This is a genomic window from Mesorhizobium sp. L-8-10, from assembly GCF_016756635.1.
Taxonomy (GTDB): Bacteria; Pseudomonadota; Alphaproteobacteria; order Rhizobiales; family Rhizobiaceae.
Genome location: NZ_AP023263.1, coordinates 7,607,590 through 7,722,932, shown reverse-complemented (window position 1 = coordinate 7,722,932; position 115,343 = coordinate 7,607,590). Strand labels below are relative to the sequence as shown.

General features: G+C 64.6%; 99 protein-coding genes, 1 tRNA gene and 1 riboswitch (2 of these 101 only partly in view). Of the genes, 59 read left to right on the top strand and 41 right to left on the bottom strand.

The window, feature by feature from the left end; all coding sequences use genetic code 11:
• From JN280_RS35910 to JN280_RS35895, 4 genes are all read left to right on the top strand, one after another.
• Positions 1-784, top strand: the 3' portion of a protein-coding gene (locus JN280_RS35910) for an extracellular solute-binding protein (protein WP_202308938.1). The gene continues 308 nt to the left of window position 1, outside the view; only the last 784 of its 1,092 coding nucleotides appear in the window; its start codon lies beyond the left edge, outside the window; the stop codon is at positions 782-784.
• Between the two features lie 124 nt (positions 785-908).
• Positions 909-1,664, top strand: a complete 756-nt coding sequence (locus JN280_RS35905; RefSeq protein ID WP_202308937.1) for an IclR family transcriptional regulator — start codon at positions 909-911, stop codon at positions 1,662-1,664.
• 50 nt (positions 1,665-1,714) lie between these two features.
• Positions 1,715-3,157: an NAD-dependent succinate-semialdehyde dehydrogenase gene (locus tag JN280_RS35900; protein WP_202308936.1), complete on the top strand. Its 1,443-nt coding sequence runs from the start codon at positions 1,715-1,717 to the stop codon at positions 3,155-3,157.
• A 49-nt stretch (positions 3,158-3,206) separates the two neighbouring features.
• On the top strand, positions 3,207-4,619 hold the full coding sequence (locus JN280_RS35895) for an FAD-binding oxidoreductase (protein ID WP_202308935.1): 1,413 nt from the start codon (positions 3,207-3,209) through the stop codon (positions 4,617-4,619).
• Between the two features lie 198 nt (positions 4,620-4,817).
• Here JN280_RS35895 and JN280_RS35890 read toward each other — a convergent pair whose 3' ends face one another.
• The 3 genes from JN280_RS35890 to JN280_RS35880 form a co-directional block, all read right to left on the bottom strand.
• A complete protein-coding gene (locus JN280_RS35890) occupies positions 4,818-5,639 on the bottom strand; it encodes a TIGR02186 family protein (RefSeq protein ID WP_202308934.1) in 822 nt (273 codons plus the stop codon).
• A gap of 3 nt (positions 5,640-5,642) precedes the next feature.
• Complete coding sequence (locus tag JN280_RS35885; protein ID WP_202308933.1) at positions 5,643-6,566, bottom strand: sulfite exporter TauE/SafE family protein; 924 nt, start codon at positions 6,564-6,566, stop codon at positions 5,643-5,645.
• Positions 6,567-6,837: 271 nt separating this feature from the next.
• A complete protein-coding gene (locus JN280_RS35880; protein WP_202308932.1) occupies positions 6,838-10,674 on the bottom strand; it encodes a peptidoglycan-binding protein in 3,837 nt (1,278 codons plus the stop codon).
• A 723-nt stretch (positions 10,675-11,397) separates the two neighbouring features.
• On the opposite strand from JN280_RS35880, the gene JN280_RS35875 reads away from it, so the two are divergent.
• Positions 11,398-11,856 (top strand): MerR family transcriptional regulator, encoded by a 459-nt coding sequence (locus tag JN280_RS35875; RefSeq protein WP_202308931.1) that lies wholly within the window; start codon positions 11,398-11,400, stop codon positions 11,854-11,856.
• A gap of 421 nt (positions 11,857-12,277) precedes the next feature.
• Here the strand turns inward: JN280_RS35875 and JN280_RS35870 are convergent, their stop codons facing one another.
• Complete coding sequence (locus tag JN280_RS35870) at positions 12,278-12,742, bottom strand: MarR family winged helix-turn-helix transcriptional regulator (RefSeq protein WP_202308930.1); 465 nt, start codon at positions 12,740-12,742, stop codon at positions 12,278-12,280.
• An 81-nt stretch (positions 12,743-12,823) separates the two neighbouring features.
• Between JN280_RS35870 and JN280_RS35865 the strand changes: the two genes are divergently transcribed.
• Together JN280_RS35865 and JN280_RS35860 are read left to right on the top strand one after the other, a co-directional pair.
• Positions 12,824-13,234 (top strand): DoxX family protein, encoded by a 411-nt coding sequence (locus JN280_RS35865; protein WP_202308929.1) that lies wholly within the window; start codon positions 12,824-12,826, stop codon positions 13,232-13,234.
• Positions 13,235-13,258: 24 nt separating this feature from the next.
• Positions 13,259-13,942, top strand: a complete 684-nt coding sequence (locus JN280_RS35860; RefSeq protein WP_202308928.1) for a glutathione S-transferase family protein — start codon at positions 13,259-13,261, stop codon at positions 13,940-13,942.
• Between the two features lie 260 nt (positions 13,943-14,202).
• Here the strand turns inward: JN280_RS35860 and JN280_RS35855 are convergent, their stop codons facing one another.
• The 5 genes from JN280_RS35855 to JN280_RS35835 form a co-directional block, all read right to left on the bottom strand.
• Positions 14,203-16,692 (bottom strand): beta-glucosidase H, encoded by a 2,490-nt coding sequence (locus JN280_RS35855; protein ID WP_446720802.1) that lies wholly within the window; start codon positions 16,690-16,692, stop codon positions 14,203-14,205.
• A gap of 249 nt (positions 16,693-16,941) precedes the next feature.
• Positions 16,942-18,702, bottom strand: a complete 1,761-nt coding sequence (locus tag JN280_RS35850; protein WP_244742588.1) for a sulfatase — start codon at positions 18,700-18,702, stop codon at positions 16,942-16,944.
• The gene (locus JN280_RS35845) at positions 18,703-19,518 is read right to left on the bottom strand and encodes an ABC transporter ATP-binding protein (RefSeq protein ID WP_202308927.1); all 816 of its coding nucleotides are present in this window, start codon (positions 19,516-19,518) and stop codon (positions 18,703-18,705) included. It lies immediately after the preceding gene.
• A complete protein-coding gene (locus tag JN280_RS35840; protein ID WP_202308926.1) occupies positions 19,515-21,287 on the bottom strand; it encodes a dipeptide/oligopeptide/nickel ABC transporter permease/ATP-binding protein in 1,773 nt (590 codons plus the stop codon). The genes JN280_RS35845 and JN280_RS35840 overlap by 4 nt, the downstream gene beginning before the upstream one ends.
• Positions 21,284-22,225: an ABC transporter permease gene (locus tag JN280_RS35835; RefSeq protein ID WP_202308925.1), complete on the bottom strand. Its 942-nt coding sequence runs from the start codon at positions 22,223-22,225 to the stop codon at positions 21,284-21,286. Before JN280_RS35835 ends, JN280_RS35840 begins: the two co-directional genes overlap by 4 nt.
• A gap of 144 nt (positions 22,226-22,369) precedes the next feature.
• Here JN280_RS35835 and JN280_RS35830 point away from each other — a divergent pair, with 144 nt between their 5' ends.
• Positions 22,370-23,293: a LysR family transcriptional regulator gene (locus JN280_RS35830; protein ID WP_202308924.1), complete on the top strand. Its 924-nt coding sequence runs from the start codon at positions 22,370-22,372 to the stop codon at positions 23,291-23,293.
• 56 nt (positions 23,294-23,349) lie between these two features.
• Here JN280_RS35830 and JN280_RS35825 read toward each other — a convergent pair whose 3' ends face one another.
• Positions 23,350-24,849, bottom strand: coding sequence for an ABC transporter substrate-binding protein (locus JN280_RS35825; protein ID WP_202308923.1), 1,500 nt, complete (start codon positions 24,847-24,849; stop codon positions 23,350-23,352).
• A 234-nt stretch (positions 24,850-25,083) separates the two neighbouring features.
• Between JN280_RS35825 and JN280_RS35820 the strand changes: the two genes are divergently transcribed.
• The 11 genes from JN280_RS35820 (at position 25,084) to JN280_RS35770 (ending at position 39,388) form a co-directional block, all read left to right on the top strand.
• Positions 25,084-26,904, top strand: a complete 1,821-nt coding sequence (locus JN280_RS35820) for a sulfatase-like hydrolase/transferase (protein WP_202308922.1) — start codon at positions 25,084-25,086, stop codon at positions 26,902-26,904.
• Between the two features lie 77 nt (positions 26,905-26,981).
• Complete coding sequence (locus JN280_RS35815) at positions 26,982-27,926, top strand: formylglycine-generating enzyme family protein (protein WP_202308921.1); 945 nt, start codon at positions 26,982-26,984, stop codon at positions 27,924-27,926.
• A 659-nt stretch (positions 27,927-28,585) separates the two neighbouring features.
• Positions 28,586-28,879: a helix-turn-helix domain-containing protein gene (locus JN280_RS35810; protein WP_202308920.1), complete on the top strand. Its 294-nt coding sequence runs from the start codon at positions 28,586-28,588 to the stop codon at positions 28,877-28,879.
• Between the two features lie 11 nt (positions 28,880-28,890).
• Positions 28,891-30,903 carry a hydrogenase 4 subunit B gene (gene hyfB / locus JN280_RS35805; protein WP_202308919.1) on the top strand — a complete coding sequence of 671 codons (2,013 nt, stop codon included), beginning with the start codon at positions 28,891-28,893 and terminating at the stop codon, positions 30,901-30,903.
• Entirely contained in the window at positions 30,894-31,850 is a 957-nt protein-coding gene (locus JN280_RS35800) for a respiratory chain complex I subunit 1 family protein (protein WP_202308918.1), read from the top strand. Before hyfB ends, JN280_RS35800 begins: the two co-directional genes overlap by 10 nt.
• Complete coding sequence (locus JN280_RS35795) at positions 31,851-32,516, top strand: hydrogenase-4 component E (RefSeq protein ID WP_202308917.1); 666 nt, start codon at positions 31,851-31,853, stop codon at positions 32,514-32,516.
• Entirely contained in the window at positions 32,516-33,964 is a 1,449-nt protein-coding gene (locus JN280_RS35790) for a hydrogenase 4 subunit F (protein WP_202315259.1), read from the top strand. Before JN280_RS35795 ends, JN280_RS35790 begins: the two co-directional genes overlap by 1 nt.
• 4 nt (positions 33,965-33,968) lie before the next feature.
• Positions 33,969-35,483 carry a hydrogenase large subunit gene (locus JN280_RS35785; RefSeq protein WP_202308916.1) on the top strand — a complete coding sequence of 505 codons (1,515 nt, stop codon included), beginning with the start codon at positions 33,969-33,971 and terminating at the stop codon, positions 35,481-35,483.
• Positions 35,480-35,998 carry an NADH-quinone oxidoreductase subunit B family protein gene (locus JN280_RS35780; protein WP_202308915.1) on the top strand — a complete coding sequence of 173 codons (519 nt, stop codon included), beginning with the start codon at positions 35,480-35,482 and terminating at the stop codon, positions 35,996-35,998. The genes JN280_RS35785 and JN280_RS35780 overlap by 4 nt, the downstream gene beginning before the upstream one ends.
• A gap of 474 nt (positions 35,999-36,472) precedes the next feature.
• Positions 36,473-37,630 carry a dsDNA nuclease domain-containing protein gene (locus JN280_RS35775; RefSeq protein ID WP_202308914.1) on the top strand — a complete coding sequence of 386 codons (1,158 nt, stop codon included), beginning with the start codon at positions 36,473-36,475 and terminating at the stop codon, positions 37,628-37,630.
• Between the two features lie 33 nt (positions 37,631-37,663).
• Entirely contained in the window at positions 37,664-39,388 is a 1,725-nt protein-coding gene (locus tag JN280_RS35770; RefSeq protein WP_202308913.1) for a hypothetical protein, read from the top strand.
• A 165-nt stretch (positions 39,389-39,553) separates the two neighbouring features.
• On the opposite strand, the gene JN280_RS35765 is transcribed toward JN280_RS35770, so the two are convergent.
• On the bottom strand, positions 39,554-40,186 hold the full coding sequence (locus JN280_RS35765) for a tyrosine-type recombinase/integrase (RefSeq protein WP_202308912.1): 633 nt from the start codon (positions 40,184-40,186) through the stop codon (positions 39,554-39,556).
• 409 nt (positions 40,187-40,595) lie between these two features.
• Here JN280_RS35765 and JN280_RS35760 point away from each other — a divergent pair, with 409 nt between their 5' ends.
• From JN280_RS35760 to JN280_RS35750, 3 genes are all read left to right on the top strand, one after another.
• A complete protein-coding gene (locus tag JN280_RS35760; protein WP_202308911.1) occupies positions 40,596-41,165 on the top strand; it encodes a hypothetical protein in 570 nt (189 codons plus the stop codon).
• A gap of 455 nt (positions 41,166-41,620) precedes the next feature.
• Positions 41,621-42,457 carry a bis-aminopropyl spermidine synthase family protein gene (locus tag JN280_RS35755; protein WP_202308910.1) on the top strand — a complete coding sequence of 279 codons (837 nt, stop codon included), beginning with the start codon at positions 41,621-41,623 and terminating at the stop codon, positions 42,455-42,457.
• Complete coding sequence (locus JN280_RS35750) at positions 42,454-43,038, top strand: hypothetical protein (protein ID WP_202308909.1); 585 nt, start codon at positions 42,454-42,456, stop codon at positions 43,036-43,038. Before JN280_RS35755 ends, JN280_RS35750 begins: the two co-directional genes overlap by 4 nt.
• Here JN280_RS35750 and JN280_RS35745 read toward each other — a convergent pair.
• The 3 genes from JN280_RS35745 to JN280_RS35735 are packed head-to-tail and all read right to left on the bottom strand — an operon-like array spanning position 43,018 to position 45,437.
• The gene (locus JN280_RS35745; RefSeq protein WP_202308908.1) at positions 43,018-43,680 is read right to left on the bottom strand and encodes a hypothetical protein; all 663 of its coding nucleotides are present in this window, start codon (positions 43,678-43,680) and stop codon (positions 43,018-43,020) included. The two genes, JN280_RS35750 and JN280_RS35745, sit on opposite strands and share 21 nt — an antisense overlap.
• Entirely contained in the window at positions 43,673-44,671 is a 999-nt protein-coding gene (locus JN280_RS35740; RefSeq protein WP_244742581.1) for a hypothetical protein, read from the bottom strand. The genes JN280_RS35745 and JN280_RS35740 overlap by 8 nt, the downstream gene beginning before the upstream one ends.
• A 16-nt stretch (positions 44,672-44,687) precedes the next feature.
• The gene (locus JN280_RS35735; protein WP_202308907.1) at positions 44,688-45,437 is read right to left on the bottom strand and encodes a hypothetical protein; all 750 of its coding nucleotides are present in this window, start codon (positions 45,435-45,437) and stop codon (positions 44,688-44,690) included.
• Positions 45,438-45,645: 208 nt separating this feature from the next.
• Between JN280_RS35735 and JN280_RS35730 the strand changes: the two genes are divergently transcribed.
• Positions 45,646-46,116 (top strand): hypothetical protein, encoded by a 471-nt coding sequence (locus JN280_RS35730; RefSeq protein ID WP_202308906.1) that lies wholly within the window; start codon positions 45,646-45,648, stop codon positions 46,114-46,116.
• A gap of 280 nt (positions 46,117-46,396) precedes the next feature.
• Here JN280_RS35730 and JN280_RS35725 read toward each other — a convergent pair whose 3' ends face one another.
• On the bottom strand, positions 46,397-47,500 hold the full coding sequence (locus JN280_RS35725) for a DUF4365 domain-containing protein (protein WP_202308905.1): 1,104 nt from the start codon (positions 47,498-47,500) through the stop codon (positions 46,397-46,399).
• Between the two features lie 509 nt (positions 47,501-48,009).
• Here JN280_RS35725 and JN280_RS35720 point away from each other — a divergent pair.
• The 7 genes from JN280_RS35720 to JN280_RS35690 all read left to right on the top strand — a co-directional run bounded on the left by JN280_RS35720 (position 48,010) and on the right by JN280_RS35690 (position 57,224).
• The gene (locus tag JN280_RS35720; protein WP_202308904.1) at positions 48,010-49,806 is read left to right on the top strand and encodes an acyl-CoA dehydrogenase; all 1,797 of its coding nucleotides are present in this window, start codon (positions 48,010-48,012) and stop codon (positions 49,804-49,806) included.
• A 74-nt stretch (positions 49,807-49,880) separates the two neighbouring features.
• Positions 49,881-51,053 carry an acyl-CoA dehydrogenase family protein gene (locus tag JN280_RS35715; protein ID WP_202308903.1) on the top strand — a complete coding sequence of 391 codons (1,173 nt, stop codon included), beginning with the start codon at positions 49,881-49,883 and terminating at the stop codon, positions 51,051-51,053.
• 36 nt (positions 51,054-51,089) lie between these two features.
• Positions 51,090-52,298, top strand: a complete 1,209-nt coding sequence (locus JN280_RS35710; protein ID WP_202308902.1) for an acetyl-CoA C-acetyltransferase — start codon at positions 51,090-51,092, stop codon at positions 52,296-52,298.
• A gap of 16 nt (positions 52,299-52,314) precedes the next feature.
• On the top strand, positions 52,315-54,534 hold the full coding sequence (locus tag JN280_RS35705) for a 3-hydroxyacyl-CoA dehydrogenase NAD-binding domain-containing protein (protein ID WP_202308901.1): 2,220 nt from the start codon (positions 52,315-52,317) through the stop codon (positions 54,532-54,534).
• 284 nt (positions 54,535-54,818) lie between these two features.
• Positions 54,819-55,364, top strand: coding sequence for a thioesterase family protein (locus tag JN280_RS35700; RefSeq protein ID WP_202308900.1), 546 nt, complete (start codon positions 54,819-54,821; stop codon positions 55,362-55,364).
• A gap of 503 nt (positions 55,365-55,867) precedes the next feature.
• Positions 55,868-56,512 (top strand): S24 family peptidase, encoded by a 645-nt coding sequence (locus JN280_RS35695; protein WP_202308899.1) that lies wholly within the window; start codon positions 55,868-55,870, stop codon positions 56,510-56,512.
• A gap of 7 nt (positions 56,513-56,519) precedes the next feature.
• Complete coding sequence (locus JN280_RS35690) at positions 56,520-57,224, top strand: thermonuclease family protein (protein WP_202308898.1); 705 nt, start codon at positions 56,520-56,522, stop codon at positions 57,222-57,224.
• Between the two features lie 307 nt (positions 57,225-57,531).
• Here the strand turns inward: JN280_RS35690 and JN280_RS35685 are convergent, their stop codons facing one another.
• Positions 57,532-59,184, bottom strand: coding sequence for a lysine--tRNA ligase (locus JN280_RS35685; RefSeq protein WP_202308897.1), 1,653 nt, complete (start codon positions 59,182-59,184; stop codon positions 57,532-57,534).
• 274 nt (positions 59,185-59,458) lie between these two features.
• On the opposite strand from JN280_RS35685, the gene JN280_RS35680 reads away from it, so the two are divergent.
• Both JN280_RS35680 and JN280_RS35675 read left to right on the top strand, forming a co-directional pair.
• On the top strand, positions 59,459-59,872 hold the full coding sequence (locus tag JN280_RS35680; RefSeq protein ID WP_202308896.1) for a tellurite resistance TerB family protein: 414 nt from the start codon (positions 59,459-59,461) through the stop codon (positions 59,870-59,872).
• Between the two features lie 13 nt (positions 59,873-59,885).
• Positions 59,886-60,719, top strand: coding sequence for a sterol desaturase family protein (locus tag JN280_RS35675; protein ID WP_202308895.1), 834 nt, complete (start codon positions 59,886-59,888; stop codon positions 60,717-60,719).
• 228 nt (positions 60,720-60,947) lie between these two features.
• Here the strand turns inward: JN280_RS35675 and JN280_RS35670 are convergent, their stop codons facing one another.
• From JN280_RS35670 to JN280_RS35645, 6 genes are all read right to left on the bottom strand, one after another.
• On the bottom strand, positions 60,948-61,757 hold the full coding sequence (locus tag JN280_RS35670) for a class I SAM-dependent methyltransferase (protein ID WP_202308894.1): 810 nt from the start codon (positions 61,755-61,757) through the stop codon (positions 60,948-60,950).
• A 438-nt stretch (positions 61,758-62,195) separates the two neighbouring features.
• The gene (locus tag JN280_RS35665) at positions 62,196-62,642 is read right to left on the bottom strand and encodes a type II 3-dehydroquinate dehydratase (RefSeq protein ID WP_202308893.1); all 447 of its coding nucleotides are present in this window, start codon (positions 62,640-62,642) and stop codon (positions 62,196-62,198) included.
• A 16-nt stretch (positions 62,643-62,658) separates the two neighbouring features.
• Positions 62,659-63,960: a TRAP transporter large permease gene (locus JN280_RS35660; protein ID WP_202308892.1), complete on the bottom strand. Its 1,302-nt coding sequence runs from the start codon at positions 63,958-63,960 to the stop codon at positions 62,659-62,661.
• A complete protein-coding gene (locus JN280_RS35655; RefSeq protein WP_202308891.1) occupies positions 63,957-64,469 on the bottom strand; it encodes a TRAP transporter small permease in 513 nt (170 codons plus the stop codon). Before JN280_RS35655 ends, JN280_RS35660 begins: the two co-directional genes overlap by 4 nt.
• Before the next feature lie 137 nt (positions 64,470-64,606).
• Complete coding sequence (dctP, locus tag JN280_RS35650; protein WP_202308890.1) at positions 64,607-65,593, bottom strand: TRAP transporter substrate-binding protein DctP; 987 nt, start codon at positions 65,591-65,593, stop codon at positions 64,607-64,609.
• Positions 65,594-65,739: 146 nt separating this feature from the next.
• A complete protein-coding gene (locus tag JN280_RS35645) occupies positions 65,740-66,645 on the bottom strand; it encodes a shikimate dehydrogenase (RefSeq protein WP_202308889.1) in 906 nt (301 codons plus the stop codon).
• A 135-nt stretch (positions 66,646-66,780) separates the two neighbouring features.
• Here JN280_RS35645 and JN280_RS35640 point away from each other — a divergent pair, with 135 nt between their 5' ends.
• Entirely contained in the window at positions 66,781-67,449 is a 669-nt protein-coding gene (locus JN280_RS35640) for a TetR/AcrR family transcriptional regulator (protein ID WP_202308888.1), read from the top strand.
• A 706-nt stretch (positions 67,450-68,155) separates the two neighbouring features.
• Here the strand turns inward: JN280_RS35640 and JN280_RS35635 are convergent.
• Both JN280_RS35635 and ppk2 read right to left on the bottom strand, forming a co-directional pair.
• Positions 68,156-69,010 (bottom strand): transporter substrate-binding domain-containing protein, encoded by an 855-nt coding sequence (locus tag JN280_RS35635; protein WP_202308887.1) that lies wholly within the window; start codon positions 69,008-69,010, stop codon positions 68,156-68,158.
• A 9-nt stretch (positions 69,011-69,019) separates the two neighbouring features.
• Positions 69,020-69,931, bottom strand: coding sequence for a polyphosphate kinase 2 (gene ppk2 / locus JN280_RS35630; protein ID WP_202308886.1), 912 nt, complete (start codon positions 69,929-69,931; stop codon positions 69,020-69,022).
• A gap of 138 nt (positions 69,932-70,069) precedes the next feature.
• Here ppk2 and JN280_RS35625 point away from each other — a divergent pair, with 138 nt between their 5' ends.
• The 5 genes from JN280_RS35625 (at position 70,070) to JN280_RS35605 (ending at position 75,049) form a co-directional block, all read left to right on the top strand.
• Complete coding sequence (locus JN280_RS35625; RefSeq protein ID WP_202308885.1) at positions 70,070-71,338, top strand: ATP-binding protein; 1,269 nt, start codon at positions 70,070-70,072, stop codon at positions 71,336-71,338.
• A gap of 128 nt (positions 71,339-71,466) precedes the next feature.
• Positions 71,467-72,192 (top strand): phosphate signaling complex protein PhoU, encoded by a 726-nt coding sequence (gene phoU, locus JN280_RS35620; protein ID WP_202308884.1) that lies wholly within the window; start codon positions 71,467-71,469, stop codon positions 72,190-72,192.
• A gap of 469 nt (positions 72,193-72,661) precedes the next feature.
• Positions 72,662-72,937, top strand: a complete 276-nt coding sequence (locus tag JN280_RS35615; protein WP_202308883.1) for a metal/formaldehyde-sensitive transcriptional repressor — start codon at positions 72,662-72,664, stop codon at positions 72,935-72,937.
• Positions 72,938-72,947: 10 nt separating this feature from the next.
• Positions 72,948-73,865 (top strand): CDF family Co(II)/Ni(II) efflux transporter DmeF, encoded by a 918-nt coding sequence (gene dmeF / locus JN280_RS35610; protein WP_202308882.1) that lies wholly within the window; start codon positions 72,948-72,950, stop codon positions 73,863-73,865.
• Between the two features lie 251 nt (positions 73,866-74,116).
• Entirely contained in the window at positions 74,117-75,049 is a 933-nt protein-coding gene (locus JN280_RS35605; protein ID WP_202308881.1) for a hypothetical protein, read from the top strand.
• Positions 75,050-75,176: 127 nt separating this feature from the next.
• Here JN280_RS35605 and JN280_RS35600 read toward each other — a convergent pair whose 3' ends face one another.
• The gene (locus JN280_RS35600; RefSeq protein WP_202308880.1) at positions 75,177-75,689 is read right to left on the bottom strand and encodes a GcrA family cell cycle regulator; all 513 of its coding nucleotides are present in this window, start codon (positions 75,687-75,689) and stop codon (positions 75,177-75,179) included.
• A gap of 864 nt (positions 75,690-76,553) precedes the next feature.
• Between JN280_RS35600 and JN280_RS35595 the strand changes: the two genes are divergently transcribed.
• The 3 genes from JN280_RS35595 (at position 76,554) to JN280_RS35585 (ending at position 79,801) form a co-directional block, all read left to right on the top strand.
• Positions 76,554-77,750 (top strand): aspartate aminotransferase family protein, encoded by a 1,197-nt coding sequence (locus JN280_RS35595; RefSeq protein ID WP_202308879.1) that lies wholly within the window; start codon positions 76,554-76,556, stop codon positions 77,748-77,750.
• Positions 77,751-77,763: 13 nt separating this feature from the next.
• Entirely contained in the window at positions 77,764-78,675 is a 912-nt protein-coding gene (gene argF, locus JN280_RS35590) for an ornithine carbamoyltransferase (protein WP_202308878.1), read from the top strand.
• A gap of 118 nt (positions 78,676-78,793) precedes the next feature.
• On the top strand, positions 78,794-79,801 hold the full coding sequence (locus tag JN280_RS35585) for an Hsp33 family molecular chaperone (protein ID WP_202308877.1): 1,008 nt from the start codon (positions 78,794-78,796) through the stop codon (positions 79,799-79,801).
• Positions 79,802-80,444: 643 nt separating this feature from the next.
• On the opposite strand, the gene apaG is transcribed toward JN280_RS35585, so the two are convergent.
• Positions 80,445-80,837, bottom strand: coding sequence for a Co2+/Mg2+ efflux protein ApaG (apaG, locus tag JN280_RS35580; protein WP_202308876.1), 393 nt, complete (start codon positions 80,835-80,837; stop codon positions 80,445-80,447).
• Positions 80,838-81,202: 365 nt separating this feature from the next.
• Between apaG and JN280_RS35575 the strand changes: the two genes are divergently transcribed.
• The 3 genes from JN280_RS35575 to JN280_RS35565 all read left to right on the top strand — a co-directional run bounded on the left by JN280_RS35575 (position 81,203) and on the right by JN280_RS35565 (position 82,891).
• A complete protein-coding gene (locus JN280_RS35575; RefSeq protein WP_202308875.1) occupies positions 81,203-81,808 on the top strand; it encodes a CDP-alcohol phosphatidyltransferase family protein in 606 nt (201 codons plus the stop codon).
• A 391-nt stretch (positions 81,809-82,199) separates the two neighbouring features.
• On the top strand, positions 82,200-82,634 hold the full coding sequence (locus JN280_RS35570; protein ID WP_202308874.1) for a DUF5681 domain-containing protein: 435 nt from the start codon (positions 82,200-82,202) through the stop codon (positions 82,632-82,634).
• Entirely contained in the window at positions 82,631-82,891 is a 261-nt protein-coding gene (locus tag JN280_RS35565; protein ID WP_202308873.1) for a hypothetical protein, read from the top strand. Before JN280_RS35570 ends, JN280_RS35565 begins: the two co-directional genes overlap by 4 nt.
• A 130-nt stretch (positions 82,892-83,021) precedes the next feature.
• On the opposite strand, the gene JN280_RS35560 is transcribed toward JN280_RS35565, so the two are convergent.
• Entirely contained in the window at positions 83,022-84,218 is a 1,197-nt protein-coding gene (locus JN280_RS35560; RefSeq protein ID WP_202308872.1) for an O-succinylhomoserine sulfhydrylase, read from the bottom strand.
• A gap of 44 nt (positions 84,219-84,262) precedes the next feature.
• A riboswitch (SAM riboswitch) is annotated at positions 84,263-84,339 on the bottom strand.
• Between the two features lie 296 nt (positions 84,340-84,635).
• On the opposite strand from JN280_RS35560, the gene JN280_RS35555 reads away from it, so the two are divergent.
• Positions 84,636-85,721 carry a 2'-deoxycytidine 5'-triphosphate deaminase gene (locus JN280_RS35555; protein ID WP_202308871.1) on the top strand — a complete coding sequence of 362 codons (1,086 nt, stop codon included), beginning with the start codon at positions 84,636-84,638 and terminating at the stop codon, positions 85,719-85,721.
• Between the two features lie 227 nt (positions 85,722-85,948).
• Here the strand turns inward: JN280_RS35555 and JN280_RS35550 are convergent, their stop codons facing one another.
• On the bottom strand, positions 85,949-86,827 hold the full coding sequence (locus tag JN280_RS35550; RefSeq protein WP_202308870.1) for a cytochrome c3 family protein: 879 nt from the start codon (positions 86,825-86,827) through the stop codon (positions 85,949-85,951).
• A gap of 101 nt (positions 86,828-86,928) precedes the next feature.
• A complete protein-coding gene (locus JN280_RS35545; protein WP_202308869.1) occupies positions 86,929-88,104 on the bottom strand; it encodes a dipeptidase in 1,176 nt (391 codons plus the stop codon).
• A 191-nt stretch (positions 88,105-88,295) separates the two neighbouring features.
• Between JN280_RS35545 and JN280_RS35540 the strand changes: the two genes are divergently transcribed.
• A complete protein-coding gene (locus JN280_RS35540; RefSeq protein ID WP_202308868.1) occupies positions 88,296-88,904 on the top strand; it encodes a hypothetical protein in 609 nt (202 codons plus the stop codon).
• Between the two features lie 35 nt (positions 88,905-88,939).
• Here JN280_RS35540 and JN280_RS35535 read toward each other — a convergent pair.
• Positions 88,940-89,013, bottom strand: a tRNA-Gly gene (locus JN280_RS35535).
• A 126-nt stretch (positions 89,014-89,139) separates the two neighbouring features.
• Between JN280_RS35535 and JN280_RS35530 the strand changes: the two genes are divergently transcribed.
• Positions 89,140-89,403 carry a DUF6460 domain-containing protein gene (locus JN280_RS35530; protein ID WP_202308867.1) on the top strand — a complete coding sequence of 88 codons (264 nt, stop codon included), beginning with the start codon at positions 89,140-89,142 and terminating at the stop codon, positions 89,401-89,403.
• Between the two features lie 4 nt (positions 89,404-89,407).
• Here the strand turns inward: JN280_RS35530 and JN280_RS35525 are convergent, their stop codons facing one another.
• Entirely contained in the window at positions 89,408-90,310 is a 903-nt protein-coding gene (locus tag JN280_RS35525) for a histone deacetylase family protein (RefSeq protein WP_202308866.1), read from the bottom strand.
• Between the two features lie 136 nt (positions 90,311-90,446).
• Here JN280_RS35525 and JN280_RS35520 point away from each other — a divergent pair, with 136 nt between their 5' ends.
• The gene (locus JN280_RS35520; RefSeq protein ID WP_446720801.1) at positions 90,447-91,784 is read left to right on the top strand and encodes an MATE family efflux transporter; all 1,338 of its coding nucleotides are present in this window, start codon (positions 90,447-90,449) and stop codon (positions 91,782-91,784) included.
• Positions 91,785-91,960: 176 nt separating this feature from the next.
• Here JN280_RS35520 and JN280_RS35515 read toward each other — a convergent pair whose 3' ends face one another.
• Together JN280_RS35515 and JN280_RS35510 are read right to left on the bottom strand one after the other, a co-directional pair.
• Positions 91,961-93,046: a quinone-dependent dihydroorotate dehydrogenase gene (locus JN280_RS35515; protein WP_202308864.1), complete on the bottom strand. Its 1,086-nt coding sequence runs from the start codon at positions 93,044-93,046 to the stop codon at positions 91,961-91,963.
• Positions 93,043-93,402 carry a DUF952 domain-containing protein gene (locus JN280_RS35510; protein WP_202308863.1) on the bottom strand — a complete coding sequence of 120 codons (360 nt, stop codon included), beginning with the start codon at positions 93,400-93,402 and terminating at the stop codon, positions 93,043-93,045. Before JN280_RS35510 ends, JN280_RS35515 begins: the two co-directional genes overlap by 4 nt.
• Before the next feature lie 107 nt (positions 93,403-93,509).
• Here JN280_RS35510 and JN280_RS35505 point away from each other — a divergent pair, with 107 nt between their 5' ends.
• Entirely contained in the window at positions 93,510-93,926 is a 417-nt protein-coding gene (locus JN280_RS35505) for a hypothetical protein (RefSeq protein ID WP_244742572.1), read from the top strand.
• 130 nt (positions 93,927-94,056) lie between these two features.
• Positions 94,057-94,716: a response regulator gene (locus JN280_RS35500; protein WP_202308862.1), complete on the top strand. Its 660-nt coding sequence runs from the start codon at positions 94,057-94,059 to the stop codon at positions 94,714-94,716.
• A 10-nt stretch (positions 94,717-94,726) separates the two neighbouring features.
• Here JN280_RS35500 and JN280_RS35495 read toward each other — a convergent pair whose 3' ends face one another.
• Positions 94,727-98,200, bottom strand: a complete 3,474-nt coding sequence (locus JN280_RS35495; RefSeq protein ID WP_202308861.1) for a PAS domain-containing hybrid sensor histidine kinase/response regulator — start codon at positions 98,198-98,200, stop codon at positions 94,727-94,729.
• Between the two features lie 281 nt (positions 98,201-98,481).
• Between JN280_RS35495 and mscL the strand changes: the two genes are divergently transcribed.
• The 3 genes from mscL (at position 98,482) to JN280_RS35480 (ending at position 101,384) form a co-directional block, all read left to right on the top strand.
• Positions 98,482-98,901 (top strand): large conductance mechanosensitive channel protein MscL, encoded by a 420-nt coding sequence (mscL, locus tag JN280_RS35490; protein WP_202308860.1) that lies wholly within the window; start codon positions 98,482-98,484, stop codon positions 98,899-98,901.
• Positions 98,902-99,234: 333 nt separating this feature from the next.
• On the top strand, positions 99,235-100,962 hold the full coding sequence (locus JN280_RS35485; RefSeq protein ID WP_202308859.1) for a peroxidase family protein: 1,728 nt from the start codon (positions 99,235-99,237) through the stop codon (positions 100,960-100,962).
• Between the two features lie 17 nt (positions 100,963-100,979).
• Positions 100,980-101,384, top strand: coding sequence for a hypothetical protein (locus JN280_RS35480; RefSeq protein WP_202308858.1), 405 nt, complete (start codon positions 100,980-100,982; stop codon positions 101,382-101,384).
• A gap of 28 nt (positions 101,385-101,412) precedes the next feature.
• Here JN280_RS35480 and JN280_RS39845 read toward each other — a convergent pair whose 3' ends face one another.
• Positions 101,413-102,723, bottom strand: coding sequence for a tetratricopeptide repeat protein (locus JN280_RS39845; protein WP_244742569.1), 1,311 nt, complete (start codon positions 102,721-102,723; stop codon positions 101,413-101,415).
• Positions 102,724-102,852: 129 nt separating this feature from the next.
• On the opposite strand from JN280_RS39845, the gene JN280_RS39840 reads away from it, so the two are divergent.
• The 3 genes from JN280_RS39840 (at position 102,853) to JN280_RS35465 (ending at position 106,463) form a co-directional block, all read left to right on the top strand.
• Entirely contained in the window at positions 102,853-103,446 is a 594-nt protein-coding gene (locus JN280_RS39840; protein ID WP_244742566.1) for a hypothetical protein, read from the top strand.
• A 428-nt stretch (positions 103,447-103,874) separates the two neighbouring features.
• On the top strand, positions 103,875-105,077 hold the full coding sequence (locus JN280_RS35470) for a YcaO-like family protein (protein ID WP_202308856.1): 1,203 nt from the start codon (positions 103,875-103,877) through the stop codon (positions 105,075-105,077).
• A gap of 219 nt (positions 105,078-105,296) precedes the next feature.
• Positions 105,297-106,463, top strand: coding sequence for a pyridoxal phosphate-dependent aminotransferase (locus JN280_RS35465; RefSeq protein WP_202308855.1), 1,167 nt, complete (start codon positions 105,297-105,299; stop codon positions 106,461-106,463).
• Positions 106,464-106,552: 89 nt separating this feature from the next.
• Here JN280_RS35465 and hemA read toward each other — a convergent pair whose 3' ends face one another.
• The 3 genes from hemA to JN280_RS35450 form a co-directional block, all read right to left on the bottom strand.
• Positions 106,553-107,830: a 5-aminolevulinate synthase gene (gene hemA, locus JN280_RS35460; RefSeq protein ID WP_202308854.1), complete on the bottom strand. Its 1,278-nt coding sequence runs from the start codon at positions 107,828-107,830 to the stop codon at positions 106,553-106,555.
• 368 nt (positions 107,831-108,198) lie between these two features.
• On the bottom strand, positions 108,199-108,528 hold the full coding sequence (locus tag JN280_RS35455; RefSeq protein ID WP_202308853.1) for a hypothetical protein: 330 nt from the start codon (positions 108,526-108,528) through the stop codon (positions 108,199-108,201).
• 515 nt (positions 108,529-109,043) lie between these two features.
• A complete protein-coding gene (locus JN280_RS35450; RefSeq protein ID WP_202308852.1) occupies positions 109,044-109,298 on the bottom strand; it encodes a hypothetical protein in 255 nt (84 codons plus the stop codon).
• A 194-nt stretch (positions 109,299-109,492) separates the two neighbouring features.
• Between JN280_RS35450 and JN280_RS39185 the strand changes: the two genes are divergently transcribed.
• Entirely contained in the window at positions 109,493-109,852 is a 360-nt protein-coding gene (locus JN280_RS39185; protein ID WP_210387827.1) for a hypothetical protein, read from the top strand.
• Between the two features lie 135 nt (positions 109,853-109,987).
• On the top strand, positions 109,988-110,980 hold the full coding sequence (locus JN280_RS35445) for a LacI family DNA-binding transcriptional regulator (protein ID WP_202315256.1): 993 nt from the start codon (positions 109,988-109,990) through the stop codon (positions 110,978-110,980).
• A gap of 12 nt (positions 110,981-110,992) precedes the next feature.
• On the opposite strand, the gene JN280_RS35440 is transcribed toward JN280_RS35445, so the two are convergent.
• From JN280_RS35440 to JN280_RS35430, 3 genes are all read right to left on the bottom strand, one after another.
• The gene (locus JN280_RS35440; protein ID WP_202308851.1) at positions 110,993-112,024 is read right to left on the bottom strand and encodes an L-idonate 5-dehydrogenase; all 1,032 of its coding nucleotides are present in this window, start codon (positions 112,022-112,024) and stop codon (positions 110,993-110,995) included.
• Positions 112,025-112,176: 152 nt separating this feature from the next.
• On the bottom strand, positions 112,177-113,535 hold the full coding sequence (locus JN280_RS35435) for an IS1182 family transposase (RefSeq protein WP_202307593.1): 1,359 nt from the start codon (positions 113,533-113,535) through the stop codon (positions 112,177-112,179).
• A gap of 77 nt (positions 113,536-113,612) precedes the next feature.
• The gene (locus JN280_RS35430) at positions 113,613-114,533 is read right to left on the bottom strand and encodes a 2-hydroxyacid dehydrogenase (protein WP_202315255.1); all 921 of its coding nucleotides are present in this window, start codon (positions 114,531-114,533) and stop codon (positions 113,613-113,615) included.
• 141 nt (positions 114,534-114,674) lie between these two features.
• Between JN280_RS35430 and JN280_RS35425 the strand changes: the two genes are divergently transcribed.
• Positions 114,675-115,343: the 5' portion of an SDR family oxidoreductase gene (locus JN280_RS35425; RefSeq protein WP_202308850.1), read on the top strand. It continues 96 nt past the right edge of the window; 669 of the gene's 765 nt are visible here — the first part of the coding sequence; it begins with the start codon at positions 114,675-114,677; its stop codon lies beyond the right edge, outside the window.

The window sequence follows — 115,343 nt, the reverse complement described above, 5'->3', positions numbered from 1 at the left end:
CCTCGAGGACATCGACTATTCGAAGCTTTCGGAGCCGGCGCAGAAGACGCTGGCCGCGATGCCGGACAACCTCAAGCGCAAGAAGGGCGTCGCCCTGCAGGTGATCGGCGTGGGCCTTGTCTACAACAAGGAGAAATTCACCGGCGAGAACGTGCCGAAGAGCTGGGCGGACTTCTGGAACGTGGAGAAGTTCCCCGGCCGCCGCTGCCTCCCTGCCTGGCCGCGCTTCGTCTTCGAGGCGGCCCTGATGGCCGACGGGGTGGAGAAGGACAAGCTCTATCCGATCGACATGGAAAGAGCGCTGAAGAAGGTCGCGGAAATCAAGCCGCACGTCGCCAAGTGGTGGACGACCTCGGCCCAGCCGCCGCAGCTCATGCTCGATGGCGAGGCCGACATGTGCATGGCCTACACCGGCTCCATGAGCAAGCTGGCGCTCGAAGGAGCGCCGGTCGAGCTGGAGTGGAACCAGGGCTTCGTCTACTATGATTTCTTCTCGGTCCCGAAAGGCGCGCCGCATTACGACAACGCGCTGAAGCTGCTTTCCTGGCGGCTTGATCCGCAGCGCGCCGCCGAGCTCACCTCGACCTTCCCTGTCGCCTTGCCGTCGCCGGTCGTGTTCGAAGCGGCCGATCCGGAGATCAGCATCTACTGGGCCAACAATCCCAAGAACGTGTCGCGCGCCATCGAATGGAGCCCGGACTATTGGGGCGGGCCGTCGCCCGCCGGCAACTCGACGAACGAGGAATTCGGCCAGGAGAAGCTGAACGCGCTGCTGGCGCAGTAGCCGGATCCGTCAGTCCGGCGGCCGCGATCTCCGAGGGGCTCGCGGCCGTCTCTCTTCCCGGCCTTCGCGGACTATGGCTTTCCCGGCTGTCATGCTAAGGGGCGATTTTCAGTCAGATGGTGCAATGGACAAGGCTTTCATCAAAGGACTTCGTCTCATCGAGACGCTCGCACTGAGCGAACAGCCGCGCGGGATCACCGACCTCGCCGCCGAGCTGAAATTCACCAAGAGCAACGTGCACCGGTTGCTGACGACGCTCCAATCCCAAGGCTATGTGCGGCAGCTCCCGCAGAACAGCACCTATGAGCTGACCACCAGGATGTGGGAACTCGGCAGCCATGTGATGCGCCGGGTCGATCTCATCAACGTGGCGCGTCCGGCCATGACGAAGCTTGCCGAAATCACCGGCGAGACCATCCATCTGTCTGTGCTGGACGACACCGACGTCATCTATGTCGACAAGATCGAGGGCGCGCATCACATCCGCGCCCATACCAGCGTCGGAGCCCGCGCCCCGGCCTACACGGTCGCCACGGGCAAGGCCATGCTGGCGCAACTGCCCGACACCTATCTCGAAAGGTTCCGCCCCCTTCTTGAGCGCTACACCGACACCACGCGCACCACGATCGAGGAGTTGCGGGAGGATATCGAGCAGGCGCGCGGGCAGGGCTACGCCTCGGTGCTCCATGGCGAATGGCGCGAAGGCATCGCGGCCTGCGCCTGCGCCATACTCGGCAGGTCCGGCGAACTGGCCGGCGCGATCGGCATGTCGGGACCGGATTCGCGCATCAAGCGCAAGCAGATCAAGGAATATTCCGTGCATGTGATGGAAGCCGCCAGGACTATTGCCATGGCCCTCGGCTACACCAGGCGCGATTGACGCTCCAGGCGGATATTCTCCGCAACGCTCCACCCACCAGGAAGACCGAGATGACGATTGCCTATCCGGACACACGCCTTCATATCGACGGCGCATGGCGCGACAGCGTCGACGGCCGCACGATCGACGTCACCGATCCCGCGACGGGAACCGTGATCGGCAAGGTCGCCCACGCAGGTCGCGGCGATCTCGACGAGGCGCTCGCGGCGGCGGAAAAGGGCTTCACGACGTGGAGCGCCACGGGAGCGTTCGACCGCTACAAGCTGATGCGCAGGGCGGCCGATCTGCTGCGCTCACGCGCGGACGCGATCGCGGCGATCATGACCCTCGAGCAGGGCAAGCCGGTTGCCGAGGCGCGCTCGGAGGTGATGAGCGGCGCCGACATCATCGACTGGTTCGCGGAGGAAGCGCGCCGCGCCTACGGCCAGGTGATCCCGGCGCGCGTCGGCGGCGTCATGCAGATCGCCATGAAGCTCCCGGTCGGGCCGGTCGCCGCGTTCACCCCCTGGAATTTCCCGATCAACCAGGTCGTGCGCAAGCTCTCCGCCGCGCTGGCCGCCGGCTGCTCGATCATCGTCAAGGCGCCCGAGGAAACGCCGGCCTCGCCGGCCGAACTCATCCGCGCCTTCGTCGACGCCGGAGTGCCCGCCGGCACGATCAACCTCATCTACGGCGTGCCGGCCGAGATTTCCGAATATCTGATCCCGCATCCGGTCATCCGCAAGATCTCGTTCACCGGCTCGACGCCGGTGGGCAAGCATCTCGCCGCGCTCGCCGGCAGGCACATGAAGCGGGTGACGATGGAACTCGGCGGCCACGCGCCGGCGATCGTGTTCGACGATGCCGACATCGGCAAGGCGGTCAAGGTCCTCTCGGGCAGCAAGTTCCGCAATGCCGGGCAGATCTGCATCGCGCCGACGCGTTTCCTCATCCAGGACCGCGTCTATGAAGAATTCCTCGACGGGATCACACGCGCCGCCAAGGCGATCAAGGTCGGCAACGGTCTCGACCCGGAGACCCAGATGGGGCCGCTCGCCAACGAGCGCCGCATTCCCGCGCTGGAGGAACTGGTCAACGACGCGGTGGCGCACGGCGCCAGGGTGACCGCGGGCGGTCGGCGGATCGGCAATGTCGGAAACTTTTTCGAGCCGACGGTCGTCGCGCATGCACCGACCGGGTCGCGGATCATGAACGAGGAGCCGTTCGGGCCGGTGGCGATCGTCAACCGCTTCTCGACCCTGGACGAGGTGATCGAGGAAGCGAACCGGCTGCCCTTCGGCCTCGCGTCCTACGCCTTCAGCCGCTCGGCAGAGACGATCCGAGCGCTCGGCCTGCGGATCGATGCCGGCATGACCTCGATCAATCACAACGGTCTTGCGCTGCCGGAAGTGCCATTTGGCGGCGTCCGGGATTCGGGCTACGGCACCGAAGGCGGGTCGGAAGCGATCGAAGCCTATCTCGTCACCAAATATGTGACGGAGATGGCGGCATAGCCGCCATCGACGGAATGCCTTCGTTCGCCATGTCATGAGGCCCGCGCAAATGGACGTCGATGCCCAGCCCTCAGCCGGCGCCAACCCGGCTCTTCTGGACCGGCTGTCCGGAGCGTTGCCGCGAAATGGGCTGCAGGTGGGCGACGCCATTGATCCGCGCTACCAGGAGGACCGGCGCGGCAGGTTCTCGGCACGGCCCCGCTTCGTCCTGCGTCCCGGCTCCACGGAAGAGCTGGCGACATGCCTTTCCGCCTGCAATTCCTTTGCGCAGCCGCTTGTCGTGCACGGGGGGCGAACCGGCCTTTCCGGCGCTCACCGCATTGTCGAAGGCGAAGCGGTCCTGTCGACGGAAAGGATGACAGCGCTCGACGAGATCCGGCGCGAGAGCGCGACCGTGGTGGCCTCGGCCGGAACGCCGCTGCAGGCCGTTCAGGAAGCAGCGGACATGGCCGGCTATCTCTTCGGCGTCGACATCGGCTCCCGGGGGACAGCCACGGTCGGCGGCAACGTCGCGACCAACGCAGGCGGCATCCGCGTTTTGCGCTACGGCATGTTCCGGGCCCAGGTGGCAGGGCTCGAAACCGTGCTGGCCGACGGCACGGTCGTTTCCTCGATGCGCGGGCTGGACAAGGACAATGCCGGCTATGATCTGAACCAGCTATTCGTCGGCAGCGATGGCACGCTTGGCGTCGTTTCCCGGGCGCTCCTGCGGCTGCATCCAAAGCCCACGGCCGAAGCGAACGCGCTTCTGGCGGTGCCGACCTTCCCCGCTGCGGTGGAACTTCTCGGCTTGCTGCGGCGGCGGATGGGATCGGCCCTGTCGGCCTTCGAACTGATGCTGCCGCGGGCGTTCGACGGTGTCGTCGCCTATCTCGGCATGCCGCGCCCTGTTGGCGCGAATGCTCCTTTTTACGTCCTTGCCGAGGTGCAGTCGGCTTTGGACGACGGGATTGTTGACAGCTTCGCCGCATGCCTGATGGAGGCGCTTGAAGGCAAGCTGGCCATCGACGCGGTCGTTTCGCAATCGCCGCGCGAGTTCCAGTCACTTTGGACCATGCGCGATTCCTGCGCCGACTACGTGCGGACGCTCGACCATATTCTCGGATGCGACATCAGCGTCCCCCTGCATCGGATGGAATCGTTTCTCGGCGCAAGCCGGTCGGCACTTCGTGCGATCGATCCCTCAATCGATTTCATCGTCTTCGGGCATCTTGGCGACGGCAATCTTCACTATGTGGTGCGCACCCAGATGCGCAGTCCCGTGGCCGACGCCATCTATGGCATGGTTGCCGCGCATGGCGGCTCGATATCCGCCGAGCATGGCATTGGCGTGGACAAGAAGCCGTGGCTTCATCTTTCGCGGAGCGAGGCCGAGCTCGAAACGATGCGCCGTCTCAAGGCCGCGCTGGACCCGAATGCCATCCTGAATCGCGGCCGAATCTTCGACAGTGGGCGCCTCTGAGCGGCGACGCGTAGCGCCGGATAACGGAGATGATTGCCGCTACGCGAGCAGCATTCCTCCGGAATCGGAATCTTCGTATGGGAGAATGACGCTTTCTCGGCGGCCGGCGCCCTGGCTGGTCATCCCCGGCAGGCAGGTCGAAGCGGCCTCAAGCATGTCCCCCGAAAGCGTGCCGCACGCGATGGAGTGCTGCTGGCATCAGTCCTTCTTGAACATGATGCGGCCGAGCCATCCCGTGACAATGGCGAGGGCCACGGCGAACAGGCCGTAGAGGAAGCCGTAGTCGTTGGCGGCGCGGAACAGCGATTGCTCGAAGCCCGATTTCACGATGGCCAGATGCGCCGAAGTTTCCCTGATGAAGGCGCCGTTGCGGAACAGGAAGGCGCGCGCCCGGTGCGTGCCGACCGGCACGTTCGGCGCCAGCGCCAGTGTCGCGCGGAACAGGTTCTGCGACAGGAACTGCACGCCGCCGACACGTTCGCTGAAGAGGCCGGTCGCCTTCTTGCGCTCGCGCAGCGCCTTGGTGAACTCCTGGATGGTGGCCGGATTGTCCGTCGGGTCGAGCGGCTCGATATAGAGATTGTTGGCGCCGAGCGCGAGTTGCCTGTAGGTCTTTGGTTCGGTGATGTCCTGGAGCTGCCGTGTCGTCGCGACCGAATAGGAGACCGGCACGTTGACGAAGGTCTCCGATTCCGCGTTGATCCACATGCCGAGGATCCGGTCCTTGCGGCGCACTACCACCGGGCGCGCGGGGCCCTCAAGCACGACGATCACATCGTAGCGGCCCTGCCGGCTGATCAGCGGGTCGGCATTGTCGAGCGCGCCGAAGATGGTGAGGTCGGCCCCGGCGAAGTCGGCCGTGATCGATATCCTGTCGGTTGAAAGCCCGATTTCGATGTTTTCGGGATTGGCGTCCTGCGCCGCGGCGGTCGGGGGCGCGAAGGCAAGGAGGGCGGCGACCGCGATCACCCGCCGAAATGCTGCAGCGTCGGTGCGCTTGTGCTGCGGGGTCGCGGCCATGCCTCAGCCCTCGCCCAGGCTGGCGAGCGAATAGAGGCTGGCCGGCCGCACGAAGAGGTCGAAGGCGAGCCTCAGGGCGACCGCGAGCACCAGCAGCGCCAGCAGCGCGCGAAGCTGCTCGCCCCGCAGCCGCTGCCCGGCACGCGCGCCATATTGCGCGCCGGCGACGCCGCCGACCATCAGCACGAAAGCGAGGATCACGTCGACGGTCTGGTTGGCGGTGGAATGCACGATGGTGGTGTAGGCCGCCACGAAGATGATCTGGAACAGCGAGGTCCCGACGACGACATTGGTCGGCACCTTGAGCAGGTAGATCAGCGCCGGCACCATGATGAAGCCGCCGCCCACGCCCATGATCGCGGCCAGGAAGCCGATGCCTGCACCGATGCCGAGCACGGGTATGACGCTGACGAAGAGCTTCGAGGTGCGGAAGCGCATCTTCAGCGGCAGGCGGTGGATCCAGTTGTGCTGCCCTGATTTCTTCAGGGTCGGAAGCGCCCCGCTGCGCACGCGGCGCAATGCATTGACGCTTTCGACCAGCATCAGCCCCCCGACGATGCCGAGGAAGGCGACATAGAAGATCGAGATGAACAGGTCGAGCTGGCCGAGGCTGCGCAGGAACGCGAAGACCATGGCGCCGAACGTCGAGCCGACGATGCCGCCGGCGAGCAGCACCGTGCCGAGCTTGATATCGAGCGTGCCTCGTTTGAAATGCGCGAGCGCACCGGAGAAGGACGAGGCGATCACCTGGTTCGCGCCGGTCGCGACCGCGATGGCGGGCGGGATGTTGTAGAAGATGAGGAGCGGCGTGATCAGAAAACCGCCGCCCACGCCGAACATGCCGGACAGGAACCCCACCGCGGCGCCCATGGCGAGCAGCACGAAGACGTTGACCGACATTTCCGCGATCGGGAGATAGATGCCCACCCGTCTTACTCGACTTTTGTCTGCTGCCCCGGAATCCCGTTCCCAATGAGGCACTTGCCGTGAAATTCTGGCTGTTCTTGGGCCGACGAGACCTTGAAGTCAAACGACATTCGGCCATGAGGTTAAGACACTGCGGCTTCCCTCCGCGGCGTCTTGTCTCATGCAATGGAGTGAGTGGCGAAAAGCCGGTAACGAACAGGGGAAGAACGTTTTGCGGCCCCTGTTCGCTACTCGCTCTGTTTGCCGCTCCGGAGCGGCTGAGGCTCCCGCGTCACTTCTTCTCCAGCAGTGTCTCGACCAGCTTCTCGTCGACCTGGCCGGTCGGCTCCAGGCCATTGTCCTTCTGGAAGGCGACGATCGCGCTCTTGGTCCGCTCGCCCATCACGCCGTCGGCGCCGCCGGCGTCATAGCCGTTCTTGTTCAGGATCATCTGGATGCTGGCGACCGCCTTCTTCACGTCGATGCTGGCGGTGGTGGCGGTCGTCGTCTGCCAGGCCTCGGGGATGTCGAGCGTGTTGGCCTCGGCGTCGACCGGCTTCGGCTTCCACAGCTCGGCCGCGGCGCGCGCCCGCTCCAGTTGCTCCGGGCGCAGCGCATTGGCGATCTCGTCGCGCTTGGTCACGGCGTCGCGGTCGCCCGTCTTGGCGACCAGTGCGAACCACTTGTAGGACTCTTCCAGGTTCTGCTGCATGCCGACGCCCTTGGCGGCGAGGATGCCGAGGTTGAACTGGCTGTCCTTCACGCCGAGTTCGGCGGCGCGGCCGAACCATCGGGCGGCCGAATCATTGTCCGTCACGCCGTCGGCCCCCATCGCGAAAAGCACCGCCAGATTGTGCATGGCGCTGGCGTTGCCCTGTTCGGCCGCCATCTGGTACCAGGTCTTGGCTTTGGCGACGTCGCGGGTCACGCCCAGGCCCTTTTCGTAGAAGTTGCCGATGCGGTACTGCGCCGGCGCGAAGCCCAGTTCGGCCGAACGCTCGTACCATTTGGCGGCCGCGGCCATGTCGGCCTTGATGCCGCGCCCGTCCGCGTAGCGCGCGCCGATCTCGAACATCGCCTTGGGGTCGCCGGTGTCGGCGGCTTCGCGCAGCGCTACGGGTCCGGCCTCGACCGGCGCGGGCTCGAAGGCCGGCTGCTGCATGGGTGCGGCATTCGCCTCGGGTGCCGGTGCGGTCTCTGCGGGCGGCTCGGCGATGGCGGGCGCCTCGGCAGTGTGCGGGATCGCCGCGGTCGGCATGCCCGTCTCCACCTCGTGCGCGGCGCTGTCGGCGGCGTCGATCTCGGGCTCGAGCGAGGCGTCATCAGCCGGGACGGCGTCGTCTTCCTGGATCGTGCCGCTCTGCTCGCCGGCGCCGACGGCACTCGGCGCGGCAGTATCCACGCTCACCGCGGGCGCCGACGGCTCGGGGGCGAGGGAAGCCGCTGGAGCGCTCATCGGCGCGTCCTGGGCCACCTGCTCGTCCCCGGCAAGGAACGCCTTGCCGAGCTGGAGGCCGGCGAGCGCCAGCATCACGGCGACAGCGCCCATCAGGATCGGCTTGCGCTTGCCGCGCAGGAATTCCCCGATGCCGAAGCTCTTGGGCAGGCCGGTCCCGTCGGCCTGGCGCTTCATCGTGCCGGCTTCGGCGGCGGCGGCCTGCGCGGCGCGCCGCGCGGCGGCGATGAAGTCGGACTTCGCGGCTTCGGTTTCGTTCGCACGCGCCGGCTGGCCGCGCTCCTCGCGCACGCGGCGCATGATGGCGTTGAGGTCGGGCGTACCCGAGCCCGGTTCCAGCGGCCGGTTGGCGATCTTGGGATCGAGCGGCTCGTCGAGATCGAGGCTCGGCGCCTCGGGCGTCGGGGCCATGGCCGGTTCGGCCGACACCGGCTCCGTCTTCTCCCGCTTTGTGGAGAAGGCCCGCGTCAGGCCACCGAGCATGGAGCGCACCCGCCCTTCGGGTTCGGTGCGCGCACGGGCATCGGCGCCAATGGCGGCAACCGCGGCCGCGGCGGCTGCCTCGGCCGGCGATCGCCTCGTCTGGGGTTCTGCATCGCTCGAATGCATCGTATCGAAGGCCAGGGGGCTTGCGGCCGGTTCCTCGTCCCGGTCGAGCGAGGGGACGGCGCCGATGGCCGGTTTCGAAATCAGGTCCGCCGGCGTCTCCACGGCGGACTCGGGCTCGTCCTGAACGTAGGGTCTGTCGACGACCGTCAGCCCTTCCGGCTCGCGTTCCCGTTTGCCGAACGGTTCGAGGGTCTCGACCGCCTCGGGCTCGCGCTGCTCCAGCGTCCCGAGCCGATCGACGATCTTCAGCAGGGTGTCGTGGATCGCCTCGAAGGTCCGCGTGTTGCGCTCGTCGGAGCGCCGGGTCAGCGTTTCCAGCGACTTCAGATCCTCGGCGAGCCCGGCCACCGCCGCCGCCTCGGCGGGCGATCCGGCGAAGGAGCGGACGGCGTTCTCGGCCGCCTGGCGCGCCGCTTCCAGGATCGCTTCGCGATTGCCGGCGATCGACTGCTCGATCTCGTCGAGGCGCGGGCCGATATCGTCGAAATCGGGCAGGGGCGCGCTCGGCTGCGAAAGATGCGCCGAGAGCCCGGCGACCTGGGCTTCGAGGTTGCGGATGAGATCCGGATCGATGGCGGCGACCTGGGCGGCCGACGATTCCAGTCGGGCGGAAATGTCCTCCAGCCGCGCTTCCATATAGCGCATCGCGTCCTCGCTCGCGCCCTGCCGGTCCTGGTCGAGACGGCGGGAAAGATCGGCGAAACGCTGGTCGATCGCATCCATGATGCCGCGGTCGTCCGCGGCCGAGGCGGCGTTGCGCTCGTCGAGGCGCATGACCACGTCTTCGAGGCGCCGCTCGAGGTCGCGGAACAGTGCCTGGCCATGCTCGATCGCGTCGCCCTGCCGGCGGTCGAGCAGATCGGACAGCATGACGAATCGGTCCTCGATGCCGCGCAATATGTCGTCGGTATCGGGCGCCGCCGGTGCGCCGTCGAGCTTCTCGGCGATCGCCATGACCTGCCGCGTCAGCCGTTCCATCGACTTTTCAGGAAGCGCGCCGCGGGCGGCGATCTCGTCGACGCGTTGCGAAAGGAAATTGAGGCGGTCGATCACCTCGCCGGAAGGCCGCTCCTCGATCAGTTCCTCGACCTGCCGGGCGAGCGAGGAGATGCGCGCCTCGACGCGCTCGAACGGGGCGGGATCGAATTGCGGCGCCGACAGCGTGGCGGTCGAGGCCACGATCGCCCGCGAGATCTCGTCGAGCCGCTCCTCGATCAGCACGAAGGTCTCGTGGCCGCGGCGATCCTGCTGGCTGGCGAAATGTTCGACGGCTCCGGCGAGGATGCGCACCTTCTCCTCGAGCGAGCGCAGCGACAGCGATTCCGGCAGGTTGTGGACGGCCTCGTTGATCTGCTCGAGCCGCTGGTTGAGCGCTGCGATGGCCGGGTCGTCGTCGCGGTCCTGGACGGAAAGACGATCCTCGACGCGCGACCAGCGCTTGTCGAAATCCTCCCAGCGGCGGTCGGCGGCGCGCACGGTCTCCTCGCGGGCCAGCGAATCGATCGCGCTTCTGACCTGTTCCAGTTCGAGCCGCAGCAGGTTGACGCCGCGGTCGTCGTTGCGTTCGGCGAGGCCGTGGATCACATCCGACAGGCGCTCGAATTCGAGGCCGAGCTGCGCGCTGTCCCTTGCCGCTGGCGAAGCCGCATAGGCGCGCTCGATGTCGCTGCGAAGCATGTCGAACTCGCGCCGCAGCCCCGACGTCATCTGGTGGCGCAGTTCCTCGCGCAGGCCCTTCAGTTCGCCGGCGATGCGGCCGACCGAGGCGACGCCTTCCTCCTGTCCGCGCACGCGATCGATGTCGTGCGCGATCGACTGGTAGAAGTCGTTCCGGCGGGGCCATTCGGCGCGACTGCCGTGGTCGGTGCCGCTGCGCGTGCGCGCATCGCTTGCCCATTGCCCGGGGCGGCTGAAATCGTCGGCTCGGCCGAGCGGCGTTTCATGGCCGCGCTCCAGCCGGTTGCCGATCGCTTCGAGCGAGCGGTTGAGCTCTTCGAGCGAGGCATGGGCCTTGCGCGGGCGCCCGGCGTTCAGGGAGTCGAGATAGGACCGCTTGCTGTTCATCGAGACGTCCGCCAGCCAACCTTGCCGGCCCCGTGCCGGCTTCCGTAGATGTCGGAGAACGATGCGGCCGTGGCCGTCCGGCCGCGGCGGGAAGCCAGGCTTCCCCAGGGCTGTCGCCCCCGCTTCGAGACGCCGTGAGCAAAGCGATACGGGATATTCACGGGATACCGACGCGCCCACCTTTCACCAGACGTGGTAAACAACGCGTTAACTTGTCTTACCAGAGGGGCGATTGGAAAGCCGGGCGGCCCGAGGAACAGCGCCGGCGACTGAGGCCCCTGCCAACGGTCGACAATGTCGACCGTTGGAGCGCGCGACTGCGCGCCGCGCCCGTTGGCGCGAAAGCCAAGCGGCCCGGATGGGCCGCGCCGGCGACTGAGGCCAGAGAAAGACACCGCGCCGGCGACTGAGGCCCCTGCCAACGGTCGCCAATGGCGACCGTTGGAGCGCGCGACCGCGCGCCGCGCCCGTTGGCGCGAAAGCCAAGCGGCCCGGATGGGCCGCGCCGGCGACTGAGGCTAATGACAAAGACCTGCGTCCTTTTCGCACTTGCAACATAAATTCGCCGTCAATATATGATTGACGTAAACGTAAGAGACGTGCCCACCGCGTCTCTTCGGGCATTCCTTGAAACCACGATCGGAACTGCGAAGCTCACGCTTCCGATGAGGCGCGCCGAGGCACACTGCCGGCCGCCGCGAGCGAGAAAAAAGCGAAAAGATGATGGACATGATGCCGGCCGGCGAAGCTGCCGCCAACTCCAATGATGTTTCCGCCGAAGGCGTGGAAGGCTATTATCGCATCGGCGAGATGGCCAAGACCTTCGGCGTCACGCTGCGCACTTTGCGCTTCTACGAGGACAGGGGGCTGCTCAGCCCCAAGCGGGAAGGGTCGACCAGGCTCTACACGCGCCGCGACAGGGTTCGCCTGAAGCTCATCCTGCTTGGCCGCAAGGTCGGCTTCTCGCTTCGCGACGTGAAGCAGATGATCGACCTCTATGACCCCACCGGTACCAACATCAAGCAGCTGCGCCTGACCCTCGAAAAGTCCGAGAAGCAGCTCGGCCGCCTGCAGAAGCAGCGCGCCGCCCTCGACGAGGCGATCAGCGACCTGACCGAAGCGATGGCCGCGGTCCGTTCCCGGCTGGCCGAGCGCCAGCCGGCCAGGGCCGCAGGCGCCTGACGATCCTCGTCTACCTTGTTCACAATCCAATCCATAAAAAGGCCGGTGTCCGAAGATGCCGGTCTTTCTGCCTTGCCCAGCGTGTTTCCGCCTCCGGGTGTTGGTTGCCGCGCTACTCTTTCACGCGACATGCTATAGGCGTCCGACGTCTGCTTCGGGTGACTTTTTGCGACAAGCTGAAAGGCCGTCTTCGATGATCGCTGAAGAAGGCACGAACCTCGAAGGCTGCATCGCCACCAGGGGCATAGGGGCCCAACCGCGCCGATGTCGATCCGGCCGGCCAGCCACGCGCAGGTTTCAAGGAAAGCGCTTCTTGGCCGACGCCAACCGGATGCCGAGCCAGCCGGGGTCATTGTCGATCCTGGCGGCATCGGCAATCTCGCGCGATTCGATGCGCGGCAGTCGCCGCGCCTCGGCAAAATCAGGAATTTCGCGACAATGCCGCCAGTAGCGCGGCCAGATGATCGGCCTGCGCATCGTCCAGCTTGTCGCCTAGATGACGCTGAATCGCTGGGGCATAGACGTTCCACATGCGCGCCTGCATAGCCCGGCCGGCATCGGTGATGATGACCCACCGGCCTCGGCCGTCCTCTGAGAATACCTCGCGTAGAACAAGGCCGGCCTTCTCCATCCGATCGAGAAGGCGAGACAGGTTATGTTGCGCCAGCAGCGTGCGCCGTTCGATCTCATAGGGCCGAAGCCTGCCGCCTTCGGCCCGCACCAGTTCCAGCAGCACGTCATACCATGCAAGAGGGGGAAGCCCGGCTGCCTTCAAGTCCTGCTCGATCGCTGCGAGAACGATTTGCTGGGCGCGCATAAGACGCACCCATGCGCGAACGGTGGAGGGCGAGGGGTGCGGGGGGGCGTCATCTGAACAATCGGACATAAATGCAATTACATCTATATTGACCGGCGACGCAAGCGCCCATATAGATGCAATTGCATTTATTTAATCGGAGCTTCGCCCATGACCCAAGACCACCTGGCCGCCTACGCCGTGACGCTGCTGCGCGTCAGCCTCGGCGTGATGTACCTCGCCCATAGCATCGTGCTCAAATTGTTCACTTTTGGCCTTGCCGGCACGGCCGGCTATTTCGAAGCCATCGGTCTGCCGGGCTGGCTGGCATACCTCACCTTTGCCGCCGAAGCCGGCGGCGGCGTCATGCTCATTCTCGGCATTTATGCCCGTTGGGTGGCTGTGGCGCTGATCCCGGCGCTTCTGGGCGCAATCATCTGGGCGCACGGCGGCAACGGCTGGGTGTTCAATGCGCCGAACGGCGGTTGGGAATATCCACTCTACCTCATCGTCCTGTCCGTCGCGCAATTCCTGCTTGGCGACGGCAGGTATGCGCTCCGCCCCTCCATCGCCCTTCGTTGAAATCCCGCACCAGGAAGTAATATCGTGTCCAACGCAAGCCTGATCCTCATCAGCCACCACCTTTGCCCCTACGTCCAGCGGGCTGCGATCGCACTGGCGGAGAAGGACGTTCTGTTCGAGCGCCGCTATGTCGATTTGTCCGCGAAGCCGGACTGGTTTCTGGCCATATCCCCGCTCGGCAAGGTGCCCCTGCTGATCGTCAAACAGGACGATGGCACGGATGCGGTGTTGTTCGAGAGCGCCGTCATCTGCGAATATCTCGAAGAAACGCAGCCGGGCGCGCCCCTCCATCCGGCTGATCCGCTGGCGCGCGCCCGGCATCGCGGCTGGATCGAGTTCGGCTCCTCGATCCTGTCCGACTTGTGGGGATTTGAGACAGCCAGGGACGCCGCCGGCTATGAGGCAAAGCGCCAGGCGTTCATGGACAAGTTTGGCCGCGTCGAAGCCGAACTAGGGAATGGCCCTTTCTTTGCCGGCGCTGCATTCAGTCTGGTCGATGCGGTTTTCGCGCCGATCTTTCGCTATTTCGACGTGTTCGACACCATCGCACCGACCGGCGTGTTCGACGCACTGCCGCGCGTGACTGCATGGCGAAACACTCTGGCTGCGCGCGAGAGCGTGCGCGAGGCCGTCACTGATGACTATGCCGACCGGCTCAAGGCGTTCCTCAAGAACCATGACGCATGGCTGCTGAAAACCGCCGCCTGACTCTTTCCGAGAGGGGCTGAATCGCCCTTCTGCCATCCGGCCCGCTTCGGCGCCCTGACCGTTTCGTTTGAGTTCATCCGGAAGGCGGCCGGCCCCTGTGAAGGCGCCGGCCGTTTGCGCTTCGGATTCTGCCGCGATCCGCTCTGGTCCCTTGATCCGGCAACGCGCCCGGATCACGAAGGAACGTCGGACCGCAAATCCCTCGGTCCGGAGTTGAACTTCGATCCGCCAGGCGAGCGCGAGGCCGACGGAGCGTCGTGCTAAAGTGGAAGCGTATCCGGCGGCGTGGAAATCGCCGCGGACTGTCGCAAATCGGTCGCCGAGAAGCCGGCGTGCAGTTCGAACGTGCCTTCCTCGATGCGCCAGCAGCCCGCCCCCTGGTCGAAAAAGGCGAATGCGCGCGGCGCAAGATCGAACGTCAGCTCTCGTGTCTCGCCCGGGTCGAGCGCAATTTTCGCGAATGCCTTGAGTTCTTTCATCGGCCGCGGCACCGAAGCTTCCAGGTCGCCGACGTAGAGCTGAACGACGGTGCTGCCGCGCCTCTTGCCGGTGTTGATCACCTTGACCGTCGCGCGCGCACCGCCGCGGCGCTCGATGACATCCAGGTCCGAGAGGGCAAAGCTCGTATAGCCGAGGCCGTGGCCGAAGGGGAACAACGGCTCCAGACCGAACCGATCGTAGTGGCGGTAGCCGATGAAGACGCCTTCCTCGTACCGCACCTTGCCGCCGGACCCGGGATAGACTTCCGGGTCCTGGCTCCAGGTCGGATTGTCGCTCCATCGCCTCGGGAAGGTCTGCGGCAAGCGGCCGCCCGGCTCCGCGTCGCCGAACAGGACGTCGGCGATCGCGTTGCCGCATTCCTGACCCGGGTACCATGCCTGCAGGATCGCCGGCGCGTCGACCATCCACGGCAGTTCCACGGGTCCGCCTGTCTGGAGGACCACGACCGTGCGGGGATTGGCCTTCAGCACCGCGGCCACGAGTTCATCCTGCCGGCCCGGCAGCGCGATGCCTTCCAGGTCGCTGCCTTCGGTGTCCCATTCGCCGGAGCGGCCGACGAAGACCAGCGCGGTCTCGGCCCGCGCCGCCGCCTCGGCCGCCCGCGCGATGTCGGCGTCGCTGAGCGGACGGCCGACACCGACGCGGATTGCCGAGAAGCGCAGGTTGTCCGCGCGCTTCGAGGTGAACTCGACCACGACTTCGACCGGGCGGCCCGCTTCGAGCACGGCCTCGCCCACGACCTCGTCGCAACCCTCCTCGAAGAAGGTCCGTCCCTTCGTCCAGCCTTCCCATGCATCTGCGACGAGGCTGCCGTCGACGTAGAGCCGCGCGTAACCGGCCGCCGTCACGCCGAAGCGGTGGGTGCCCGACTGTTCCGGCGTGTAGGCGCCGGAAATGCGCGCCGCGAAACTGTCGGCCTGCACCTTGCCGCCGGCGATCGGCGGGATCCAGAAGGCGGTCGCCGCATTCATCGGCTCGACATGCGCGGGTGCAGCGCCGAAGTCCCGGCCGGCGAAGAACTCGACGGTGAGATCGCCCGTCCACAGCGGCTCCCAGCGGTGGTTGGTGCATCCCTGTTCGTGGACCAGCCGCTCGCCGCCGAGGCGCGCGACCAGCCCGTCCCAGGGGCTGACGGCGTAGTGAGGATTGAGCTGCGCCGAGCCGCCGCCCATGATCTGCGCGACCTGCGCATTGGGACCAATGACCGCGATGGTGCCCCTGGGCTCGGACAGCGGCAGCATGCCGTCGTTCTTGAGCAGCACCATGCCGGCCGCGCCGGCGCGGCGGATCAGTTCGCGCGTCTCGGGCCGATCGTCGGCGCGTTCCTGGTGTGGACGCTGGTCAAGCAGGGCACCGGTCCGCTCCATCAGCCCCAGCACGTTCAGGGCCCGTTTGCGCACCGTGTCGCGACCAACCTCGCCCGCCTCGACGGCGGCGACCAGCGCCGCGCCCCGGTCGCGGGGCGGCCCCGGCATCTCGATGTCGAGCCCGGCATTGACCGTCGGGGCCGTCGAACGCGAGCCGAACCAGTCAGACATCACCGTGCCGTCGAAGCCCCAGTCGCCGCGCAGCACGTGGGTCAGCAGCCAGCCGTTCTCGGCGGTGTAGGTGCCGTTGAGCCGGTTGTAGGACGACATCACCGCCCATGTTCCGCCTTCCTTCACGGCGGCCTCGAACGGCCGCAGGTAGACCTCGCGCAGGGAACGCTCGTCGACGACCGAGTCCATGGTGGTCCGCTCGATCTCGGACTCGTTGCCCGCGAAGTGCTTGATCGTGGCCGCGACGCCCTTGCCCTGCAGGCCGCGAATATAGGCGACGGCCAGCGCCGCGGAGAGTTCGGGATCCTCCGAATAGCACTCGAAGTTGCGTCCGTTGGTCACCGAACGGTGGATGTTCACCGTCGGTGCCAGCAGGACGTGTGCACCCTTCGACTTGACCTCTTCGGCGAGCGACGCGCCGACCTCTTCGACGAGCGCGGCGTCCCATGTCGCGCCCAACGCGATGCCGACCGGAAAGGCCGCCGACTTGACGCCGCCGACCAGCGATCCGCCGCCGCGCGCTCCGTTCGGTCCGTCGGTGACCCGCAGCTTGCCGACGCCGAGGCGTGGAATGGCCGGCAGCGACCAGAAGTCCTCGCCCGACAGGAGCGACACCTGCTCCTCGAGCGTCAGCTGGTTGACGAATTTCTCGGCCTCGGTCGGTTTCTTCTGCATGTCATCGCGGCCGTGCGGCCGTCCTTCAGTTTTCATGAGATTCTCGGGCTCTCTTCGCGGCGTCGGCGTCAGGCGCGCCGGCCTGACGCTCGACAGTCCCCTCGGCGTCGCTCTTTCGTCGGGATGCGGGACCGGGCCCGCGCATATAGTACCGGGCCGGATCATACCGGTCCGGAAGCTGAAGCAAACGGCGGACGATCGACGCGACCCGGTTTCCGGACGGATCGGGTTGTGCCTTGCGTTCAGTCCTGTCGGTTGCGGCTGGATCCTGTGTCTGCGTCATTGTCATTCGATCTCCGCAAGTTCGCGCTCGATCTGCTCCAGGCGCTCCCTGGTCAGGTCCGGATGGTTGGCGGCGATCTCGACCAGCGTCTTGCCGGCAAGCATGAAGGCGAACAGGTCATTCGCCGGCCGGGGCAGGGCGCCCTCGACCAGGTCGCGCGCCGGCGTCTTCATCAGCTCGGCGACGGTCATGGTGGCCACGCGGGCGCCGTCGGGAAAATCGCTCGCTCTCAGTGCCGGCCGCTGCCCCTCCTGCACCTGCACCCACTGGCTCTCGATCAGTAAATGCTCCCGGCCGACCTCGCCGTCGACCGGCAGGCCGAGCCGCTCGTATTGTTCCGGCGGCGCGTCGTTGCCGCGCATCAGTGCGACCAGCATCGAGGCCATGCGCAGCTCGAGCTCGGGATCATTGAGCGGCCGCTCCTGCGCGGGATCGGTCTCCAGGTCATAGAGCAGGGTGCCGTAGCTCCACGGCGTGCCCATCGCCCATGCCGGTATCTTCAGGACCGGAGCTCCCTTGGTGAAGGAGAAGGGCGGAGCGAGTTCGGCGCGGGCCAATTCCAGCGGCGAGAACAGCGCGCGCATGTGCGCCGGCATCAGCGTGTGTTCGAACAGCGGCGTGTTGTCGGGCCGAACCGAACCGCGCATATAGACGTAGCGGCCATCGGTGACGCTGACATGGCTGCCGAAGATGCCGAACATGCCCGCCTGGCGCACAGGGCTGTCTTCGGCCACCGTGCCGGCCAGCGGCCGGCCCTGCATATCCCGGGTCGGAGACAGGCCGAACAGGTCGAGCAAGGTGGGGCCGATGTCGATGGTCTGGACCAGCGCCTTGCGCCGCTTTCCCCGAACCCTGCTGCGCGGGTCCCAGACGAAGAGTGGCGTGTGGATCGTCTCGTCGTACCAGGGCATGACCGATTTGGCCCACCAGCCCTTCTCTCCCAGCATGTAGCCGTGGTCGGTGCACACGATCAGCATCGTGTCCTTCCACATGTCCTTCTCATCCATCAGGTCGAGCAGCCGGCCGAGATTGGCGTCGCACATCGACAAGAGCGCCAGATAGCGGTTGCGCGCCTGTCCGACCTTGGCCTCGTCCTCGGTGACGCGGGCGTAGGGCGGCCAGTCGAAGTCCTCGCCTGTATCGGGATAGAGCGCGTGCCAGCGTGCGTAGCTGAAGAAGGGTTCGTGCGGATCGAAGGTCTCGATCTGGATCATCCACTTGTCCTGATCCGCATTGGTCGAGACGAATTCCAGCCCGGCGTCGAACGTCCTGGTCTGCGGGTGATCGGCCTCGTCGGAAAGGTGTTTCCGGTTCACTTCGTCCTGATGGAGCATCCGGTAGGCGAAGTTGGCGAGATTGCGACGGTCGACGCCCTCGACTTCACCCTTCCAGAGATCGCCCTCCTGGCCGCGGAAGAATTCGTAGGAGGAGAAGCGGTTGTGGTAGGTCGCGCCGCCGTCCTCCCAGTAGTGCTGGTGGTCCGTCGCCAGATGCGTATAGACGCCGGCCTTGCGCAGCATTTCCGGCACGCTGTCGTCGAACGGCTCCAGCGGGCTCCACGAGCGGTGGAGGAAGTTGTAGCGGCCGGTGTGCAGTTCGCGGCGCGCCGGCATGCACGGCATCGAGCCGGCGTAGCAGTTGTCGAAGACGGCGGTGCGCTCGGCGAGGCGGGCGAAATTGGGGGCATGGGTCGTCGTGTCGCCATAGGGCGGCAGCATTCGCCGGTTAAGGCTGTCGAACATCAGGACGATGGCGCGCATCATTCAGGCCTCTGCTGCCAGTGCAAGGAATTCGGCGCGGCGAGCCGCCTGCCGGACGGGGTCGGCGACGGGCGCCGCGAGCAGGAGACGCCGCGTGTAGTCGTGGCCGGGCCGCGCGGTGACCTGGTCGCACTCGCCGAACTCGACGATTTCGCCGTTCCGCATCACCGCGACGCGGTGCGAGATGTGGCGGACGACCGCGAGGTCGTGCGAGACGAACAGATAGGCGACGCCGGTGCGCTCCTGGATCTCGATGAAGAGCTGCATCACCCGCGCCTGGGTCGACAGGTCGAGCGCCGAGACCGGCTCGTCGCAGACGATGAGGCGCGGCGACAGCGCGAGCGCGCGGGCGATCGCCACCCGCTGGCGCTGGCCGCCGGAGAATTCGCGCGGGAAGCGGTGGGCTGCGTCGGCCGGGAGCGCAACCTGGTCGAGCAGGCCGCGCACCCGTCGCCGCGCCTCCTCGCGGGAGGCCTGTCCGCGGGCGACGATCGGCTCGATCAGGATGTCCTCGATCGTCATGGCCGGATTGAGCGAGGTATAGGGGTCCTGGAATACGGCCTGGATCTGCGCGCCCGCCGTCTTGCGGTCTCGCGGCGCGACGCCGGCGATCTCCTCGCCCGCAAAGCGGATGCTGCCCGAACTGACCGGGCCGATGCCGAGGATCGCGCGGCCCAGCGTCGTCTTCCCCGAGCCGCTCTCTCCCACCAGCCCCACAGTCTCGCCGTGGCGTACCGTCAGGTTGACGTCCTTGAGCACATGATGGGCGCCGAAGCGGACGTTCACGCCCCGGCAGTCGACAAGGATCGGGCCGGTCATGCCGGCACCCCTTCCATGGCCGGTTCGCGATAGACGCGCGTCGTCCCGTCCTCCAGCACCGAACCGAGCAGCATCCGGGTGTAGTCGTGCCTCGGGCTGGCGAAGAGGTCGCGGACGTCGTTGGTTTCCACCACCTTGCCGTCCTTCATCACCGCGACGCGGTCGCAGCTGTCGGCGACGACGCCGAAATTGTGAGTGACCAGGATCATCGACATGTTGAACTCGTCCTTGAGGCCGCGCAGCAGCTCCAGCACCTCGGCCTGGACCGTCACGTCGAGCGCGGTGGTCGGCTCGTCGGCGATCAGCAGGTCCGGGTTGCACGAGATCGCGCCTGCGATCAGCACGCGTTGCGCCATGCCGCCCGAAATCTCGTGCGGGTAGGAGCGGAAGGTGCGCTGAGGGTTGGGCAGGCCGACGCGAGCCAGGAGGTCGAGCGCCCGCCGCTTCGCTTCGGCGCGGGAAATGCCGAGCACGGTCATCATCGGCTCGACCAACTGGAAACCGATCCGGAACGAGGGATCGAGGTTCGACATCGGCTCCTGCGGTACGTAGGCGATCCGGCGGCCGCGCAATGCACGCAGCTCCGGCTCGGGCAAGCCCGCCAGGTCCTTGCCGCCGAAAAAGATCGACCCCCGCAGGATACGGCCGCCGGTGGACAAGAGGCCGAGGATGGCGAACGCGGTCTGGGTCTTGCCCGAGCCGGATTCGCCGACGAGGCCGAGCACCTCGCCCCTGCGGACCTCGAGAGAGACGCCGCTGACGACCTCGCGCCAGGCGCCGCCGTCGGGATAGCCGATGACGAGGTCGCGCACGTCGAGCACGATGTCGGCGTCCGTCGGCGGCCTTGCCCGGTCCGCGGCGACGGAAGGACCATCGGGACGCGGGGCGCGCGAGAGCGTGGTTCCGCCCGATTGAAGACGATCGCGGATCGCGTTGGCGAGCAGCACGAAGGACGCCACGGTCACGCCGATCGCCACGCCCGGCCACATCAGCGACAGCGGGGCCAGATACATGTTGGCGAAGGCATCCTGCAGCATGCCGCCCCAGGTCGGCACCGAAGGGTCGCCGAGCCCAAGGAACTCCAGGCCGGCCTGGATCACGATGGCGACGCCGGAGACGATGGAAATCTGGATGATCACCGGCGCCCGCACCACCAGCAGGATGTGGCGGGCGATGATCCTGAGGTCGCTCAATCCCGAAACGCGCGCGGCATCGATGTAGAGTTCGTTCCTGACGCCCTGCACGAGGTTGCGCGTCAAGCGGAAGAAGCCGGGCGAAAGCAGCACGCCGAAGACGACCATCGACAGATGCATCGAGGAACCCAGCGACTGGTAGAGGGCGAGCAGCACGATGATGGCCGGCAGCGCCATCAACGCATCGAAGATCCAGCTCGCGACGAGATCGAGGCGGCGGCCGTAGTATCCGGCGAACAGCCCGGTCGTGACGCCGATCGCGCAGGATACGATAACGGCGATGATGGCCCCGATCAGCGTGTTGCGGGCGCCGAAAATCAGGCGGCTGAAGATGTCGCGGCCCGAGCCGTCTCCGCCGAGCAGGTAGCCGTCGCCGGGCGGGGCGTTGACCTTGAAGATCTTCACCGCCGTGGGATCGTTCGGCGCGATCAGCGGCGCGAAGATCGCGGCAAGGATGACGATCGCCAGCAGAACGAGAGCCAGCAGGCCGAGCGGGTTCTTCAGCACCGAGCGGAGGAAATGCTCGCGGACCGGCGCGGCCAGGACCGGCGCCTGGACTGAGTTGACGTCGGTCATGACATGCGCACCTTCGGATTGACCCACGCGTTGATGACGTCGATCAGGATGTTGACGATGATGACCATGACGATGAGGTTGACAACGATCCCCATCAGCACCGGCACGTCGCCAGCCAAGGCCGAGGCAACCGTCAGCGAGCCGAGTCCCGGGATGGCGAAGACGCGCTCGATGATCGCCGCGCCGCCGAGCAAGGCGATGAACTGCACCGAAAGCACGGTCAGCGCGGCCGGCATGGCGTTTCTCAAGGCATGGCGGAAGAGGATCGAGCCGGAGCTGACGCCGCGGGCGCGCAAGGTGCGCACATAGTCCTGCCGAAGCGCGTCGATCACGGCGCCGCGCACCTGCTGCGACGACGAGGCGATGCCGGAAAAGGCAAGCGCCGCAACGGGCAGGACCAGCGATGCCGCCCATGACGCCGGCGAGGAACTGAAGGAGACGTATCCGGTCGCCGGCAGCCATCTCAGGTTGATGGCGAAGAAGATGACGAGGATCAGCGCCAGCCAGAAATTCGGCATCGCGAAACCGACGACGCTGCCGACCTGGATCAGGCGGTCGGCCCAGCCGCCGCGCACGGCGGCGGTGATGCCCAGGACCGCCGAAAGCAGGGCCATCACAGTCACGGTGACGAAGACGATCGACAGCGTCACCGGCATCCGACGCTGCAGTTCCTCGCTCACCCTGGAGTTGGACGTCCAGGACTTGCCGAGGTCGCCGCGTACGGCGTTGCGCAGCCAGTCGAGATATTGGGTCGACAGCGGACGGTCGAGCCCGAGTTCGCTGTTGAGGGCGGCGACCTGCTCGGCGGTCGCGCTTTCGCCGAGCAGATTGCGGGCGACGTTGTCGGTCGAGCCGAACATCAGCGCGAAGGTCAGCAGCGAGATCGCGAAGAGCAGGAACACGCCTGATGCGATCCGGCGGCTCAGATAGCGAAGCATCGGTCTCCTCCTGCCGGGAACATGACGTTCCCATCGTACGGGCAACCGTTCCTCCCGCTCACCCGTCGAACCCAATCTAGCCGACGTTGCCATGCGCGAATAATGCAAATAGAACTTTCAGCAATACGCTGACCTTATCGCTCGATGCTCGACCAGATCACCCACCTGTTCCGCCTGCAAGCCATCATCGAGGAGGGCAGCCTGCGGCGCGCCGCCGAGCGGCTGCACGTGACCCAGCCGGCCCTGTCGCGCTCACTGATCCAGCTCGAGCAGTATTTCGGACAATCGCTGGTCGAGCGCCACGCAAGAGGCGTGCGGCCGACGCTGTTCGGGCAGAAGGTCCTGTCGGCGTCCCTGCGCCTTATGCGGCAGTGGGAACTGACCGACCAGGAACTCCGCACCGAGGCGAACGCGACGACGATCAACCTGCGGATCGGAGCCGGACCCGTCTGGCGGTCGGTGATCCTGCCTGTCGTCATGCTGGACATGCAAAAACGCTTTCCGCATGTGGTGTTCGAAATCCACCGTGCGCATCCGACCGATTCCTACCGGGATCTCAGCGAAGGAAGGCTGGACGTGATCCTGTCTGGAACGGGTCAGGAAACGCGGCACCCGCGCCTGATCCAGAAACCGCTGGGGGTCGTGAACAACCTCGTCGTGGCGCGCGAGGGCCACCCGATCTTCGCGCGCACCAACGCCGAAGGACGGATACGCTCCGAGACGGCGCTGGAGTATCCCTGGCTGGTCTATACGGAGTATTCGGTCTACCGGGAACTGACCATTCACGCGGTGCATGAGCGGCTCGGCCATTCGCCCGATATCGGGCTGGTCTGCGACAGCCTCAACACGACGCTCGCCACGCTCCAGCGCAGCGACTACCTGTCGTTGCTGCCCGAACCGATCACGCTTGCCGCGAGTTCGCCCCGGCTTGTTCCGGTGCCGGTCGATCTGGTGCCGCGCGAGGTGAGCATCGGCATGATCATCCGCGAAGAACTCGAGGCCTCCGAACCCGTGCGCGAGCTGGAAATTGCCTGCGCGGATGCGATCGCAAGGCTGCGTGACCTGTGAAACGGCAACGGCCCGCGCCGAGAGCGCGGGCCGTCGCTCGTCCGGTCGAAGGGAGGCTATTCGGCCGGGCGATAGAACTGCGGGAACGTCACCACATTGCCCGGGATGGGCTGCTCGATCACTTCCTGACTGGTCAGGTTGATCGCGTCGGGGCGGTACCATGGCGCATACCAGGCGTTCTCGACCATGTAGCGGTTGATGGCCTGGAATGCCGCCGGCTGATCCTTCGCGCTGGCGCGTTTGGCTGTCTCGAGCAGGGCCGCCATCTTGGCGTCCTCCGGGCGCAGCGGATTCCAGGCGGACGACGGGAAGGCGAGCTTCAGCAGGTCGCCCCAGTCCGACTGGTTGCCGAGCCGGAAGAAGAACACGCCGAACTTGCCGGCGGTGATGTCGCTGATGAGAGCGTCGGGTGCGACCTTGACCCACTCGACGGCGACGCCGACATCCTTCAGCTGCTGCTCGATGATCGGGTTGTAGGCCGCGAATGCGGTGGCCTCGGGAAGCTTGAGCGTCAGCCCGTCGGCATGTCCGGCCTCGGCGAGCAGCGCCTTCGCCTTCTCCGGATCATAGGGGTAGTAGTCATCCAGTTCGGCCACGTAGGCAGTGCTGGTCTCGGGGAATATCTGGTCGCTGACGACCCCGTATCCCTGCTCGACATATTTGAGGATCGATTCGGTGTCGAAGGCCATGTTGAGGGCCTGCCGGACGCGCAGGTCGGCGATGGCGGGGTTCATCTTGCCTTCGCGATCGGCGAAGAAGACGCCCTGCCAGTTGACCGGATTGCGGGTCACCCGCATGCCGCTCGCTTCACCCTCGGCGACCGACTGGGCCTCGACCGGCGCCACGTCGATCTGGCCGGCTTTCAACGCGTTGATGCGCGCGCTCAGGTCGGTCATCGGGGCGATCGTCATCACCTCGAACGGAAACGCGTCCGAGTTCCAGTAATCCGGATTGCGTGTATAGACATACTGCCGGCCAACCACCGACTGCTCGACATTGTAGACATAGGGCCCGGTGCCCACCGGCACCTTCGCGCCGTCTTCGGTACCGAGCGACGCCGGGCTGGCGATCGCGCCCGCCACCAGGGTCAGGTTGCGCACCAGCGCCGGGTCCGGCTCGCTGAGCACAACCTTGATCTCGCTGGGCGATACGATCTCGTAGCTGGCGATGGACTTGACCATCCAGACGTTCTGGCCGGTACCGTTCTTGAGGAATTCGAGGTTGGCCTTGACGGCCTCGGCGTCGAATGGCGTCCCGTCGGTGAATTTCACTCCCTCGCGCAGCTTGAGCGTCAGCACCGTGTTGTCGTCGTTGTAGGACCACTCGGTCGCGAGGTTGGGCTTGATCGAACCGTCCGGCATGATCGTCAGCAGCGTCTCGAACACCGGCGTCCAGTAGGCCAGCCGGTTGCCGATCTCGATCTTGTCACGCGCGAATGTGGTGTTGTCCAGCCGGTTCGAAAGCGCCAGCGTCTGGGCGTCGTTGGCTACCTCCGCGAATGCGGGCCCCATCGATGCAAGCATAGCCGCCGCGGCAAGCGCGTGAAGTCGTTTCATTTTTTTCCTCCCGAGACGGATCGGCCTGCGGCGCCCGCAGGTTCCGGTATCGTCGAGAGACCAGATATCATGGTGGAGGGTACAGCGAAAAATGCAATAAATCCGGCCAGTGATAAGCCGATGTTTTCGCTCGGGCGCTCGCCAGCGATGCCATTATCTTATCGCTACGCGGAAAATTGGCATTGCCCCGTCGGCCGAGAACGATGCTAGCTCTCTGGCCGCAGGGAGGAGCCGATGTCCGCGAAGGATCGACCGAACATAGTGTGCCTCGTCAGCGAGGATTATCCTCCGCGTCTTGGCGCCTATGGTGATCCGGTTGCAAGGACGCCAAATCTCGATCGGCTGGCGGCCGAGGGGGTGACCTGGGAGAACGCCAACTGCACGTCGCCGGTCTGCGCGCCCTCGCGCTTCGCCATCCTGACCGGCCGTCACGCCGAGAGCTGCCCGCGCGCGCAGCACATGCAGACGAGGGCCCATCTGCCGGCGAGCTTCGACACCTATTCCGGCCTGATGCGCAAGGCCGGCTACTACTGCGCCAACAACTTCAAGACGCACTACAACTGCGACGTCGATCCGGACGCTATCTGGGATGAATGCAGCCCGAGGGCGCATTGGCGCGGCCGTGCGCCGGACCAGCCGTTCATGGCTGTGTTCAACGCGATGGCGACGCACGAATCCTGCACCTTCCAACCGCAGGAGGGAGCGGTGCATCCCAGGGATGTCGTGCTCCCGTCCTATCTGCCCGATACACCGGGCATGCGCGAGAGCCTTGCCAGGCACTACAACGCGGCGACGCGGATGGACGCCGAGATGGGCATGCGGCTGCGCGAACTCGAAGAGGACGGGTTGGCGCAGGATACGATCGTCTTCTACTTCTCCGACCATGGCAGCGCGCTGCCGCGCTCCAAGCGCTATCTCTACGACGAGGGGCTGCGCGTGCCGATGATCGTGCGGGTGCCGCAGAAGTGGCGGCACCTGCTTCCCCATGCGCCAGGGTCGCGTCTCGCCGCGCCCGTATCTCTGGTCGACCTGTTCCCGACCTTTCTTGCGATTGCCGGGATCGAGCCCCCGCAAGGGCTGCAGGGACGGGTCTTCGTCGGCCCCGGCTGCGTGGACCGGACCTATGTCTTCGCCGGGCGCCACAGGATGGGCGAACGCTACGACCTGTCGCGCACCGTGCGATCCCGGCGCTACCGCTACATCAGGAACTATCAGCCGCACCGCCCCCTCGGCCAGCATGTCGCCTATGAATGGCTGGGCGCCCACTACCAGGATTATGAGCAGGCACGCCTCGACGGCGGGCTCGATCTTGTCCAGGGGCGTTTCTGGGGGCGCAAGCCGTTCGAGGAGTTTTATGACCTCCAGGCCGACCCCGACGCGACGGTGAACCTGGCCGGGCAGGCCGAGCATGCCGACGCGCTCGACGCCCATCGGACGGCTCTCGACGAACACATGCTGGCCATCCACGACGCCGGCTTCATCCCGGAGCATTCGCCTCTGGAAGGCTGGGAAGCCGCGCACGACCCCGCGCTCTACCCGCTGGAGGACGTCTTGGCGCTGGCGGCGTCGTCGGCGCGCGCCGATCCCGCCGGTCGCGACCGGCTGGTGGCGGGGCTGGGCCATGCCTCCGCGGTGATGCGCTACTGGGCGGCGCAGGGCCTGATCGGCCTCGCGGTGCAGGGGCACGCGCTGCCCGACGAGGTCGCGCAGCGGTGCGCGACCGAGACGGACATCCACGTCGTGATCGCGCTTTCGGAGGCTCTGGGCACCGCCCGCGAACCCGAACCATGGGTGCGGCGCCTGACCGGCATCCTTGAGGCGGGCCCGGACCCCCGGGTGCGTCTGCAGGCGATGGAGGCGCTGACCTGCATGCCGCTGCGCCCGGCCATTTCATTGGCCGTGGTCGACAGCTTCAACGAAGTCCACGACCAGTACCTGCGCACCGGCTCGATCTACCTTTCCCAGCTTCTGCGTGGCACCTATCGTCCGCGGAATGTGATATTCGACGAGGGCCGGCTGGATGCGCGGGCGCAGACCGGCGCGGCGAGGCTGTGAGCCGTGGGCATGCGTAAACCTGCCGTGGGGCGTGGTGGTGGAGAGCGGGTCGCGTGCGGCAGGGAGTATGATGCGGCATGAGCTGTTGCGCGCATCGCCAGACGCCGGCCTCCGCGACGCCGCTCGACGGGGCGGCCCGGCGCGCCGACATCGTCCGCATCGCGGACCCCACGCCGCCCCCGCGGATCGGCTTTTCGGGCGGCAGGAGCCACGTCGGCACCTTGCGTCCTGAAATCCGCTCCGACGGCGAAGGCCTCGTCCGCGAGGTCAGGCTGCGCCCCTTCGCGGTCGACGCGGCACCGGTTACCAATGCGCGGTTCGCCGCCTTCGTCGCCGAGACCGGGTATCGGACCGAGGCGGAGCGCCTCGGCTGGGGGCCGGTCTTCCGCGGCCTGCTTGCCGATCCGTCGGCTCACCCGCCGTCGCCATCGAGCACGCCCTGGTGGGTGTATTGCGAGGGAGCCTGGTGGGCCGAGCCCGAAGGCCCTGGCAGTCACGTGCGCGACCGCGCCGACCACCCGGTCACCCACATGTCGTGGGCCGACGCCGGAGCCTTCGCCCAATGGGCCGGCGGCCGCCTGCCCACCGAAGCGGAATGGGAGCATGCGGCGCGCGGCGGGCTCGCAGGCGATCCGCGCTTCCCGTGGGGCGACCGTGAGCCGGACGACACCGATTTCCTGCCCTGCAACATCTGGCAGGGCCGCTTTCCGGGCGACAACGCCTGCGCCGACGGATGGCTGGGAACCTCGCCGGTCGGCGCCTTTGCGCCCAACCGGGCGGGGCTCCACGACGTGGTCGGCAATGTCTGGGAATGGACCTCGGAACCCTTCACGATCCGTTCCGCCTCGCGCGCCGCCAGGCTGCGCAACAGGCAGGCGGCCGAGGCGAGCCAGAAGACGATGAAAGGCGGCAGCTTCCTCTGCCACATCAGCTATTGCTACCGCTACCGCATCGCCGCGCGCTCCGGCACGTCGGCCGACAGCGGGTCATCGAACACCGGACTGCGGGTCTTCTACGACTAGGCAGATTCCGGAAAACTGTCCCACGGTTTTCCGACGGGAACCTGCGACAGAACAAAAGGCCTGAGCAGACCATTCGTTGGCTGGCCAGGGAATGTCTGCTTGGTGAGCGGTCGAGCAACGCGGCTGACCAGTCGCTGTGCCGCCGGCGGAACCTTCTGCTTTGGGTGTCAACTGGACGACCGGCCGGTTCGCGGAGCGAATTCATCGTGCCAGCGGCACGATGAAAGGCCAGCGAACGCCGGGACGCTGCGAAGCAGCGGGGACCCGGCCGGGCGTCCGGCAGGACAGTGAGGGGCAAGCCAGGGGCGACAGCACCGCACATCCTTCGCCAGATTTTTGGTCGAAGCGATTCGGTCAATTTTAGACGCCGCCTTACGCCCCAACGGCAGCAGATTCGGGTGGCCCCGACGGATCACGGAAGCGGATCCTGCGTTTGCGCTGAAAAACGTCCGCTGCGATGGAAGTCGCGGTGTCGAGATCCATGGTCCGAGGGACGCCTTCTCCCTCCAGGAGTCTACGGTCGGGCTCCCCGTTTGGCCGCGCGGAACTATTGGGAGCGAGCTCATATCTCATATATCAATAATTGACGCAGTTTCATAAATATGTAGGTTACACATGGTATCATCGACATCGCAACCATCAGGGATGTGTGCCAGGCAGTGATCACGTCCGCGCAATTGCGAGCCGCCAGATCCCTGCTGGGGATCGACCAGCGCCAGCTCGCGGAACTCTCCGGACTTTCCGTGCCGACCGTCCAGCGCATGGAGGCGAGCGAAGGTGTTGTTCGCGGCAATGTCGATTCGCTCATGAAGCTGATCGCCGCCTTGGACCAGGCGGGCATCGAGTTGATCGGCCCCGGCGCCGTCAGCCAGGGCGGCGGGCGCGGCGTACGCCTGAAGGCAGGCCTGGGCAGCGGCAGGTCTGACGGGCAGACCGGAAACGTGGGGGCGTAAAGAGCACTGCGATGAGCCCGGTGGTCTTCCTCCTGCTGTGCGTCGCGGTGCTCCTCGGCACGGTCGTTCTGGCTGTTTGCCTTGCCCGATCGAAGGTGGCGACGATTTGGGTCTACTGCCTCGTGCTGGCCGCTTGTCTCGCCGCTGCGGTGACGGCGCTGGCCGTGCTCACGGGAAGAGGCGGGCCTTTCACCGTCGCCTTGCCGCTTGGGTTGCCTTGGGTCGGGGCGAACTTTCGTCTCGACGCCCTGTCGGCCTTCTTCCTTCTCGTCATCAACCTCGGCGGCGCGACGGCGAGCCTCTACGGACTGGGCTATGGCGCGCATGAGGAGGAGCCGCATCGGGTCCTGCCGTTTTTCGCGGCCTTCCTTGCCGGCATGAACCTCGTGCTGCTTGCCGGCGACGCCTTCGTCTTCCTCTTGTCGTGGGAGTTCATGTCGCTCGCCTCCTGGGCGTTGGTGATGGCTCACCACCACGATCCTGAGAACCGCCGCGCCGGCTACATCTATCTCTTGATGGCGAGTTTCGGCACGCTGGCGCTGCTGCTCGCTTTTGGCCTGCTGGCGGGGCCGGGCGGCGACTTCGCTTTCGAGGCGATCCGGCAGGGCACGCACAGCCCGGTCATGGCCGCGCTGGTGCTTGTTCTCGTCCTTGTCGGCGCCGGGTCGAAGGCGGGCCTTGTGCCGTTGCATGTCTGGCTGCCGCTGGCCCACCCCGCCGCCCCCAGTCATGTCTCTGCGCTGATGAGCGGCGTCATGACCAAGGTCGCCATCTACGCCTTCATCCGCGTCGTCTTCGACCTCGTCGGCCCGCTGCCGTGGTGGTCGGGGATGCTGATCCTGGCCTTCGGCGGCGCGAGTGCCGTGCTCGGCGTGCTGCAGGCGATCATGCAGGACGACCTGAAGCGGTTGCTTGCCTATTCGACGATCGAGAATATCGGGATCATCTTCGTCGGGCTCGGCCTGGCGCTTGCTTTCCGAAGCAACGGCATGGCGATGGCCGCGGCCCTGGCGCTCACCGCAGCGCTCTTCCACGTGCTCAATCATTCCTTTTTCAAGAGCCTGCTGTTCTTCGGTGCCGGCGCGGTTCTGACCGCGAGCGGCGAACGCCGCCTGGAGCGGCTCGGCGGCCTGATCCACCGCATGCCGGTTACCAGCTTCCTGTTCCTCACCGGGTGCGTCGCGATCTCGGCGCTGCCGCCGCTCAACGGCTTCGTCTCGGAATGGCTGACCTTCCAGGCCGTGCTGCTCAGCCCCGACCTTCCGCAATGGGGCCTGAAGATCATGGTGCCCGCGGTCGGCGGCACCTTGGCGCTCGCCGCGGCTCTGGCAGCAGCGACCTTCGTCAAGGCTTTCGGCATCACCTTCCTCGGACGTCCGCGCAGCGAAGCCGCGCGCACGGCGCACGAGGTCGACCGTTTCTCGCTCGCGGCCATGGCGATCCTCGGCCTGCTCTGTCTTCTGGCGGGCATTCTGCCCGGTTTCGTCATCGACATGCTGGCGCCTGTCACTCGCCTGCTGGCGGGCGGCGCGGTGCCGGAGCAATCGGCGCTGCCCTGGCTTTCGATTGTGCCTGCTGCGAAAAGTGGCAGCTCCTACAATGGCTTGCTCGTCTTCCTGTTCATCACGCTCTCGGCGCTGCTGGCGACGTGGGCGATCCATCGCTTCGCATCGCACAGGTTGCGGCGTGCGCCCGCCTGGGACTGCGGGTTTCCTGATCCGAGCCCGCTCACCCAATATTCGGGCTCCAGCTTCGCGCAGCCGATCCGCAGGGTTTTCGTCGCACGCGCCTTCGGCGTACACGAAAAGGTCGCGATGCCTGCTCCCGGCGACGTGCGGCCGGCACGCTTTGCGCTCGTCGTGCCCGACCCCGTGTGGGATCGGCTCTACCAGCCGCTCTGCGGCGTTGTGGATTTCGTTGCGCAGCGGATCAACCATCTCCAGTTCCTGACGATCCGGCGCTATCTCAGCCTGGTCTTTTTTGCGCTCGTCTTCCTGCTCCTGGTGCTCGCCATATGGAGCTGATCGAAAGCCTCCTCGTGCAGGGCATGCAGATGGCGCTGGTGCTGTTGGCGGCGCCGCTGCTCGCCGGCTACGTCCGCAAGATCAAGGCGCGGCTGCAGCGCCGGCAAGGCCCGCCGATCCTCCAGCCATATCGCGACATTCTCAGGCTGCTGAAGAAGGAGGCGGTGATCGCCGAAAGCGCCTCGTGGCTGTTCCGGGTCGCACCCTACATGATCTTCGCCGCAACCTGGGTGGCCGCAGCACTCGTTCCGACATTCGCCACCGGCTTGATGTTCTCCTGGTCGGCCGATCTCATCGCCATCACCGCCCTGCTCGGCAGCGCGCGCTTCTTCCTAGCGCTCGCCGGCATGGATGTCGGCACCGCCTTCGGCGGCATCGGCTCCAGCCGCGAGATGATGATCGCGTCGCTGGCGGAGCCTGCGATGCTGCTCATCGTCTTCACCATGGCGCTGGTGGCGCGCTCCACGCAGCTTTCCGACGTGGCCGCCATGCTCGCCTCACCCGAGGTCGGGCTGCGTGTTTCCCTGGGCCTTGCGCTGATCGCGCTCGTCATAGTCGCCATCGCCGAGAACGGCCGCATCCCGGTGGACAATCCGGCGACGCACCTCGAACTCACCATGGTGCACGAGGCGATGGTGCTCGAATATTCGGGCCGGCATCTGGCGATGATCGAGATCGCGTCGTTCCTGAAACTGCTTCTCTACGTCTCGCTGATCGGCTGCATCTTCGTCCCATGGGGCTTCGCCGGCACGGGCAGCGGCCTGTGGCGCTATGCTCTCGGTTTCGCCGCCTATGGCGCAAAGCTCGCCGTTGCCGGCCTCCTGCTTGCCCTTTTCGAGACCTCCATCGCCAAGATGCGGGTCTTCCGCCTCCCCGATTTCGTCGGCGCCGCGCTGATGCTCGGCCTGCTCGGCACCTTGCTCCTTTTCGTCTCGCGGAGCCTCTAGATGGGACACGGCCTGACATTCGACATCGCCCATCTTCTGGCCGGCGGGCTGGTGCTGGTGAGCTTCCTGATGATCTCGCAGCATCGGCTCTACGCGCTGCTCAATGCCTTCGCGCTGCAAGCGGTCCTGCTCGCCGCTTCCGTGGCCTGGCAGGCTTATGTGCAGGAAGCGCCGCATCTGTACATCACGGCGTCGATTGCCCTCGTCTTCAAGGCGATCGTGATCCCGGTCGGGCTGCACCGCATCATCCAGCGGCTCGGCATCCATCGCGAGATCGAGACCGTGATCGGCTCGGGCGCCACCATGCTCGCAGGCATGGCGCTGGTGGCGCTTTCGATGGCCGTCATGCTGAAGGTCACCACCGATGCCGATCCGCTGGCGCGTGAGGATCTGGCTTTTTCGCTGTCGGTCGTGCTGCTCGGCCTGCTGATGATGGTCAGCCGGCGCAATGCCGTGAGCCAGGTCGTCGGCTTCATGTCGCTGGAAAACGGGCTTGTGCTCGCCGGTACCGGCGCACGCGGCATGCCGCTGGTGGTCGAGATCAGCGTCGCCTTCTCGATCCTGATCGCCTTTTTCGTGATCGGCGTCTTCCTGTTCCGCATCCGCGAGCGCTTCGACACGGTTGATGTCCAGGCGCTCGACAGCTTCCGCGGAGAGCGCCGATGATGCCTGCCGCTTCCGCTGCAGTGGCGCTCGTCCTGCTGATACCGGTCGGCGCGGCGGCGATCCTGGCGCTGCTGCCGGGCTACCGTGTGACGGCACGCCTCAACATTGCCGCCTCCGGCCTGACCTTCCTTGCCTCGCTCGCGCTGTTCTTCGCCGCACGGCCGGAGCCGGGCTCCTATCTTTTCGTCGACGATCTCAACATCGTCTTCATCGTGCTCAACACCTTCGTGGGCTTCACGACCAGCATCTTCTCGGCGAGCTATATCGGCCACGAGTTGGAGACAGGGCGGCTGACGCCAACCTATCTGCGCTTCTACCACGCCATGTACCAGGTCATGATGGCGGGCATGAACCTTGCGCTGACGGCCAACAATATCGGCCTGATGTGGGTCGGGATCGAGCTTGCCACGCTGACGACCGTGCTCATGGTCGGCATCTACCGCACGCACGAGGCGCTGGAAGCCGCCTGGAAATATTTCATCCTCGGCAGCGTCGGCATCGGCCTGGCATTGTTCGGCACGATCCTGGTCTACATGGCCGCGCTGCCGGTCGTCGGCGAAGGCGTGGACGGCATGGTGTGGACGGTCCTGGTCCGGAACGCTCCGCGCTTCGAGCCCGCGCTCATCAACGTCGCCTTCGTCTTCCTGCTGCTCGGCTACGGCACAAAGGTGGGGCTGGCGCCGCTGCATGCCTGGTTGCCGGACGCCCATGCCGAAGGCCCGACGCCGATTTCGGCCGTGCTTTCGGGGCTTCTGCTCAACGTCGCGCTCTATGCGGTGCTGCGCTTCAAGATCCTGCTCGCGGCCAACGAAGGCGCGATCGCACCCGGGCCGCTGATGGTGACGCTCGGCTTGGTCTCGCTGATCTTCGCCGCGCTGATGCTCTACCGCCGGCGCGACATCAAACGGCTGTTCGCCTATTCGTCGATCGAGCACATGGGCATCATCACCTTCGCCTTCGGCATGGGCGGGCCGTTGGCGAACTTCGCCGGGCTGCTGCACATGGTCATGCACAGCCTGACCAAATCCGGCATCTTCTTCGCGGTCGGCCATATCGCCCAGATCAAGGACTCGCAACGGATCACCGATATTCGCGGCTTGACTGAGACGCATCCCTGGCTCGGCTGGAGCCTGGTCGTCGGCGTCGCCGCGATCGCCGGCCTGCCGCCGTTCGGCGTCTTCATGAGCGAGTTCCTGGTCGTGACGTCCACTTTCGCGCGCGAGCCGTTGCTCGCGGTCCCGCTCGTGCTCGGCATCCTTCTGGCGCTCGGCGCGCTTTTCTATCATCTCAACGACCTGGCCTTCGGCGAGCCGACGGGCAGCACCAAGCCTTCGGAAGCCTCCTACGTGCCGATGATCGTGCATTTCGGCCTGGTGCTGATGGCCGGCATCTTCCTGCCGCCGATGCTGGTGTCATGGTTCCAGCACATTGCAAGGATCCTGGGTTAGCGCCATGGCGGTCCTGATCGACTTTCTCAGCCAGGGAAGCGCACAGCCGCAGCACAGGCCGTGGCCGCGCGCGGTCGTCGAGCCGGACCTCTGGTCCGAAGCCGCCCGGCGTCTGGGCGTCGGCGAGTGGAGCCTGCTCGGCCTGTGGGCCGAAGCCAGGGCCGTTCACATGGCGCTGCTCGACGAGGCATCCGGCGAGATCGGCATCGCCAGCCTTGGCTGCCCGGACGGCCGCTACCCTTCCGTGGGACTGCATCATCCGCCGGCCATCCGCCTCGAACGGGCGATCCGCAGTCTGTTCGGACTGGAGCCGGATGGCCTCCCCGATCAGCGTCCCTGGCTCGACCATGGCAACTGGGACCTGCGCCATCCGCTGGCCGCGGAGCCGCGATCGACGCCGATCGACAAGGGGTATGCCTTCCTGCCGGTCGAGGGAGAGGGGCTGCATCAGATTCCGGTCGGGCCGGTGCATGCCGGCATCATCGAGCCCGGCCATTTCCGCTTCACCGCCAATGGCGAGACGGTGGTGCGGCTGGAGGAGCGGCTCGGCTATGTCCACAAGGGCATCGAAGGGCTCATGGCCGGCGCGACGGTGGCGGCCGCCGCCCGCCTCGCGGCCCGCACCTCCGGCGACAGCACGGTCGCCTGCGGCCTCGCCTTTGCGCGAGCGGTTGAGGCGGCGCTGGGCGCGGAGGTTCCGCCGCGTGCCGTCTTGCTGCGGGCGCTGATGGCCGAGATGGAACGCATCGCCAACCACCTTGGCGATTTCGGCGCCATCTGCAACGACGCCTCCTTCTCATTGATGCTTGCCCATTGCGCGGTGCTGCGCGAGAGGGTTCTGCGCGCGGCGAACGGGGTGTTCGGCCACCGGCTGATGCGCGACCGCATCGTGCCCGGCGGGGTCTCCACGGATGTCGATCGGGAGGGCGTCGCGGCGATCCGCGCTGTCGCCGCGGAAGTTGGCGCCCGCCTTCCCGCCCTCGTCGATCTCTACGACAACACCACCTCGCTGCAGGACCGCACAGCCTTGACCGGCATCCTCAAGCCCGCGCTTGCCTGTCAATATGCGGCGGGCGGCTATGTTGGCCGCGCGTCAGGGCGCAAATTCGACGCGCGCAAGGCGCCGGGCTACGCGCCCTACGACGGGCTCGACTTCAGCGTGCCGACGCTCGAGGACGGCGACGTCAATGCGCGGGTCTGGATACGCATTCGCGAGATCGAGCAAAGCCTGTCGCTGATCGCGCAGCTTCTCGACCGCCTGCCCGAAGGACCGACGCGTATCGACCTGCCGGCGGCCACGGAGACCCGCGAAGGCATGGCGCTCGTCGAAGGTTTCCGCGGCGACATCCTGGTTTGGCTGAAAGTCGCTCCCGACGGCACCGTGGCGCGCTGCCATCTGCGCGATCCGTCCTGGTTTCAGTGGCCGTTGTTGGAAGCCGTCATCGAGGGCAACATCGTCGCCGACTTCCCGCTCTGCAACAAATCCTTCAACTGCTCCTATTCTGGCCACGACCTGTGAGAAAGCTGCTGTTCCAAAGCCTCATCCGGTCGCCGCTGACCGAGACCGCGCCCTCGGCGGAGGACAGGGCGCTTGCGGAGCTCGCCGGTTCGCTCGGCCGCGCCTCGCGGCGCCGGCTCGGCCGCTCGCTGTCGATCCGCGAGGTGGATGCCGGTTCCTGCAATGGTTGCGAACTGGAAATCCATGCTCTCAACAACGCCCTCTACGACATCGAGCGCTTCGGCCTGCGCTTTGTCGCCTCGCCGCGCCATGCCGATGTCCTGCTGGTGACCGGCCCGGTGACGAAGAACATGCGTATGGCGCTGGAACGCACTTACGACGCCACACCCGATCCGAAATGGGTCGTGGCGGTTGGCGACTGCGCCTTTGACGGCGGCTGCTTCGCGGGTTCTTATGCGGTGGTGGGCGGGGTTTCAGCCGTCCTGCCGGTGGATCTTCACATCCGCGGCTGTCCACCATCTCCATCTGAGATTTTGAAGGGACTGCTGGCGCTTTTGGAACATGCGTCGGCCTGAACGCTGGGATTTCCCGCCGCGGAGATCAACCCGCTTCCCTGTGTGTCCGTGCTCCCACTGGACTACGGCGGGAAGGATCCGAGACCATCGTCATCACCTCCTGTCTCGTCGGCACGGACGGTCACCGACGGCCGCTCTTGGAATGGGAGTCGGCTCGCCTGAATGACCGCGTTGGGGGCCGTGTCCTGACGGCCGGCTTTTGGGAAGCGCTCGACATTGAGCTGCTGTTCTGGGGCCGCCCGATCGGGCAAAGTATGCCCGGTCAGCTTTCGACCCCATTGCGGACGTTTACCTCGTGCCTGACGCCTCCCGAAACTTGCCGTCCCATAGCTCGCGACGAACGCTCGAGCAAGTTCAGAAGCGGTCTGGTCACTAGCGTTCAACATCCCACTTCCAGCATTCGGCAAGGAGTTTCTTGACCCACGGCAGAGTGTGGACATAGGTTGCATTGAATACGCAGAGGGGGCGTTTTAGTTGAGCACTGCATTCGACGAAGTCGTTTTGGCCTTAGGCGATCCCGACACCGCAGAAAGTGGCGGCGCTCACAATCAGAAGGGAATCGAATTTCAGAAGAACTGGGCGATCGTGAAAATGTTCTCCTTGAAGGAGAAGGCAACAATCGACTTCCTGTTTCTATTTGAGGCTGTCCAAGACGTCGCCATACTAAACTCTTCTACCGCCCCAACCAGCATAGAAGTCTTTCAGGTCAAGAAGAAAGATCGCATGGAATGGACGTGGGCTTCGCTCACGAACCTGCATGCCCCCGACGATCCTTCAAAGAAGGCCAAGAGCAAGGCCAAGAAAACGAAGCCGCTTGATGGGGTCGCCGAGAGCCCACTCGGAAAGCTCTTTGCCTCACTCGCCAGTTTCAAGACCTTGGAAAGTTCGGGACGTTTTATTTCCAACGCGGGATGCAATCTTGTGCTCGCTTCAGGCGGCAACGTCGCAACGTCCCTCCCGGTCGCGCTTTCCGAACTCCCCTCGCACTTCACCGATCTGCTTCAGGCCGCGCTCGACTCCGTGCATAAGCCAGGCAGCGCGAAACCTGACTTGTCGAAGATTGTGCTCGAAAAGGTCGACGTACCTGTGGATGACGCGCAAACCTATACAATAGGCATCGTGCACAAGTATCTGGACAAGGTGAGCCCCTTGCATGCTGGTCAGGCTCGGTCTTTCGTCGAAAGCCTACTAGCCAAGCTCGGCCCGCTTGGAGCGAAAACGGCGAAGGCCACGACAATAGACGAAATGAGGTCGAGGCACGGCTATAGCTTGGGACAGCTTAACGCCGCGCTGGGCGACCTCCAGCAGACCCCCGACATAGAATTCCATCTTAAGCAATGGCTGGACCAGCTCGCGAAGGAAGGGCTTGTATTCTGGGAGGTTTCGCAGATACGCGCAGCGGCCAGTGCGATACTCAGCCGGAAGCTGTTCGGGACCCCACTGCCTGCCGACGTCGAGATTTCAGCATGCTGCGATGCGTGGTTAGGGATCAACAAGATCGGCACGAATCTCATGCCTGTTTTCGAAAGCGGGACGAACCATCTCCTAGCGGAATTTTCCTGGGCCAAGAAGGCCGAACTTCAAGCTCATTTTTTGCTGAAAGCGATCGAGCAATGCGTGGACCCGAGCTAGCGCGCCTCGTCAGGAGCCTACGGACAAAGTCATATGAAAAACTTCAGATTCAAAAGCATATGGCTGCTCTCAGAAAGCGAGCAGCGGGCAAGGTCGGAGAGCTTCAGTCCGAAAAAGACATTGTTGGTGGGGATGAACCACACCGGCAAATCGAGCCTGATTAAGTCCCTCTTCACTGCCCTCGGAGCCTTTCCCACCGGCGAACTTGATCGATGGAGCAAGGACGCGACGGTTCTGGTCGAGTTTTCCATTGATGGCGTGAGCCATTATGTGGTCCAGCAACACAATCATCGCGGACTTTTTGACGCTGACGGAAATCTGGATTTCGCTTCCGCGAATGCGACCGACTGGGGTCGTAGATTTGCTGACCTCGTGGGGTTCAACTTGGTTCTTACGGACCAGCAATTAAAGTCGGTGACGGGGGATGCGAGAACATTCTTCCTGCCCTTCTACATCAACCAGGATGGAAGCTGGCTGGCTAACTGGTCGACATTTGCCAATTTGAAGCAGTATAGAAATCCGGTCGACTCCGTTCTTGAGTATTTCACGGGCGTCAAGCCGCCGGCCTATTATGAGCTCAATTCGCAGAAGCTGGTCCGCCAGAAGGAACTCGCCGAGCTTAGAGGCGAAGAGAAAGTCATCAAAAGCATCAGGGATCGGTTCGGCAAGACCGTTCCCCTCGATGGTCCGAAGACGATACCGGACGTTTTCGACCAGGACATTGCGCGGTTGACAGAAGAGATCACGGCGCTGAACGTTGAGCAGGAGCAACTCAGGAACACGCTCGTACGGGAGAAGGAAACCGCCGAAAGCCTCAGCCTCCAAGTCAAAATGGCGGAGCAGGCTCTGGCCCACTACGACAGTGATGCCGCGTTCCTGCAAACAGAGCCGCACGAAGTGCTGGTTTGCCCTATCTGTCATGCGGAACACGACAAGACCTTCATGGACATCCTGCGCTATGCTGAGGATGCTCGCATCCTTCGAAATCTCGCCGTCCAATTGAAAGATGATTCTCGAAAGGCAAACGATATCCTGCAGAAATCGAAGGCTCGTCTTAGGATACTCGACGACAACTACAATCGGATTTCGGCCATTCTCGAGACGCGACGCGGCGATCTACGGCTGGACGATGTTGTCCGAGCCATGGGCGCCGAATCTGCGTTTGCTGCCTTCGAGGCCGAACTGGTTGAGCTCGAAGCGAAGATCGATCCCTTGGTGATCGCGATCGATAGCTTAACCGCGCGGCTTGGCGAGCTGACCAGCACAAAAAGGTCCAAGGATATCCTCTCTATCTTCCGGACGTCTTATGCGGCTGCGTTGCAGACGCTCAATATGCCGCCCGTTGAGACCAAGGGAATGAAGCTGACCAGTCGCCCAAAGCTTTCCGGGAGCGGCGGACCGAGGTCCATATTGGCATACTACGCGGCTCTCTGGCACACTTCACTAAGTGAATACGGTTCGTTTTCTATGCCTGCGGTCATAGACTCACCCCAGCAACAAGGACAGGACGCCGCGAACTTACCGGTAATGATCGAGTACATCGCCACCAGATTACCGGCTGACATGCAGGTCATACTGGCTGTGGAAGCGCCGACGACGTTCAGTTTCGATAAGGTGATCGAATTCGATGAGGCCTATCACCTCCTGAAAGCAGATCAGTACCGCCAGATCTATGAGTTTATGCGCCCATTCACAGACGCTATGTACGAAGCTTTGCTTGGCAGTGAAGACCCGGGCGAAGAGGAGCCAGCTTCGTAGTAAGCGTTGTATCCGTGAGCAGCTAACTCATCGCGTGAATGACCGCTTCCTGGCTTTGTCGTCCAGAAGCAGTCGGGCAGGAAACCACCCCATAACGCACGAGGCCGTCGAGATTTCTCGCCTGTCGAAGCGGCCATCCGCGCTGAGTCGGATGACCGCTCAACGTCAGATTTCGGTTCGCTCGGCCAGGAGCAGCGCGTCCTCCACGTCGACACCAAGATACCGAACGGTGTTCTCAATCTTGGAGTGACCGAGTAAGATCTGGATGGCTCGGATATTGCCCGTCGCCTTGTAGATCATCGAAGCCTTCGTGCGACGAAGTGAGTGAGTGCCATATTCTTCTGGCCGCAGCCCGATCGCGGTCACCCACTCGTCAACGAGGCGGGCGTACTGCCTTGTGCTCATGTGGTGTGCGTGATCGATCCGGCTCGGGAAGGCATAGTCGTCGACCGTTCCGCCACGCCGTTCGAGCCAAGACAGGAGGCTGACCCTGACATCGTTGGTGATCTCGAACTGGACCGGGCGCCCTGTCTTCTGCTGAATCACGATTGCGCGGGTCCTGACCTCAGGGCCGGCGACCACATCACGAATCCTGATCTTGACCAGGTCGCAGCCGCGAAGCTTGCTGTCGATGGCAAGATCGAACAGCGCGCGGTCACGAATGCGCCGCTCGCGATCGAGGAAGAAGCGGACGGCCCAAATCTGCTTCTGCGTGAGCGGACGCTTTGTGCCGACCTTCTTTCCAGCGTTCCAAGCTGCACGCTCGCGGCTGGCATCATCGAATTGAGAATATCCCATTTGAGTTCTCCTCGGCCTTGATTGGCCAAGGAAGAAACGGCGCGGGCGTTACGGGGCCGTAACCGGACTGTCGGGTCTCGTAGCCTTCACGCAGAAAGCCGTCGTTCTGCAGCCAATTCCTTTCAAGTCGTCGTCATCATTGACCGCCTCCTGAAATCCGTCGTTGTCAATGCGATCACCTGTCGGCTTAGTTGCGAATCAGTACGCCGGTGACGTCTTGGCTGCGTTTGGCGACCTAGCTCCTGCTTGGCTGCCCCACACGGTCAAGATGACGGCGAATGGCGGTCGCCGGTTTGATGCTATCGGTGGTGTTGTGATCGGCGACATGAGCCAAAGCCCGGCCGGCCGTCAGGCCGGATGCGCCCGAAACCCAGGTAAGCGACGATAAGGAAGCAGCTAGGAGGATATGATGCGTCGAACCCTCGAAGAAGAGTTCAAGACCATCGATTACGTGCTGAGCTCCGGCATAGAGACCCGCGGTGTCGACGCGTTTTGTCTCGCGTGGATCAAATACGAGCGACAGCAACGGAAGATCTGCTCCTTTCTGGTATTCCAAGCCTCGGCGATCAAACCGACCGACGCCTCATCTGTTCGCCGAGCGCTCGCGAACAATGTAGGCATAGGTCATACGGGCTTTCGTAGCGGCATACAGCGGCTGACTAATTTGCGGCTCAAGGACGAATTCGGGGATCGTTATGCACCGCTCAACAATGCCTTGGATCGGGCTTCGAAAGCCCGCGATAAGATTTTTCACGGCCAGCAGACCGGCCAAGGCTATTCGAGGGTGCAACTCGTCGTAATGGTCGAGAACATCCGGGAATGGTGCGGGCTGCTGGCAGCGCTCAGTGCCGCCAAATTCGGCTACGATGGCTTTGCGGCAACAAATTCAATGTTGAAAGCAGGCAACTTGCTGCTGACGGCCACCGTCGATAAAGCATTGGAAAAGCTCGGCTGGGAAGCTTTCATTAAGCAGCTTTAGGTGCGCGCGATAGGAATGCGCAATGGGTGACGTACCGCCCTTCCACGATGCGACAATGGGTGCATGTACCGCATGCGGGTGGGCCGACCAGGCGTTTAGCCCAACGCGAACCCGAATTCGGGTGACGCCCCGTCCAGTGCCAACACTCACCGGTCAGCATCATGCCAGATGAAGAACGCTGGATAGAAATCCTCAGGGATTGCATTTGCAGAACAAGTTGGTTGAATCAGAATCATACTAGTTCCCCACAAACTGCAACGTCGAGTGTTCGGATGAAGGCGGTGTATCTACCCCTAAGGACCGCGGTTCCGGTAAGATGACCGCGTCAGATAGTCAGTCAATACGGCACCCAGTCGGACAGCCGGTCTTTCTATTTTACACGGCGGCACCACGCGAGACCGTCGCCGATCCGATGCTTGAGCGGCAAAAGTAAGAGGCTCTTCTAGGGGGGATGAATGAGGAGACAAGTTGATCTGCAGGAAGCTGTGAATGCCGTTTCAGACGTAGTGCAGAACCGACCGCGGCCGATCCGTGATTTCGACCAGATTCACATGAAGGTCGGCGACATGGTCATGCAAAGCGAGATCGTGGCGGATTGGGCGGACAACAAACGGCTGGCCTTCATCGGTGACGGGGACGCGATCAGCGTGTGCGTCGCCTATCTCAAGGCCAGGGAGGTCCTCGACTTCGGCCCCACCAAGATTACAGTCTTCGACTTTGACGAGCGGACGGTCCAGTCGGTCAAGAGGTTCGCCGACAAGGAGCGGATCGAGCATCTCGACGCCCAGCTGTATAATGTGCTCGAGCCGTTCCCCGAAACGACCCAGTTCGACTGCTTTTACACCAACCCGCCTTGGGGCGCGTCCAACGGCGGCGAAAGCGTTAACGTTTTCGTCGATCGCGGGATCGAGGCCGTGAAGGGGATCGGCGACGGGATGATCGTGATCGCCGATGACGACGATCGGCCTTGGCCCAAGGTGGTGCTCGCCAACGTCCAGCGACATGCGAACGAGCATGGTTTCTTTGTCTCGCGCATGCAGCGAAAGCTGCACCAATATCACTTGGACGACGATCCGGACTTGAGGTCCTGCAATCTCTTCGTCACCTCGCTACCCGACCGGCAGCTGCTAAAGGGGCCGAGCCAACCCATTGCGGCCGAGCGGATGGCCAACTTCTATGGAATGTCGCAACCACCCAAAGTTCGATACGTGCGGGAGAGGAAAAGGCCCGACTGGGGCAAGGCCCCGGATGAAGAGTATTACGTCGAGTATCTGGAAGGACCAACGACATGAACGAGATTTTCAAGCCGGGCGCAGGTGTCCTCTTCATGAAGGTCGGTACCCACGCCAATGAAGGCCTCGACGACATCATCGCCCGCAAGACCAAAGAGATCGACGAAGCGGGTTATGCAATGTGGGGCTATGGCGGCAACACCTGCCACCCCAGCTCGATGGTGCAGCCGTTCGCCGGCACCTTCGCGGCAAAGGGGGCTCCCATCCACCTGGTGATGGAGCAGATGACATCCAACCACTTCGCGGAGCCACTCGAAGCGGCCGAATACTCATCCGATAATAAGAACTGGACGAATATTCCGCCGGAGATCCGGGTGCTCGGCTCGAGGTTCGCCCTAGTGATCAAGGACCTCCAACAGGTCGACATGTCCCTTCCGCTGGACCAGACGCGCGTACCCGTCGGCCCGAGCACAGGTCGGATCGGCAGCAAGTATATCGCGGGCAAGGTCGACAAGGCATGCCTCGAAATCCTCGACGCACCCGTTCTGCTGAATGATCAGGAACCCAAGTTTCGCAAGATCAATCTGGTCGCGACCTTGCGGGCGCCATATGCCGTGTTCCTAAGAAACTTCCGAAGCTAGGTCATCGAAGCTGGCGACCAATAGGTCGCCCGTCTCAGACCGAAGTGCATTGGTGTAGCTTTCAAGGCCCACGACGACCGACTGGACTTCGACGTTACGGCTCGAGCACTGGAAGCAAATCGCGACGGCCCTGTCGGAAGCGCGCTCGCGACAGACCGCCTCCCTTATCGGGCCAAGGTCGTCCCCTTCGATCATGGTTTTCAGGATTTGCTCCAAGCAAACCAACTTTTTACGTATCATCGGCAAGACGATGCTGACGGCCGTGGCCGCTCTCTTGTCGCCCGTAACCAATGCCAGGCCGCCGCGGCTCAAAAGCATCGCGACCAATTGGCTTTCGCCGGCATCGAGGGAAAGATTAGCTGCGGAGGCCGCGGCCTCAAAATCGGCAGCCGTCTCGACCTCCTCTGGCGTAGGCTCGAGCAGCCGGGCACCCGCGAGGGCGATGTCGAGGTTGGCCCTGGTGTTGGCCACATCGACCAAAACCTTGGTTTTTTCAACCCGAGACCTGAGGGTGAACCTCGCCAATCCGAGGATCGCGGGAGGCAGCTTGCACCAGGTACAGAGCTCGATCAAACGGGTGGCTGCACCGTAGGTGCATATTTTGAGGACTACATCGTTATCCAGGTAAAGTCCGTCAGACATCGCTCAACTTCAGCAACGCCTCGACGAAGCTTCGGTCGTCTTCCAACAACGCCGACCAATCGATCTCATTCCTTGCCAGGGTGTTGATCGCTTTCCATATCGGCACCGGTTCGCCGTAGATTCGTCTTAGCGCCGACATGACCACGGGCCAGTTGTGTTGGAGGTGCCCAACGCAAAGGGCGAGCGTGCCGGGTTCGATGCGATGTTGCGGGCCGGCTTGCGTCACTGCAGCGGTCAACATCGTATGGTTGTAGCGAGCCATCTCGGTCGTGATTTCCGGCTTCGGCGATCCAGTAAGAAGCGTCAGGGCGTATTCATCTGCCGCCTTCTCTTCGTCATCGGCCTCCTTGGCCTTGATTGGATCCTCGATGTCGACCAGTGCGCTACCCGGCGCGACGTGGGCGAGTGCAAGATGGCCGATTTCGTGAGCGAGTGTGAACGCCAGGAGCGCCGGATAGCTGGCGTCACGGCCCAGCATGATCGCGCCAACGTGTCTCTCGCCAACGACCATTGCATGCATAGCCTTGACGACCAGCGGGAAAACCCGGAGATGAACGACGGGGACGCCGAGGGCCCAGCAGGTTTGCGACAAGTTTCGAAGGTCGACGTACTCGTTCGACCGTAGGATGGAGGCGCGCAGTTCTTCAGCGCCGATACCAGAGAAGCCCCGCCCCAGAGGCGCTGCTCGTGTCAACAACCTGCCGACCGACATCCCGAACGAGCTCAGGACCTCCCGTTCAGCATCGGACTCCGTGCCAAGGTGTTTGAACCTGGCCTTGTCCTTCCAAACGAACTCGACGCGTTCCCCCAGTAGGGGCTTGGGCGCCAGACCCAGCTTGCGTGCCAAAGCGAACCGCAGCTCCGCGCGAGCACTTGGGCTTTGCGACAGATCATCCTGCCACCATGTCGGCCATGCCGCATCGATGGCGGCGGGGCTCAATCCGGCCCGGCGCAGGTCCTTGCGGAGTTGATCTGAATCGTTGTCCGCCAAGGCCCTTTGGTTCCCGTCATAATAAGCTGGACTGCACCGGATAGGCCGACCGTGGCAGTTGAGGTCTTTGCCTAAAATCGGCGACCAGACGAAGCCATTCCCGAGGCGAAGCATCCTCAATGGAATGTTCTACGCTCTCGATGCTCGATGCGTCCAGCATTACAGGGTCGGTCAGCCTGATCCAATAGCTTCCGGTGAGTTCGGCCGAGATATTGGCTTCGTAGTCACCAACTCCATCCGGCTGGATCCGCTGGATCAGGGCCGTCACCTGCGATGCCCCGACGGGCCCACGGTTAACACCGACATTCCTGAACGCTGCAGGGTCGAACCTGACGCCTTTGCTGAGCTTGAGCGGGGTCAGGCTCCGGCACATCAGCGCGTAATGGCGCTTCTTGTCGCCGGCACCTGTTTCGCCACGGCTGGTGATCAGCGCTTGAGGGGGGAGTTCCCGTTCGGCACCGTACATGTCGAGGTACCGACGCCAGACCAACAAACTCCGCGGCGACGCATCGACCGCTTTCGGACGGCCCTTCATGACCGAGAAGATGACCGGCACCGGGATGCCAAGCCTCGCATATGTCGACGTCGCTACTGCTGGAGCGTTGCCAACGCCCCAGAAGAATACGCCGTCGCCAGCACGACGTTCCAGTTCCTTGCGGGCCACGATGTCTTCAAGCTTCTGACCTCCCTCGGACTGCATGCGCGTCCAGCAGAGCAGCTCCGGTTCATGGTCAAGCGAAACATGATGCTTGGCCGCATATAACATCAGCATTTCCGATACATTTTCCCAGCTGCGTACAATCTGCCATCGCAAGCGGTCTGTCGCAAGAGAAAATCCTCGCGAAAGGTGCTACCGAACGGCCAAATTGCTAGTGGAGAACATGTGCAAATCCTGTTAATTGGCTTAGCGTGATTTATTCCCAGATTGTCCCATGAAGACAGGCCGACCACCCCTATGGAACCCGGTGGCCACGTTGAGCGAGACAACGTGGACGGAAGTCGTCCCCGTCACGAGCAAGTCGCGGGTGCAACTGCCCATCTCGGCAAGAGCCAGGTTGAATTGGGGTTCGCTAACCGAGCCGTTGGCACTCCTTGCGAAACTGGAGCCCGGCAATAGCGCTAAGCTGGAACCATGGGATCCGGCCGGCGTCGACGTGATGCGGGGGCTCGAATCACTGCTCGCGAGCGAAGGTGATGCTGATCGTGCGGAGCTGGCCTTGATCGCCATGGATCGCTATCTGAGGGTTTCGCTCGACCCAGACGGCAGGATATTGCTCCCTGCAAACTTGGCTCACCATATTGATGCCATTGGTCATGACGCCGTGCGCGTCATCGTCAGAGGAGGCGACCTGCAGCTTTGGTCCGAAATCGCGTGGCAGGCTAGTCGTTCGTCAAGGCTTCGAGCATTCGGCGATCGCCTACTGGGACTAGAAAGCTCCCGCTGAGCTGAGGATAAATCCTGGATTTCGTTTTTCCGCGTGCAAGAAGCAGCCGCGGACGTCCAACGACGCGAATGAGGGCGCGTTGCCGTTGCAGTACGGCCGCCACCTGAACGGCGGCTTCTCAGTCCCGCCGCCCAAAGGCGGGAGAGCAGGAATCCACCCCATGATGGTCGGGGTCGTATAGATCATCGCACGTCGAAGCGGTCATCCTCGGCCGCGCCGCCCGCACAGTGCCTACGTGAGGCCTATCATGATAGGCCGGCACGACCGTATAGCCGGAACACTAGGAGGAAAAGGCTTCCGGCGCCCGGGGTTCCGCCCAGATCAGATTGTCGAGAAGAACCGAGCTCCCTCGCGTGGGATATTTTGTGAGAAGCCGGTACGACGCGTCATCATCGTCTCGTAGCTGGAGTTTGCCGAAACGGGTTTGTGGTAACTTGCCTTCGCTAAAGCGCATGACGAGCTGATAGCCATTAGAGTCGGCGTAATGTTCACGCGCAGAGCAATACCATGCGACTTCTTCTACACCGGCATCCCGAAAAGCGGATGGTAAATCCATCGCTCTCGCTTGCTCGGGCCAGCGATCGTAAAATATCGCTAAGCCTTCCAGGCCGGCCCGGGAGTAGGAATCGTATCGCAGGACCAGGCGTAGGATCTGGTCCTGACTAAACATGTCGCCAAGGCGTTCGACGGTCGCAACGATCTGCGGGATTAGTTGCGACGTTTGCCACAAGCCAGGGTTCGATCCCAGGCCGACAAGAAGCTCTATGATCTTCTCCGCCGTGCGGAGCCGATTCGGAGCTTCGATATCGTCCAGCAGTGCAAGCACCCCCCTGAATAATTTGATCTGCTGACCGTCACTGGCGGCAACGTCAGCCAGCTCCCTTAGAGCGAGCACCACAGCCGACGCGTGTTTGCCTGCGACGATATCGATAAGTTCATAGTCCAGGCCAGTTTCGAGCGTTTGATGAAGCGGTATGTGGACAGTGATAGTTGCATTGTCGGGCGAAGACGCAAGGCGCTCTTCATGTTCCAGCGCCCAGGCCTGGAGCCAAAGCCACCAAGCAGAACGCGTCGTTACGTCCACATGCACAAGGATCACCGGCAACCGGAACTGCAGCGCGTAACTTAGGAATGATCGTTCGAGTACGACGTGGACCACCTGTCCGCGCACGTCGGCCGACTCGGTCGCCTTGACCTGTAGTTTTAACAGCTTGCCTGCGGGGCGCTGTCCGTCGCCTTCGGCGGGCGCGTATTCCGCTTCAAGGTCGACCCCGTAGTCGAGATCCTGCAACCTGCACATCCAATGGGGATGCGCATCCACCCGTTGACGAACCTGATTCTGGCCTTTGTCGCCTATTTTTTGCGAACGGGTTCGAGCTGGCACGGGGACCTTCAATCGTGTGAGTGTGTCTCATCACTGATAGCGACGAACATGCATGCCGACCAGACGTTTGCTTTCTATGCATAACCTGTATGTGAAAATGTCCTTTATCATTTACAGCCTGAGCTAAGTTGTATCGTCGTCTTGTCTTGCTGATCCTGATTTTTCGGCACGCAATCATCGCAGATGATGCCGAAACCCTGCTGCTCAATTAGATCGGAAGAATTGTAGCCGCAACGCCCGCCGCCTCAGTTCGAACGTCCGTTTTCGGACGAGGCCAAAGTCAGCCCGAACGTCCGGGATGGCGGCGCAAAGCCGACGTTTCTGATCGGCGGGCCAAAGGGCCGGATAGCGTAGCAATCGACAGACGACCGGCCTGCGGCAGACTGTGAATTTTGCGCTGCGGTACAAATTGACGTTTACGCAAACGTCAAAGATTGCTAGACACTCCTCAGTGACGGTTCCGGAGGGCGCGTCCCCGGAGCGGCAAAACCGTGTTTGGAGGATGAGGCATGCCGACTTACAAGGCGCCGGTTCAGGATACGCTTTTCGTTCTGAACGATGTGCTGGGCTACGAGCGTTACAGCAATCTTCCGGGTTTCTCGGACGCCACGACAGACGTTCTGGAAGCGATCCTTGCCGAGGGCGCCAAGCTCGCCGAGAACGTCATCCAGCCGACCAATCGCATCGGCGACATCGAAGGCTGCGTGCGCCACGCCGACGGCTCCGTCACCACGCCTGATATCTACAAGGACGCCTACCGCCAGTACCGCGAAGGCGGCTGGATGGGGCTGGCGGCGCCGGCCGAGTTCGGCGGGCAGGGCCTTCCCTACACCGTGCATTCGGCGGTCGGCGAATATCTCTCCTCCGCCAATATGGGCTTCATGATGTATGCCGGCCTCACCCAGGGCGCGGTCGCGGCGATCCTCGCCCACGGCACCGAGGAGCAGAAGTCGACCTGGCTTCCGAAGATGGTCGAGGGCGTCTGGACCGGAACCATGAACCTCACCGAGCCGCATTGCGGCACCGACCTCGGCCTGTTGCGGAGCAAAGCCGTGCCGAACGGTGACGGCTCCTACAGGATCTCCGGCCAGAAGATCTTCATCTCCGCCGGCGAGCACGACCTCTCCGAGAACATCGTGCATCTGGTGCTGGCCCGGATCGAGGGCGCGCCCGAGGGCGTCAAGGGCATCTCGCTCTTCATCGTGCCGAAATTCATGCTCGACGGCGGCGGCGCGCCCGATGCCCGCAACGCGGTCTCCTGCGGTTCGATCGAGGAGAAGATGGGCATCCACGGCAACTCGACCTGCGTCATGAACTATGACGAGGCGACCGGCTATCTGCTCGGCGAGGCCAATGGCGGCCTGAAGGCCATGTTCACCATGATGAACGAGGCGCGTCTCGGCGTCGGCCTGCAGGGCCTGTCGATCGCAGAGGTCGCCTATCAGAACGCAGTCGCTTATGCGAAGGAGCGGATCCAGGGCCGTTCGCTCTCCGGCCCCAAGGCGCCGGACAAGAAGGCCGATCCGATCATCGTGCATCCCGACGTGCGCCGCGCCCTGATGGCCATCAGGGCCTTCAACGAGGCCGGCCGCGCGCTGATCCTGTGGACGGCGATCAAGTCCGACGTCGCCCACCGCTCCGGCGACGAGAAGGAGCGCCAGGCGGCCGACGATCACATGGGCCTGATGACGCCGATCATCAAGGGCGTGCTCACAGACAAGGGCTTCGACCACGCCGTCATGGCGCAGCAGATCTTCGGCGGGCATGGCTACATCGAAGAGCACGGCATGAGCCAGTTCGTGCGCGATGCCCGCATCGCCATGATCTATGAGGGTGCCAACGGCATCCAGGCGCTCGATCTCGTCGGACGCAAGCTCGCCATGAATGGCGGCCGCGCGGTCCAGGCCTTCTTCAAGGAGGTCGGCGAGTTCTGCGAGGAGAACCGCGCCGACGAGAAGATGGCTCCCTTCACCAAGCAGTTGAAGAAGGGCCTCAACGACCTGCAGGCCGCGACCATGTGGCTGATGCAGAACGCCATGGCCAAGCCCGACAATGCCGGTGCCGCCTCGACCGACTACATGCATCTCTTCGGCCTGGTCGCGCTCGGCTATATGTGGGCGCAGATGGCGAAGTCGTCGCAGGCGAAGCTCGCCGAGGGCGCCAACGGCGCGTCATCCTTCTATGATAACAAGCTGGTGACCGCCCGTTTCTTCATGGAGCGCGTCATGCCGGAGACTTCCGCCCATCTCGCCCGCATCTCCAGCGGCGCGGACGCGATGATGGCGCTGCCGGCCGAGGCGTTCTGAACATTTGCGGTCCGGCAAGTCTGTTCAAGATTGAACGGGTTTGCTAAGGGTTATCGTCGACAGGGGAGTAGTACGTGGCCACCGATCCCGCATCCGTCCTGGAACTACCGAAGCCGCGCTGGGTGAGCGACGATGTCGCCATGCTCTACGACATGGCGGCGCGTTTCCTCACCGAGGAGATCGCCCCGAAATATGAGGAGTTCGAGAAGGCCGAGATCTTCGACCGCGCGAGCTGGCGCAAGGCCGGCGAGAACGGTCTGCTCTGCGCCTCCATGCCGGAGGAATATGGCGGCTCGGGCGGCACCTTCGCCCATGAGAGCGCCATCATCGAAGCGATCGGCCATGTCGGCGTCGACGGCTTCGGCATCGCGCTCCACAATTCCATCGTCGCGCCCTACATCCTCCATTACGGTTCGGAGGAGCAGAAGAAGAAATGGCTGCCGCGCATGGCCTCGGGCGAGCTGATCGGCGCCATCGCCATGACCGAGCCGGGTGCCGGCTCCGATCTCCAGGGCGTCAAGACCCGGGCCGAGCGGGATGGCAACCACTACCGCATCAACGGTTCCAAGACCTTTATCACCAACGGCCAGCTCGCCAATCTGATCATCGTCGTGACCAAGACCGACCCGGCCAAGGGCGCCAAGGGCACGTCGCTGATCGTGGTCGAGACCGACGAGGTGACGGGTTTCGAGCGCGGCCGCAACCTCGACAAGATCGGCCTGAAGTCGAACGACACCTCCGAACTGTTCTTCAACGACGTGCGCGTGCCGACATCGAACCTGCTCGGCCACGACGAGGGGCAGGGTTTCGTCCAGCTCATGCAGCAGCTGCCGCAGGAGCGCCTGCAGATCGGCACGACGGCGATCGCCATGGCCGAGCGGGCGCTGGCGCTGACCATCGATTACGTCAAGGAGCGCAAGGCTTTCGGCAAGGCGATCATCGACTTCCAGAACACCCAGTTCACGCTTGCCGAACTGAAGACCGAGACGACGATCGGGCGCGTCTTCTACAACAACTGCGTCGAGCGCCACATCAATGGCGGGCTCGATCCTGTCACCGCCTCGATGGCCAAATACTGGCTGTCGGAGCTGCAGGGCAAGGTCGTCGACCAGTGCCTGCAGCTGTTCGGCGGCTATGGCTACATGAACGAATATCCGATCGCCCGCATGTATCGCGATGCGCGCGTGCAGCGCATCTATGGCGGCACCAACGAGATCATGAAACTGCTGATCGGGCGCTCGCTCTGAGCAGGGCCCCCTGATCCGCAACCCAAGGAGACCAAAATGGCAGACGTATTTGTCTATGACGCCGTGCGCACGCCGCGCGGCCGCGGCAAGAAGGACGGCTCCCTCCACGAGGTGCCCGCGGTCCGCCTTGGCGCCAAGGTTCTCGAAGCCGTGCGCGACCGCAACGGTCTCGACACCGGCACGGTCGACGACATCATCTTCGGCTGCGTCGATCCCGTCGGCGAGGCCGGTTCGGTCATTCCGCGCGCTGCCTCTTTCGAAGCCGGCTACGACATGAAGGCGCCCGGCCTGCAGCTCTCGCGCTTCTGCGCCTCCGGTCTCGACGCCATCAATCTCGGCGCGGCCAAGATCGCGCAGGGCGCCGACGATATCGTCATCTCGGGCGGCGTGGAATCGATGTCGCGCGTCGGCATGGGCATGTCGGGCGGCGCCTGGTTCATGGATCCTTCCGTCGGCCTGCCCGCCTATTTCGTGCCGCAGGGCGTCTCGGCCGACCTGATCGCCACCAAATACGGCTTCTCGCGCGACGACGTCGACGCCTATGCCGTGGAGAGCCAGAAGCGTGCCGCAAAGGCATGGGAAAAGGGCTGGTTCAAGAATTCGGTCGTGCCGGTCAAGGACCAGAACGGCCTCACCATCCTCGACCATGACGAGCATATGCGTCCGACGACGGACATGCAGACGCTCGCCTCGCTCAACCCGTCCTTCACCATGCCGGGCGAAATGGGCGGCTTCTCCGCGGTCGCGATCCAGCGGCATCCGGAAGTGGAGGAGATCAACTACGTCCACCATGCCGGCAATTCGTCCGGCATCGTCGACGGCGCGGCGGCCGTGCTGCTCGGCTCCAAGAAGGGCGGCAAGTCGATGGGCCTGAAGCCCCGCGCCAGGATCCGCGCCTTCTCCAACATCGGCTCGGAACCGGCGATCATGCTCACCGGCCCCGTCGATGTGACGGAGAAGCTCCTGAAGCGCGCCAGGATGAAGCTCTCCGACATCGACCTGTTCGAGCTCAACGAGGCCTTTGCCTCGGTCGTGCTGCGCTACATGCAGGCCTTCGACATACCGCACGACCAGATCAACGTGAATGGCGGGGCGATCGCCATGGGCCACCCGCTCGGCGCCACCGGAGCGATGATCTTCGGCACCGTGCTCGACGAACTCGAGCGGCGCGACCTCAACACCGCGCTGGTGACGCTCTGTATCGGCGCAGGCATGGGCACCGCCACGATCATCGAACGCGTCTGATCGGAAGGACATGACAATGAGCTACAAGAATTTCACTGTCGACGTCGACGCCGACGGCATCGCGCTCGTCACCTGGGACATGCCCGGCAAGTCGATGAACGTCTTCGACGAGAGCGTCATCGAGGAACTGGAGGCGATCGTCGAAAAGGTCACGTCGGATGCCGCCATCAAGGGCGCGGTGATCACCTCGGGCAAGGAAAGCTATTCCGGCGGCGCGGATCTCTCCATGCTGCAGCGCATGCTGAAGCTCTTCGGTGAAGAGAAGGCGAAGAGCCCCGAGGCCGCGACCAAAATGCTCTTCGACAATGCCGGCCGCATGACCTGGCTGTTCCGCAAGATCGAGACCTCGGGCAAGCCCTGGGTCTCGGCGATCAACGGCACCTGCATGGGCGGCGCCTTCGAACTGTCGCTCGCCTGCCACGGTCGCGTCGCCGCCGACGGCGAGAAGGTCAGGATGGCCCTGCCGGAGATCAAGGTCGGCATCTTCCCGGGCGCCGGAGGCACCCAGCGGGTGTCGCGCCTGGCCAAGACCCAGGACGCGCTGACCATGCTCACCTCAGGCCAGAACCTGACGCCGCAGAAGGCCAAGTCCATGGGCCTGATCCACGAGATCGCGGAGCCCGCCAAGCTGATCGAGACCGCCAAGGCGATGATCAGGAACGGACTGAAGCCGGTGGCGCCGTGGGACGAGAAGGGCTTCAAGCTGCCCGATGGCCCGATCTATTCGGCTGCCGGCGCCAATCTATGGCCGCCCGCGATCGCCATCCTGCGCCGCGAGACCTATGGCAACTACCCGGCCGCCAGCGCCATCCTGAAATGCGTCTATGAAGGCCTCTTGGTGCCGTTCGACACGGCTCTGCGCATCGAGCAGCGCTATTTCACTGAGATCCTGCAGACCCGCGAAGCGGCGGCGATGATCCATTCGCTGTTCATCTCGCTGCAGGAGCTCAACAAGGGCGCCCGCCGCCCGCAGGGCGTCGCCGAGACGAAGTTCAAGAAGATCGGCGTGCTCGGCGCCGGCTTCATGGGCGCCGGCATCGCCTATGTGACGGCCAAGGCCGGCATCCCGGTGGTGCTGCTCGACCGCGACATGGAAGCGGCCGGGAAGGGCAAGGCCCATTCCGACAACCTGATTTCGGACCAGGTCAAGAAGGGCAGGGCCAAGCCCGAGGAGAAGGACAGGCTGCTGTCGCTGATCACGCCGACGGCCGACTATGCCGATCTCGACGGCTGCGATCTCGTCATCGAGGCGGTGTTCGAGGATTCCGAGATCAAGAAGGCGGTCACCGGGAAGGCCGAGGCTGTGCTGAAACCCTCCGCGACCTTCGCCTCCAATACCTCGACGATCCCGATCACCGGGCTCGCGAAGAATTCGGTCCGGCCGAAGAACTTCATCGGCATCCACTTCTTCTCGCCGGTCGACAGGATGATGCTGGTCGAGATCATCCTGGGCAAGAAGACCGGCGACAAGGCGCTCGCCGTGGCGATCGACTATGTCCGGGCGATCAAGAAGACCCCGATCGTGGTCAACGACACGCGCGGCTTCTACGTCAACCGCTGCGTGCTGCGCTACATGTCGGAAGCCTATCAGATGCTGATCGAGGGCGTGCCCGCGGCGATGATCGAGAACGCCGCCAAGATGGCCGGCATGCCGGTCGGCCCGCTGGCGCTGACCGACGAGACCGCGATCGACCTTGCCCAGAAGATCATGAAGCAGACGATCCGCGACCTCGGCGAGAAGGCGGTCGACGCCGACCAGATGGCGCTGATCAACACCATGGTCGACAAGCATGGCCGTTTCGGCCGCAAGAACGGCAAGGGCTTCTACGATTATCCGGCCAAGCCGGCGAAGAAGAAGCTGTGGCCGGGCCTCAAGGACCTCTATAAGCAGCAGGATCCCGAGAAGGTCGATATCGAGGAACTGAAGCAGCGCCTGCTCTTCACCATCGCGCTCGAAGCGGTGCGCGTCATGGAGGAGGGCATCGTCACGGATCCGCGGGAGGCCGATGTCGGCTCGATCCTGGCCTTCGGCTTCGCGCCCTATACGGGCGGGGCGCTGTCCTATGTAGACGGCATCGGGGCGAAGAAATTCGTCAAGCGGGCCAGGGAACTGCAGAAGCGTTACGGCGCGCAGTTCAAGGCGCCCAAGCTGCTGGTCGACATGGCCGAGAAGGGCGAGACCTTCTACGAGCGCTTCGATCCCTATGCCGGGGCGGAAGCCAAGAAGGCGGCCTGAGGCGTGATACCAACGGTCGATCTTACCGACCGTTGGAGCGCGCGACGGCGCGCCGCGCCTGCAGAGCGCCGCGCGTCCACTTGGACGCGCAAAGGACCCTCTGCCACTATTGATTACCGCATCGTGCTTTCCGAAAATCGAATACGATTTTCGGGCCGATGCGGTAGCGCGGAAGCCAAGCGGCCCGGATGGGCCGCGCCGGCGTTTGAGGTCGCGTGGATGCGTTGGCATCCACGCCACTGGATGTGTCAACATCCAGTGCTGTTGGGTTAGAGACAGCGGCCATGTATGTCTGGGGCCGCCTGCTGAAGGTCGTGGCGACGGCGCGTCGCCGCGGCCCTTATCTGCCCGGCGGCGAGAGCCGCCTGGCGTTCCGTTGCCTGCCGACGGACATCGATCCCAACATGCACCTCAACAACGCCCGCTATCTGATGATGGCGGATCTCGGGCGCATGGACATCTTCATCCGCTCCGGGCTGATGAAGCTCTATCGCACGCGCAACTGGGTGCCGATGATGGGCGGCGTGCAGAGCGTCTTCGTGCGCGAGATCCGGCTGTGGCGGCGCTTCGAGGTCGTCTCCTCCATCGAGACCTGGGACGGCACCGAGGTGATCGGCCGCCACCGCTTCATCCTCGAGAACGGCGAGACGGCCGCGGCGGTGATGACGACCGCTGGCATCTACGACATGAACACGAAGAAGTTCCGTGAGATCGACGAGGTCGTCGCCGCGCTCGGCGTCACGCGCTCGCCGCGCGCGCCCACCGAAGCCGAGCGCATCTTCATGGCCTCCCATGCCGGCCTGCGCAGGCTTGCGAAGGCGGGCGGGTGAGCAGTCCCTCGTGCCAGGATCGGAAACGTCGAGACGGGCTACCCCTGCCATGAAAGTAGGGCGGAAAGCTTTTTGATTTCAGTCGGATACGGCTTGGCCAGATACCCCTCTCTGTCCTGCCGGACATCTCCCCCACAAGGGGGGAGACTGGCTGTCATCGATGATGGCACTCGTCTTGCGACGTTGACGATTGGCGAAATCCAAGCGGCCGGCCGGTCTCCCCCCTTGTGGGGGAGATATCAGGTGGACAGAGAGGGGTACGAAGACACGCGGTACTTTCATCCAGGATGGCGTCCGGCGCCGGGCGGTGTGTCTCATCCGACCTCGCTCCGCGGGGTCGGATGAGGTGTGCCTTGGCGGCAACATTTCCCGGCATCCGCTGACCCTCGGCGCCCCCCGTTCAAGCCATTTTGAGTTTCCGGTCTGATCTTGTCTGGACAAGTCCGGCGGCCGACATTACAACGGCAAAGGTATTTTTTCCTGTCTTCACGGGGAGCAGCACCATGCTCTCGCATGATCGTGTCTGGGCGGCCATCGATGCGCTGGCTGCGCGTTACTCGCTCTCGGCATCCGGATTGGCCAAACGCGCCGGCCTGGATTCGACGGCTTTCAACAAGTCGAAGCGACTGTCCTCCGACGGACGCCCGCGCTGGCCCTCGACGGAGTCGCTCGCCAAGATCATCGAGGCCACCAATTCCTCGCTCGACGAGTTTTTCGAACTGATCGAAGGCAAGGCGTTTCCATGGAAGGAGAGCCGCCGGGGTTCCACCGTTCCGCTCATCGGTTTCGCGCAGGCGGGAGCCGGCGGCTACTTCGACGATGCCGGCTTTCCGGCCGGCGAGGGCTGGGACCTCGTCGAACTGCCGGCGCGCGCCGCCGAAGGTTCCTATGCGCTCCAGGTGCAGGGCGATTCCATGCTGCCGCTCTACCGCAACGGCGACGTGCTGATCGTCCAGCCGGGCGCCGTGCTGCGCCGGGGTGACCGCGTCGTGGTCAAGACCACCGAGGGCGAGGTGATGGCCAAGCTCCTGGAACGGCAGACGCCGAAGGGGATCGACCTCGTCTCGCTCAACCCCGCCCATCCGAACCGCCAGATCCCGAGCGAGGCCATCGAATGGGTGGCCCGGATCGTCTGGGCGAGCCAGTAGCGGGCCGATGCGGGCAGAATTGGCCATCGCCGCTCTGGTGATGATCGGCGGTGCCGCCGTCGTGATGAAGATCGGTGGAGAGAGGCTCGCGCGGGAGGCGGCCGTGTCGACCCCTGCCATCGAGCGTGTCGCAGCGCCGTCGGGCGCGAGCAAGGACCCGGGCCCGGGAACCCGTCGCTCGGAGCCCTCCAGGCCCTTCGTTCAGTCTCCAGATGCCGCAAGTCCTGCCGCCGCGAGCGACGCTGCGCCGTATGAGCGGGTCGAGCCGCGTGCGCCGCTGTCGCAGCTCAGTCTCGCCTTACCGCCAAAGCCGCCTGTCGACGAAGACGGCGGCACGATCCTCTACCGGCCGGTCGCAACCGGCTCGGCGCGCTTCGAAGCGATGGGGCGTGTCGTCGATGTGGCTGGAACTGAAAGCGTCGACCTGCGGGAACGCTGCACCTTCGAGGGCGCCGAATGGCCCTGCGGCGTCCGCGCGCGAACGGCATTCCGCTATTTCATCCGCGGCCGTGCCATCAGTTGCGACGTGCCGCCGGAGGCCGGCTCGGATATCGTCGCCGGCTGCCGCATCGGCGCGCAGGACGTCGGCGCCTGGCTCGTCAGCAATGGCTGGGCGCGTGCCGCGCCCGGCGGCCCCTATGCCGAGGCCGAGAAGCAAGCGCGCGAAGCCCGCCGCGGCATCTTCGGCCCGCCGCCGAAGACGGAGGAATAGGGCAGGGGCGGTGGTTACCCGAGCGTCTTGCCAGACCCCTCATCCGACAGTATCGGCGAGCGCGCGGTGCGCTGCAGACCCCTCATCCGACCTCGCCCTTTGGGGCGAGGCCACCTTCTCCCCCAAGGGGAGAAGGTCGGGGCCTGGCTTGGCCGGCTCTGCAAATCACCAGCGTTGAAGATTGGCCGAAGCGCTGCTGCAGCGCCTTCCCTTCTCTCTTGTGGGAGAAGGTGGCCTCGCCCACGGGCCTTGCCTCCGGCAAGCCCGAGGACAGGCTCCGCGCGGTCGGATGAGGGGTAACCCGCCTCTACGCCGCCAGTTCCCCCGCCAGCGCCTTGCCGATCAGCGCGCGCGTCTCGGCGACGCCGTAGAGCGCCGCGAAGGATCCGAAGCGCGGCCCGCGCTCCTGTCCGATCAGCACCTGGTAGATCATCTGGAAGAAGGCGACCGAGACGCCGGGCCCGCCTTCGGGGCTCTTCTTGGCATGGTCCTGGTAGCGTTCGATCCGGCGTGCCACATTCAGCGCGGCGTTCTGGATCGCTTCGCCGCCGGCGTCGGCCGGCAGTTCGCCCAGCGCCTCGGCGAGCCGGGCGAGCGCGTCGCGCTCCACCGCGTCGGGCTGGCGATAGACCTTCGACGGCTTCACGAAATCGTCGAAATAGCGGATCGCGTAATCCGTCAGCCGGTCGAGCTCCGGATGCGTCTGCGGCGTCACGCCGGGCGCATAACGCGAGATGAAGCCCCACAGCACGCTTTTGTTCTGGGCGTTCGAGGCGCTCACCAGATTGAGCAGCAGCGCGAAAGGCACCGGCAGGTCGATCGCCGGCGGCTCGCCATTGTGCATGTGCCAGACCGGATTGCCGAGCCGCTCCTTCCAGTCCTGGCGCGGATAGGCCGAGAGGAACGCATAATACTCGTCGACGGCGCGCGGGATCACGTCGAAGTAGAGCTTCTTCGCCACCTTCGGCTTCTGGTACATATAGAGCCCGAGGCTCTCGGTGGGGGCGTAGGTCAACCACTCGTCGATGGTGATGCCGTTGCCCTTGGACTTCGAGATCTTCTCGCCCTTCTCGTCGAGGAAGAGTTCGTAGTTGAAGCCCTCGGGCGGTGTGCCGCCGAGGATGCGGCAGATCTTGCCGCTGGTCTTCACATTGTCGATATGGTCCTTGCCCGACATCTCGTAGTCGACGCCGAGCACGGCCCAGCGCAGCGCCCAGTCGGGCTTCCATTGCGCCTTGCAGCCGCCTGATTTGACCGAGGTCTCCCAGCGCTTGCCCGTTGCCGGATCGGTCCACACGACGGTCGCGCGGTCGGGATGCACCTCCTCGATCGGCACCTGCATGACGACGCCGGTCTCGGGGTGGATCGGCAGGATCGGCGCATAGGTCTTGCGGCGCTCCTCGCGAAGCGTCGGCAGCATGACCTCCATGACCTTGTCGTAGCTTTCCAGCATCCGTACGAGCCCGTCGTCGAAGCGGCCGGATGTGTAGTAGTCCAGCGCCGAGGCGAACTCGTATTCGAAGCCGAATGTGTCGAGGAAACGCCGCAGCATCGCATTGTTGTGATGGCCGAAGCTCTCATACTCGCCGAACGGGTCGGGCACGCGCGTCAGCGGCTTGCCGAGATGTTCCAGCAGCATTTCGCGGTTGGGCACGTTCTCCGGCACCTTGCGCATGCCGTCGACGTCGTCGGAGAAGCACAGCAGCTTTGTCGCGACCTTGTCCTCGGTCAGCACGTGAAAGGCGTGCCTCACCATGGTGGTGCGCGCCACCTCGCCGAAGGTGCCGATATGCGGCAGGCCGGACGGGCCGTAGCCTGTCTCGAACAGCACGGTCGCGGGGAAGCCGGTCTTCTTGTAGCGCTCGATGATTTTCCGCGCTTCCTCGAAGGGCCATGCCTTGCTGTCCGCAGCGGCGGCGAGGATGTCGGAATTGAGTTCGATCGTCATTGATCGCGCCATATCGTGCTTCCCAGGGGTTCGCGCCGCTGTCTTCGCCGGATCCGGCAGGACGTCCGCGGGCCAAGGCATTGCTCTATTCGCCGCGCTCCGCAGCGTCAACGCTCGGCAGCTTTTTTCCTTGCGGCGGCCGGCTCCCGTTTCTACCTTGCTGCCGATCACCGCATCGGCCCGAAATTCGAAATCGACTGTCGGAGCGCACGATGCGTCATCTGAAAATGCAGAGCGCCGAGCGTCCAAGTGGTCGCGCGGCGTTTTGAAGGCGAGAGAAAACCACATGCCCGCACCGACCGCCCAAGAGGCGTTGATCTACCTGATGGTGATCACATCAGCCGCAGACCGCGACATGACCGATGTCGAACTGGCCCGGATCGGCGACGTCGTCCGCACTTGGCCGGTGTTCCAGGATTTCGACGAGCAGAAGCTGATCAGGGTCGCACAGGACTGCCAGAAGCTGCTGCATGAGGAAAAAGGTCTGGACGGCGTGCTGGAACTCGCCGGCAAGGTCATTCCGCCACGCCTTTACGACACCGCCTATGCCGCCGCCGTGGAGGTCGCCGCGGTCGACCTGGAGATGCGGATCGAGGAACTGAGGGTGATCCAGAGGCTTCGCCAGCATCTCGGTCTCGATGCCGCCACCACGCAGGCGATCGAACGTGTCACCAAGGTGCGCCACCGTATGCTGACCTGAGCGGGCGGGCGCGATGGGCGCCGTCGCCGGCTATGAAGCGATCGTCCGTTCCGGCGTCTTCCTGGTGGTCTTCATCGCCATGGCGGCCTTCGAACTGTGGTCGCCGCGGCTCGAGCGCAAGGAAATGTCCGGTGCGTTGAAGTCGCGCCGCTGGTTCACCAACCTCGCCATGGTCGTGCTGTCTTCGGCGGTCCTGCGGATCGTCTTTCCCGCGGCCGCCGTCGGCGCGGCCGCCTGGGCCGAGGCGCGGGGCTGGGGCCTGTTGCGCGCCGCCGGCCTCGGCGACCTGCCCGCCGGCGTCATCGCCTTCGTGGCGCTCGATTTCGCCGTGTGGCTCGAACATGTGGTGAGCCACAAGGTTCCCGTCCTGTGGCGCATCCACCGCGTTCACCATGCCGATCCCGGTTTCGACGTGACCACCGGCCTGCGCTTCCATCCCCTGGAGATCCTCCTGTCCATGGTCTGGAAGGCGGCGGTGGTGATCGCGCTCGGCGCGCCTGTGCTTTCGGTGCTGGTCTTCGAGGTCGTGCTCAACGGCGCGGCGATGTTCAACCATTCCAACGTGAGGCTCCGCCCCGGCGCGGACCGTTTCCTGCGCCGTTTCGTCGTCACCCCCGACATGCACCGGGTGCATCATTCGAGCGACCCGGCCGAGACCGACACCAACTACGGCTTCAACTTCCCCTTCTGGGACCGGCTGTTCGGCACCTATCTCGCCGCGCCGAAACGCGGCCACGAGGCGATCGACATCGGCCTCTTGGAATATCGCGGCGCGGCTCCGACCAGGCTCGGCTGGACGCTCCTGTTGCCGTTCCGCTTCGGCGTCCGCCGCAAGCGTTCGGCTTGAGCTGTTGTTCGCGGCGCGAACCTCGGATGCGTTGCGGTTGGCCAAAGCATGCCTCCCGAAGGCCAAAGCATGTCTCCCGAAGAACCGGGCGGCCTGCACCAGAAGCCATTGGACCGAGGACCTTTTTCGACCCTTATGGTTCCCTTCACCGGCCTGGCCGCGAACGGCGTCTGTAGAAGCCGGCCGACGCCGGATTTGCCCGCGCAGGACGTTACCAGGCGGCTGATTTCATCCCCTGGCCGTTGCCACATTGGATCGGAGCTCGAAAGCGAGCCCCGATCCATCAGCATAGGAGCGCAGCACGGGTGTACTCTCGCCCACGATCTTCTCCACCACGCGTTTGCGTTCCCGATCGCTCATTTCGTTGCCGGCAGCGCTCATGCCGACCAGCGCCATCGTGTTCAATCGGAGGAGGGGCGCGCCGTCATCGAAGCGTATGGTGCGCGATATCGTCCTTGAGCGGACGTCGTGGAAGCCGGCGTCGCGGAGCAGCGCCTCGAGCGGCGCTGCGTCTCCAAAGCTGTGCCGGCGATCCGCGATGGCGCCCAGATGGCGCTCCGCGACATAGCGCAACTCCCGAAAGAACGGTATTTCGTCGTCGGGGCGCCATGTGGCCACCGCCAGCCTGCCGCCCTTTGCCAGCGCCCTCCGCATCTCGCGCGCCGCCGCGGATCTGTCAGGGAAAAACTGCAGCCCTTGCTGGCAGACGACAACCTCGAACTCCTCTCCGTCTTGGAGAGGCAGGGCGCTCGCGTCACCTTCGCGCCAGTCGATGCGGGGGGCCACGAGGCGCGCGACGGCAAGCATGTCCGGCCTGATGTCGACGCCGACGACATATCCGGCGGCACCGAGCCGCTCCCTTGCTACGCGTGCGACGATTCCCGTTCCGCAAGCGTTGTCGAGGAGACGATCGTCCGGAGACAATTCCACCATTTCCAGGGTCGTCTCTACCCACGGTCGGAAGAGAGGACCTACGAGCCAGCGCTCATACATCTCCGGGAAAGTTGCCTGGTTCATCACGTAGCTCGGGAGGCCCATGGCTGCCCTTCATCGAGTTGCCACCCGCTTGATCCGCCGGAACGACAATGCCGTTCTTTGCATCATGCGGCTTTGCCGCATGCATGGGCCCACCGAGCCGCCTTCAATGGGAAGCATAGCAGAGGTCTTGGAGCTAAGAAATCTGACGCAAAAAGGCTTCCGTGCGTCCTGTTCGCTTATTTCGGACTAGCCACCATCCTGCCGTTCTGGTCGAGATGTGACCAGACGGGTGGATACTTGCGCCGGCGCGCATCTTCGGCACGCAGCTGTGCCGCAGGCAACGCGTCGATTTGAACGGCTTCCTGCGATAGCGACAGACTCGGCGCACCTGACTGCAATCGGCAATGCCGACCGGCGTACAATATGGATGACGCTCCGAGAAAGATTCTTCGTGGCGATGGTCCGACAAGCTGCGTACGGCCCGTCGGGAAGCTCCCTTCAGCCGTTCCCGTCCGCGATCATGTCGATCAGCGCCCGGACTGCGTGGGCGTAGCCGCGAGGCCCGAGCCCCGCCAGGACCGCGGTCGCCACCTTCGAAACCAGCGAATGGTGGTAGATCTCCTCGCGCCGGTGGATGTTCGAGATGTGATACTCCACGATCGGGCCCGGGAACATCTTCAGGGAATCGAGCAGCGGGATCGAGCGGAAGCTGAGGCCGGCCGGATTGATGAGGATGCCCGCCCCGTCGTCGATCGCCTCGTGCACCCAGTCGACGAGCTGGTGTTCCGCGTTCGACTGGTGGAAACGCACGGGGAATTCGCCGGCGGCCTGCCGGCAGATCGCCTCGATCTCGGCAAGGGTGGTGCTGCCGTAGATCTCGGGCTCCCGCTTGCCCAGGCGATTGAGGTTCGGTCCGTTGAGGATGAAGATCGGCTTCCTGGCCATGGCATTTCTCCCTGGATCATCCCTGATAGCCGAGCAGGCGCGGCAGCCACAGCACGGCATCGGGCACGAAGGTTATGAAGGCGAGCGCGCCGCCCATCGCGAAGAGGAAGGGGAGCACGTCGCGCACCAGGTCGCGCAGCGGCACTTCGGCGATGCGTGTCATGACGAACAGCAGCAGCCCGTATGGCGGCGTTATCAGGCCGAGCATGATGTTGACGACCACCATCACGCCGAAATGCACCATGTCGATGCCGAGCGCCTGCGCCGTGGGGATGAGCACCGGCACGATCACAAGCAGGATCGTCGTGCCCTCCAGGATGCAGCCGAGAACCAGCAGGATCACATTCACCAGGACCAGGAAGGCAAGGGGGGACAGGTCCCGGGCTTGCAGGATCAGCGACAGGGTCTGGGGAATGTTCTCGATCGTGACGACAAAGTTGAACACCAGCGCACCGGCGATCAGCATGCCGATCGACGCGGAGGTCCGCGCGCTCGAAAGGACCGAGCGATAGAAGTCGGCGAAGGAGACGCTGCGGTAGAGCACGACCGAGATCACCAGTGCGTAGCAGGCCGCCACGGCAGCCGCCTCGGTGGGCGTGGTCGCTCCGGAATAGATGCCGCCGAGCAGCACCACCGGCATCATCAGCGAGGGAAATGCGCGCCAGGTGATCCGGGGGAGTTCTCCGAGCGGCGTCGGCTTCTCGACGGGAAAGTTCCTGCGCCTGGCGTCCACGACGACGATCAGCATCTGCGCAAGCGCCATCAGCAGGCCCGGCACGACGCCGCCGAGAAAGAGATAGCCGATCGATGCATCCGAAACGAGGGCATAGAGGACCATCGGGATGGAGGGCGGGATGATCGGCCCGATCACGGCGGTGGCCGCGGTCAGGGCCGCGGCGTAGCTCGCCGGATATTTGCCGTCCTTCGTCATCATCTGCTGCATCATCTTGCCGGTGCCGGCCGCGTCGGCGATCGCCGAGCCCGACATGCCGGCAAAGATGACGCTCTGGAGTATGTTCACATGCGCCAGTCCGCCCCTGAAGCGCCCGACGATCGCGTTGCAGAAAGCCATCAGGCGATCGGTCATGGACCCGATGTTCATCAGCTCCGCGGCGAGGATGAAGAGCGGCACGGCCAGGATGATGTAGTTGGTGTACATCCCGTTGAGGATCTGTTCGGCGGCCGTTCCCATGTCCAGCCCGGCCAGCATCAGGTAGAGGATCGAGCCCGCGATCATCGCATGCCCGATCGGCAGCCCGAGAAAGGCAAGCGCGGTGATGGCGACGACCGACAAGGAGAACGGACTGGCGAGGTTCATACGCCCGAACCCGCCTTCGCCGGATCGAATTCATCCGGCGCGCTGCCGAAGAGCGACTGCCATGCCAGCCACAGATAGCGGACGATGACGGCCATGACGAAGACCAGGTAGATCGAGAACAGCCAGTCGAATCTTATGTCCAGATAGGCGGTGCGCTCCACTTTCATGAAGGTCACATAATCGACCACCGCCGGAAACGAGATGCCGTAGAGAGCGACGAGCGCCGCGGCCGAAACCAGGAACATCGCGCGCCGGGCAGTTGGGCCTGCCGCCGCGTATATGAGGTCGAACCGTATCTCCTCCTCCTCGCGCACGACGAAGGCGGCGCCGAACAGGACGATCCAGATCCACAGGATGACGCTGATCTCGTTGGTCCAGCCGACAGGCAGGTTCAGCAGATAGCGGAAGACGATCTGCAGAAGGAACGCGGCGAACATCGCGACCAGCATTGCGGCCAGGACGTTCTCGGCGCGCGCGTAGAGCCATGAGCCAAGGCTCGCAAGTCTCATTTCCAGTTTGACCTCCCTGGGGAAGCGGCGTTCCGCCTCCATGGCTTATCCGGCTGGTCGCGCGCATGACACCTCGCAGCCTGCCGACCGGATCCGGATCGGGACCAGGCGTCAGAGCCTGGTCCCGATCCAGGGCGTCACAACGCGTTGATCTTGTCTACCATGCCTTCCGGCCAGTCCTTGGCCAGGTCGGAAGCCAGGTATTTCTCCTGTACATGCTTGCGGAACGCCGCGACGTCGGGCTCGTAGATCTTCAGCCCCTTGCCCTTGAAGGTCTCGACCAGTTCCTTCTCGCGGGCGAGATGCTTCTGCGTCGAAAAGTCGATCGCGGCGTCGGCGGCGGCCTGGAACTTCGCCTGCTTCTCGGCGCCCATTTCGTCCCAGACCTTTTTGGACACGGTGAGCAGGTCGAAGCCGACGAGATGCGATGTCAGCACGATCTGCGACATGACCTCGTAGAACTTCATGTTCTCGACATTCGGCAAGGGATTGTCCTGCCCGTCGATCGCGCCGGTCTGCAGGCCGGTATAGACTTCGGCATAGGCCATCGGCGTCGGGTTGGCCCCGAGCGCCTCGCCGAGGAACTGCCAGGCGTCGCCCCCTGGCATCCGCAGCTTGACGCCGGCCATGTCGGCAGGGGTCTTGATCTCCTTTTCGGGCTTGAGGCCGACCTGGCGCACGCCGAAATAGGTCGGCCCCAGAACGACGACGCCAAGCTGGTCCTCCGCCATCTTCTTCAATTCGGTGCCGGCCTCGCTGTTGAAGAAAGCCCTGACATGTGCCGCATCGCGGAAGAGATAGCCGGCCGTCACGATCGACCAGGCCGGTATCTGCTTCGAGATATCCTGCGGCGCGATGTTGCCCATCTCGAGATTGCCGCGCTGCAGCGCGACAAGTTCGGTGCCCTGCTTGAACAGGTTGCCGCCATAATAGCCTTCGAAGGCGAAGTCGTCCCCGATGGCATCGGCGAACATCTTCATCATCTCGGCGCGGATATCCTGTTCGGAGAAGACCGCCGAGAAGCGCAGCTTCGTTTTGTCCTGGGCAAGCGCAGGCATCGCTGTCGCCATGGCGACAGCTGCGGTGGCCGCCAGAAACCGGCGGCGGTTCAGATCGAGTGTCATGTCGTTTCCTCCCGTTGATGGTGTTTAGGCAGTCGAAAGAGCTCTGATGCGTTCGGCCAGTCGAGCCGTCAGGCCTTGCCGGCCCGCATGCACCGGAGCGGAGCTTCTCCGGGTCGATCGCGTCGATGCGATGCCCGCCGCCGCCTTCATGCCGCCGCCCCGAAATGATCGGCCATGGCGCCCATGTCGGCCGCGCGGCCGGTGAAGAGCTCGAACGCTCGCGCTGCCTGCCCGACCGCCATTCCGGTCCCGGGCAGTGTTCGGCAGCCGATCGCGCGTGCCCTGCGCAGCAATTCGGTCTCCTGCGGGAAATAGATCACGTCCGCGACCCATTGCCCGGCGTGCAGAAATTCCGGGGGGAACGGCGTGCCTGGATGTCTGGCCATGCCGACCGGCGTGGTGTTGACGAGGCCGTCGGCCGAAAGCACTGCGGTGCGCGCATCCTGCGCGACGGCGAATGCCGCCCTGCCGCCGCCCAGGCGTCGCACGAGTTCGTCCGCCCTGATATCGTCGCTGTCGACGATGGCGATCTCCCGCGCGCCGAGTTCGACCAGCGCGGTCGCGACGGCCGAACCCGCGCCGCCCGCGCCGAACACCGCTACCCGTCCCAGGGGGACATCGGCCATCTGGCGGCGAAAACTCTCCGCAAAGCCCCAGCAATCGGTGTTGTGGCCCACCCGCATCTGGCCGAACACCACGGTGTTGACCGCGCCGATGGCGCCGGCTTCCGGCGCGACGTCGTCGAGCAGCGGCAGCACCGCTTGCTTGAAGGGATAGGTGACGTTCACGCCGCGGAAACCGAGCCGCGCCGCGGCATCGAGAACCCCGGCCAGATCGCCGTCGTCAAGCCGCAGCGCATCGAAATCGATCAGGACATAGGCGCAGCTGAGCCCGAGCCGCGCCGCCTCGCTTTCGTGCATGACGGGCGAACGCGAGAGCTGGATGCCGCGGCCGACGAGCCCGACCAGCACGTCGGGGCGGCCCGTGCCTGCGATCGCATGGCGATGCACCAGCGCTTCGAGTGATCGCCCGATCGTCACCCTGTCCGACATGCCTCCTCCCTGGAGCGCCGTCGATGCGACGGCTTGTTTTCGTTCGGCCCGACCCGGTAAATGAAAATGACCGTTGCGAAACTATGTACGAACTGGTTAGTTTGTCAATGCCGCCTGGCGGCGAAAGAGGATTGCATGTCTCAGCCCAAGCCGGTCCGGAAGGATCGAGAGCCGCCGAAGCGCCCGCAGAACCCCGATGTCACGCGGCGCGACATCCTGGACACGGCGTTGCGCGAATTTGCGATGAACGGCCTGTCGGGGGCGCGCGTCGACGAGATCGCCGCGCGCACGAAGTCGTCCAAGCGCATGATCTATTACTATTTCGGAGACAAGGAAGGGCTCTATTTGCAGGCGCTCGAGAATGCCTATCGCACGGTGCGCGAGGGCGAGGACGAGCTTGATACCGAGGGTCTGCCGCCGCGCGACGCGCTCAGGCGGCTGGTCGAATTCACCTTCGACCACCATCACGCGCATGAGGATTTCATCCGCATGGTGATGATCGAGAACATCCATCACGGCCAATATATCGATCGTTCCGACGTCATACGCGGCCTCAACGTGACCGCCATCGACCACATCGCCTCGATCTACCGCCGGGGCGTGGAGGAAGGCGTTTTCCGCGCCGGTCTCGACCCGGTCGAGCTGCACTGGCAGGTGAGTGCGCTCTGTTTCTTCAACGTCTCCAACCGCGCCACCTTCTCCAGGATCTTCGGGCGCGATTTCGGCGAGCCGAAGGCCTTGGCGAGACTGCGCGACAACGCCGTGGAAATGGTCCTGCGTTTCGTCGCCGCGGATCCCGCATGACCGGCACCGGAACGGCCGGGCACGGACCGAAGATGCGACGGTATCCAGAAAAGACATGCTAAAGCAATGGCTTAAGGTGTTCTGTGTGAATCCTTCCACGATACACCACAGAGCGGTGGCGGGTGATCAGGGGGCGACATCTCCCCCTTCGTCATCCACGGGCGAGCGCACGCAGCGAAGCGGAGAGCGCGATGACCCGTGGATCCATGCCGTGACAGCTCCGGAGACCGCCGTCGGTCGAGGAAGAGGGATGACTGCCCGATCCACCGCCCGGACCCGCACAGAAGCAGTCGTCCGCGATCTCACGGAATGGATTCTCGGGTCACCTGCGGCTCGCTGCGCTCGCCTCCGGGCCCGAGAATGACGAGGATGGGGCGGCGGTATAGGCTTCCTCCGGCCAGCCGGCATATCGTGGCGCCCTTGGCCACCCGACGCCTGGATCAAAAAAGTGCGCAGCGGTTTTGCGTCCCCGAAACAGCGCCGTCCTATCGTCGTCATTCTCGGGCCCGAGCCTACGCGAAGCGTGGGCGAGGTGACCCGAGAATCCATGCCGTGAAATCGCGGACGACTGTTTCGGTGCAGTGCCGGCTTAGGCAGGTGGATAGGGAAGCCGTCCTCTTCCTCGACCGTCTCCGACCTTCGGATCGATCACGGCATGGGGAGGATTTCGCTGCCCGTGGGCCGGAGCGGATGCAACTGGCCGCGCCTAATAGAAGCTGACCGGGAAGTAGCGCAGGTAGAGTTCGGCGAAGGTGCCCTTGGTGGCGATCTGCTGCAGGGCATAGTCGAGCGCCGCGGTGAGTTCGGCATTGCCGTGCTCGGTGGCGACGGCGAGGCCGTTGCCGAGATATTCGGTCGAAAGATAGGGCCCGCCGGAAAAGCGGCAGCAGCCGGCGGAATCGGTGCCGGCCAGCCAGAAGGCGAGGCGCATGCCGTCGCCGAAGACGCCGGCGAGCTTGCCGTCCTTCAGATCCCCGAGCATCCATTCCTGCCTGGAATAGGTCACGGCTTTCGTGTCGGGGAAATAGCTGCGCAGCATGCGTTCGTGGGACGAGCCCGCCATCACCCCGATCCGCTGGCCCGGCAGCTTGTCGAACAGCGGCTCCGTGAGAGATTTCGCCCGCGGCGTGACGAAGCGGGCGGGGAACTTCAGATAGGGGCGCGAAAAGTCGTAGCGTGCCCGGTTCTCGGCCGTGACGGCGAGGCCGGCGATGATCGCCTCGCCCTGTTTCTCCTGCATCGCCTTGTCGAGCTCGCCCCAGGGCAGGGCCTGGATCTGGCACTTCGGCATGATCTCCAACTCGGCGCAGATGGCGCGGGCGAGGTCGACATGGAAACCGCTCAGCCGCCCGCTGCCGTCCAGATGGTTGAAGGGCGGAAAATCGATCGTGGTGAGGAAGCGCAGCCGCGGCAGCTTGGTGAGGTCGGGCTTGGGCAGCCTCTCCTTGATGTCCCAGAAGAGCGGGATCGCCGGCTCGGCCGCGTGCGCCGCAACCGCGGCTGGGGCCGTGAGCGACAGCAGGAGCGCGAGCGCCTTCGCGGCATTGCGGATCGATGTCATATCGGACGCTCAGGCAGCCGCGTTTCTCAGGAAGTCGGGGCCTTCGCCGATGATCTTCGGGTCGGCCTTGCCGATCCCGGCCATGTCGCGGCCGTCATAGGGCGTCGATTGCAGAATGCGCCGGATGACGGCGAGGCGGGCACGGCGCTTGTCGTTCGACCGCACGATCACCCAGGGCGCAAGGGCGCTGTGGGTCCGCTTGAACATCAGTTCGTGCACCCTGGTGTAGTCGTCCCACTTGGTCATGCCGGCGACGTCCATCGGCGAGAACTTCCAGTTCCGCAGCGGGCTGTGGCGCCGGTCGTGGAAGCGCTTCAGCTGCATCTCCTGGCCGATGCTCAGCCAGAACTTGAAGAAATGGATACCGTCCCGGCAGATCTGCCTTTCGAAATGCGGCGTTTCCTCGAGAAAGCGCTCGTGCTGTTCGGGCGTGCAGAAGCCCATCACCGGCTCGACGCCGGCCCGGTTGTACCAGGACCGGTCGAAGGTCACGAACTCGCCTGATGTGGGAAACTGGGCGACGTAACGCTGGTAGTACCATTGCCCGCGCTCGGTATCGCTTGGCTTGGTCAGGGCGACGTTGCGCGCGTTTCGCGGGTTCATGTTCTCGCGCGTGGCGTTGATGGCGCCGCCCTTGCCGGCGGCATCGCGGCCTTCGAACAGCGCCAGCACCCGCGCTCCTGATTTCTGCATCCACGCCTGCAGCTTCACCAGTTCGATCTGGAGGCGTTCCAGCGTGGCTTCGTATTCTTCCTCGTCCAGCCTGTCGTCATAGGGGTAGCCGCCCGAGGTCAGCGCGTTCTTCCTGACCCAGTCCGGCAGCTTGGGGTCGTCGATGTCGAACTCCCGCTCCACGCCGCCGACCTTGATCCTGACGACCGGCGTGCCGCCCGCATCCGCCGTGGCGCCTTCGCTTTTCATGGTGCCGGGTCCTTTCTCTCGCCGCGCGCCATGCTATTTGGAGGCCGCGGCGCGGTCCAGCCGGCCGGCCGTTATTTCCCACGCCCGGTCATTTCCCTCGCCCGGTCGCGGACCGAACCGGAAGATCTGGATTTCGACATGACCGAGACGAGCGAACTGCAGGAGACGAGGGCGGCGCGGTTCCGGCGCAGGCTTTTCGCGTCCCGCTGGCCTTTGGCCGCCTCGACGGCCGCGATTGCTGCGGTTGCGGCCAGTCCGTCCTGGACGCTGGCGGCATGCGCTGTGGCGGCGGTCGTCTGCGTCGTGGCATTCGCGCCGCGTGGGCCCGCGGCCGTGCGCAACGCCGGCAAGGCACTGTCGTCGCGTGAGGGGAGGGCGCTCGCCAGGATCGCCGCCGAGGACGTGGCTGCGGCAGTGCCCGATCCGCTTGTCGTCTTCAACGCCAGCGGCGCGCTGGTCCACGCCAACCAGGCTGCGGAGGCGGCCTTCGGGCCGCTTGCATCAGGCATTTCCCTGCAGCTCAAGTTCCGCGCGCCGGAAATGCAGGCACTGGTCGAGAAGATCGCTTCCGGGCGCGCGTCGTCGGGCGTCGTCGACTATGCCGAGCGGGTGCCGGTGGAACGCGTCTTCCGCGTGGTGGCGACGTCGATCGGCAATGGCGAGCGGCTTTTCGCGCTGGTTTTCAAGGATCAGTCCGAGGTGCGCCGGATCGACCGCATGCGGGCCGATTTCATCGCCAATGCCAGTCACGAACTCAGGACGCCGCTGGCCTCCATCGCCGGCTTCGTGGAGACGCTGCGCGGCCCGGCGCGCAACGACCCCGCCGCCCGCGATCATTTCCTGCAGATCATGCAGAACCAGACCTCGCGCATGGCGCGGCTGATCGACGACCTCCTTTCCCTCTCGCGGCTCGAGATGAAGCCCTTTCTGAGTCCGGGCGCCAGGCTCGACGTCAGGCAGATACTGCAGAGCGTGATCGACTCCCTGGCGCCGCTGGCGGCCGATTCCGGCGTCCTGATCGAGAAGCACGTGTCCGAAGCGGTGATCGAGGTCGCGGGCGACCGCGACGAGTTGTTCCAGGTGTTCGAGAACCTGCTGGAGAACGCCATCAAATATGGCCAGTCGGGCGGCAAGGTGGTCGTGTCGATCGACGAGACCGCGCAAGCCGGCAGGCGCGAGGTCGAGGTCACGTTCCGCGACTTCGGTCCCGGCATTCCCGAAGAGCATATTCCGCGCGTCACCGAGCGCTTTTATCGTGTCGATGTGGAGACCAGCCGGGCGCAGAAGGGCACCGGCCTGGGGCTGGCCATCGTCAAGCACATATTGACCCGCCACAACGCCCGCCTGTCGATCCGCTCCAAAGTCGGCGAGGGTGCCGCCTTCACCGCGCATTTTCCTGCCCCGTGACTTGCATTTCCTCGCCCGTTCGATTTTGTCGGCTAACGAATGCGCGGTTTCTTTTTTCCGTCATCCCTGTAGCCTACCTATAGGGAAAGACGAAGAATCGCCGCTGCCGCGGGAGGATGGAAGATCAAATGCTGAGCAGGCATACGGTCCGGGCCTATGACGAGGAGCTGAAGTTCCTGGCGACGCGCATCGGCGCGATGGGCGGCCATGCCGAGCGCATGGTGGACCAGGCGGTCGTCGCGCTCGTCAATTCCGACACCGCGCTTGCCGGGAAGGTGATCGCCGACGACGTCGTGCTCGACGAGGGCCAGCGGGAGATCGACGAAAAGGCGATCCTGATCATCACCAGGCGGCAGCCCGTGGCCGACGACCTGCGCGAGATCATCGGCGCGATCCGCATCTCGGCCGATCTGGAGCGGGTGGGCGACCTCGGCAAGAACATCGCCAAGCGCGTCGTCGCGGTCACCCAGGGGCGCCAGCCGCCGAGCCTCTTCCGCGGCCTCGAGGCCCTGGCGGAACTGGCCCTGACCCAGCTCAAGGAAGTGCTCGACGTCTACGCCTCCCGCACCATCGACCGTATCGGCTTCGTACGCGACCGCGACGATCAGATCGACGCCATGTACACGTCGCTGTTCCGCCAGTTGCTGACCTATATGATGGAAGATCCGCGCAACATCACGGCCTGCACCCATCTGCTCTTCTGCGCCAAGAACATAGAGCGCATCGGCGACCATGCAACCAACATAGCCGAGACCGTCTACCATATCGTCACCGGCGAGCAGATGCCGCCGGAGCGGCCGAAAGAAGACAAGAGCCACAAGGTCACGCTTGGCGCCGACCCGGCTGCGGGGTGAGTTTGCACGGCAATAGCTTCTGCGTTGCTCACAAACACATGTAGGGACGCGGCAGGCTGTCTTCTCCCCGTTTACGGCTAAGGCGTGCACACATCGCGGAATACCCCTCATCCGACCTCGCTTCGCGAGGCCACCTTCTCCCACAAGGGGAGAAGGCAAGGCTTGCAAAAGCGCTCCGGCCAATCGTCGACGTTGGTGATTTGCAGAGCCAGCCAAGCCGGGCACCTGCCTTCTCCCCTTGTGGGAGAAGGTGGCCTCGCGAAGCGAGGTCGGATGAGGGGTACCCCGCGATGTGTGCATGCCCTAGCCGTTTACGGGGAGAAGGTGGCGGCAGCCGGATGAGGGTATTTCGCAGCTTTCCTTATCTTCATGGCGGGGGCCAGCGCGACAGTCAAAATCGGATCCAGGAAGCGGCCGGCCGGCGGTGCCGGCTTGCCCGCATGCCTCATATAGGGTAGGAGGGTATACTATGTCGCACGTCAAATCGAACAGGGATCAGCTCCTCGCGCGCATCCGGCGGATTGCCGGCCAGGTCGCGGCCATTGAGAAGGCGATCGACAGCGACGCCGGCTGCGCCGTCGTCCTGCACCAGGTCGCCGGCGTACGCGGCGCGATCGGCGGCCTGATGGACGAACTTGTCGAGGATCACGTCCGTCAGCATGTGGCACGGCCCGACCTCACGGATGAAGCCCGTGAAGCAGGGGCGGAGGAACTCGTCATGGCGATGCGTCGCTACGTGAAATGAGGAGCAGCCTTTGACCCGCCAGCCGGAAACCGGCGCCCTGAGCCACGAACATGTCTTCCTCGGGGAGAGCCACGACAAGAGCGCCCGGCGTACCCTCTGGGTCGTTCTGCTCACCACGCTCATGATGATCGGCGAGATCGTCGCCGGCAGCGTCTTCAATTCGATGGCGCTGCTTGCCGACGGCTTCCACATGGCGACCCATGCCGGCGCGCTGGCGGTGGCCGCCGGCGCCTACGCCTTCGCGCGGAGGCACGCGCATGACCGGCGCTTCAGTTTCGGAACCGGCAAGGTGGGGGACCTTGCCGGCTTCGCCTCGGCGCTTATCCTGGCGCTCGTCGCGCTCGGTATCGGCGTGGAGTCGGTCGGCCGCCTGTTCGATCCGCGTCCTGTCGCGTTCGGCGAGGCGACGCTGGTCGCCGTGCTCGGTCTCGTGGTCAACGCGCTCAGCGCTCTCCTGCTATCGGGGGGCCATCGTCACGGCCGTCACCATCACGACCATGAGAACCATGCGCATCACGGGCATCGCGACAACAATCTGCGCTCGGCCTTCGCCCATGTTCTGGCCGACGCCCTGACCTCCGTGCTGGCGATCGTCGCCTTGGTCGCGGGCCGCTATCTCGGCTGGATCTGGCTCGATCCCGTCATGGGCATCGTGGGTGCCATCGTCATCGCGTCATGGTCGTGGAGCCTGTTGCGCGACACCGCCGGGGTCCTCCTCGACGCGTCCGATCAGCAACTCGAGGCCGAAATCCGCCAGAGGGTCGAGCGCGAGGGTGACGCGCGGATCACCGACCTGCACGTCTGGCGGGTCGGACCCGGCGCCTGCGCGGCTATTGTCTCCTTCACCGGGCGCGACACTTCCGAGGCCGTGCGGCGGCGGCTGACGGCCGTTCACGATCTCGCCCATGTGACGGTCGAGGCGCGCTAGAGCCTTTCCGTCGCCCGCGCGGAAGCGCCGCCCGGTAGCAAAGCCCCCACCGCATCTTCGAGCCTGATGGGCGCCTTTGGGGACGGGGTGGAGTTTGATGGCCTCGAGCCGGTTGCCGGATATGAGGGACGAAAACGGCAGTTGCGCAGCGGCGGCAACTGGAGAAAATTGGGTGTATCCATGCGGGAAACGGGTGCATGCTGGCGCTGCCGTGTCGTCGGGGCGCCCGACGAGGTAGGGCGAGGCAACGCGTGACGAGATCGGTAACGGTGTCGGGAAGGGCACAAGGCGAGTGGCTTCGGGGGTCCGGCGCCGACGGCCTGTCGGCCGAGACGATCGCCGCGCTCGCCGCGCATCCTCGCTTCGACGAGGCGATCAGGCTGGTCGCGGCCGGCATGGTGCGGCTCCATCGTGGCAATCGGCTGGTCAGCACGCTGGTCAGCGATCGCGGCCGCTTCGTGATCGGCTATCTCTGCGTCTATCTCCATTACTTCGGTGATGACGGGCACGGGCCGGGCCTGACGACGAGCCGCATGCGCGCGCTCTGCGTCGAACAGAAGCTCTGCAGCGGCAATCGGGCGGAGGCCGTGCTGGCCTTGATGCGGCTGGCCGGCTATCTCGCCGCGGCGCCGGCCTCCGCCGACCGGCGCATGCGCCTGCTTGTCCCGACGGACCGGCTGCTTTCCTCGTTGCGGGAGCGCTGGGCCAACCAGTTCGAGGCCATGCGGCGGGTTCTGCCGGAAGGGGATCGGGCGCTCGCGGCGCTTGGTCGGCCTGAATTCACGCCGGCCTTCGTGCGCCATCTCTCGATCCGTTTCTTCGCAGGCTTCCGCCTTCTGGACCAGGCGCCCGATCTCGAACTGTTCATGGAGCGCAATGCCGGCATCGTGGTCTTGCTCCATCTGGCATTAACCGGTGCGCAGAGTGGGCCCTTCCCGCCCGAGGGCCCGATTCCCGTCTCGATTTCGGCAATTGCCGCCCGCTTCGGCGTCTCCCGCTCGCATGTGCGCAAACTGTTGCGGGACGCCGGCGATGCCGGTCTGATCCACCGGCCCGACGCCGACGGCAGCCATATCGGCCTCTCGCCGCGGCTGGTGAAGGCCGTGCGCGTTTTCCTCGCCGCGGCGCTGCTGTTCCTCGCTCACTGCGCCGCCGCCGCAATCGACGAGATCGACGCGGTCTGAGCGCTCGCGGCTGGAAGTACGGCGCCGCCCGGGTCGCGAAATGGACCGCGCGGGCGGCTGTGTTCTCCGCTGAGCGGCCCGGACGGGCCGTCGCGGACGACGGGGCGCCCTCCGTTCCTGGCGGGCCTTATCGGCGGCGGCGCTCGGCGGCCGGCTGATATGCGATGCGCGAGTGGTAACCGCAATATGGCCCGGTGTCGGCGCAGTCGTTGCCGCAGAAGCTGAAGTCTTCCGAAAGCGGATCGCCGTTCGGCCATTTGCAGGTGCGCTCGCTGAGCTGCACCAGCTTGAGCCGTCGCGAGATCGGCACCACCACCTCTTCCTGCGGGCGCAGATATTGCCGCGCCACCGGCGCGGCCTCGAACTGCACCTGCAGCGCGGTCGCGCCGACCGAGACCGTGACCGGCCGGGTCACCGTCGTCGTGCGCGTCACCGATTTCGTGACGGGCGTGGCGGCCGGCGCCTTCTTCTGGCGGGTCGGGGCGGCGGCCGACCGGCCGCGGCTCGACAGCTTCAGCCGGTGCACCTTGCCGATGACCGCGTTGCGGCTCACGCCGCCGAGCTGCGCTGCGATCGTGCTGGCGCTCAGGCCCTCGGCCCACAGTTTTCTCAAGAGTTCGACGCGTTCGTCAGTCCACATGGAACATGCTCCTGAAGCTGCGTACGGTGAATCCGGAATCCACTCGCAACCGACCGCAGCCGGCGCGATACCACATATATTCCAGTGACTAGGGTCGCCGCACGAAATCTAGTTTTTTTCTTGCCTTCTACCTACTCTATCGGTTGACTCCGTGACAAGAGTCGCTTTGGCAGCCTGACTCGGTTTTCGCAGTTTTCCCCAACTTGCCTTGTCAGTCTGTCACAACAGGCTGGCGCGAGGCTGGAGCCGCCGAGCTGGCCGCTTCCTTGCGCCGTCCCGTCCGGCGCGGGAGCGAGCGTTGCCTTTCAGGCCTTCCCGGCGCCGCCGCGCTCGATCGCCGGCGATCTTCGCTGTCCGCGGTCGCAGAAGTCGATCTTGCGGATGGGGAGCCGGCACGGAGCCCGCCAAGGATAACAATCATTTGTGGTCTGTTGCTTTCGACGTCAAGGGATCGGGCCGGCCGTGCTGCGATGCCGATGAAGTCCGGATATGGCCCTGTTGTGGCGGGATCGCATCATCTTGCGTCCTTGAGCCGGCAGCAGTCCGCCCGCCACGATCGCCGCGGCGCCCGGCCGGACGCGGGCACCGGCAGGTCGCCCAACATGAGGTCCGATGCACACCGCGCCCCTTCATCGCGGACGGTCGTTCCGATCTTGCCGCGAGGATTGCAAGGCGCTCTTGCGCAGGTTGCACGCGGTTTCGTGCCTCCTCCCGCAGGCCACCTTTTCGTTGACTTCGGGCCGGAAAAAACGGATATGTCAGCAACGGCCGCCTTTTGGGCGGCCTTTTACTTTCCAGGCTGCCGGAGGGGTCTGGTCGGCACGCCAGCCGCTCGGCTCCCTCATCTTTCCGGAGTGACAGAGAATGAGCGGTTCGGCGCTTTACGAGACTTTTGCTCGCGCACCCCTGGCTTTCGAGCGAGGCGAGGGCGTCTGGCTGGTCACGGAAAGCGGCGAGCGATATCTCGACTTCGCCGGCGGCATCGCCGTCAACTCGCTCGGCCACAGCCATCCGCATCTGGTCGCAGCGCTTGCCGAGCAGGCAGCCAGGCTTTGGCATGTGTCCAATCTCTACGAGATACCCGGCCAGCGCCGCCTCGGCGAGCGCCTCGTCGAGGCGAGCTTCGCCGACAAGGTGTTCTTCACCAATTCGGGTGCCGAGGCGCTGGAATGCGCGATCAAGACGGCGCGCCGCTACCACTTCGTCAACGGCCGTCCGGAGCGCTTCCGTACCATCACGTTCGAAGGCGCCTTCCACGGCCGCACGCTGGCCACCATCGCGGCCGGCGGCCAGGCCAAATATCTGGAAGGCTTCGGCCCGAAGGTGGAAGGTTTCGACCAGGTCGCCTTCGACGACATCGATGCCGCCGAGAAACTGATCGGGCCCGAGACGGCGGCGATCCTGATCGAGCCCGTGCAGGGCGAGGGCGGCGTGCGCCCGGTGCCGGCCGCCTCGCTCAAGCGGCTGCGCGATCTCTGCGACAAGCACGGCCTGTTGTTGATCTTCGACGAGGTGCAGTGCGGCGTCGGCCGCACCGGCAAGCTGTTCGCCTATGAGTGGAGCGGCGTCGCGCCCGACATCATGGCGATCGCCAAGGGCATCGGCGGCGGCTTCCCGATGGGCGCGTGCCTCGCCACCGACGCGGCCGCATCGGGCATGACGGCCGGCGTGCATGGCACGACCTTCGGCGGCAATCCGCTCGCCATGGCGGTCGGCAATGCCGTGCTCGACGTGGTTCTGGCTCCGGGCTTCCTCGACGAGGTATCGCGCAAGGCGCTGCTCATGAAGCAGGGCCTCGCCGCCGTTGCCGACGAGTTCCCCGACGTGTTCGAGGGCATCCGCGGCACCGGCCTGCTGCTCGGCCTGAAATGCCGCGTGCCCAACACCAGGGTCAATATGGCGCTGCGCGACGAGAATCTGCTCGCCGTGCCGGCCGGCGACAACGTCGTTCGGCTCCTGCCTCCGCTGACGATCTCCGACGAGGAGATACGCGACGGCCTCTCGCGCATCAGGGCCGCGGCCGGGCATCTCGCCGAGCTCCCGGCCCCCGCGGCGAGCTGATCGGAGGCGCTGAATGGGCATTCGTCATTTCACCGACCTGTCGACCTTATCGGCGGCGGAACTGCGCGCGATCCTCGACGACGCCGCGGCGCGCAAGAGCCGGCTCAAGGCGGGCGAGCTGAGCCGCCCCTTCGAGGGCAAGGTTCTCGCCATGATCTTCGACAAGCCGTCGACGCGCACACGCGTCTCCTTCGACGTCGCCATGCGCCAGCTCGGCGGCGAGACGATCATGCTCACCGGCACCGAGATGCAGCTCGGCCGCAGCGAGACCATCGCCGACACCGCCAAGGTGCTGTCGCGTTACGTCGACATCATCATGATCCGCACCACCGCCCATGCGCGGCTGCTGGAGCTGACCGAGCACGCCACCGTGCCTGTCATCAACGGGCTCACCGACGATACGCATCCCTGCCAGCTCATGGCCGACGTCATGACCTATGAGGAGCATCGCGGCAGCGTCGCCGGCAAGACCTTCGCCTGGACGGGCGACGGCAACAATGTGCTGCATTCGCTGCTCGAAGCTTCGGCGCGGTTCAGCTTCAAGGTCAATGTCGCGGTGCCCGAAGGCAGCGAGCCCGAGCAGAAATTTGTCGACTGGGCCAGGAACAACGGCGGCGAGATCGCCTTTACCCCCGGCGCCGAAGCGGCGGTCAGGGATGCCGACTGTGTCGTCACCGACACCTGGGTGTCCATGGGCCAGGAGCATCGCGCCCGCGGCCATAACGTGTTCATGCCCTATCAGGTCAATGCCGCGCTGATGCGGCAGGCCAGGTCCGATGCGCTCTTCATGCATTGCCTGCCCGCGCATCGCGGCGAGGAGGTCACCGACGAGGTGATCGACGGCCCGAACTCCGTGGTCTTCGACGAGGCCGAGAACCGGCTGCACGCTCAGAAGGCCGTGCTCGCCTGGTGCCTCGGCGCTTGAACGGCGAGGGGGTGATGCCTATGTCAGGCCCATCACCCCAAAAAGATGGCGTGGCGCAGGTTCTTTCCGGACGCGGACGGCGTTCGAAGATGCCCTCGCGGCGCGCCGGAGAACAACCATGCCGGAAACCGCGATCGTGACTGAACAGCAGCCCAAACTCGGCGAATTCGGATTTGCCGGCGACGACCATGTCGTGCCTTTCGAGGTCGGCCCGCTCGACGTGCGCGGCCGCATCGTCCAGCTCGGACCGATGCTCGACCAGATTCTCGGCCGCCACGACTATCCCGAGCCGGTGGCGCGCCTGCTGGCCGAGGCTTCCGTGCTGACCGTGCTGCTCGGCACGCTGCTGAAATTCGAAGGCAAGTTCATCCTGCAGACGCGCACCGACGGGCCGGTCGACATGCTGGTCGTCGATTTCGCGACGCCGCGGGCGCTGCGCGCCTATGCGCGCTTCGACGCGGACCGTCTGGCGGCGGCCGTGGCGGCAGGCGAGGCCTCGCCGAAGGATCTGCTCGGCAAGGGCGTGCTGGCGCTCACCATCGACCAGGGTGCTCATACGCAACGCTACCAGGGCGTCGTGCCGCTCGACGGCACCTCGCTCGAGGATGTGGCGCGCGTCTATTTCCGCCAGTCCGAGCAGATTCCGACCGATGTCCGCCTGTCGGTGGCCAGGATGCGGCTGCCGGGCGAGGGCGCCGGACACGAACATTGGCGGGCCGGCGGCATCCTGGCGCAGTTCCTGCCCGAAGCGCCGGAACGGCTGCGCCTCGCGGATCTGCCCGGCGGAAACGGTGACGACGATGAGGACGACGATCCCACCGACAATGCCTGGCAGGAACTGCTTGCGTTGTTCGAGACGATCGAGCCGAGCGAACTCATCGATCCCACGGTCGGCGCCGAGCGGCTGCTCTACCGGCTTTTCCACGAGCACGGCGTGCGCGTTTTCACAGGCATCCCGGTCGCCGACGAATGTTCCTGCTCGCGCGAGAAGATCCGCGGCATCCTCGAGAGCTTCACCGCCGAGGAGATCGTCGAGAGCACCGAGAACGGCAACATCCGCGTCAATTGCGAGTTCTGCTCGACCGAATACCTCTTCGATCCCGCGGAGTTCGCCAAGGCGGAGTGATGGTTCCTCTGGAGGCAATCTTTGACCGCTGCGAATTGCCCCTCATCCGGCTGCCGCCACCTTCTCCCCGCATTGCGGGGAGAAGACCGCCTGCCGCGATGACGGCGCTCAATCGGCAACGCTGAAGATTGGCGAAGCCGGCGGCGACATCGATCTTCTCCCGCAAGCGGCTAGTGCATGCACACATCGCGAGGTACCCCTCATCCGAACTCGCCCTTGCGGGCGAGGCCACCTTCTCCCACAAGGGGAGAAGGCAAGGCTTGCAGGAGCGCTCCGGCCAATCGTCGACGTTGGCGATTTGCAGAGCCGGCGAAGCCAGGCTCCGACCTTCTCCCCTTGTGGGAGAAGGTGGCCTCGCGAAGCGAGGTCGGATGAGGGGTATCCCGTGTGCAAGGGCCACAAGGCACGGGCAAGTAGGCGACTCGGTGGCCGTAACCAACGTCTTGGCCCGCAGAGAATATGTGCATCCCCTAGCCGTAAACGGGGAGAAGGTGCCGGTCCACCCTCCGCAGCTGCTGCGGAGGACGGGCAGCCGGATGAGGGGCAATTCGCGGCGTCGCCGATTCTGCCATCCGACTGAAGCACAACGGCTTTCCGCCGGCACTTTCATGGACAGGCGCCTGCCGGCGAACCGATGACCGCGTCAATTCACCGTCCGCGAGAGCCCCGGAATGTCGAGCGAGAAGGCCGGAATCGCGACGTCGAACAGCTCGCCGCGCTCGTTGCGCATGGTGTAGCGGCCGACCATGATGCCCGAAGGGGTCGTGAGCGGACAGCCCGACGTATACTGATAGCTGTCTCCGGGGTTCAGTTCCGGCTGCTCGCCGACGACTCCGGCTCCGCGCACTTCCTCGACCCGACCCTTCGCGTCGGTGATGTGCCAGTAGCGGGTGAGCAACTGGACGAAGTCGTCGGAATGGTTGGCGATGGTGATGCGATAGGCCCAGACATAGCGGTTCTCGGAAGGGTCCGAACGATCGTCGAGATAGAACGGCTCGACCTTCACCTCGATGTTGCGCGTCACCGCCTGATACATCAGTTCTGCGTCTCCGGTCCGTGATTCTGGCCGATCCTGCAGCCGACGCGGAAAATCATACCATATCAGCGGCATTTTGACGTCGATTGCTTCCATAGGCCGGGGTGGACTGCAGCGACAACGGGCTCTCGCAATGTGGCGGTTCGCCTGCGGGGTTGGCGGCACCGGTTCAGTCGATCCGTCGACCAGAGCATCGGACCCGGAATCGAATACCGGTTTCGGGATGAATCCGATGCTACAAGCAATGCCTGGAGTGGCGGACGCACCAATTCCACCGGTGTGCCCGCCGCTCCAGAACTTAATTCAAGGATCGAGCCGCCAGGAAACGGCTCCGATTTCCGGGCCGGTACGACAGCGGAGGAAGCATGCTCGACGGATGGGCGCGGCGAAAACTCGACCCCATGCTGGACGTCGTTGCCGGCCGATTGGCCGATGCCGGCGTCTCGGCCAATGCGATCACCGTCGTCGCCTGCCTCGTCGGTCTCGCCGCGGCGGCGGCGATCGCGTCCGGCCTGTTTGTGTCGGGGCTTCTCCTGCTGCTCCTCAGCCGCCTCGGCGACGGGCTCGACGGCGCCGTGGCGAAGAGGCGCGGCAAGACCGATCTCGGAGGCTATCTCGACATCGTGCTCGACTTCGTCTTCTACGGCGCCGTGCCGCTCGGCTTCGCCCTGGCCGACCCCGCGGCCAACGCGCTCGCCGCGTCCGGCCTCCTCTTTTCCTTCTATGTCAACGGCTCGAGTTTTCTTGCCTATGCGGTGATGGCCGAGAAGCGCAAGATGACGAGCGAGGCCCGGGGGCCGAAGTCGCTGTTTTTCACGACAGGCCTCGCCGAGGCGACGGAGACCATCCTGGTCTTCGCCCTGTGCTGCCTGTTCCCGTCCTGGTTCGCATGGTTTGCCTGGGCCTTTGCGGCATTGACCCTCTACACCGCGCTGTCCCGCATCGTGCTCGCGGTGAAAACTTTCCGCTGACCGGCCGCGTTCTGTTGGCAAGCCGGCGCTCACTGCAGCAGATTTCGTGATGATCTGATATGAGAGGTCGTCGGCGATGCTCGATCACTTCTTAATGACCCCTCTGTAATTCAATTGACATTGGGACTGTGATCCCGGATTTTCTGACGCACATTTTCACTCTGCAGCTGTTGCGCCCGCCCGATCCCCTCGTGGCGGGTTTGCTTTATGCGCTCGCCCACGAGCCCGCTTATTCCGACGAATAGTCCGTTGATAGCGGTGCCAAATCTGACGCCTGCGGCGCTGCAGGTGAAAACAGGCCCGTCCTGTAAAAACCCAGTTGTTTACAGGATCAGCCCGTCACAAGCCCGGTCGCACCGGGCTCTTTTTTTGCCCACGAAGGAGGTCCGCAATGGCAGGTGAAGGAAGCAGGAGAACGCAGTTTCAGCCGGGCCAGTCCGGTAACCCGAAGGGACGGCCGCCCGGTTCACGCTCCAGGAAGCTGGCTGTCCTCGACAATCTCGGCGAGCAGTCGGCCGAGGCAATTCTGGTCGCGACGATCGACGGTGCCAAATGCGGCGACACATCAGCCGCCCGAGCCATCCTCGATCGTGTCTGGCCGGCCCGCAAGGGCGCCCGGGTGGCGTTCGACCTGCCCGAAATGGCCAGGGCCGGCGATCTCGCTGCCGCGATATCGGGCGTGAACAGGCAGGTTGCCGCCGGTGTGTTGTCACTGGAGGAGGGGGCTTTGGTCGTCGGCCTGCTCGACGCCCAGCGCAAGGCGCTCGAAACGGGAGAACTGGTCGCGCGTATCGCGGCGCTCGAGGAAAGGATCGGCTTGAAATGAGTGCCGCCATCACATCGCGTCTCGCCGCGCTCGAGGCGGCGAGACCGCCTGCATCCATGGAACGCCGGGTTGTGACGGTCGTCTCGGGCGAGGGGCAGGAAGCCGCCGTCAGGAAACTGCTCCGCAGCCACGGCCTGGACCCGAAGGCCGGCAACCTGCTCATCATTCGCCGCTGCATCGTGTCGGCGCCGGCAGAGGAGCCTTATCGGGAGCCGCCCTATCTGCTCGGCTTCGGCGAGCAGCCCGACGGGCTTTGATGCGAACGATCGCAGTGATTTCAGTCGAAGACGCTGCCTGCCCGCCGCCCGGCAACGTTCCGGCGGCGAGCACTATTCCTGCTGTTGGAGCGGGGGCGAGGACGTTGGAGCTTCGTCCCTGATGCTGCCCCTATGGTTGCGCCGCGGCGAGCGCGCCGTCGATATCGGCGATGAGGTCGCCGGCATCCTCCAGCCCCACCGAGATGCGCAGCGTGCCCGGCCCGATGCCGAGTTCGGCGCGCGCTTCGTCGGAGAGGTTCTTGTGCGTCGTGGTCGCGGGATGCGTCACCAGGCTCTTGGCGTCGCCGAGATTGTTGGAGATCCGCACGATGTCGAGCGCATTCTGGAAGGCGAAGGCCGATTTCTTGCCGCCCTTCAGCTCGAAGCAGATCAGCGTCGAGCCGCCGCTCATCTGGCGCCGGATCACGTCGGCCTGCGGATGGTCCGCCCTGCCCGGATAGATGACGCGAGCCACGGCAGGGTGGCCGGCGAGATGGTCGGCGATCGTGCCGGCGCTCTCCGTCTGCTGGCGCACGCGCAGCGGCAGCGTCTCCAGCCCTTTCAGCAGGGTCCAGGCGTTGAACGGCGACAGGCTCGGGCCCGTGTGCCGGAAATAGTCGTGCAGGTTCTCGTCGATCCACTTCTTGTCCGACAGGATGACGCCGCCGAGACACCGGCCCTGGCCGTCTATGTGCTTGGTGGCGGAATAGACGACGATATGGGCACCGAGCTCCAGCGGCTTCTGCTGCAGCGGCGTGGCGAAGACGTTGTCGACGATGAGCTTGGCGCCGATCTGGTTGGCGAGCCTGGCCACGGCGGCGATGTCGATCACCTCCAGCGTCGGGTTGGTCGGGCTTTCCAGGAAGAACAGCCTGGTGTTCGGCCGGACCGCCTTTTCCCATTCCTCGGGCCTGGTGCCGTCGACGAGCGTGGTCTCGATGCCGTATCGCGGCATCAAAGTCTCGACCACCCAGCGGCACGAGCCGAAAAGCGCGCGCGCCGCCACCACATGGTCGCCGGCCCTGGCGCTGCACAGAAGCGCGGCAGACACGGCCGCCATGCCTGAAGACATCGCCCTCGCATCTTCGGCGCCTTCGAGCGCGCACATGCGCTTCTCGAACATGTCGACAGTCGGATTGGCGTAGCGGGAATAGATGAAGCCTGGTTCTTCGCCCTTGAAGCGCGCCTCGGCCGCCTCGGAGCTGTCATAGACGAAACCCTGGGTCAGATAGATCGCTTCCGATGTCTCGCCGAAGGCCGAACGGGTCGTTCCTCCATGGACAAGTGCCGTCTGAGGCTTCCAGTTGCGCTTTCCTTGCGATGCCATCGACCTATCTCCAGACACAAAAAAACCGGCCGCGAAAGTCGCAACCGGTCCACACCGCGGCCCTTTAGCGACTTGTTTAACGTGGCTGCAAGCCGACCGGCAAATCACCACGGGATAAGGCTCCTTTAGACCTTGCGCGTTCTTGCGTCAATCGCGCCGGTGATTAAAGGTCCATGACCCCTTGTGCCAGGCATGTTGGCGCGGACGTCATGCGGGGCGGATTGGCCGCTATGGCGATTGAGGTCGCCAGCATCCAGGTGATTGGGTAATTGCCAACGGTCGACCTTGTCGACCGTTGGAGCGCGCGACCGCGCGCCGCGCCCGTTGGCGCGAAAGCCAAGCGGCCCGGAGGGGCCGCGCCGGCGATTGAGGCCGCCTGAATACGCCAGTATTCAGGCCTTGGTATAGGAGTTCGTCTTGCGTCAGTCTGGCATTCTTCCCGATCACGAGATCGCCGCTCTGTTCGAGGCCGGCGCGCTTGCTTCCCGCCGTCCGCTCGATCATGACCAGATCCAGCCCGCCAGTCTCGACCTGCGCCTGGGCGAGAAGGCGTATCGTGCGCGCGCGAGTTTTCTCCCTGGCCCCGGCCACAAGGTCACGGACAAGCTGGACAGGCTGAAGCTTCACGAAATCGACCTGACAGCAGGTGCGGTTCTGGAGACAGGCTGCGTCTATATCGTGCCGCTGCTCGAAACGCTGGCGCTGCCAGCCGATGTCGCGGCGTCCACCAATCCCAAGAGCTCCACCGGCCGGCTCGACATCTTCACCCGCGTGATGACCGATCACGGCCAGGAATTCGACAAGATGCCCGCGGGTTATGCCGGGCCGCTGTTCATCGAGGTCAGCCCGCGCACCTTTCCGATCGTGGTCCGCACCGGCTCACGCCTGTCGCAGGTCAGGTTCCGCAAGGGCAAGGCCCAACTCACCGAAGCCGAACTCGGCGCTCTCCATCAAGACGAAACCCTGGTCGCGTCGGAACAGCCCAACATCTCCGGCGGCGGCATCGCGCTGTCGATCGACCTGACCGGGGGCGCCGATGGTCTGGTTGGCTATCGAGGCAAGCATCACACCGGCCTGATCGACGTCGACAAGCGGGCCGCCCAGGACGTGCTCAACTTCTGGGAGCCGCTCTATGATCGTGGCGCCGGCGAACTGGTGCTCGACCCGGACGAATTCTACATCCTTGTCTCGCGTGAGGCCGTGCACGTGCCGCCGCTCTACGCTGCCGAGATGACGCCTTTCGATCCGCTGGTCGGCGAGTTCCGCGTCCACTATGCCGGCTTCTTCGATCCCGGCTTCGGCCATTCCGCCGCCGGCGGCACCGGCAGCCGGGCCGTGCTCGAGGTGCGCAGCCACGAGGTGCCCTTCATCCTCGAGCACGGCCAGATCGTCGGCCGCCTCGTCTACGAACATATGCTGGCGCGGCCCAAGGCGCTCTACGGCGCCGACCTCGCCTCCAACTACCAGGCCCAGGGCCTGAAGCTGTCGAAGCACTTCCGGTAGTTCCCGCGCATCGGGGCGCCGCGCCCGGCACGCCATCCCGGCCGAGACACCTCACGCATCCCCCGCGCCTTCGTCATCCTCGGGCTCGACCCGAGGATCTATGCCGTGACCTCGCCGCCGTGCTCGACCGCCCGGCAAAGCCGGAGCAGCCCCTCATTCAGGACTATGTGCAGTGACACCGCGAAGGCACATTGCCATCGCGCCGGCGCATCGCCTCAATCTGCATGTCACCCCATGCAATGATCGATCGGCCCGGTCTTGCGGCCGGCCGCTTTCTCCTCCCGGTGGCATTCGCCGCAGAAGGCGTGGAACATCCTGTCGACCCGCATCGGTTCCGAGATCGTGAGCCGCTTGTGGCACGTGATGCAGTTCTCCTTGCCGCTTCCGTCGACGAAATTGTGATGGCAGGTCGTGCAGGCGATGCTGCCGTGGTCGCCATGCGAGAAACCGGCATGATCGACGGGAGATGCGCGCAGGCCGGCGAGGCGGGTTTGCGCAAGCGGCCCGGCTGCGAGCGCCGCCGCGGCGCCGGTCCCCAAACCGAGTGTCACGATCAGCGCGGGCAGATGCCGTTCGGCGGGATTGCCGGCTACGAGCAGCATGGCCACGCCGCACGCCACGAGCGAGACGATTGTGAATGTGCTTCCCGCCACGAGCGCCACATGCGCCCCCGCGGCCGCGCAGGCGACAAGGCCGGCGATGCGGTGGAGACCCAGTGTCGCCGGCGGGCCGACACGCAGCCGCAGGCTTCGCGATCGCCGTACCGCCAGCGTCATCGACAGGGCGATCGCCGCGCCAAGCCCGAGCGCGATCTCGACGGGCATGGCCGCCGAGAGCCATCGCCAGATTTCGGGCTCCTGCGCGACCACCGACAGGATGTGCGCGAAAAGTGCCGCGATCGCCAGTCGGCCCAGCGGCGCGTGCCATGTGGGTCTTCGGGGAGCGGGCGGAATGGCGACGGCCGCAGCAGCCAGCAGCAGCGCGGCGACACCCGGGATGCGGACGAGCCACCAGGCAGCATCGGTCGGCTGCATGACCAGCAAGAGGACGGCCGCCGCAACCGAGGCAAGACCCGCCCGGGAACCGTATCGAACAAACCGCTGCATGTTGCGGAAGCTATCGGGATGAGGCTGCCCGCATCATGCCCGATGCCGGAGTGTCAGTCGACCTCCGCCTTATGACGGCCGATCGATGTGACGTCCGTCGCTCAATCCGGCAGGTTCTCCAGCAGGAAGCGGATCTGGTTGCCGCCCATTGCCTTGCCGATCTCCTCGTCGGTGAAGCCTTGCGCAATCATCGCGTCGGTCACCTGCACCAGCCCGGTCGCGTCGAAGGGCGTCGCGACCGCGCCGTCGAAGTCCGAGCCGAGCGCCAGATGGTCGATGCCGATGACGTCGGCGGTGTGGCGCTGAGCCTTGGCGATGGCCGCGGCATCCGTTCCGCAGATCGCCGTCTCCCAGAAACCGATGCCCACCAGCCCGCCATTCTTCGCGACGGCGCGCAACTGGTCGTCGCTCAGGTTGCGGCGGTTGTCGCATGTGCCCTTCACGCCGGTGTGGGAGACCACGATCGGTCGTGTGGCCAGCGCGAGCACGTCGTCGATCTGCACCGGCGAGGCATGGGCGATGTCGACGATCATCTTCTTTTCTTCCATGCGCCGGATCATGTCGCGGCCCTTCTCGGTCAGCCCGCCCTTTTCCATGCCATGGGCAGACCCGCCCATTTCCGTGTCGAAGAAATGCGCGGCCGACATCATGCGGTAGCCGGCGTCGAACATGACATCAACATTGGCCGGATCGCCTTCGAGCACATGGGCGCCCTCGATGGCGAGCAGGCCGGCGACGATGTTGGGTTCCGCCTTGCGCCGCTCAAGGAAGCGTACGAGGTCGTCCCGGCTCTTGATCAGCACGAATTTGTTGTCGGAGCGCGCCGCCATGTCGTGCAGCCGGGCGGCCTGGTAGAGCGCGCGTTCCTTGAGGCTGAACCAGGTGCGCGGCGGCCAGCGCTGGCCGAGCGCGAGCAGCGTTATGTCGTCGCTATCGTCGTCGTTCTCCTCGATGTTGAGATTGTGAGGCGACTTGGTCACCACCGAGAAGACCTGTAGCGCGACGTTGCCTTCCGAAAGCCTCGGAATGTCGACCTGGCCGCGTGTGCCGCGTTCCGTCAGGTCGCGTCCCCACAGCAGGGGATCGGCATGCAGGTCGGCCACCTCGATCGTGCCGTGCAGGGCCCTGGCCTTGTCGGAGGCGGCATAGGGTGGCGGGTGCAGGACGCCGTTCATCGCCGCTTCGACCTGTGCCGGCAGCACGAAGAAGAAGAAGCCGAGCCCGGCCACCACCAGCAAGGCGAGCGCCCAGGCGAGAATACGGATACCGCGTTTCATAAATCTCCCCGCACCAGCGACGATTCGCCTGGGGATCATCGCCGAAACGCTTGAGCGCGGATAGCGGGAACGTATGGAACCGCCTGTGCCTGCCGCTTTCGGGGGTCGGTGGACAACGTACCCCAAGGCTGTCGTTCGTCGCAGAGGCGACTTATGGTAGCTGAAGAGGATGGAGGGATGAGATGGTCCAGTTGCTGGCGGCCCAGGCTGCTGTGAATGCTCTAGCAAATGCCACGACCAATGCCTTCATCGGCCAGATCGCGGGTCATGCATTCACCGACCATATGTCCAAGCAGGCTGCCTTCGCAGCCGCGACAGGCCAGAACACGACGAAAGGCTATTTCGAGGCGGTAAACAAGCGGACGATTCATAGCGTAGCCGAGTTCAAGGACCTGAGCGACAAGTACAAGGGAAAGGTCCACGCCCAATACAAGGGCAAGAAGCCGAGCCAGCTCGGGAAGCATGTGGTCAACAAGTCGTTCACGAAAACCGACTCGATGACGACGAACGACATGGCGAAGCTGATCATCACATGTATCGGCAACGCGAATGCGGAATACCGGGACGGCGGTGTCGCCGGCCGCTTCCTGCACTTTACCGATGTGCAGACGGTGCTGTTTCCGGATTTCGTCGCGCGGTCGATCGACCGGCATGGCACCAAGTCCGGCGGCGGCGGCATCGGCACTGCGGGCCTGCAATGGGCGGTATTGGTGATCACCGCGCAGGGCGCGAACTCGGTGGTCGTCAGCGCCTATCCGTCGGACGACAACTACCGGCTCGGGCGCGCGCTGCTGGTCTGAACGATCCGTGGCTGAAATGACGTATCAGCAACTGCTGGAGCGGGTAGCGGGAATCGAACCCGCGCGTTCAGCTTGGGAAGCTGACAAGCTACCATTACATCATACCCGCGCGGGCATCTGCCTAGCATGAGGCCAGGATATCGGCAATGCAAAAAGCTGGAGCCGGAACCGCGCCTTGATGCCGGCATGGCGAACGCGTATCTCGGGGCGCGGGAACAGGATGCGGAGATTTGGCATGTCGGCATTGACGCGGTTTCTCGGCGACACGCCGGGCAGGGTGCTGCTGAAGCTGGTTGTCGTCTCCTTCATTGTCGGCCTCGTCATGAGCGCCTTCGGCTGGTCGCCGATGGACGTGGTCTACGGCATCCGCGATTTCTTCCTGCGCATCTGGAACATGGGTTTCGCGGCGCTGGATACGTTCATCGGCTACTTCCTGCTCGGCGCGGCCGTGGTCGTGCCGGCCTTCCTGATCCTGCGGCTGATGAGCTATCGGCGCTGACCCGTCACACAAAGTCCGCCGCCACCTCGAACATGGTGGCGTGGCGCTCCGCCACGGCCGCGGCGTCGTTCGAATAGCCGCCGCCCAGCACGCCGCAGACCGGGATGCCGCGCTCGCGGAAATGCGCGATGACCATATGGTCGCGGGCGCGCAGGCCGGTATCCGTCAGCGCCATCCGGCCGAGCCGGTCGGCGTGATGCGGGTCGACGCCGGCATTGTAGAAGACGAGATCCGGCCTCGATCGCCGTTCCAGCGCCGGCAGCGCGTCGCGCAGTGTCGCGAGATAGGCTTCGTCGCCGGTTCCGTCTGATAGGCCGATGTCGAGGTCGGACGCGATCTTGCGGGCGGGGTAGTTGCGTTCGCCATGCATGGAGAAGGTGAGGACACGTGGTTCGCCGGCGAAGATGTCGGCTGTGCCGTCGCCTTGATGGACGTCGAGGTCGACGACGAGGATGTTTTCGGCCGCGCCCTCTGCCAGCAGAAGCGACGCCGCCACGCCGACATCGTTGAAGGTACAGAAGCCTGCGCCCTGGCTGCGTCGCGCGTGATGGCTGCCGCCGGCCGTGTTGCAGGCGATGCCGTGCTCCAGTGCCAGCCGGGCGGCGAGCACGGTGCCGGCGGAGGCCAGTTGGGCGCGCAGCGACACCCGATCGCCCACGGGAAATCCGATCTCGCGCTCGATGGGTGAGGGCACTGCGCAGGCGAGGACCTGGTCCACATAGAGGCACTCATGCGCCAGCCCCAGCCAGGAATGCGGTGCAGGCGCTGGCACATGAAGCGCGCCGTCTTCGGCGAGGCCGCGCAAGCGCAGGGCATCCATCAACAGCCGATACTTGCCCATCGGAAATCGATGCCCGGCAGGGAACTTCGCGTCATAGTCGGGATGGTGGACGATCGGCAGCTTCATTGCCGCCAATCTATCTCACCTGCCGCGCGCCACAATCGGCTTCGGGAGGTCCGCACCTGATATCTTCGGGTTTGAAGTTCGGCGCCGGCGATGCCATCAATGCGCCTCCATGCCTGCAACCCTCGCGGAGCACCCCTTGGCGCATTCTTCCTCAGACACGGCGCTCCGCAATTTCGCGGTGACCAACCGCATGGTGCTGGCGATCGCCGTGCCGATGACGCTCGCCTATCTCACCACGCCGCTGATCGGTGTCGTCGGCACCGCCGTCGTCGGCCAGTTCGGCGATGCCGCGCTGATCGGCGGCCTGGCGGCCGGCGCCATCGTCTTCGACGTGGTCTTCGCAACCTTCAACTTCCTGCGCTCCGGCACGACGGGGCTGGTCGCCCAGTCCTTCGGGCGGGGCGACCGGATCGAGGAGCAGGCCGTCTTCTGGCGCGCACTGGCCGTAGCCGCATTCTCGGGCCTGCTGCTCCTGCTGCTGGCGCCGGCCTTCGTCTCGGCTGGAACGGCCTTCCTGGGCGCGGAAGCGGACGTCAATTCGGCTCTCGAGACCTATGTCTTGATCCGCTTCATCGGCGCGCCCTTCGCCCTGGCGAACTATGTCGTGCTCGGCTACGTGCTCGGCCGCGGCGAAGCGGCGTTCGGTCTGTTCCTGCAGGTCGTGCTCAACGGCACCAATATCATCCTGTCGCTCTATCTCGGCCTTCATCTGGGGTGGCGGATCGAAGGGGTGGCCTGGGCCGCGGTGGCGGGAGAACTCGCCGCGCTCGTCTTCGGCATGGCGCTCCTGGCCGTGCGCTTCCGGAAGGCCGGTTTCCCGCCGCTCGGACGCATCGCGCATCTCGGGGCGTTCGGGCAGATGATGTCGCTCAACCGCGACATCATGATCCGCTCCTTCGTCCTGCTTGGAGCCTTTGCGCTGTTCGCGCGGCAGGGCGCGCAATTCGGCACGCTCACGCTCGCTGCCAACGCGGTGCTGATGAACTTCTTCCTGGTCGCAGGATATTTCCTCGATGGTTTTGCCACGGCGGCCGAGCAACTTGCCGGCCGCGCCATCGGCGCCCGCGACCGCACGGCCTTTTCAGCCGCCGTCAGGCTGTCGGCGGTCTGGGGGTTCGGGCTCGCCCTGGCGACGACTGCGACCATGCTCCTGTTCGGCAAGGAACTCGTCGCGCTGGTCACCACCGCGCCCGATGTGCGCGCCGCCGCCGGCATCTATCTGCCCTGGGCCGCCTTCACAGCGGTGAGCGGCGTGCTCGCCTTCGAGATGGACGGCGTCTTCATCGGCGCCACCTGGTCGCGGGATATGCGCAACATGATGCTTTTGTCCTTCGCCGTCTTCCTGGCGGCGCTGCTGACGCTGGGCGCTGCCTTCGGCAATCACGGCCTGTGGGGCGCTCTCCACCTGTTCCTGCTGGTGCGCGGCGCGAGCCTGCTCGCCGTGCTGCCGCGCCGCGCCCGGTCGACGTTTTGAGGAGGTGCGTTTCCATCGGCCGATATGATCGACCGATGGAGCGCGCGGCTGCGTGGCCTACGCCCGTCAGAGCGCCGCGCGTCCATTTTGGACGCGCTAAGGACGCCCTGCCACTATTGAGTGCCGCATCGTGCTTTCCGAAAATCGAGTACGATTTTCGGGCCGATGCGCTAGTGTCAATCGAACGGCCGCGCCGCCCAATGGTCGAGTCTCGAGTCGCGGATCGAGCGGATGTTCGACAGGCCCTCTCTCTCGGCGAAGTCGGTCATGCCGCGCACGATCCGCGAAGGCAGCGACGGTCCGGCATAGACCATGCAGGAATAGAGCTGCACAAGGTCTGCCCCGGCGCGGATCTTCTCCAGCGCCGTGTCGGCGGAACTGACGCCGCCGACCCCGATGATGGCTCGGTCCGGGCCGAGCAGCCGGCGCATCTTGGCGAGCACGATCGTCGAGCGCTCGAACAGCGGCGCGCCGGATAGGCCTCCAGCCTCGCCGGCGAAGGCACGGCTCTTGAGGGGAGGGCGCGCGATCGTGGTGTTGGAGATGATCACCCCCTCGACATTCTTCTGCGTCACCTCGGCGGCGACATCGTCGAGATCGGCCTCGTGCAGGTCAGGGGCGATCTTGAGGAAGACCGGCACGGACTGGGCACCGGCCGCTTCGCGTGCAGCCATGACCCGTGCCAACAGTTCGGCCAGGCTCTCGCGCGCCTGCAGGTTGCGCAGGCCGGGCGTGTTGGGAGAGGAGATGTTCACGGTGAGGTAGCCGGCGACGCCGGCGAAGCGGCGGACCCCTGCCTCGTAGTCGCCAACGCGGTCGGTGCTGTCCTTGTTGGCGCCGATGTTGACGCCGACGATGCCCCTGCGGCCGGATCGCGCCCGGAGGCGGGCCAGGGCGCGCTCATGGCCCTCATTGTTGAAGCCCAGCCGGTTGATGATCGCATTGTCCGCTGTCAGCCGGAAGATGCGCGGGCGCGGATTGCCCTGTTGCGGCAGCGGCGTCACGGTGCCCACTTCGGCAAAGCCGAAACCAAGGCCGAGCAGAGCATCCGGCACCTCGGCGTTCTTGTCGTAGCCCGCCGCCATGCCGAGCGGATTCGGGAAATCGAGGCCGCAGACCGTCGTTCTGAGCCGCTCGGAGGAGGTCACGCGGCCGCAGAGCGGCAGGCCGCTCTTCAGCGCAGCAATCGACATGCCGTGCGCCGTCTCCGGGTCGAAAGCGAACAGCGCCTGCCGCCCGATCCACTCGAAGGGTCCGATCATCCCCCGAAATCCGGGAATTGATCCGGGAAGGCGTGCGCTCCGGAAGGGCCGACGGGCAGCGGCTTCACCCAGCGCACGGCCGAAAGCGCGAGCGGCGCATAAAGATGCGGGAACAAGGCGCCGCCGCGCGAGACCTCATATCTGAGCGCGTCGCCCAGCCTGGCCGCATCGACGGCCACCAGCAGCAGTCCGTGTTGGCCGGCGAAGTGTTTCGCCGCCGTCTCCCTGGCTTGCTCGGCCGTCGAGAAATGGATGTAGCCGTCGGTCAGGTCGATCGACGCGCCGTTGAACACGCCGGCCTTCTCGGCTTCGCGCCAGAGCCCCTCAGGGCAGATCTTGTAGATGGTCGCATGCATGGCCGGGCTATAGTCCGAAAGGGGCCGCAGGGAAAGGTGGCCCCGCCGGCGCTTCGCATTTTGGACGTAAAGAAGGAGCACACTCGGTCGTGCCCATGGAGGACATCATGCGACGCGTTCTGTTCCTGGTTCCCGCCTTCGTCGGATTGGCCGTCCCCTCCGTGACCGCAGAGGAGCCGGGCCGCTACACGCTTGAGAAATCCGCGACGGGTTATGTGCGCATGGACACGCGCACGGGCGAGATGTCGATCTGCGAGGAGCGGGCCGGCCAACTGGTATGCAAGCTGGCCGCCGACGAGCGCGCCGCCTTCCAGGACGAGATCGACCGGATGGAGGAGAAACTCGGCGCCCTCGAGCAGCGCCTCGCCGCGGTGGAGCAGAATCCGATCCTCAGCCCGCAGAACCTCCTGCCGACCGACGAGCAGTTCGAAAAGTCGCTGGGCTACATGGAGCGCTTTTTCCGCAGGTTCATGGACATCGTGAGGGACATGGACAAGGGCGCCGACGACCAGCAGAAGACCTGATCGCAGCACAGCCGCCCGCCTGCACGTCTCCGAAGCGGTGCATTGCCGTCTTGAAATGCTCCGGGATCGCCGCATAATCGCGAGAATCCCGGCGAAGCAGAATGAGAGCGGGAGACGACGGGAGGGATCGGTGCCATCAGGCTACAAGTTCGTGATCGCGGACGATCACCCGCTTTTCCGTGGCGCGCTGAAGCAGGCGCTTTCGGTGATGGCCGAGACAACCGATATCATCGAGGCCGGCGATTTCGACGGCACCAAGGCTGTGCTCGGCCAGAACGGCGATGTCGATCTTGTCCTGCTCGACCTGTCCATGCCCGGCGTCAGCGGCCTGTCGGGGCTCATCTCGTTGCGCGGCATCCATTCGGATGTGCCCATCGTCGTCGTCTCCGCGCGGGACGACCCCGAAACGATCCGGCGGGCGCTCGAGCTCGGCGCATCCGGCTTCATCTCGAAGTCGGCCAGCATGGAGGACATCCGCAGCGCCGTCTCTGCGGTGCTCGACGGCGGCGTCACCGCACCGCCCGGCCTCGATCTCGGCGTCGAGCGCGATCCAGAGATCTCGGACCTGATCCGTCGGCTGCAGATGCTCACGCCTCAGCAGACTCGCGTGCTCGGCATGCTCGCCGAAGGCCTGCTCAACAAGCAGATCGCCTACGAGCTGAGCGTGTCGGAAGCGACCGTCAAGGCGCATGTCTCCGCGATCCTGCAGAAGCTTGGCGTCGACAGCCGCACCCAGGCGGTCATCCTGCTCTCGAAGATCGGCACCGATCCGCTGCCGGCCAACGGCTGAGCCAGACATATCACTCGGCGGCGGCCGAGGCCATGCGCCGCGCGCGCGTGACGGCGGCCCGCAGCGCGGCAGGCTTGACCGGCTTGTTGAGCACGGAGACGTCGAGCGCCTCGGCCGCGCTGCGCACTTCGTTGGAGCGATCGGCCGTGATCAGCACGGCGGGCAGGCCCGGGCCGTGGACCAGCCGCAAATTGCGGATGGCATCGAGGCCGGTTTCGCCGTCGAGGTGGTAGTCGGCGAGCACGATGTCGGGGCGCGCCACCCGGTCGAGCGACTGCGAGCCTGCAAGGGTCCTGACCGAGCAGCCCCAGCCTTCGAGCAGGAGCCGCATGCCCTCCAGAATGCGTGGATCGTTGTCGATGCAGAGCACGGACAGGCCGTCGAGCGCGACCGAAGCATGGATGGCGGGCCGCGCGTCGTTCGCGGCCTGGCGCTCCTCTGCTACCGTTGTCGGCAGGATCACGGAGAAGCGTGTTCCCTTGCCGCGACCGGAATCGATCTGGATCTCGAGGCGAAGCACACGGGCGATGCGGTCGACGATCGACAGGCCGAGGCCGAGTCCCTGCGCTTCCCGCGCTCCTTCATCGAGGCGCATGAACTCACGGAACACGATGTTCAGCTTGTCGGCGGGAATGCCGATGCCGGTGTCGAAGACCTGGATCTCGGCAAGTTCGCCGCGCCGCCTTACGCCGACCAGGATCCTGCCCGACCGCGTATATTTGATGGCGTTGGAGACGAGGTTCTGGATCAGGCGCCGCAACAGGTTGCGATCCGTCCGGACGGCGAGCGAGGACGGCACGATGACCAGTTCGAGCTTCTTCTCGGCTGCCAGCGGCTGGAAATCCGTTCCGATCTGGCGGAGCAGGCCGTCGAGCCTGAACACGCTTTCCGACGGCTTCATCGCGCCTGCGTCGAGGCGGGATATGTCGAGCACCGCGCCGAGGATGGTTTCGACCGAATCCAGGGAGGATTCGATATTTGCGGCGGCACCGCCGACCGCGCCGTCGGACTGCTCGATCAGCGAGGAGCAATAGAGCCGCGCGGCGTTCAGCGGCTGCAGGATGTCGTGGCCGACAGCCGCCAGGAAGCGCGTCTTGCCGAGATTGGCCTCCTCGGCAAGCATCTGCGCCTGGGCCAGTTCCTCGTTCACGCGGGTCAGTTCGGCGGTGCGGTTGCGCACCCGCTGTTCCAGCGTCTCGTTGATGCGCTTCAACGCGAGGTCGGCCTGCACGCTGGCGGTGATGTCGGCATAGGTCGCCACGATGCCGCCGTCGGGCATCGGGTTCGAGCGGATCTCCAGTATGCGGCGGCTGGTCTTTAGCTCGATCTTCCAGGGCGTCCCGAAGGTCGTCAGCCTGTCGAGCGTGATCCCCTCGGAATCAGGCGGGATATCGCCGCGCTCGGCCAGGAAACGCAGGATCTGGCTCACCCGGACGCCGACCTGGCCCATGTCGTCAGGCAGGTCGAACAGGTTGCGATACTGCCGGTTCCAGCAGGTCAGGCGAAAATCCCGGTCGAAGACGGTGATGCCCTGTTCCATCTGGTCGAGCGCGATCTGCAGGAGGTCGCGATTGTGCTGCAACGCTTCGGTCGCGTCGTCGAGCAGGCGAAAGGCGTCCCGCGAGGCGCTGTCGTTGCGCTGGAAGAGCAGCGAGAGGATAAGCCGCGCCGAAGAGGAGCCGACGGCGCTGGCGAGCAATTGCTCGGAGAAACGGATCATCGACATGCTCGCCGCGTCGCTGCCGTTCAGTTTGGCGCCTTCGGTCGCCTCGAAGGTCAGGAAGGAGCGCTCGGTCCGCTCCATTCCGAGATAGCGCGCGATCGTGTCCTTCAACTCGTTGACGGTGATGGCGGTGCGGAAGCGGCGAAGGCTCGGCATGGGGCTGGCGTCGCGCGGCACGAAGATCGACGCCTGGATGCGCTCGAGCGGGATCGAGCTGCGCGACAGCGAGCCCAGAACGAAGAACAGCGTGTTGATCGCCAGGCTCCACATCACGCCATGGTTCAGCGGTTCGGCCACTGTGCCGAACAGCGCCTGCGGGCGCAGCGCCTCGAGGCCGAACAGGCCGTCGACGACAACAGGCGTGCCGGGCGCGGCGAGCGACGGCAGAAGCAGCGTATAGGCCCAGACGATGAAACCGCTGGCCATACCGAGCACGGCGCCGCGGGCATTGGCGCCGCGCCAGACCAGCCCGCCGATGAGGGCGGGCGCGAATTGGGCGATCGCGGCGAAGGACATCAATCCGATCGATGCCAGGCGGGCGTTGTCGGTGCTCTGGCGATAGTAGAGGAAGGCGACGAACAGGATGATGAAGATCGCCGCCCGCCGGACATTGAGGATGAGGCTCGACCAGTCCTCGTTGTCGCTGAGCCTCGGCTTCAGCAGCCGCCGCACGAACAGCGGGATCACAAGATCGTTGGACACCATGATCGAGAGCGCCACGCTTTCGACGATGACCATGGCGGTGGCGGCCGACAGGCCGCCGATGAAGGCGACCATCGCAAAGACGTCATGGCCGCTGAGCAGCGGGAGCGACAGCACGTAGAGATCGGCGCTCGTCTTGCCGCCGACCAGCGCCAGGCCGGCAAAGGCGATCGGGATGACGAACAGGTTTATGGCGACGAGATAGAGCGGGAAGATCCAGCTCGCCTTCTTCAGTTCGGCTTCGCCGCGGTTCTCGACGACGGTCACGTAGAACTGGCGCGGCAGCATGATGATGGCGCAGGCGCTGAGCGCGGACAGCACGATCCAGCTCCCGAGCGAGGTCGAGTAGCCGGCAGCCTGCTGCACGGCGGGGCTCGCTGCGAATGCGGCGGCCAGACCGGCGACGTCGCCGAACAGATAGAAGGTGACGAGCGTGCCGACGGCCAGGAATGCCGCGAGCTTGACGACGGATTCGGCGGCGACCGCCAGCACCAGCCCGTCCTGATGCTCTGTCGCGTCGGCGTGCCGTGTACCGAACAGCACGGCGAACACCGCGAGCAGCAAGGCGACGATGAGCGAGATGTCGCTGACGAAGGGATCGAAGGTCCGCGGCGAACCGCCATAATGCTCCACCATCAGGCTGACGGAGCCCGAGATCGCCTTGAGCTGCAGGGCGATATAGGGGACCGTGCCGACGGTCGCGATCAGTGTCGCGATCGAGGCGACGGCGAAACTCTTGCCGTAGCGCGCGCCGAGGAAGTCGGCGATCGAGGTTATCTTCTCCGTCTTGGCCAGCCGCACGATGCGCCTAAGCAGCGGGAAGCCGAAGAGGAACACCAGCACCGGGCCGATATAGATGGTCAGGAACTCGGGGCCGCGTTCGGCTGCCAGGCCGACCGAGCCGAAGAAGGTCCATGACGTGCAGTAGATGGCCAGGCTGAGCGCGTAGATATAGGGCCGCGAGCGGGCCGACGCGCGACGGCGGTCGCCGATGCTCGCGATGGCGAAAAGCAGCGTGACATAGGCGAGGGCGATGATGACGACGACCCAGCCTTGCACCGGTCGGAACCTCCCGTGCGGCTTCCCTGCCGCCGCTGCAGGCAATCACAGCGGCGCGGTCGAGTCCATCGTCCGAAAGACTGAAACCCGTCGGGCCGGGTCGGGGTTCCTGGCCCGACACGGCGTTGCTGCGGTTTCGGCTGACGTTTCGACACGGCCGGCATGGCCTGGAAGGCAAATTCCTGTTTTGCCACAACAGCTTTTTGTTGTTTTGTTATGGCGTGGACAGGGTCGGACGAATCGTGGCCGGCGCGGTCGTTGGGCAGCTTCAGGAGGATCGAATGCTGAAGGAATTCCAGGAGTTCATCTCCAAGGGCAATGTCATGGACCTCGCGGTCGGCGTCATCATCGGCGGTGCTTTCGGCCTGATCGTCAATTCGCTCGTCGGCGACATCATCATGCCGATCGTCGGAGCAATCTTCGGCGGCTTCGATTTCTCCAACTATTTCCTTCCACTGTCGGGCAACGTCACTGCGGATTCTCTCGAGGAGGCGCGCAAGCAGGGGGCCGTCTTCGCCTATGGCAGTTTCCTCACTGTGGTGATCAATTTCCTGATCCTCGCCTGGATCATCTTCCTGATGGTGAAGGGCGTGAACACGATGCGTCGGCGGCTGGTCAAGGAACAGGAAGCGGCGCCCTCCGCCCCGCCCGCGGATGTCCAATTGCTCACGGAAATCCGCGACCTTCTCGCCAAAAAGTAGGATTGCCGCGAAAGTACGCGCGGTGCTCCGGCGCGAATTCTCGCCGAGAACTCCTGCGGATTTATCGGCTTGAATCGGTAGCGATTTTCGGGCCGAACTGGCTGTGAGAAACCGCTCTCTCGCGATTCACGCTGATTTCACGCCGATATCTTAAGACCAGCGGGAAGCTCGATCGCCGATGGCCGTCAATTTCGTGGGGCCCTTCCTTGGCGGTCGAGGGCTTGGGATCGGTACTGATCGGGATGCGAGGCAGCGCCTGGCTTGGCAATCCGAAGGCGGCGCAAGGCCGCACAACCTATAACGGCGCGCTCTGGACAGGAAACGGGCCCATTGATGGGACACGGGAGTGATTCGACCTACGAAACCCTGATCAACCAGCGTCGGGTCTACGATTCGACACGCTCTTCCGGATGCCCGGCCAGTCCGGGCGGACAGATGGGCGCCGGAGAGGTGCTGCGTGGCAGGCATCTCTTTCCGGAACTGGTGGACAAGCCCATCGCGTTGATGGCCGCCCAAGGCGACGACACGCCGGTCGAACGCACTCAAAAGGCGCTCGAGGCCATTTCCAGCCGCATGCTCGGTCCCCGCGATCCAGACGACGGGAGCGAAACGCCGGCAGCCTACACATATTTCGGTCAGTTCGCTTTTCACGACATCGTCTTCAGCCGAGTTTTCGGAGCCGCCGGCGCGTCAGGGAAACATTCGGTCGACAATGCCGTGACGGTCGGTCTCGATCTGTCGGGACTGTATGGCCGTGGTCCGACCGTGGATGCCCATCTCTACGATGCCGCATCCGCTATCGATACGACCCCGTGCCGGTTCCCGATGGGATTGCCTGCAGTGGCCGATCCGACCGTCATTCGTGCCGTCGATCCGGGGGGCAGGGGCAGGGATCTGCCGCGTATCGACGCCGGTGGCGCTTTCCTTGCGGTGTGCGGGCGCAAGTCACCTTACCGTCCCCTGGTCGCAGACCCCAGAAACGACGACAACCTCATCCTTTCGCAGCTTCTGTGCGCGCTGATGCAGGCTCACAACAGGTTGGTCGACCTGCAGATCCGGGATCAGGGAGCCACGCCGTTGGACGCCTTCGAGCGGGCGCGTGCCTTTCTCACCAGCGTCTATCGCCGCGTCGTCGTCGACGACTACATGCGTCGGATCCTTTCGCCTGCGGTGTGGGAGCATTTCTTTGGCGGGCCCGACTTCCGAGGACCGGGCTTCGCGCGACTGAGGCCGCTCTCCGATCTGCCGCTGGAATTCTCGTTCGGCGCATCGCGTTTCGCCCACGGCATGGTGCGCAACCGGTACCGTATCAATCAATCGTTCGACGAGAACCCCGGCACGCTGCGTCAGATCCTTTCCTTTTCCAGCCAGCGCTCCAATGGCGACGTTCCGGTCAGGGAGAACTGGATTGTCGATTGGAGCCGTTTTGTCGGGGGCGACGCGCAGGTGCAGCACGCCCGCCGCATAGGACCGTTCCTCGCGCTCGAACTGGCAACGGTCACGCACACTTCCGATCTCGACGGCACGCCCCGTTCCATCGCGTTCATGGATTGCTGGCGCTGCTATCACCTCGGACTCCCTTCCGGGCAGACTGTCGCGAAGGCCGTCGGCGAGGCCTTGGCAGCGACCGGCCTGGACGTGCCTGTCCTGACGGGACCGGATATCCTTCCCTCCGCCAGGAACGTGGCGCGACACGGTTATGTCGCCAAGGAGCTCGTCAAGATCCTGCAGGCATATCCCGAATTCCTGGCCCAAACGCCACTTTCCTACTACATTCTGCAGGAGGCGTCCGTCCTTGGCGACGACGGCAACCGGCTGGGTCCCGTCGGTTCATACATCGTCGGCGCTACTGTCGCGTCCGCCCTGTTCAAGACCGACGAGAATGAGATGCGTGCGGGGTCGCTGAGCCTTGCCGTCGAACCGAACGACCTGCCCGGACTGATCCGCATGGCTGATGACCGGCTCGTCACCGACGAGCAACTCGCAGGATATCTCGACCGCTTTATCCATCCGGCCCGATCGGCGCGCGTGCATCGACGGACCGGGGACATTGCCAGCTGACGATCAAGGAGGGAGAAATGGCGAAATTCAAAGACATACAGTTTGAGGCGTTGGGAAACTTCATCCGCAACACGATCAAGGATCCCGCCCTCATCGAGGTATTCAAGAACGGTTCGCAGGAGGAGATCAAGGACCTGCTGCGGGCCTTCATGACGCCGCTCGACAAGACCTGGGACGAGATCACCATCGTTGCCCATTTCGATGAGGACAACGTCGTCAACATCGCTTTCCCCTTTACGGGAGACGTGGAAAAGACGGTCGAGGCGATTGCGCCCGCGGCCGGGCCGGGAGAGGAATACATCTTCCCCGATCACTATACGTTTGATCCGAACGGCGGCTTGACGGACGCCGAGAAACGGGCAAGTCGCCTGCGCGCCTATACCAGCCGCCTGGGCGACTATGTCATGACCCGCTGCAAGTAAGGGGCGGAGACGGATGTGGCCGATCGCGTCACGCCAGTCGCGCGGCGCGATCGACCCCTTCCGCAAGTCTTTCCCGGTCGGCCTCGAGCCGGAGGGGGAAGACATTCTTGAACCACTCGGTCGCCTCGCGGCGCGTCGGCCTCTCGCGATTGTACCAGGCTGCCGAAACGCTCCTGAGGAAAAGGCGGAAATCGGTGCCGGCTTTCGCGTCGTTTCCGAGCAGCGCGTGCGCCGCGGCGGACCAGCCGCGAATGTCGGGGAAAAGGTCGTTGCTCTGCTCGACGGATTCGATGCATCCCCGCAGGTCGCCGGCCAGGAACAGCACCGTGGCCCGATAACCGTGATAGTGCGGCTCGCGCAATGGATTGAGTTCGAAGGACCGTTCCGATAGCTGCGTCGCCCGCTCGTGGTTGCCCATGAATGCGCTGGCGATCGAATATGCCATTAGTGTCGCCGGGTTGGCCGAATTGAGATCATGGGCCAACCCGAAATGGAAATCGGCAAGCTCCCATCGCCGCGCCAGCAGATGGCTCCACGCGAGATTGACCTGGTTCCGGTGGTCGAGTGGGTCGAGCATGACGGCGGTCTTGGCAAGCTCGAAGGCGCGGTCCAGATCCGCGCCGTCCAAGGGGTATCCCGGCAGGACGATCCAGCGCGAGTTCAGTATCCCTGCCAGGCTCGAATAAGCACAAGCGAGCTTGGGATCCTGACGGATCGCCTCCTCATAGCGGGAAATGGCGGCCGCTTCGGTGTCGGTGCGCCACAGAATGGACAGACGCTGTCCGTCGAGCCAGCTGTCATATGCGGACACGTAGTTGGGCGATTGCTCGTCAAGTCGGTGCAGTCGTGTCGTTGAAATGGCGATCTGGAGGCGCGACGCGACATGCGCGCATATTTCATTGAACACCGTCCGCCATGCAGAGGGCGCAGAAGGCGCGGTCGTCGAGAAGTGTATCGCTCCCGTCGCCAGATCGCGGCACAGGATTTCGAAGGACGGTTCGGCGGGCTCGTCCGGCATCGTTATTACCACCGCAAGATCCGCGTGTCCGCTCGTGACCTTGCGAAGTTCGTCGACCCTGCCGGCGCGGATCAGGGTTCGATCCACCTCGGCATGGATCGCGGTCCAATGCCTGAAGCGCGAAAGGGACGCGGAGAGTTCGCTCACCAGCGCAAACTGGATGTGAGCGTGGCTCGCTCTCTGTTTCTCCGTGACAAGCACGATTGTCGGCCGCTCGACCGCGCTGGGCAAGGAAGCAGCGTCTTCTTCGAAGCCGGACACATTGATGGTCGTCCCCGAGGGAGCGTCCGCAGCCTCCTTGAACTGCTCGAACTGTCGCACGATTTCTCTGGGTGGCGAAAGGTCGAGCTCCGACCTCAGATCAGCGCAATAATGTTCGAAGAAAACGCGTGCCCGAGGGTAACCGCCCTCCCGATATAAAGCGCGCAGCATCTCCGTCACGGCTGCCTCGTGAAACGGTTCGAGGCGAAGCACGCAACCGGCGATAGTCTTTCGTTCGGCCGAAGTCAGGTTGGGCATGTCGAGCGATTTGGACAGTCGATCCAGAACGCGATCCGCCCAATGCGTCGATGTCATCGCAATCCAGTTGTCGAAGACCGGATCGCAATCCCGAAGTCCCTCGCACAACGATTCGCGGCCGCGCGCCAGCAACACATCAACTTGCGCGAAATTCCGCCTGTCGAGCGCGTTCTGGAGCGCCGAAACGTCACTTTCCAATGCGTCGTGATCAATGCCGACGGAATGTTTGTCGACGACGAGAAAGTCCACGCCTGTCGCGGTCTCGATCTGCTTGAGGTCCCGGATCGACTGTCTCAGCGAGGCCCGGGCATGCTCCTCGTCCCGATCGCTCCACAGCAGCGCCGAAAGCCGCCCACGCGTTTCGTGCGACTGCGCGTTAAGCACGAGATACGCAAGGATTGCGCCCGCTTTCCGCTTGTCGAGGGCATGGACCTTGTCCGAGCTGCGGATTTCGAAGCCACCGATGAGCCTGATTGCGAGACGCTTCCGTGGTGCGGTTTCCTGAGCTCTTTTTTCGACAACTGATGTCGACATCACCACCACGAACTTTCTTCAGGACTAGTCTGAACCGGCAGGGATTTTCAGGTGAACGGCGAAACAGCCACACGATTCATGCGCGGAAACCAGCTGCATCGCGCGCCGGTCGGTACGGGAGCACATTTGGACCTCTATGGCTAGTGGTCGAAGAGGAGCAAGCCCTCATGCTACTTTAGACCAGATTCGATCTTGAGGTAAATGGCGGACCGGGCGTGCGGCTTGAACGGAAACATTGGGAACTCCTCGGCGCTGGGCCTGTTCCTCCAGGAGATGCACCAGCAGATTTCGGCCAGCGAGCGGTCATCGACGATGGCCGTGTGCTTCGCGACCTGACGGAACTGGGCTTGGCGGGGCCCGCCGGGAGTGGGACGACGGCCGACCGTCGCGAACTCTATGGGTTCGCCGCTGCTTGCCAAATGACCGTCGACATCTTCGATGTTCCGGGTGGCTTCATTGCTGCCACGAGGCTCGAACTCGGCGAAGGCGCCGGCTCGCGCGAGGTCACGGCGAGCGGGAAGGGTTTCGATCCGGCCAGGGCCGTGCTGAGCTGCCTCGGGGAGGCGGTGGAGACGCATAGCTGGATGCACCAGCGGGCCGATGGTGCCAAGCTCGTCCGGAGTTCCGAGGCCGGAGATCTGCGAATGCTGCCGCCGGCCCGCGTCCTGGGCTTTTCTGCGACCCAGGTCCGTCACCGCGATCGCTACAATCGCCTGTGGGCCGACTGGGACGCCGTTCCGCCGGCCGGTCAGTTGTCTCGGCCCGATCTGTGGTCGACCGTCAGCGATCTGGATGGTTCCAGTATCGCGCTTTGTCCGGCATTCCTCTGTCATGGCGGGTTTGGCGAGGCCGTATACGGCGACAGCAGCCTGAACGCCGACTCGAATGGCTGCGCTGCCGGTGCTTCCTGGCGCGCGGCGCAGTCGCGCGCCGTCCTGGAACTCGTCGAACGCGATGCAACCGGAATCTGGTGGTGGCCAGGCTGCGTGCGCACTCGTCTTTCACCCGGCCTGTTCGGCGATCCCGATCTGAGCAAGGCGCTTGCCGAACATCGGGACCAAACCGGCAGGCGGGTGTGGTTCCTGGATATTTCGACCTTCCGGAATGCACATGCGGTGGCGGCGCTGTCGTGCGACCGGAACGGCAAACAGATCGCCGTAGGGTTCGCAGCCGCCTTCGTCCTGGGGGATGCTCTGAGGTCGTCGTTTCTCGAGATGATCCAGACCGAGCTTGCGCTCGACGCGCATGAAATCCGGAAAGCCCGGAATATGCCTATGAGCAATGCCGACCTCCGTCTCGCGACATGGCTTGTCGAGAGCGACATCAAGAGGCTCGACTTTCTTTGCGGACAAGACGGCACGATTGCCGAGGAGGCCTCGGGGATGGTCGGCACTTTGCCCGGTCTCGTCGAGGAAATGTCCGCTGCGACGGGAGAGAGCGCCTGGTTCCGGGACTTATCGCGCCCCGAAACCGGCGTTCGCGTGGCGAAGGCGATCTGCCCCGGTCTGGCGCATTTCAAGCCGCGCTGGGGCTGCGACCGTCCCTGGAAGCTACCGGGGCAGCGAGGCTGGCGGACGACGTATGGAAGGCGCGGCCTTCGATCGCGTCCCCCTTTGCCGTGATCCGTGACGAAGGCGATGCACAGGCACCCGCATGCGTATGAGAACGCGCATTGCGAATCCTGTCGACACCGGGTGACGCCTTGACGCGGTCCAACGGTCGATCTTATCGACCGTTGGCATGGGGCCTGCCTGGACCAAAGCCATATCCGCCGGAGGCCTGTCAAAATCCGGCGTATTGACGGATTGTGCTCCCGACTCATTCGACCGCGGACGACCCACATGACCCTCAGCGAAACGATGCGCCTCGAAGCACGGCTGGCGCCGGAAAGCGGCATCGTCGCCGTGATGAACCACGGCCGGCACAAGGACGGGCTGGTCCCGCTGTGGGCGGGCGAGGGCGACCTGCCGACGCCCGACTTCATCAGTTCGGCCGCCGTGGCCGGGCTGAATGCCGGCGAGACCTTCTACACCTGGCAGCGCGGCATACCGGAACTGCGCGACGCCCTCGCCCGATATCACCGCAGGCATTTCGGCAGGCGTTTCGTCGACGAGGAGTTCATGGTCGTCGGCTCGGGTATGCAGGCGATCCAGCTCGCTTTGCAGGCGACCGCGGGGGCCGGCGACGAGGTCGTCTATCTGTCGCCTGCCTGGCCCAATCTCGCCGCCGCGGCGGGCGTTGCCGGCGCGCGCCCTGTCCCCGTGCCGCTCGACGACACCGCCAATGGCTGGGCGCTCGACATCGAGAAGCTGGCGGCGGCGATCACGCCCCGCACCGGGGCGATCTTTATCAACACGCCCTCCAACCCGACAGGCTGGACCGCCGACAGGGCGACGCTGCAGGCGATCCTCGATCTTGCTCGGGCACGCGGCCTCTGGATCATTGCCGACGAGATCTACGCATTGTTCCATTACGGCGGGGGCCGCGCGCCGTCCTTCTACGACATCATGGCTGACGAGGACCGCATTCTCTTCGTCAACAGCTTTTCGAAGAACTGGGCGATGACCGGCTGGCGCGTCGGCTGGCTTCGTGTCCACCCTTCGCTCCAGCCGATGTTCGAGAACCTGATCCAATACTCGACCTCTGGCGTCGCGCAGTTCATGCAGCGCGGCGCGGTCGCGGCGCTGGACCAGGGCGAAGGCTTCGTGGCCGGGCAGGTCGAGCGCGCGAGGCAGGCGCGCGACCTCGTCTGCCGCATCCTCGGTGAGACCGGGCGGGCGCGTTTCACGGTTCCCCAGGGCGCCTTCTATCTGTTCTTTGCGATCGAAGGTCTCGCCGACTCGCGTCGCGCCGCATTCGACATCGTCGACCACGCCAATGTCGGACTGGCGCCGGGCACCGCCTTCGGGGTCGGCGGCGAGGCTTTTCTGCGGCTTTGCTTCCACCGCCGCCTCGACCAGTTGGAGGAGGCGGCCGGCCGCATCGCCACCTGGGTGCGGGGACTGTGACGCGGCATGCGCCACGATCCTCTGGCCAGGAGGCCTCGGCAAGGCGAGTGACACCAGGCCGGTCGCCATGACCCCGGCGGTGCCGGGGTTCAGCCGCCTGATTTGGGTACCAGCAGCGGGATGATGCGGTCGGTCTTGGCGATCGAAGGCTTGCCGGCCGACCCATAGGGGATGCCGATGGCGTCCCAGGTCTCGACCAGGGCATCCCGAAGCTCGGCGATCAGCGCATCCGAATGGAACGGCGTCGGCGTGATGCGCAGCCGCTCCGTGCCGCGCGGGACCGTGGGATAGTTGATCGGCTGGATGTAGATGCCGTGCAGCCCGAGCAATCTGTCGGTCGCCATCTTGCAGAGCTCGGGGTCGCCCACCAGCACGGGAACGATATGGGTCGAGGACGGCATCACCGGAAGACCGGCCGCCGACAGGACCTCCTTGGTGCGCTGGGCCTGCCGCTGCTGCGCCTCGCGCTCGGCGCCCGACTGCTTGAGATGGCGGATCGAGGCGGTCGCCGCCGCGGTGATCGCCGGAGGCAGCGCCGTGGTGAAGATGAAGCCGGGTGCATAGGAGCGCACCGCGTCGACTACGGTGCGCGGCCCCGAAATGTAACCGCCCATGGTGCCGAACGCCTTGGCGAGCGTGCCTTCGATGACGTCGATCCGGTGGGCAAGGCCTTCCTGCTCGGTGATGCCGCCGCCGCGACGTCCATACATGCCGACGGCATGGACTTCGTCGATATAGGTCATCGCATTGTATTTCTCGGCGAGGTCGGCGATCCGTGCGATCGGCGCGATATCCCCGTCCATCGAATAAACCGACTCGAAGACGATCAGCTTGGCGCGTTCGCGGCCCGCAGCCTGGAGCAGGCTTTCGAGATGTGCGACGTCGTTGTGGCGGAAGATCTTCTTCTCGGCGCCGGAGCGGCGCACGCCCTCGATCATCGAGGCATGATTGAGTTCGTCGGAAAGCACCAGGCAGTTGGGCAGAAGCCGCGCGATGGTGGATATGGCGGCCTCGTTCGAAACGAAGCCGGAGGTGAAGACGAGCGCCGATTCCTTGCCGTGCAGATCGGCCAGTTCGATTTCCAGCTCGACCAGCGGATGGTTGGTTCCGGAGATGTTGCGGGTGCCGCCGGCGCCGGTGCCCATCCGGGCGGCCGCCTGTTGCTGCGCAGCGATGACATCGGGGTGTTGTCCCATGCCGAGATAGTCGTTGGAACACCAGACGATGATTTCCTTGGCCTCGCCGCCGGAGCGCCAGATGGCGCGGGGAAAGGAACCGGCGATCCGCTCGAGGTCGGCAAAGACCCGGTAACGCCGCTCCGCATGGATCTGATCGATCGCTTCTTCGAAGAACCGCTGGTAGTTCATGATGCCTTTCCGATGTTGGCCGAGATCATAGTCGCTGCCCCGGGAGGCGTCCATCGTGCCAAGGGGGGCAAAATGCCACGCTGCTCGCCGCGCTCGATAACGAGCAGCAAAGCGCTGATATTCCCTTGATCTCGATCAAGCTACGAAAACCGCGGGCCGAAGGTTTCGGATTGGCGTCTGACGACAAGCCGCGGCCCGCCCGCTCCGTCCGGACGTGGTCCCCTGGCCATTTGGCCGGCCCAGGTGATGATCTCGACGTTCCGAGGCGCATTGCGCAGATGATGTCAGGATCGGCCTGCAGGAGGCGCCGGGTGCCGCATTCGTCGCCGCGAAATCCAGCGCGGCGACGCGAAGGGGCGGCTTCCCGTTCAGAAACTTTCGACGTAGCGCCTCGCTCGGCGGCGGCGGACGCTGTGCCGCCTTTGCCGCTCGGGCCGTCCGGCCTTCTGGTCGGCTTCGTATCGCGCCCGAAGTCGCGTGCGGCCTGAACCGTAGTCCAGCACCTTGACGATCGTCGCCTTCCAGGCGCCGATCCCGATCTCGTATTCTTCGAAGTAGCAGCCCCCGGCGGCATCCCGGTTCGACGCGAAACCCTGCACCGGGAGACGTGAGAGAGACACGCGACCAGACTGCAGCGTGCTGGCCTTTTTCCGAACGGTCGAGGCGCGGGCCTTGGTTGCGAAACTTGCGTCGGTCATGACTTGTCACCCCCGAAGTTCTACGACACACGGTCGGCTGGCGCGGACAGGCCGCGAATGCTGATCGCCGTTGACTGAAGGCACTCCTCAAAGCGTTGTTCCTGGCGGGTCCGCCAAGTCTCGTCCTTTGCGTGCCCGGAAGCAAGTAAACTCGGACTACGTGAACCCAGCGTGAAGCCGGAGGGGACGGAGACGCTTGGGAGGCAGCGCTCCGTCCCCGGTGCCCAGCAGCGCCTGCCGCCCCTTTTTGGAATTGGCGCGCTCGGGCTTCGATTGCGGGGCGTCCGTGAGCGCCCCACTCTCCCTTGTTGTTACGTTGGGTAACGTCTTTCGGCGTGCGTGATTCAACCGTGAATCCGGATTGAGGCCTGAGGCCGGATTCGAGCGAGAACCCGGCGTGGCGCGACAAGGTCACGCGGCCGGAGTACCGAAATCACCGCAACGGCACGCGTGCGCGGCGTTCGGCGGAGGGGCCGCTGCGCAGCCGACGGACTGGCCCGACAGTCCTCTCGGCCTCAGCGGCCGTAGTTATGCTCGGCATTGTCTCTGGCGAGACGGGCGCGGTCGGATCGCTGGACACGCGCCGTCCCGGGGCTGAGCCCATACAGGCCGGTCTGCCCGAGATATGCCGGACCGTAGCCCGTGTAGCGATAGCCCGGTTCGTACGTGCCGGCGCTGCCGAGATAGTTCACGCTGTCGAGATAGCTTGTCGTGCAGCCGGACACGATGGTGGCAAGCCCGGTCGCGATCGCAATGGCCAGATAACGCATGACCATGACCTCCTGATATCTTCAAGGTTACTCCCGGCCTCCGCGCCGCGCCAGTAAAACTGTAGTTACAACTCGGGAAGCGCTGATCCGTGGCGAAGGGCTCAGGAGCCTCCGCCGGCGTCGGTCCGCCCGTCCTGCGGTGCGGGTGTCAGGCGCGTCGGCGGTATTGGCGTGTATATGAACGGAGATCTTTGGTGACCAATTCGAGTGGTGACTTGAAATATTACTTTGAAATGTCAAAAGTAGACATGAAAATCTTTGGCATGAAATTCGGTCACGTCATATTTCATGCAATTTCAAAATCGTGCGTCGACAGGGTGGACCGCTTTTATCTAGAAGGCCCGCGCGACGAGCCTTCGGGCGAGAGCGCGGGCTGGCGGACTCAGGCAATGCTCCTTCGGGAGCGCCAGCCTACGCGCTTTCGCGACTCTTTCTTTGCCCCCCGGAAACGTGCAGGAGATCTTACCGCGGTTCGGCGTTTCCGCGGTCGCGCGGCCGCGCATGTGACGCGGAATCCGTGGAGCCGGATACTGCAAGCTAGCATGACGAATTAGGCCGCGGCTTGCTTGCAGAGTGATATCGATAACAATAAGCTGCAGGTTGCAAGGACGCGCAGGCATGAGGTTGCTGGTGAAAGGGGCCCTATGGATAAGACCAGTGCAAAGCCGATAGAGCATCAGGCACCAACCATGGCCGATGTCGCCCGCCGCGCAGGTGTGTCGGCGATGACGGTGTCACGGGCCCTGAAGCAGGACGGGCGGGTCTCCGACGAGACCCGACGCAGAATTATGGCGGCCGTGAACGATCTGGGCTATGTGCTCGATCAGTCGGCAGGCAGCCTGTCATCGCGCAAGACCGGCTTCGTGGCCGCGCTCATCCCCTCGATCAACAATTCCAACTTTGCCGACACCGCCCGCGGCATCACCGATGAATTGGAGAAGGCGGGGCTCCAGCTTCTGCTCGGCTACACCGACTACACTGTTGAAAAGGAAGAGCAACTCGTCGAGTCGATGCTGCGGCGGCGGCCCGAGGGCATTATCCTGACCGGCGGCAGTCATACGGAGCGAGCGAGGCGTTTGCTGGACAATGCCGGTGTTCCTGTGATCGAGACCTGGGAACTGCCGCCGAATCCGATCGACCAGGTGGTGGGCTTTTCCAACGAGGAGGCGATGGCGCTTCTGGTCAGGACACTGGCTGCGAGGGGCTATCGCAAGTTCGGCTACATAGGCGGGACCACCGCGCGGGATACCCGCGGCAGTCAGCGCCGCGCCGGATTTGTGCGTGCTACCGAGGAACTCGGCCTGCCGCCGGGGCGCCTGGTTTCGTTCGGTGTTCCGCCGATCTCGATCGAGCAGGGCGGGCAGGCCGTGGTGACAATGCTCGAGCGTTGGCCCGACACTGAAGTGGTTCTATGCGTTTCCGATCTCTCGGCCTTCGGCGCGCTGATGGAATGCCTGCGCCGGGGAATGAAAGTCCCCGATGATATTGCAATCGCCGGCTTCGGCGATTTCGAGATCAGCAATTTTTGCCACCCGCGCATCACCACCGTCGACGTCGATTGCTATGGCATCGGGCGGCAGGCAGCGCGGCGGCTCGTCCAACTCGTCAAAGGGGAGGAGAAGGATCATGGCCAGGAGCTTGTCCTGACCACCTACAAGGTTGTCGAGCGGGAGAGCACCTGACCCGCGACCGCCTCAGAAGGCGATCTGCACCTTCATCGAGCGGCTGCGGTCTCCCGCCGCGTCAAACGCGGCCACTGCCTCCTCCAACGGAAAAACGCCGGTGAGCAGCGGCCTGACATCGACGCGGCGCCGGTTGATGAGATCGACGGCGAGCCCGAACTCCTCGTGGAAGCGGAACGTGCCGCGCATCTCGATCTCCTTCGCCACGACCAGGTTCTGGGGGATCGAAATATCGCCGCCGAGGCCGAGTTGCACAAGGACCCCGCGCGGTTTCAGCACCTCCAGCCCGGCTCGCACCGCGCTTTCGTTGCCGGAAGCCTCGAACATGACGTCGAAATAGCCCTTGTCGGCGCCGTAACTCGACAAGGTCTTGCCTTGGGTCCCCACATTGATCGTACGGTCGGCGCCGATCTCCTGGGCCTTCGCCAGTACCGTGTCCACTACGTCCGTGGCAACGATTTCTCGCGCGCCGTGGGCGCGCGCTGCGACAATGCAGAGGCCCCCGATGGGGCCGCAGCCGGTCACGAGAACGCGTTTGTCCAAGAGCGACCCCGCGCGGTTCACCGCGTGCAGGGTGACGGCGAATGGCTCGGCGAACGCGGCTTCGTTGATCGAGACGCCGTCGGCGATCTTGTGGCACTGCCACGCCTCCACGATGAGCCGCTGGCGAAAGGCGCCCTGGATGTGCGGCATGGGCATGGCACTGCCGTAGAAGCGCATGCTCAGGCACTGGTTCTGCTGCCCCAGCAGACAGTAGCGGCAAGCGTTGCAGGGCCGGCTCGGCGAAACGGCGACCCGGTCGCCCACGGCCAAGCCCGAGACGCTTTCTCCGAGCTTGCTTATCGTGCCTGCCACCTCATGGCCAAGAATCATCGGTTCGCGCAGCCGGATCGTTCCGAAGCCGCCGTGGTTGTAGTAGTGCAGGTCCGAGCCGCAGATGCCGCCTGCACCGATCGCGACCTCGACCTGTCCCGGCCCCGGTGCTTCGGCTTCTCGCTCCTCGATGCGGAGGTCCTTGGCTGCGTGGATAACAATGGATTTCACCTTGAAGCCCTCCTAGCAGCCTGTCGGGCTGGGGCAATTGAGATTGAGTGAACAGGGATGGGTCGGCGAAAATTTCATGATCTGGGTCTTTTGATGATGCACTTCGGCCCTTCGACGATGGATCGAGCGGCGCCGGAATGGGCGCCACGCCCTCATGCCCGGCAGAGGGCGAACATCCGCTTCATGTTCCAGGCCATGGTGACCAGGTTCCACTCTCCTTTGACGTTTTCGAGGCCGCGCAGGTGAAACTGTCGGAAGCCCATGACCGATTTGATGATGCCGAACACGGGCTCGGGTGTCTGCTTGCGCAGCGCATAGACCTTGCGGCCTTCCGGCGTCGCCAGCCGATGCTGCATCGCCTCCACCGGTGTCGGGTTCTGCGGCGCCGGCGGCGCGGCGGCGAAGCGTTCCTTCCAGGATCGATTGTGGTGCTCACGGCCCGGTGCGATCATCGGCGTGATCCCGGCCTCGACGCAGGCCGCGACATTGGCCTGGCTGAAATAGCCGCTGTCGGCCAGCAGCGTCTCGGCGCTGCCCAGCGTTGCGGCAACGGCGGCCAGCTTGTCCAGCATCGGCGCGATCTGCTGCTTGTCGTTGGCCGCCTGCACCACGTCGTTGCAAACCACCAGCATGCTGCCGGCCGCCACCGCGGCCTGGGCGTTGTAGGCCTGATCGAAGCCGCCGCCGGCCACCGGCATGATGCGCGAATCCGCGTCCGTCAGATTGACCTGATCCTTGGGTCCCGGGTCGGCGGTCGGCGGCAGTGGCGGCTTGCCGCCGGGCTTGCGACCGCGCTTCTTCGCCTTCTCTTCGCGCGCCTTCAGCTTGGCTTCATGCTCGGCCTGCTCGCGCCCAAAGCGCTCCCTGGCACGCGCCTCGATCGTCGCCTTGGCCTCGGCGATCCGCCGCAGCCGCTTCTCGCGAAGGGCCAGTTCCTCGGGAACCGACATGCCGTCCGGCACATCCGCCTTGTCGGCCGCCTCGGCCAGCGCCATCAGTTCCTTCACCTCGGTCTTCAACTGCGCCTCGATCCTGCTCGCATGCTCCCAGGACAGCGCGCTGTGCCGGCTGGCATTGGCGTGCACCTTGGTGCCGTCCAGCGCCACCGTTCCAAGCTTCAGCATTCCGGCTTCCCGGGCCAGCACCAGGACCTCGGTGAACAGCCGCTCGATGTCACCAAGGAAGCGACGGCGGAAGGCGGCAATGGTGTCGTGGTCGGGATGGTCGTTGGCGGCGATGAAGCGAAACGCCACCGAATCGTAAGTCGCCCGCTCCAGCTTGCGGCTCGAGAAAACCCCGGTGGCGTAGCCGTAGACCAGCAGGCCAAGCAAGACGCTCGGATGATAGGAGGCCGAGCCCGCGCCGCGATAGGCCTTGACCATCCGCGACAGGTCCAACTGATCGATCACCTCCACCACGAAGCGCGCCAGATGCCGCTCCGGCAGCCATTCGTCCACCGAGGGCGGAAGCAAAAACCCCGTCTCACGGTCGACCTGGCGGAAATTGCTCATTGGCGGCGCTCAATCCAGGAGAATCAATCCATGAAACTGAATCGCATCTTGGATGCCGCCTCAAGTCCGACAGGCTGCTAGACCACCGGCGTCAGCAGCGGCTGCCCACCAAAATGGGCGGCGAGGTTGTCGCGGACCAGCTTGCCCATGGCCTTGCGCGTCTCGATCGTCCCTGAGGCATGATGCGGCTGAAGCACAACGTTCGAAAGCCGGTGGAATCGCTCGTCTATCGCCGGCTCGTTCCAGAACACGTCCAGGCCAGCGCCCTTGACGGTACCGGCCTCAAGCGCTTCAAGCAGCGCCGTCTCGTCCACCGTCGTTCCACGCGATATATTGACGAGGAAGCCATCGGGCCCGAGCGCGGCCAGCACCTCCGCATTGACGATCTTCTGGGTGCTCCCGCCGCCGGACAGCGTGACAATGAGGAAATCGCTGCCGCGGGCAAGCTCGACCAGGTCGCCTACGAAGGCGTAAGGCAGGTCGGCACGCGGGGCGATGTCGAAATAGGAGACGGCACAGTCGAAAGCAGCCGCTCGGCGGGCGAATGCTGCGCCGACGCGACCCATGCCAACGACGCCGACTCTTTTGCCGTGGAAGCGCGTAACGAGATGCATGTTGCCGCCGCGCCAGCTTCCGTTGCGCACATAGAGGTCAGCCTGCGGAATCTGTCGGCAGACCGCCAAAGCGAGGCCTATGCCGATATCCGCCACATCCTCGGTGAGTACGTCCGGCGTGTTGGTGACGCGGATGCCGCGGTCGCGGGCATAGCCAAGATCGATCGCGTCGGTGCCGACACCGTAGCAGGAGACGATCTCCAGCTTCGGCAACCTGTCCATCAGGGCGGCGCTGGCCCCCAACTCGCCGCGCGTGGCGATCGCACGCACGCCGCGGGCAGCTTCGGCCATCAACTCATCGGGGGTCGCGGTCGTCCAGAGCTTGTGAAGCCGGTATCTCGCTTCCAACTCCTCCATGTCCCATTGCGGATAGGGACCGATCATCAGAATCTCGATCACGGGTCGGTATCTCCTCCAAAAAACGTCTGATGCCTCTTGACTATGTTATCGATAACATTCATGTCAAGGGGAAAGCTGATGCCAAGAAGTTGTGGGAACAGCGCGTAAATTCAGCAGGAGGAGGCCGTGACCGCACTCTTTGATCTGACCGGAAGCCGGGCCCTGGTCACCGGTTCGAGCCAGGGCATCGGCTTGGCGCTCGCGGCAGGGCTCGCCCGGCACGGCGCGTCGATTGTGCTCAACGGACGCGACATGGCAAGGCTTGCCGCTGCCGCCGAACGCCTGCGCGCGAGCGGTCACAGCGTTGACGTGGCCGCTTTCGACGTGACGGACCAGAAGGCGACTGAGGAAGGGGTGGCGAGAATCGAAGGCGAGGTCGGCCCGATCGACACTCTCGTCAACAATGCCGGCATGCAGTTCCGCACTCCGCTCGAGGACTTTCCCGCCGATCGCTGGGAGCAGTTGCTGAAGACCAATGTTTCCAGTGTCTTCTATGTCGGCCAGGCGGTGGCGCGGCATATGATCGGGCGCGGGCGCGGCAAGATCATCAATATCGCGTCTGTGCAGAGCGAACTGGCCCGGCCGGGCATTGCGCCCTACACAGCGACGAAAGGCGCCGTGCGCAATCTCACGCGCGGCATGTGCACGGACTGGGCTCAGCACGGCTTGCAGGTGAACGCGATCGCGCCCGGCTACTTCAAGACGCCGCTCAACCAGGCGCTGGTCGACAATCCCGAGTTCTCGGCCTGGCTCGAGAAGCGCACGCCCGCGCGGCGCTGGGGCGACGTCGAGGAA

Coding starts and splice junctions, on each gene's coding strand:
- JN280_RS35905 (WP_202308937.1), top strand. CDS start 909: ATGGACAAGGCTTTCATCAAAGGACTTCGTCTCATCGAGACGCTCGCA.
- JN280_RS35900 (WP_202308936.1), top strand. CDS start 1,715: ATGACGATTGCCTATCCGGACACACGCCTTCATATCGACGGCGCATGG.
- JN280_RS35895 (WP_202308935.1), top strand. CDS start 3,207: ATGGACGTCGATGCCCAGCCCTCAGCCGGCGCCAACCCGGCTCTTCTG.
- JN280_RS35890 (WP_202308934.1), bottom strand. CDS start 5,639: ATGGCCGCGACCCCGCAGCACAAGCGCACCGACGCTGCAGCATTTCGG.
- JN280_RS35880 (WP_202308932.1), bottom strand. CDS start 10,674: ATGAACAGCAAGCGGTCCTATCTCGACTCCCTGAACGCCGGGCGCCCG.
- JN280_RS35875 (WP_202308931.1), top strand. CDS start 11,398: ATGGACATGATGCCGGCCGGCGAAGCTGCCGCCAACTCCAATGATGTT.
- JN280_RS35870 (WP_202308930.1), bottom strand. CDS start 12,742: ATGTCCGATTGTTCAGATGACGCCCCCCCGCACCCCTCGCCCTCCACC.
- JN280_RS35865 (WP_202308929.1), top strand. CDS start 12,824: ATGACCCAAGACCACCTGGCCGCCTACGCCGTGACGCTGCTGCGCGTC.
- JN280_RS35855 (WP_446720802.1), bottom strand. CDS start 16,692: ATGAAAACTGAAGGACGGCCGCACGGCCGCGATGACATGCAGAAGAAA.
- JN280_RS35850 (WP_244742588.1), bottom strand. CDS start 18,702: ATGATGCGCGCCATCGTCCTGATGTTCGACAGCCTTAACCGGCGAATG.
- JN280_RS35845 (WP_202308927.1), bottom strand. CDS start 19,518: ATGACCGGCCCGATCCTTGTCGACTGCCGGGGCGTGAACGTCCGCTTC.
- JN280_RS35840 (WP_202308926.1), bottom strand. CDS start 21,287: ATGACCGACGTCAACTCAGTCCAGGCGCCGGTCCTGGCCGCGCCGGTC.
- JN280_RS35835 (WP_202308925.1), bottom strand. CDS start 22,225: ATGCTTCGCTATCTGAGCCGCCGGATCGCATCAGGCGTGTTCCTGCTC.
- JN280_RS35830 (WP_202308924.1), top strand. CDS start 22,370: ATGCTCGACCAGATCACCCACCTGTTCCGCCTGCAAGCCATCATCGAG.
- JN280_RS35825 (WP_202308923.1), bottom strand. CDS start 24,849: ATGAAACGACTTCACGCGCTTGCCGCGGCGGCTATGCTTGCATCGATG.
- JN280_RS35820 (WP_202308922.1), top strand. CDS start 25,084: ATGTCCGCGAAGGATCGACCGAACATAGTGTGCCTCGTCAGCGAGGAT.
- JN280_RS35815 (WP_202308921.1), top strand. CDS start 26,982: ATGAGCTGTTGCGCGCATCGCCAGACGCCGGCCTCCGCGACGCCGCTC.
- hyfB (WP_202308919.1), top strand. CDS start 28,891: ATGAGCCCGGTGGTCTTCCTCCTGCTGTGCGTCGCGGTGCTCCTCGGC.
- JN280_RS35800 (WP_202308918.1), top strand. CDS start 30,894: ATGGAGCTGATCGAAAGCCTCCTCGTGCAGGGCATGCAGATGGCGCTG.
- JN280_RS35795 (WP_202308917.1), top strand. CDS start 31,851: ATGGGACACGGCCTGACATTCGACATCGCCCATCTTCTGGCCGGCGGG.
- JN280_RS35790 (WP_202315259.1), top strand. CDS start 32,516: ATGCCTGCCGCTTCCGCTGCAGTGGCGCTCGTCCTGCTGATACCGGTC.
- JN280_RS35785 (WP_202308916.1), top strand. CDS start 33,969: ATGGCGGTCCTGATCGACTTTCTCAGCCAGGGAAGCGCACAGCCGCAG.
- JN280_RS35770 (WP_202308913.1), top strand. CDS start 37,664: ATGAAAAACTTCAGATTCAAAAGCATATGGCTGCTCTCAGAAAGCGAG.
- JN280_RS35765 (WP_202308912.1), bottom strand. CDS start 40,186: ATGGGATATTCTCAATTCGATGATGCCAGCCGCGAGCGTGCAGCTTGG.
- JN280_RS35760 (WP_202308911.1), top strand. CDS start 40,596: ATGCGTCGAACCCTCGAAGAAGAGTTCAAGACCATCGATTACGTGCTG.
- JN280_RS35755 (WP_202308910.1), top strand. CDS start 41,621: ATGAGGAGACAAGTTGATCTGCAGGAAGCTGTGAATGCCGTTTCAGAC.
- JN280_RS35750 (WP_202308909.1), top strand. CDS start 42,454: ATGAACGAGATTTTCAAGCCGGGCGCAGGTGTCCTCTTCATGAAGGTC.
- JN280_RS35745 (WP_202308908.1), bottom strand. CDS start 43,680: ATGTCTGACGGACTTTACCTGGATAACGATGTAGTCCTCAAAATATGC.
- JN280_RS35735 (WP_202308907.1), bottom strand. CDS start 45,437: ATGTTATATGCGGCCAAGCATCATGTTTCGCTTGACCATGAACCGGAG.
- JN280_RS35720 (WP_202308904.1), top strand. CDS start 48,010: ATGCCGACTTACAAGGCGCCGGTTCAGGATACGCTTTTCGTTCTGAAC.
- JN280_RS35710 (WP_202308902.1), top strand. CDS start 51,090: ATGGCAGACGTATTTGTCTATGACGCCGTGCGCACGCCGCGCGGCCGC.
- JN280_RS35705 (WP_202308901.1), top strand. CDS start 52,315: ATGAGCTACAAGAATTTCACTGTCGACGTCGACGCCGACGGCATCGCG.
- JN280_RS35700 (WP_202308900.1), top strand. CDS start 54,819: ATGTATGTCTGGGGCCGCCTGCTGAAGGTCGTGGCGACGGCGCGTCGC.
- JN280_RS35695 (WP_202308899.1), top strand. CDS start 55,868: ATGCTCTCGCATGATCGTGTCTGGGCGGCCATCGATGCGCTGGCTGCG.
- JN280_RS35690 (WP_202308898.1), top strand. CDS start 56,520: ATGCGGGCAGAATTGGCCATCGCCGCTCTGGTGATGATCGGCGGTGCC.
- JN280_RS35685 (WP_202308897.1), bottom strand. CDS start 59,184: ATGGCGCGATCAATGACGATCGAACTCAATTCCGACATCCTCGCCGCC.
- JN280_RS35680 (WP_202308896.1), top strand. CDS start 59,459: ATGCCCGCACCGACCGCCCAAGAGGCGTTGATCTACCTGATGGTGATC.
- JN280_RS35675 (WP_202308895.1), top strand. CDS start 59,886: ATGGGCGCCGTCGCCGGCTATGAAGCGATCGTCCGTTCCGGCGTCTTC.
- JN280_RS35670 (WP_202308894.1), bottom strand. CDS start 61,757: ATGGGCCTCCCGAGCTACGTGATGAACCAGGCAACTTTCCCGGAGATG.
- JN280_RS35665 (WP_202308893.1), bottom strand. CDS start 62,642: ATGGCCAGGAAGCCGATCTTCATCCTCAACGGACCGAACCTCAATCGC.
- JN280_RS35660 (WP_202308892.1), bottom strand. CDS start 63,960: ATGAACCTCGCCAGTCCGTTCTCCTTGTCGGTCGTCGCCATCACCGCG.
- JN280_RS35655 (WP_202308891.1), bottom strand. CDS start 64,469: ATGAGACTTGCGAGCCTTGGCTCATGGCTCTACGCGCGCGCCGAGAAC.
- dctP (WP_202308890.1), bottom strand. CDS start 65,593: ATGACACTCGATCTGAACCGCCGCCGGTTTCTGGCGGCCACCGCAGCT.
- JN280_RS35645 (WP_202308889.1), bottom strand. CDS start 66,645: ATGTCGGACAGGGTGACGATCGGGCGATCACTCGAAGCGCTGGTGCAT.
- JN280_RS35640 (WP_202308888.1), top strand. CDS start 66,781: ATGTCTCAGCCCAAGCCGGTCCGGAAGGATCGAGAGCCGCCGAAGCGC.
- JN280_RS35635 (WP_202308887.1), bottom strand. CDS start 69,010: ATGACATCGATCCGCAATGCCGCGAAGGCGCTCGCGCTCCTGCTGTCG.
- ppk2 (WP_202308886.1), bottom strand. CDS start 69,931: ATGAAAAGCGAAGGCGCCACGGCGGATGCGGGCGGCACGCCGGTCGTC.
- JN280_RS35625 (WP_202308885.1), top strand. CDS start 70,070: ATGACCGAGACGAGCGAACTGCAGGAGACGAGGGCGGCGCGGTTCCGG.
- phoU (WP_202308884.1), top strand. CDS start 71,467: ATGCTGAGCAGGCATACGGTCCGGGCCTATGACGAGGAGCTGAAGTTC.
- JN280_RS35615 (WP_202308883.1), top strand. CDS start 72,662: ATGTCGCACGTCAAATCGAACAGGGATCAGCTCCTCGCGCGCATCCGG.
- JN280_RS35600 (WP_202308880.1), bottom strand. CDS start 75,689: ATGTGGACTGACGAACGCGTCGAACTCTTGAGAAAACTGTGGGCCGAG.
- JN280_RS35595 (WP_202308879.1), top strand. CDS start 76,554: ATGAGCGGTTCGGCGCTTTACGAGACTTTTGCTCGCGCACCCCTGGCT.
- argF (WP_202308878.1), top strand. CDS start 77,764: ATGGGCATTCGTCATTTCACCGACCTGTCGACCTTATCGGCGGCGGAA.
- JN280_RS35585 (WP_202308877.1), top strand. CDS start 78,794: ATGCCGGAAACCGCGATCGTGACTGAACAGCAGCCCAAACTCGGCGAA.
- apaG (WP_202308876.1), bottom strand. CDS start 80,837: ATGTATCAGGCGGTGACGCGCAACATCGAGGTGAAGGTCGAGCCGTTC.
- JN280_RS35575 (WP_202308875.1), top strand. CDS start 81,203: ATGCTCGACGGATGGGCGCGGCGAAAACTCGACCCCATGCTGGACGTC.
- JN280_RS35570 (WP_202308874.1), top strand. CDS start 82,200: ATGGCAGGTGAAGGAAGCAGGAGAACGCAGTTTCAGCCGGGCCAGTCC.
- JN280_RS35565 (WP_202308873.1), top strand. CDS start 82,631: ATGAGTGCCGCCATCACATCGCGTCTCGCCGCGCTCGAGGCGGCGAGA.
- JN280_RS35560 (WP_202308872.1), bottom strand. CDS start 84,218: ATGGCATCGCAAGGAAAGCGCAACTGGAAGCCTCAGACGGCACTTGTC.
- JN280_RS35550 (WP_202308870.1), bottom strand. CDS start 86,827: ATGCAGCGGTTTGTTCGATACGGTTCCCGGGCGGGTCTTGCCTCGGTT.
- JN280_RS35545 (WP_202308869.1), bottom strand. CDS start 88,104: ATGAAACGCGGTATCCGTATTCTCGCCTGGGCGCTCGCCTTGCTGGTG.
- JN280_RS35530 (WP_202308867.1), top strand. CDS start 89,140: ATGTCGGCATTGACGCGGTTTCTCGGCGACACGCCGGGCAGGGTGCTG.
- JN280_RS35525 (WP_202308866.1), bottom strand. CDS start 90,310: ATGAAGCTGCCGATCGTCCACCATCCCGACTATGACGCGAAGTTCCCT.
- JN280_RS35515 (WP_202308864.1), bottom strand. CDS start 93,046: ATGATCGGACCCTTCGAGTGGATCGGGCGGCAGGCGCTGTTCGCTTTC.
- JN280_RS35510 (WP_202308863.1), bottom strand. CDS start 93,402: ATGCATGCGACCATCTACAAGATCTGCCCTGAGGGGCTCTGGCGCGAA.
- JN280_RS35505 (WP_244742572.1), top strand. CDS start 93,510: ATGCGACGCGTTCTGTTCCTGGTTCCCGCCTTCGTCGGATTGGCCGTC.
- mscL (WP_202308860.1), top strand. CDS start 98,482: ATGCTGAAGGAATTCCAGGAGTTCATCTCCAAGGGCAATGTCATGGAC.
- JN280_RS35485 (WP_202308859.1), top strand. CDS start 99,235: ATGGGACACGGGAGTGATTCGACCTACGAAACCCTGATCAACCAGCGT.
- JN280_RS35480 (WP_202308858.1), top strand. CDS start 100,980: ATGGCGAAATTCAAAGACATACAGTTTGAGGCGTTGGGAAACTTCATC.
- JN280_RS35470 (WP_202308856.1), top strand. CDS start 103,875: ATGACCGTCGACATCTTCGATGTTCCGGGTGGCTTCATTGCTGCCACG.
- JN280_RS35465 (WP_202308855.1), top strand. CDS start 105,297: ATGACCCTCAGCGAAACGATGCGCCTCGAAGCACGGCTGGCGCCGGAA.
- hemA (WP_202308854.1), bottom strand. CDS start 107,830: ATGAACTACCAGCGGTTCTTCGAAGAAGCGATCGATCAGATCCATGCG.
- JN280_RS35455 (WP_202308853.1), bottom strand. CDS start 108,528: ATGACCGACGCAAGTTTCGCAACCAAGGCCCGCGCCTCGACCGTTCGG.
- JN280_RS35450 (WP_202308852.1), bottom strand. CDS start 109,298: ATGCGTTATCTGGCCATTGCGATCGCGACCGGGCTTGCCACCATCGTG.
- JN280_RS35445 (WP_202315256.1), top strand. CDS start 109,988: ATGGCCGATGTCGCCCGCCGCGCAGGTGTGTCGGCGATGACGGTGTCA.
- JN280_RS35435 (WP_202307593.1), bottom strand. CDS start 113,535: ATGAGCAATTTCCGCCAGGTCGACCGTGAGACGGGGTTTTTGCTTCCG.
- JN280_RS35430 (WP_202315255.1), bottom strand. CDS start 114,533: ATGATCGGTCCCTATCCGCAATGGGACATGGAGGAGTTGGAAGCGAGA.